This is a genomic window from Streptomyces sp. NPDC107498 (genome assembly GCF_055582805.1).
This window is the reverse complement of record NZ_JBVJPE010000006.1, coordinates 281000-381682: the sequence shown is the minus strand read 5'-3', so window position 1 is coordinate 381682 and position 100683 is coordinate 281000. Positions and strand designations below refer to the sequence as shown.

Below are 100683 nucleotides of genomic sequence, written 5' to 3'. Positions count from 1 at the left end.
GGCCCAGCTCGTACCGGCCGCCGAGGCGACGCGGCTCTTCCATAGCTAATCCAGCCCTCTCCGTCTGTCCCGACCGCACCCATGGGTGGTCCGGCGGTGTGTGCTGTTCGCGCATACGCTACCGGCCCCGGGGAAGCGTTCCGTCCGGGGCCGGTAGCTGATACCTGACCGGTACCTGGCTCGTACGGGGTCCGGGGGGTCAGCCCCGGGTCTTGATGACCGCCTTCATCACGGCCTTGGCGATCGGGGCGGCCAGGCCGCCACCGGTGATGTCCTCGCGGTCCGTGCCCTCCGAGTCCTCGACGACCACGGCGACCGCGACCGGGGAGCCCTCGGCGGTCTTCGCGTACGAGATGAACCAGGCGTACGGACGCTTGGCGTTCTTCTCGCCGTGCTGGGCCGTACCCGTCTTGCCGCCGACCTTCACGCCGTCCATGTGCAGGTCGGCGTTGCCGCCGGTGCCCTTCGTGACGACGTTCTCCATCATCTGCTGGAGCAGCTGCGCGTTCTCCGGCGAGACCGGGCGGCTCAGCTCCTCCGGCTCGTTCTGCTTGATGATGTCGAGGTTCGGGGCCCGCAGCTGGTCGATCATGTACGGCTTCATCAGCTTGCCGTCGTTGGCGATCGCCGCCGTGACCATCGCCATCTGCAGCGGGGTCGTCGCGGTGTTGAACTGGCCGATCGACGAGAGCGCGTTGCCACCGCGGTCGGCGTTCTTGTCGAACACGGAGGCCGAGGAGCGGACCGGGGTGAACTGCTCGGCGTTGAAGCCGAACTTCTCCGCCATCTCGACCATCTTGTCGCGGCCGACGTCGTCGCCGAGCTTCGCGAAGACCGAGTTGCAGGAGATCTCCAGCGCCCTGGTGAGGGTGGCGTTGGCGCAGCCGCTGGCGTGGTTGACCATCTCCCGGTTGGAGAGCGGGATCTTCCAGCCCTCGGGGGTCTCGGTCGCCGCGTTGATGTCGGTGACCTTGCCGTTCTCCAGCGCTGCGGCGGCGGTGACGACCTTGAAGACGGAACCGGGCGGGTAGATCTCGCGGATCGCGCGGTTCAGCTTCGGCTTGTTCTTGTTCTTCTCCAGCGCGACCCAGGCCTTCTCGTCCTTGCCGGAGTAGCCGGCGAAGGTGGAGGGGTCGTACGAGGGCGTGGACGCCATCGCCAGGATCTTGCCGGTCTTCGGCTCGATGGCGACGACCGCGCCGATCTTGTCGCCGAGCCCCTCGTAAGCGGCCTTCTGCGCGGCGCCGCTGAGGGTGGTGACGACGTCGCCGCCCTTCTTCTTCTCACCGGTGAACATGGCGAGGGTGCGGTCGAAGAAGAGCCGGTCGTCGTTGCCGGTGAGGATGCCGTCCTCGATCTTCTCGATCTGGTTGGCGTCGTAGGCCTGCGAGGCGTACCCGGTGACCGGGGCCCACATGGGGCCGTCCACGTAGGTCCGCTTGAACTTGTAGAACTTGTCGCCCGAGTCGACGGAGCCCGTTATGGGCTTGCCGTCGACGATGATGTTGCCGCGCTGGTTCGAGTACCGCTCGATCTGGACGCGCCGGTTCTTGGGGTGCGCGTTCAGCTCGTCGGCGCGGACGAGCTGGAGCCAGTTGTCCCGCAGGAGCAGGGCGAGGACGAGCAGGCCGCAGAAGATCGCGACCCGCCGCAGCGGCTTGTTCACGGACGGACCACCTGGGTCATCTCGGCGTCGGGGGACGGGGCGGGCGCGGGCGCGGGACGGCGCGCGGTGTCGCTGATCCGGATGAGGATGCCGATCAGGGCCCAGTTGGCGATCACGGAGGAACCGCCGTACGCGAGGAACGGCATGGTCATACCGGTGAGCGGGATGAGCCCCATCACACCGCCGGCGACGACGAACACCTGCAGCGCGAACGCGCCGGAGAGGCCCATCGCCAGCAGCTTGCCGAACGGGTCGCGGGCGGCGAGGGAGGTACGGATGCCGCGCTCGATGATCAGGCCGTAGAAGAGCAGGAAGACCATCACGCCGGTCAGGCCGAGTTCCTCGCCGACCGTGGCGAAGATGAAGTCGGAGTTCGCGGCGAACTGGACCAGGTCCGAATTGCCCTGTCCGAGACCGGTGCCGAGGATGCCGCCGGAACCGAAGGACATCAGCACCTGCGTCATCTGGTCGCACGCGTACGCCATGTTGCTGCCGGGAGGCGCCGTCTTCAGGCAGTCGAACGGGTCGAGCCAGGCCTGGACACGCGACTGCACGTGGCTCGCCGTCGAGCCGACGACCACGGCACCCGCCACGGCCATCAGCAGACCCATGACGATCCAGCTGGTCCGCTCGGTCGCCACGTACAGCATGATCACGAACATGCCGAAGAACAGCAGCGAGGTACCGAGGTCGTTCTCGAAGACCAGGATGAGGAGGCTGACCGCCCAGATCGTGATGATCGGACCGAGGTCACGGCCGCGCGGCAGGTAGAGCCCCATGAAACGGCGGCTGGCCAGCGCCAGCGCGTCCCGCTTCACCATCAGGTAGCCGGAGAAGAACACGGCGAGGACCAGCTTGGCGAACTCGCCGGGCTGGATCGAGAAGCCGCCGATGCGGATCCAGATCTTGGCGCCGAAGACGTCCGCGCCGAGGCCCGGGACGAGCGGCAGCAGCAGCAGGACGAGGGCCGCGACCATGGAGATGTACGTGTAGCGCTGGAGGACGCGGTGGTCCTTGAGCAGCAGCAGCACGCCCACGAACATGGCGATGCCGATCGCCGAGTACATCATCTGGTTCGGCGCGGACGGACTGAAGGCGCCGTACGTACGCTTCGCCAGCGAGATCAGCCGCGGCGACTGGTCCAGGCGCCAGATCAGCACCAGACCCAGGCCGTTCAGCAGGGTGGCCAGCGGCAGCAGCAGCGGGTCCGAGTACGGGGCCCACTTCCGCACCACCAGGTGCGCGACGCCCGCGAGGAGGGTCAGGCCGAGCCCGTACCCGAGCATTCCGGCCGGGACCTTGCCGTCGATGGCCAGGCCCACGTTGAGGTACGCGAACACCGGGATGACGACGGCGAACGCGAGCAGCGCCAGCTCGGTGTTGCGGCGGCTCGGCGCCTCGATCGCGCCGATGGTGGTCGTGTTGGTGACAACGCTCATGGTGGTGAAAGGCCCCCTACGGGTGCTTACTGCTTGCCGCAGTTCGAGGCCAGCTTCTGCTCCTCCGCGGTGAGGGTGGGACCCGGGGACGGAGCGGCTGTGGTGGGCTTGGGGTCAGGGGTGGCGGTGCCGGGCTTCTGGGTGGCCGGCGGCTTGCTCGCCTGGTCGGCGGCCTTCTCGGCGGCGGCGTGCCGCTGCTCGGCCTTCTTGCAGGCCGAGGCCTGCAGGGCCAGCTCCGAGATCTTCGTCTCGGCCTTGCCGAGGCTGCCGCCCGCGATCGTGTCCTCGACCTGCTTCCGCTGGTAGGCGGGGAGGTACTTGAGTTCGATCTCGGGGTGGTCCTTCTCGACCTTCGAGAGCGACACCCACGCCAGGTCCTGGCTGATGCCCTGGTACAGCGCCACGTGCTGGTCCTTGGAACCCACGAAGTACTGCGTCTGCGTCCAGCGCCAGCCGCCGTACAGGCCGCCGCCGAGGAGGGCGAGGACGAGGACGAGGAAGAAGGAGCGCTTGAGCCACTTGCGGCCGGTGCGCGGCTTGACGAAGTCCTCTTCCGCGTACGAGTCGAAGGAGCCCTGCGGGGGCATGCCGCCGTAGCCGTGGTCGTCGCCGCTGCCGGGCGGGCCGAAGCCGCCGGCGGGCGGCTGGTGGTGCGGCGCGGAGCGGCCGAGGCCCGAGGCGCGGCCGGCCGGGGTCTGCATCGCCCCGCCGTCGTTCAACTGCGCCTGGTTCTCGGCGACGGCGCCCACGATGACCGGGGTGTCGCTGAGGTGGCCGGCGAGGGTGTCGCCGCCGTCGACGTCGAGGACGTCGGCGACGATCACCGTGATGTTGTCGGGGCCGCCGCCGCGCAGCGCGAGCTGGATCAGCTCCTGCACGGTCTCCTGCGGGCCCTGGTAGCTGGCGAGGGTGTCCTCGAGGGTCTGGTGCGAGACCACGCCCGACAGGCCGTCGGAGCAGATCAGATAGCGGTCGCCGGCCCGGACCTCGCGGATGGAGAGGTCGGGCTCGACGTGGTCGCCGCTGCCGAGCGCGCGCATGAGGAGCGAGCGCTGCGGGTGGGTGGTGGCCTCTTCCTCGGTGATCCGGCCCTCGTCGACGAGGCGCTGGACCCAGGTGTGGTCCTGGGTGATCTGGGTGAGGACGCCGTCGCGGAGCAGATAGGCGCGGGAGTCACCGACGTGCACGAGACCGAGCCGCTGGCCGGTCCACAGGAGGGCGGTGAGCGTGGTGCCCATGCCCTCCAGCTGCGGGTCCTCCTCGACCATCATCCGCAGCTGGTCGTTGGCGCGCTGCACCGCCGTACCGAGCGAGGTGAGGATGTCGGAGCCGGGGACGTCGTCGTCGAGCGTGACGAGCGTGGAGATCACCTCGGAGGAGGCGACCTCGCCGGCGGCCTGTCCGCCCATGCCGTCGGCGATGGCGAGCAGGCGGGGCCCGGCGTAGCCCGAGTCCTCGTTGCCCTCACGGATCATGCCCTTGTGCGAGCCCGCGGCGAATCGCAGGGACAGAGTCATGCGCACCTGCCCTGACGACGCTGCATCGGGGTACAGCCGGTCTCGACCCACACTGCCCACCCTCCGGTCGCTCCGGTCACGCCGGTCGATTCAGTCGCTCCGGTCGGAAGCGCGGCACGTCCCGCGGCGGGGACCGTCCCGGCTCGCTCGCTCCGCTCGCGCTCATTCATGTCGTGGCACTACTTCCGAAGCTCGATGACGGTCTTGCCGATGCGGATCGGCGCGCCCAGCGGAATCGGCGTGGCGGTGGTGAGGCGGGTCCGGTCGAGATAGGTGCCGTTGGTGGACCCGAGGTCCTCGACGATCCACTGGCCGTCCCGGTCCGGGTAGATCCTGGCGTGACGGCTGGACGCGTAGTCGTCGTCGAGCACGATCGTCGAGTCGTGCGCCCGGCCCAGCGTGATCGTCTGGCCCTGGAGGGCGACGGTCGTGCCGGTGAGGGTGCCCTCGGAGACGACCAGCTTGGTCGGGGCGCCACGGCGCTGGCGGCCACCCGCGTTCTGCTGGCCGCGCTGCGGCGGCGGCGTGGCCGCCTGGCGCGCGTTCTGCTGGGGCCGCGCTTCCTGGCGCCGCGAACCGCGCTGGGTGACCCGTGTGCCGAACAGGTCGCTGCGGATGACCTGAACGGCCACGATGACGAACAGCCACAGAACGGCCAGGAAACCCAACCGCATGACCGTCAGGGTCAGCTCTGACATTGCCCCCGCTTCACCCTTCGGCTTGCCGGTAAACGATGGTGGTGCTGCCCACGACGATCCGCGAGCCGTCGCGGAGCGTAGCGCGGGTGGTGTGCTGCCCGTCCACCACGATGCCGTTGGTGGATCCCAGATCCTGGATCGTCGAGGGCGTTCCGGTCCGGATCTCGCAGTGCCGGCGGGAGACGCCGGGATCGTCGATCCTCACGTCCGCGTCGGTGCTGCGGCCGAGGACCAGGGTCGGGCGGGAGATCTGATGGCGGGTGCCGTTGATCTCGATCCAGCGGCGCACCGGAGCGCCCGCTCCGCCGTGGGTGGCGGGGCCGGGCATGGATCCGGGGCCGCCCGCCGGGCGTCCGGGGGGCGCCGTCGGCCGGTGGCCGGGCGCGCCGGGAGGCGGAGAGGCGGGCATGGGCGGGGCGCCGGCCGGGGGGTACCCGTAGCCGCCGTGTCCCTGCTGCTGTTGCGGCTGCGGCTGTGACGTACTCGACGCCAGCGTGCGGCTGCGGACGCGGTACAGGCCGGTGTCGAGGTCCTCGGCCTTCTCCAGGTGGACCTTGATCGGGCCCATGAAGGTGTACCGCTGCTGCTTCGCGTAGTCCCTGACCAGGCCGGCGAGCTCGTCGCCGAGCTGGCCCGAGTAGGGGCTGAGACGCTCGTAGTCCGGCGTGCTCAGCTCCACGATGAAGTCGTTGGGGACGACCGTCCGCTCGCGGTTCCAGATCGTCGCGTTGTTGTCGCACTCGCGCTGGAGCGCGCCGGCGATCTCGACGGGCTGGACCTCGGACTTGAAGACCTTGGCGAAGGTGCCGTTGACCAGGCCTTCGAGACGCTGCTCGAAACGCTTCAGGACTCCCATGGGGCACCTCCTCCGTCGTTGTCGCCCTGGTACTGCTTACTGATCGTATCCACGCGTCGGGAAATCGGCTGGTTCCCCTTCTCTGCCCTGTGGACGAGTGTCACCTCTCACAGGCTTTCTCCACGGATCGTAGAGGTGGCCTGTGGACAGTGTCCCGCACCCGGCTGTGGGATCGGAGGCTCGGGCAGGGGTTCCGGGCCGGTCCGTCCCCTTCCTCCCTCTTCTTCCGCCCTTCGGCCTTCCTCCCACCCTCCTCCTCCCTTCCTCCGCCTCCTGTTCCTCCCTCCTCTCCCTCCTGAAGGCGCCCACTCCTCCGGCTCGTGCTCCGCACCGTCGGGCCGTGGCTCCCTCTCCTCCTTCCCTCCTCCCTCTCCTTGTTCTCCGGGAGCGGGGACGAAACAACGGATGTGAATCCACGGTCTGCGACGTGCTAATCTTCAGATGTCGCCAGGCGCTCCCACTGAAAGTGAGAGGGCAGGGAGACCACCCAATGCGCGGGTGGCGGAATAGGCAGACGCGCTGGATTCAGGTTCCAGTGCCCGAAAGGGCGTGGGGGTTCAACTCCCCCCTCGCGCACCAGACGGAAGCCCCGTAGGTCATCGACCTACGGGGCTTCCGCGTTTCCCGGGCGGATGTGAGCCTTCCCACGTCGGGTCGTTCGGCGGGGTTGCCGGTCGGAGTTGCTCGCCGGGGTTGCTCGCCGGGGTCGCCGGTCCGGGTTGCTCGCCGGGGTCGCCGGTCGGGGTCGCGACTTTTGTCTTCCGAGGGCGAGACGAAAGAGAGACGTCCGGGGCGTCGGGCGCTGCCTAGGGTTCGAGCGTGGACGCTATGTCGAAGTCGGGGAGCCGGACCGCGAGGTCGGAGTCGGGGAACCGGACCGCGCGGGAGATCGCGGCCGGAGCCGCCGCCTGGTGGGACTGGTTCGTGATGCCCGGGCACTGGTCACGGCGCAGGATCACCGGCGAGGTGGCCCTCGCCGTGGTCGTCGCGGTGCTGGCGGCGGGCTCCGAGGAACTCCTGGGCGGCGAGGGACGGCGGCTGGCCGCCGTCGCCGCGAGTGCGGCCGGGCTGTCGCTGCTGCGGCGCAGACTCCCCGCGAGCGTGCTCGTCCTGACCGCCGGGCTCGCCCCCTTCCTGCCCGGCCTCGGTCCCCTGCTCATCGTGCTCGGATGGTCGTCCGGCCGTTACGTCGCCAGCCCCGGGCGGGCGTTGGCCGCGTTCATCGCCGCCTTCGTCCTGAACGTCGGCGGGACGCTCCTGGAGACCTGGGACCGGCAGCGGCTCCTCACCGTCGCCTTCATGGCCACCCTCTACTACCTGGGCACCACGCTGGCCCCCGGACTGGCCCACCGCTACTGGGCCCAGCGGCGGACCCTGCTGCACGCCCTCCAGGAGCGCAACGCGCAGCTGCTGCGCGAGCGGAACATGGTGGTCTGGCACGCCAGGCTGCGCGAGCGGCAGCGGATCGCCCAGGACATGCACGACAGCCTCGGGCACCAACTGGCGCTGATCGCCGTGCACACGGGCGCCCTCGAAGTGGACCGGGAGCTGAGCGAACGTCAGCGCGAGGTGGTCGGCGTCCTGCGGAACGCCTCGGTGACCGCCATGCACGAACTCCGGGAGGTCGTCGGGATACTCCGCGACGGCGTCGCGGCGGAGGACGGCACCCCGTCGGCTCCCGCGCCGACCGGGGACGAGACGGGGCGGGCCGCGCGCGGCACCGCGGGCATCGAGGGGCTCGTGGCGGCGGCCCGGGCGGCCGGCACCTCGGTCGGGCTGCGACGGCTGGGGAAGGAGAGGCCACTGGCACCGGCCGCCGACCACGCCGCGTACAGGATCGTGCAGGAGGCCCTGACCAACGCCTACAAGTACGCGCCGGGTACGCCGATCGGCGTCGAGCTGCGGTACGAGCCGGACACCTTCGTCGTGGAGATCGTCAACGGAGAGCCGGTGGACGGGCCGGTGAAGGACGTGGTGAGCGGCGGACAGGGGCTGGCCGGTCTCGCCGAGCGGGCCCGACTGGTGGGCGGCATGTGCCATGCGGGCCCGGCCGACGGCGGCGGGTTCCGGGTCGCCGGGATGCTGCCGTACGGGGCGGCGCCGGTCGCCGAGGCAGCGCCTTTGGTCGATGCGGCCGACGACTTCCGACAGCAGACCACGAAGCCGCTGGTGGGCGACGGTCGTCCGGTCGGGGTCGGACGGGCCGACTGGACGTTCACGGAGCGGGAGCTGGCGATGGCGGTGCGTGGGGGCAGGGGCAGGAGCACGGGCGGGGCGGTCGCACTGGGCTGCGGAATCGCGTTCGCGGCGCTCGTCCTGCTGGTGGTGGCGGGGGGCTTCGGCCTCTACTTCCTCATGGGTTCCCTGAAGGACGGCATGATCGACCCGGCCCAGTACGAGGCGGTGAAGGTCGGGATGACCGAGAAGGAGGTCCGTGACCAGCTGCCCCCGGGCGACACCATAGCCACGGCGGGGCTGGACGGTACGGGGCCCGCGCGGCCGGCGGGCGCCGGCTGCCTGGTGCTGATGTCCTCGGACATGGGCGAGAGCGCTGACGAGGAGCCCGTTTTCCGGTTCTGCTTCAAGGACGGCAAGCTGATCGAGAAGAAGTCGTACTCGGTCGAGCAGCGCTAGCGCTGAGCGGCCCGTACCGGAGGCGTGGGGGAGAAGCAGTGGCAGGGCAGCCCATCAGGGTCGTGATCGCCGACGACGAGCCGCTGATCAGAGCCGGGATCCGGATGATCCTCATCTCGGACCCGGAGATCGAGGTCGTCGGGGAGGCCGCCGACGGGCGGGAGGCGGTCGAGGCCGCACGGGCCCACGCCGCCGACGTGGTGCTGCTCGACATCCAGATGCCGGTGCTCGACGGTCTCTCCGCGCTCCCGGAGCTGCGCCGGGCCGCGCCCGCGGCCCGGGTGATCGTCCTGACGACCTTCGGGGAGCGGGAGAACGTGCTGCGGGCCCTGGAGCACGGCGGCGCCGGGTTCCTGCTCAAGGACACGGCGCCCGCCGAACTGATCCGGGCGGTGCGGGCGGCCGCGGCGGGAGACGCGTACCTGTCACCGGCGGCGACCCGGCACGTGGTGGAGCGGCTGGCCATGGGCCGGGAGGTGGTCCGCGCAGAGCAGGCGCGGACCCGGGTGGCGGCGCTCAGCGAGAAGGAGCGGGACGTCCTGGCGCTGCTCGGCGAAGGGCTCTCCAACGCGGACGCCGGGAAACGGCTGCACATGAGCGAGGCCACCGTGAAGACGTACGTGAGCCGGATCCTGGCCAAGCTGGACTGCGAGAACCGCGTGCAGGCGGCACTGCTCGCGCGGGACGCGGGGCTGTAGCCGTAGGAAGGCCCGGAGCCGGGCCGCCGCGCGGTGCGAGGGCCGGGGTCAGTCGGCGAGGGCGCCGGGGAGGGGGCCCGCGGCCGAGGCGTTGTAGCGCAGCAGGTACGCGGCGAAGCGGGCGAGGTCCTCGGCCGACCAGTCCTCCAGGCGTTCCTGGAAGGCCGCCGTGCGGCTCGTCTGGGCCGAGGCGAGGACCCTGGTGCCGGCCTCGGTGGGGTGCAGGACCTGCACCCGGTGGTCGTCGGGGGCGGGGCGGCGCTCCACGAATCCGAGCTTCTCCAGGCCCGCGACCTGGCGGCTCACCGTCGACTTGTCCAGGAGGTAGTGGGCCGCGAGGTCGGTGGCGCGGCAGCCGCGCTGCTCCTCGATGTGGGCGAGCAGCGTGTACGAGACGAGCGGGAGTTCGGGGTGGACCCGGGCCGCCGCGGCACGGGCCCGGCGCGCGAAGGCGGTCAGCTCGCGCTGGATGACGTCCACCGACGCCTCGCGGGGTGGCTCTGCGGCGCCGGTCATCGTGCGCTCCCTGTTGTCGGTGCGTCCCCGTGGGTCCGGGACATTCGGGTGTGGGTCGTTCGGTGCGGGTCGCCCGGGCGCGGGTCGCCCTTCGCGAACTTTCGGTTGTATAGTACAACGGTTCTTTAGTTGTAAAAGCCAACCATGGAGGTCTCGGTGTCCGCAGGACCGAACACCAGCGGAGCGTTGAGGCATGTCCTCGGACATCTGCTCACCCCCCTGTTGATGTGCGTCGGCATGGGCCTCGCCTACCTCGGCGCCTTCCACGCGCCCGAACCCCACGACCTGCGCGTCGACATCGTCGGCTCCGGCCCCACCACGCAGGTCCTCGCCCAGACGCTCCAGGACAAGGGCGCCGGCGCCCTCGACGTCCGTACCGTCGCCGACCGGGACACCGCCGTCTCCGCACTGCGCGAACAGCGCAGCTTCGGTGCCTACGTCCCCGGCCCGAAGCCCGAACTGGTCGTCGCCTCGGGCTCCTCCGACACCAGCGCCATGGCCGTCGAGAAGGTGTTCACCAAGGTCGCCGCCGGGCAGGGCGCGCCGCTCAAGGTCACCGACGTCGCGCCCACCGCCTCCGGCGACCCCACCGGCCAGGGCGTCTTCTTCCTGCTCGTCGCCCTCAGCATCGGCGCGTACGCCTCCGTCGCCGTCATCGGCGGAGCCGGAGCCGTCCTGCCCATGCGGATCAGGGCGCTGCTCGCCGCCGGCACGTCGCTCGCCGTCAGCCTGATCGGCACCCTCTTCGCCGGGCCGGTCTTCCACCTGGTCGACCAGGGCCTCGGCGGCGTGTGGGCGATGTCCTGGCTGTACGCGGCGGGCATCCTCGCCGTCGGCGTCGGCCTGCACACCTTCCTGCGCCGCTGGACCACGCTCGGCGTGATGGTCCTCTTCGTCATGCTCAACTTCACGAGCTCCGGCGGCATCTACCGGCCCGAGCTCCAGCCCGGCTTCTTCGGCGCCCTGCACGCCTTCTGGAACGGCGCGGGCTTCGTCGAGGGCGTGCGCGGCCACGTCTACTTCGACGGCCACGGCCTCGGCGGGAACGTCCTCGTCCTCGGCCTCTGGCTCCTCGCCGGCGCCACGCTCGTCGTCCTCGCCGGACTCACGGAGTCCCGGCGGAAGAAGGCGGGCACGGGCGGCGTCCAGGGGCAGGCGCCCGGGACGGGCGCCGGCTCCGACGGCCGGGCCAGGCCCGAGGCCGAGGTCGAGGCCGAGGCCGAGGAGGAGATGGAAGAGGCCGTCGCGGTCTGAGGGCCGGCGGCTGGACCCGGAGGCCCGGTCAGAGGGTTGCTCCGGGGTTGTCCACAGGCTCGCGGGGGCCCTGTCCACAGGGGGAGACGGCCGATCGGGAAGGGCGGTACGGTCAGGGCCGGATGACGTCGGACATCACATCGGGGGAGGCGTCCCATGGACGGAATCAGGGTCGTCATGCCGGAACAGCGCGGTACGGACGGAGGGAAGGACGGGTCGCGCGTCCCGCACGTGCCGGGTTTCGCGCGCCGCGTCGTCCCCGCCATCGGGGTCTCCCCCAAGGACCGGGGCAAGCAGTTGCGCGAGCGGGTGCCCCGCGCGTCCCACGACCGGCCGGCCCTCGCAGCCGACCGCCCCGACGCCGTGCGCGCCGTCGAGGAATCGAACCGGGGCCGGGTTCCCGAGCTCGCGCCCATACGGGTCGGCAGGATGGCCGCGAGCCCCTTCGCCTTCCTGCGCGGCTCCGCCGGACTCATGGCCCAGGACCTCGTCGGAACGCCCGTCACCGGGATCGCCGCCCAGATATGCGGCGACGCGCACGCCGCCAACTTCGGCCTCTACGGTGACGCGCGCGGACGGCTCGTCATGGACCTCAACGACTTCGACGAGACCGTCGTCGGTCCCTGGGAATGGGACCTCAAGCGGCTCGCCACGTCCCTCGTCCTCGCCGGACGGGAGGTGGGGGCGAGCGAGGACGTGTGCCGGGCCGCCGCGTTCGACACGGTCGGCGCGTACCGGCGCACCATGCGCCTGCTCGCCCGGCTGCCCGTGCTCGACGCCTGGAACGCGATCGCCGACGAGGAACTCGTCTCGCACACCGACGCCCGTGACCTCCTCGGCACCCTGGAGAGGGTCTCCGCCAAGGCCCGCAACAACACGAGCGCCCGGTTCGCCGCCCGGTCGACCGAGGCCGTGACGGACGCCGAGGGCGGGGGCCGCAGGTTCGTGGACGCTCCCCCGGTGCTGCGCAGGGTCCCGGACGCCGAGGCGGCCCAGGTCGCCGAGTCCCTCGGCTCGTACCTGAAGACCGTGTCCGAGGACAGACTGCCGCTGCTCGCCCGGTACGCCGTCCACGACGTGGCCTTCCGGGTGGTCGGCACCGGGAGCGTCGGCACCCGTTCCTATGTGGTGCTGCTGCTCGACCACCGCGGCGAGCCGTTGGTGCTCCAGGTGAAGGAGGCCCGGCCGTCGGCCCTGCTGCCGCATCTGCCGGCCGCCGGTTTCACCGTGTCGGACGCCGGCCACGAGGGGCGGCGCGTGGTGCTCGGGCAGAAGCGGATGCAGGTCGTCAGCGACATCCTGCTGGGCTGGACCACGGTCGAGGGGCGCCCGTTCCAGGTGCGGCAGTTCCGCAACCGCAAGGGCAGCGTCGACCCCGCCGCCCTCACCGCGGACCAGCTCGACGACTACGGTCGGATGACCGGGGCCCTGCTCGCCCGTGCGCACGCCCACAGCGCCGACCCGCGCCTGATATCCGGCTACTGCGGCAAGAACGAGGAGCTCGACGAGGCCGTCGCGTCCTTCGCCGTCACGTACGCGGACCGCACCACCGCGGACCACGCCGACCTGCTCTCGGCCGTCCGCACGGGCCGAGTGGCGGCGGAACTGGGCGTCTGACGTCCGGCGGGGCGGGGCGGGGGCGGGGAAGCAAAAAGGGGGGAGGGGAGGGAGGGGGAGGGAGGGGGGAGGCCCCCCGGAGGATCGTAGGCTGGGTGGGACGAGGCGGAACGAGGACTTGGCGGGCGTGGACGTGAGCGTGGACCAGGGTGTGAACGAGGGGCCCGGGGACGAGCGGCCCGAGGCCGAGCAGCCCGAGGGCCGGCCGTCTGCGGAACCGCAGGTCGGCGCGGAGCAGGGCGTGGGTCCGGAGGGTGCGGGGCCGAAGGCGGGGGAGCAGCGGCCCGAGGCCCGGTTGGAGCAGGCCGTGCGGGTGGCCGAGCAGGCGTTGATCGAGTTCGAGATCGCCGTTGAGACCTTCCGGGTCGAGGTGGAGAACTTCTCGCGGCTGCACCACCAGAAGCTCGGGCCGATGTACGCGCGGCTCGACGAGCTCGACGCGCGGATCGCCGAGGCGCGGGCGGCGCGTACCGGGGACCCCGAGGATCTGCGGCGGGCGCAGGAGGCGCGGGCCGCGGTGCTGCCGATGCCCGGTGTGGACGAGCTGTTCAACGACTGGATCGACACCGACGGCCTCTCCCCCGAGGCCGCCGCGATGCTCACCGACCGACCGGTGCAGTCGCCGAAGCGGGTCCGTCCCGGTGAGGAGGCCCGCAGGCTCTACCGCGAGCTGGCCCGCAAGGCCCACCCCGATCTGGCGCGCGAGGAGGACGAGCGGAAGCGGCGCGAGGAGTTCATCACGCGGGTGAACGCCGCCTACGCCCGGGGCGACGAGGCGCTGCTGCGGGAGCTCTCCGCGGAGTGGGAGGCCGGGCCGGTGCCGGCCGAGGAGCGGCTCAGCGAGAGCGAGGAGCTGTACGCGCGTCTGGAGTGGCTGGCCGAGCGCAAGGACATGCTGTCGGCGGTGGCGCGCGAGCTGGAGGAGAGCGCGATCGGCGCGATGCTGCGGATGGCGCCGGACGACCCGGACCGGCTCCTGGAGGAGATCGCCGAGCAGCTGCTCGCGCAGGTCTCCGAGCGGGAGAACGAGCTGGCCGGGCTGGTGCAGTAGGTTTTCCGTGCGCCCGGGCCTTTCGGGTGCTTCCGACGAGAGAAGGCCTGTCCCATGAATTTCTCCCCGCTGCCCTCGGTGGACGCGGCTTCCGTGCCGGCCGATGCCCTGGTGCTGGACGTCAGGGAGGACGACGAGTGGGCGGCCGGGCATGTCGAGGGCGCGCTGCACGTGCCGATGAGCGACTTCGTGGCCCGCTTCGGTGAGGTGACGGAGGCCGTGGCCGAGCGTGGTCGCGCCTATGTGATGTGCCGGGTCGGGGGCCGTTCGGCGCAGGTCACGCAGTACCTGGTGCAGCAGGGCTTCGACGCGGTGAACGTGGACGGCGGGATGCTCGCCTGGGACGGCGCCGGGCGTCCGATGGTGGCGGAGAGCGGAAGCCCGGCCTTCGTCCTCTGAGTCCTTTACGGCTGGTCCTTCACGACCGGTCCCCCACGGCTGGCTCCTCGTGGCTTTCCGGGGCGTCAGTCGAGGGGGTGGGCGGCCAGCAGGTCGCCGAGGGCCTCCTCGTGGGCGGCTGCCGGCCCGAGGGACAGTTCGAGGTGCTTGGCCCAGGCGTGGTAGCGGTGCAGCGGGTAGTCGGTGTCGGCGCCGAAGCCGCCGTGCAGGTGCTGGGCGGTCTGCACCACGCGGCGTACTCCCTCGGAGGCCCAGATCTTCGCGACGGCGATGTCCCCGGCCGCGGGGAGGGGTCCGTCGGCCTCGCTGGAGAGGCGCCAGGCGGCCTGCCAGAGGGTGGCCTCCATGGCGCGGAGGTCGATGTAGCGGTCGGCGGCCTGGACGGCGACGGCCTGGAAGGTGGCCACGGGGTGGCCGAACTGTTCGCGTTTTCCGGTGTACTGGCTCGTCATGGCGAGGACGGCCTCTCCCAGGCCGAGGGCGAGCGCGCAGGTGCCGGTGGTGAGGACGTCGCGCAGTCGTTCCCAGGCGCCGTCGGCGTCGATGACGTCCGTGTGGTCGAGGTGCACGGCGTCGAGGCGGAGTTTGGCGAGGAGTTCGCCGTTGGTGGAGTACTGGTCGGTGAGGCCGAGGCCGTCGTGGGTGCGGGGCATGAGGGCGAGGACGGTGTTGCCCTCGGTGGTGCGCGCGGGCACGGCGATGATGTCGGCGCGGTGGGCCCAGGGGACGGCGGTCTGGAGGCCGTCGAGGGTCCAGCCGGTCGCGTCGCGGCGTGCGGTGACGGCGTGGTCGGCGGGTTCGTGGCCGGTGCGTCCCTGGGCGGCGGCGGTGAGGACGAGTTCGCCGCGGACGACACGGGGGAGCAGCGCGGCGGTCGTGCGGGGGTGGGCGTAGCGCTCGACGGTGAGGGCGACGGCGCTGGTCTCCAGGAGGGGGACGCGGGCGAGGACGCGGGCGGACTCGCGCAGGACGAGGCAGAGGGCGACGGGGTCGAGACCGGCGCCGCCGTGCTCGGGGGCCAGGGTGAGACCGAGGAGGTCGGCGGCGGCGAGGCGTGCCCAGAGTCGCCGGTCGAGGTCCTCGGCCACGGCGCCCGGGGTGAGGGCGGGGCTGGGGACCGCGTCGGGTGCGACGTCCGAGAAGACGGCCTTGGCCGCTTCGACGGCTGCCTGCTGCTCTTCGGTGAAGGTGAAGTCCACTGTGCTGCCTTCCCGTTGTCGACCCGATCCACCTGACGGTCCGTCAAGATAGAACAGGTTCCAGGGGAAGGGAATGGCGGCGCCGGCCTCACTTCGGCGGTGCCGCCACTCCGTCGGCGCTCGGGGCTCGTCAGCGGTCGAAGTCCAGCTCCACGTCCGGGGTGGCCGGACGGGACTGGCAGGCCAGGACGTATCCGGCTTCCGTCTCCTCCGGTTCCAGGGCGAAGTTGCGGTCCATCCGCACCTCTCCGCCGACGACGAAGGCACGGCAGGTGCCGCACACCCCGCCCTTGCAGGCGTACGGGGCGTCCGCGCGGGCGCGGAGCACGGTGTCGAGGAGCGTTTCGCCGCGCTCCACCGGCCAGGTGCCGGATCTGCCGTGCAGGGTCGCCGTCAGGGTGGCGTGCGCCGGGGCGTCGGCCGCGGGGGCCGGCGCGGACGCGGAGCCGTCGTCGACGTGGAAGATCTCCTGGTGGATCCGGCCGCGGTCGACTCCCAGGCCGCGCAGGGCCTGCTCGGCGCTCTGGACGAGGCCGAAGGGGCCGCAGAGGAACCAACCGTCGATCGTGTCGACCGGCAGCATCGCGGGCAGCAGTTCGGCGAGCCGCTCGCGGTCGAGGCGGCCGGAGGGAAGGCCTGCCTGCTGCTCCTCCCGGGAGAGCACCGTGACGAGCTGGAAGCGGTCGGGGTAGCGGTCCTTGAGGTCGGCGACCTCGTCGAGGAACATCGTGGACGCGGCGGTGCGGTCGCTGCGGATCAGGCAGAACCGGGCCTCGGGCTCGTGGGCGAGCAGGGTGGCCGCCATCGACAGGACCGGGGTGATGCCGCTGCCGCCGACGACGGCGGCGAAGTGGCCGGGGCGCGGGGTGAGCGAGAAGCGGCCCATCGGCTCCATGACCTCGACGAGGTCGCCGACGGCCAGTTCCTTGAGCGCGTACGTCGAGAACGAGCCGCCGTCGACGAGCCGGATGCCGACGCGCAGGACGGGAGGCTCGCCGACCGGGGAGGCGGGGGCGCAGATCGAGTACGTGCGCCGGATCTCCTGGCCCTGCTCGCCGGTGCGGCGCAGGGCGAGGTGCTGTCCGGGGAGGTGCCGGTACGCCTCGTGGAGTTCGGGCGGGACCGCGAAGGTGACGGCCACGGAGTCGTCCGTGAGGCGGTCGACCTCGCTCACCCGGAGCGGATGGAACCCGGCCCGTCCGGTGGCTGAGGACACCATCTACAACTCCTTGAAGTGGTCGAACGGTTCGCGGCAGGCGGTGCAGCGGCGCAGTGCCTTGCACGCGGTGGAGGAGAAGCGGCTCAGGAGCTCGGTGTCGGTGGAACCGCAGTGCGGGCAGCGGATCGCCAGGGTGAGGGGCACGGGGCCGCCGGCGGGGCCCTGGGGGCGGGGTGGGGCGATGCCGAACTCGGTGAGTTTGCGCCGTCCTTCCTCGCTGATGTCGTCGGTGGACCAGGCCGGTGCGAGGACCGTGACGACGGTGACGTCCGGCACGCCGTGCCGGTGGAGGGCCTGCTCGATGTCGGAGGCCATGGCCTCGATGGCGGGGCAGCCCGTGTAGGTGGGGGTGAGGGAGACTTCGACCCGGCCGGGGCCGAGGACCTGCACGCCCCGCATGACGCCGAGTTCCTCCAGGGTGAGGACGGGCAGCTCCGGATCGGGGACGGAGCCGGCGATGCGGCTCAGTTCCTCTTCCAGGGCCGTCGTGGTCACCACGTCGCCCCCGGGTGGCTGCGGTGCAGGTGCTGCATCTCGGCGAGCATCCGCCCGAAGGACTCGGTGTGGAGGCCCTGCCGGCCGGCGCCCGCGCTCCAGGCGCCGGTGCGCGGGCCGGAGGGCACGGTGAGCGTGGCCCGGCCGAGGACGTCGGTGACCGAGTCCAGCCAGGCGGCCTCCAGGGCCGGGAGGTCCAGGTCGAGGCCGTCGACGGGCTGGAACAGTTCGCCGGTGTACCGCCAGAGGGCGTCGCAGGCACGCTGCGTCCGCCGGTGGCTCTCGGCGGTGCCGTCGCCGAGGCGCAGGGTCCAGTGCTCGGCGTGGTCCCGGTGGTAGGCGACCTCCTTGACGGCCTTGGCCGCGAGGCCGGCGAAGGGGCCGTCGCCGGAGGCGAGCTGTCCGTACAGGAGGTGCTGGTAGGTGGAGAAGTAGAGCTGTCGGGCGATGGTGTGGGCGAAGTCGCCGTTCGGCTGCTCGACGAGTTGGCTGTTGCGGAAGGAGCGCTCCTCGCGGAGGTAGGCGAGTTCGTCCTCGTCGCCGACGAGGGAGAGCAGGATCCGGGCCTGGCCGAGGAGGTCGAGGGCGATGTTGGCCAGGGCGACCTCCTCCTCCAGGACGGGGGCGGAGCCGGCCCACTCCCCCAGGCGGTGGGAGAGGACGAGGGCGTCGTCTCCGAGGGCGAGCGCCGCGGCGGCGGTGAGGGTGTCGGTGGTGCCGGTCACAGGTGCTTCACCCCTTCCGGGATCTCGTAGAAGGTCGGGTGGCGGTAGGGCTTGTCCGCGGCCGGCTCGAAGAAGGGGTCCTTCTCGTCGGGCGAGGAGGCGGTGATGGCCATCGAGGGGACGACCCAGATCGACACGCCTTCGGACCGTCGGGTGTACAGGTCGCGGGCGTTGCGCAGGGCCATCTCCGCGTCGGGTGCGTGGAGACTGCCCGCGTGGGTGTGGGACAGTCCGCGGCGGGAGCGCACGAACACCTCCCACAGCGGCCAACCGTCGCTCGTCATCCCTGTGCCTCCCCGTGCTTTCCGGTGTGCTTGTCCGCGTAGGCCGCCGCCGCTTCTCTGACCCAGGCGCCGTCCTCGTGGGCCTGGCGTCGCTTGCTCAGTCGCTGGTCGTTGCAGGGGCCGTTGCCCTTGAGGACGTCCCAGAACTCGGTCCAGTCGATCGGGCCGAAGTCGTAGTGTCCGCGCTCCTCGTTCCACCGGATGTCGGGGTCGGGGAGGGTGAGGCCGAGGGCCTCGGCCTGCGGCACGGCGATGTCGACGAAGCGCTGGCGCAGTTCGTCGTTGGTGTGCCGCTTGATCTTCCAGGCCATGGCCTGGGCGGTGTGGGTCGACTCGTCGTCCGGGGGGCCGAACATCATCAGTGAGGGCCACCACCAGCGGTCCACGGCGTCCTGCGCCATCGCGTGCTGGGCCTCGGTGCCGCGGGAGAGGGCGAGCAGCGCCTCGTACCCCTGGCGCTGGTGGAAGGACTCCTCCTTGCAGACCCGGACCATCGCGCGGGCGTACGGACCGTAGGAGCAGCGGCAGAGGGGGACCTGGTTGGTGATCGCGGCGCCGTCCACGAGCCAGCCGATCGCGCCGACGTCGGCCCAGGTCAGCGTGGGGTAGTTGAAGATCGAGGAGTACTTCTGGCGGCCGGAGTGGAGCTTGTCGAGGAGCTCGTCGCGACTGGTGCCGAGGGTCTCCGCCGCGCTGTACAGGTACAGGCCGTGGCCGGCCTCGTCCTGCACCTTGGCCATGAGGATCGCCTTGCGCCGCAGCGAGGGGGCGCGGGTGATCCAGTTCGCCTCGGGCTGCATGCCGATGATCTCGGAGTGGGCGTGCTGCGCGATCTGCCGGACGAGGGAGGCGCGGTAGGCCTCGGGCATCCAGTCGCGCGGCTCGATCCGCTCGTCGGCGGCGACGGCGGCGTCGAACACGGCCTCGTAGGCGGCCTGCTCGGCCGCCGCGGCCGTGTCCGACGCGCCGGGCACGCCCGTGGTCCCTGCCGTCCCTGCCGTCACTGCGGTCATCAGACCCCCTACCGACCGATCGTTCGGTTGAATGACTTCAATGGTGGGTCGGCGGCCCGTATGGTGTCAACCCTGTGGATAACCGAGGTGGGCCGATCGGGATCGGGGCGGGATGGACGCGTACGTCGAAAAGGACGCGGTCGGGACGAGCGACGACGGGCGGAGACCCCCCGAGGGCGAGGGCCCGGACGCCTCTTCCGGAACCACAGGAGTCGGAACCGGGGGCGTCGGGATCATGGCCCTCTCGCTGCCCTACCAGGTCGTCGCCGCCGTGGCGCTCGCCGTCGTCGGCGTGTTCGCCTGCGTCCATCTGGCGATGGTGTTCCTGCACGTGGCGCCGTCCAACACGCTGACCAAGCGGCACGGCGAGGCCGTCAGCGACTGGATCTACCCCGAGTTCGAACAGAACTGGAAGCTCTTCGCGCCCAACCCGCTCCAGACGAACATCTCCCTCGAGGTCCGCGCCGAGGTCGCCACCGCCGACGGCGGCCGGGGCACCACCGCCTGGATCGACCTCACCGCCCAGGACATCGAGGCGATCCGCCACAACCCGATGCCCAGCCACGCGCAGCAGAACCAGCTCCGCAGGGCCGTGGACTTCTACCTCAACACGCACGACGACGGCCACCGCGCCAACGGACCGCGCGGCACCCTCTCGGAGCAGTACATCCGCCGGATCGCGATGCTCAGGCTCGACGCCCTCGAGCGCCCCGACGGACGGGCCCTCGGCCCCGACGTGCGGCGCATCCAGCTGCGCACCGTCTCCCGGACCGTCCCCGCCGCCCCGTGGAGCACCGAGAAGACGCGGACCACCCCCTCCTACCGCGACTTCCCGTGGTGGAGGATCACCGAGGCCGACCGGTCCGCCGGTGCCGCCACGAGCCGCACGGAGGCGGGCCGATGAGCACGTCCAGCGCCGCGCCCGCGCGTGCCCGCGAACCCTTCGACCGCCGGCTCGCCCGCGGGGTGCAGGCCGTCACCGGCCGCGCCCTCGCCCCGTACCAGAGCGCGATCATCCGGATCGGCTTCTCGCTGACCTGGCTGCTCTTCCTGCTGCGCGAGCTGCCCCACCGGCACCAGCTGTACGGGCCCGACGGCCCCTGGTCCTGGGAGCTGGCGCAGCGGCTGATCGCCGACAACCGGGCCTTCACCGTGCTCCTGTGGTCGGACGGCCGGCTCTGGTTCGAGGTCGTCTACGGGCTCGCGGTGCTCTCGGCCGCGCTGCTCCTCGTCGGGTGGCGGACCCGGGCCGTGTCCGTGGTCTTCATGGTCGGCGTGCTCTCGCTGCTGAACCGCTCCGTCTTCGTGGGCGACGGCGGCGACAACGTCCTGCACATCGTCTCGATCTACCTCGTCTTCACCCGCTGCGGCCGGGTGTGGTCCCTGGACGCCCGGCGGGCGGCCCGTGAGGACCGCGCGGCCCGGGCCGGGGAGCCCGCGCGCCGCGATGTGGTCGGACCGGTGCTGTGGGTGGTGCTCGGCGGCTTCCTCCTCGCCGCCACCTGGTTCGGCGACGTCTCCGGCGAGTGGTGGGTGCCGGTGCTGCTGTGGGTGCTGTGGCTCGGCAACGGGCTGTGGTGGCTGGTCCGCCGGATCGCCCCCGGGGAGCCGCGCACCCTGCTCGACGTCCTCGCGAACCTCGCGCACAACGCCGTCCTCGCCGTGATCATGGTCGAGGTCTGTCTGATCTACGCCACGGCCGGCTGGTACAAGATCCAGGGTTCGCGCTGGCAGGAGGGGTCCGCGCTGTTCTACCCGCTCCACCTGGACTACTTCTCGCCCTGGCCGGCCCTCTCCGAGCTGCTCGGCGCCAGCGGGATCATGGTGATGCTGCTGTCCTACGGCACGGTGATCGTCCAGGTCGCCTTCCCCTTCACGCTCTTCAACCGCAGGGTCAAGAACGTCCTCCTGGTCGTGATGATGATGGAGCACGCCGGGATCGCGGTGCTCCTCGGACTTCCGGTCTTCTCGCTCGCGATGATCTCCGCCGACGCCGTGTTCCTGCCGACGGCGTTCCTGGTGTGGCTGGGAGCCCGGGCGGCCGGGGGCAGGGACCGGCTGCTGAGGCGGACCCCCGCCGGGGCGCTGCCCGAGCAGCGCCGTACGGGTGAGGAGCACGGCCCCCGTACCCTCGTCGGGTGAGCACCACGGAAGAACAGCCCGAGCCGGTCCAGTACGACGAGGGGTTCGGCCCCGAGATCGGCGTCGGGCCGCACCCGGAGCCGTGGCCGCGGGACGAGCGGTACGACCCCGAGCTGCTCGCCGACGGCGACCGGCGCAACGTGGTGGACCGCTACCGGTACTGGACGCGCGAGGCGGTCGTCGCCGACCTGGACACCCGGCGCCACGACTTCCACGTGGCGGTGGAGAACTGGGGCCACGACTTCAACATCGGCTCGGTCGTGCGGACCGCGAACGCCTTCCTGGCGAAGGAGGTCCACATCGTGGGCCGCCGCCGCTGGAACCGGCGGGGCGCCATGGTCACCGACCGCTACCAGCACGTCCGGCACCACCCGGACACCGAGTCGCTGACCGCGTGGGCGGCGGCCGAGGGCATCCCCGTCATCGGGATCGACAACCTGCCCGGTGCCGTCCCGCTGGAGCGGACCGTGCTGCCCCGCCGCTGCGTGCTGCTCTTCGGCCAGGAGGGCCCGGGGCTGACCGAGGAGGCCCGCGCCCACGTGGAGATGGTCTGCTCGATCGCCCAGTTCGGCTCGACCCGGTCGATCAACGCGGGCGCGGCCGCCGCGATCGCCATGCACGCGTGGGTGCAGCGGTACGCGGAGATCGAGGCGCCGTGACCCTCGCGGGCTCTCGTGGAGGCCCGGAAGGCCTCCACGAGAGCCTCGGTCAGGCCTGGCGGCGTACCTCCACCACCCGGAAGCGGTTGGAGACGAAGGCGCCGTCGCACAGCGCGGCGTTCGCCGCCGGGTTGCCGCCGGAGCCGTGGAAGTCGGAGAACGCGGCCGTCTGGTTCACGTACACCCCGCCCGTGAGGTTCAGCGAGAGCTGGGCCGACTCCTCCAGGCAGACCTCCTCCACCGCGCGCTCGGTGTCCGCCGAGGTCGTGTAGGCGCCGACCGTCATCGCGCCCTTCTCACGGACCGTGCGGCGCAGCAGCTCCAGGGCGTCGGCGGTGGAGTCCACCGAGACGGCGAAGGAGACCGGGCCGAAGCACTCCGAGAAGTACGCGGCCTGGGCGTCCGGCTTGGAGCCGTCCAGCTTCACGATGACCGGCGTCCGGACCACGGCGTCCGGGTACTCCGGGTTGGCCACCTCGCGGGAGGCGAGCGCGACCTCGCCGAGCGCGGCGGCGGCCTCCAGGCGCGCCTTCACGTCCGGGTTGACCAGGGCGCCGAGCAGGCCGTTCGCCCGGGCGTCGTCGCCGAGCAGGCCGCCGACGGCCGCCGCGAGGTCGGCGACGACCTCGTCGTACGACTTCGGGCCCTGGTCGGTGGTGATGCCGTCGCGGGGGATCAGCAGGTTCTGCGGGGTGGTGCACATCTGGCCGCTGTACAGGGACAGCGAGAAGGCCAGGTTGGCCAGCATCCCCTTGTAGTCGTCGGTGGAGTCGACCACGACCGTGTTGACGCCGGCCTTCTCGGTGTAGACCTGGGCCTGCCGGGCGTTGGCCTCCAGCCAGTCGCCGAAGGCGGTGGAGCCGGTGTAGTCGATGATCCGGACCTCGGGGCGGACGGCCAGGGTCTTGGCGATGCCCTCGCCGGGGCGCTCGACGGCGAGCGCGACCAGGTTCGGGTCGAAGCCGGTCTCCGCGAGGACCTCACGCGCGACCTTCACGGTCAGCGCGAGCGGCAGGACGGCGCGCGGGTGCGGCTTGACCAGGACCGGGTTGCCGGTGGCGAGGGAGGCGAACAGGCCCGGGTAGCCGTTCCACGTGGGGAAGGTGTTGCAGCCGATGACCAGCGCGATGCCGCGGCCGACCGGGGTGAACTCCTTGCTCAGCTCCAGGGGGTCGCGCTTGCCCTGCGGCTTGGACCAGCCGGCCCGCCCGGCGGGCGTGCGGGTCTGCTCCTCGTACGCGTACGCCACGGCCTCCAGGCCGCGGTCCTGGGCGTGCGGGCCGCCGGCCTGGAACGCCATCATGAACGCCTGGCCGCTGGTGTGCATGACGGCGTGGGCGAACTCGTGGGTCCGGGCGGAGATCCGGGCGAGGATCTCCAGGCAGACCAGGGCGCGGGTCTCGGCGCCGGCGTCCCGCCAGGCGCCCATGCCCGCGCGCATGGCGGGGAGCAGCACGTCGAGGTCGGCGTGCGGGTACTCGATGCCGAGCGACGGGCCGTACGGCGAGGTCTCGACGCCGGTCCAGCCGTCCGTGCCGGGCTGGTCGAGGTCGAAGCGGGTGTTCAACGCGGACTGGTGGGCGGCGAGGCCCGCCGCCGCGTCGAGGGAGCCGTCCGCGCCGTACGCCTTGGGGTGCTCGGGGTACGGCGACCAGTAGGCGCGGGTGCGGATGGTGGCGAGCGCCTGGTCGAGTGTGGACCGGTGCTTCTCGGCCAGACGGTCGGTGGTCAGCTGAGCGGTGGCCATCGATGGACCAACTCCTCGTCGAGCTGGGCAGGGAGACGCGTACGGAGTTAGAGTAACCGAACGATCGGTCGGGACAAGGGGGTCCGTCGGTCCTGTGGAAAACCCATCGGGGAGGATCACTCCCATGAGCGCCAACGTGACCGTCAGGGGGAGCGACGACGTGACCGCCAGTGAGACCGCCGCCGTGGAGCAGGACCGCACCGCCGCCATCGGGCGGGACCGCGTCGTCGCCGTCGTCGGCACCGGCACCATGGGCCAGGGCATCGCCCAGGTCGCGCTGGTCGCCGGCCACCCCGTGCACCTCTACGACAGCGCTCCCGGCCGGGCAGCCGAGGCGGTCGCCGCCCTCGCCGCCCGCCTGGACCGGCTCGTGGAGAAGGGGCGCCTCGACGCCGCCGCGCGGGAGGCCGCCACCGGCCGGCTGCACCCGGCCGAGGACCCCGCCGAGCTCGCGGACGCCGCCCTCGTGATCGAGGCGATCGTCGAGGACCTCCCGGTCAAGCAGCGGCTCTTCGCCGACCTGGAGAAGATCGTCGGCGACGACACCGTCCTCGCCACGAACACCTCCTCGCTCTCCGTCACCGCCATCGCGGGAGGACTGCGGCTGCCCGGCCGGTTCGTCGGCCTGCACTTCTTCAACCCGGCGCCGCTGCTCCCCCTCGTCGAGGTCGTCAGCGGCTTCGCGACCGACGCGGACGTCGCCACGCGCGCGTACGAGACGGTGAAGGGCTGGGGCAAGACGCCGGTGCGCTGCGCGGACACCCCCGGCTTCATCGTGAACCGGGTCGCCCGGCCCTTCTACGCGGAGGCGCTGCGCGTGTTCGAGGAGGGGGGCGCCGACCCCGCCACCATCGACGCGGCCCTGCGGGAGTGCGGCGGGTTCCGGATGGGGCCCTTCGAGCTGACCGACCTCATCGGGCAGGACGTGAACGAGGCCGTCACCCGGTCGGTGTGGGAGTCCTTCCACCAGGACCCGAAGTTCACCCCCTCGCTGGCGCAGCGCCGACTCGTGGAGTCGGGGCGGCTCGGCCGCAAGTCGGGGCACGGCTGGTTCTCGTACGCCGAGGGCGCCGAGCGGCCCGAGCCGCACAACGCGCCGCCGGCCGAGGCGCCCGGGCGGATCGCCGTACGCGGCGGCCTGGGGCCCGCCGAGCCGCTGATCGAGCTCTTCGAGGAGGCCGGGATCGAGGTGCGGCGCAAGGGCGGCCAGGGATACGTCCTGCTGCCCGGCGGCGCCCGGCTCTGCCTCGCCGACGGCGAGAGCGCCTTCGAGTACTGCACCGACGAGATCATCTACTTCGACCTCGCGCTGGACTACGCGCGCGCGAGCCGGATCGTCCTGTCGACCGGCGAGCACACCTCGGAGGAGTCCCTCGCCGAGGCCGTGGGCCTCTTCCAGGCGCTCGGCAAGCAGGTGTCCGTCATCGGCGACGTGCCCGGCATGATCGTCGCCCGTACGGTCGCGATGCTCGCCGACCTCGCGGCCGACGCGGTCGACCGGGGCGTCGCCACCGCAGAGGACGTCGACACGGCCATGCGCCTCGGGGTCAACTACCCCGTCGGCCCGCTGGAGTGGGCCGGGAGGGTGGGGCACGCGCGCGTGCGCGACCTGCTCGCGGAGCTGCACGAGCGCTACCCGACGGGGCGGTACGCGCCCAGCCTGGCCACCGCCCGCCGGGGATACGCCGAGGAAGGGCAGGACTCCTGATGACCACGGTGAAGCGCGACACGTACACCCCCGAGACGCTGCTGTCGGTCGCGGTGCGGGTCTTCAACGAGCGCGGCTACGACGGCACGTCGATGGAGCACCTGTCCAAGGCGGCCGGGATCTCGAAGTCCTCGATCTACCACCACGTGGCGGGCAAGGAGGAGCTGTTGCGGCGCGCGGTCAGCCGGGCGCTCGACGGGCTCTTCGCGATCCTCGACGAGCCGGGGGCCGGGCGCGGCCGGGCCGTCGAGCGGGTCGAGTACGTCACGCGCCGCACCGTCGAGGTGCTGATCGCGGAGCTGCCGTACGTGACGCTGCTGCTGCGGGTGCGGGGCAACACCGGCACCGAGCGGTGGGCGCTGGAACGGCGCCGCGAGTTCGACCAGCGGGTGGCCGAGCTGCTGAAGGCCGCCGTCGCCGAGGGGGACCTGCGGGCCGACGTGGACATCCGGCTCGCGACCCGGCTCCTCTTCGGCATGATCAACTCGCTGGTGGAGTGGTACCGGCCCCATCCGGACACGACGGCGGAGCGGGAACAGCTCGCCGAGACCGTCGTCCACCTGGCCTTCGACGGGCTGCGGACGGCCCGCTGAGGCGTCGCGCCGAGCCCCTGCCGGCCCCCCCGTACGGCCGGCGGGGCACGGGCTTGCGCGCTTCCGTCCCCTCGTACGGGCCCGCTGATCCCCCGTACGGCCCACCGCGGGTCCGGAAGGCGGGGTCAGCGGCCCGGGGCGCGGTGGTCCGGGTCGAGGTCCGTCTCCTCGAAGACCAGCAGGGTCCGGGTCGAGAGCACCTCGGGGATCGACTGGAGCTTGGTGAGCACCAGCTCGCGCAGGGTGCGGTTGTCGGGGGTGTGGACGAGCAGCAGGACGTCGAAATCACCGCTGACCAGGGCGATGTGCGCGGCTCCCGGCAGGGCCTGGAGCTGTTCGCGCACGGTCCGCCAGGAGTTCTGGACGATCTTGAGCGTGATGTAGGCGGAGGCTCCGTGCCCCGCCCGCTCGTGGTTGACGCGGGCGCTGAAGCCTCGGATCACCCCGTCGTCGACGAGCCGGTTGATCCGCGCGTACGCGTTGGCCCGGGAGACGTGCACCCGCTCGGCCACGGAGCGGATCGAGGCGCGGCCGTCCGTCTGCAGGATGCGGAGGATGTCGCGGTCGACGGCGTCCAGCGGGCGCGCCGGAGGACCGGTGGACCCCGCTGCCGGCGCCGGGGCGACGACCTGCTCCCAGTCGTCGGCCATTTGTTCATCCGCCATGTGCCCCCGCCTCTCTCCGATGGACGACCTGCCCTTATCCCAGGCTGTGGAGAACCGTTTGTCCACAGGCTGGAGGTGCCTGTAGCCAAAATGCCTCCACGACCGAACAATCGGTAGGTGAGGCGCGCCACACTCGCGCCACCCGCCTTCGGGTCTTATGCCCGCTCCCATGAGGAGGTGGACTCGTTGCAACAGCGCAGTTCGACAGTCCAAGAGCCGCCCGGTGCCGTCCCCGCCGACCGGCACACCCCGCCGCCGATGTGGCAGCCGCGCGTCGACCCCGCCCCGCTGCTGCCGGAGGCCGAGCCGCTGCGCGTGCTCGGCACGGACGCCGTGGCCGACGCCGATCCCGCGCTGCTGCTCCGGCTCTACGCGGAGCTGATCCGCGGCCGCCGGTACAACACACAGGCCACCGCCCTCACCAAGCAGGGCCGGCTCGCCGTGTACCCGTCCACCACCGGCCAGGAGGCGTGCGAGATCGCCGCCGCCCTCGCCCTGGAGGAGCGGGACTGGCTCTTCCCCTCGTACCGCGACACCCTGGCGGCCGTCGCCCGGGGCCTCGACCCCGTCCAGGCCCTCACCCTGCTGCGCGGCGACTGGCACACCGGGTACGACCCGCACGAGCACCGCATCGCGCCGCTCTGCACGCCCCTCGCCACCCAGCTCCCGCACGCCGTGGGCCTCGCCCACGCCGCCCGCCTCAAGGGCGACGACGTCGTCGCCCTGGCCATGGTCGGCGACGGCGGCACCAGCGAGGGCGACTTCCACGAGGCGCTGAACTTCGCCGCCGTCTGGCAGGCCCCCGTGGTCTTCCTCGTGCAGAACAACGGCTTCGCGATCTCCGTGCCCCTCGCCAAGCAGACCGCTGCCCCCTCCCTCGCCCACAAGGCCGTCGGATACGGCATGCCGGGCCGGCTCGTCGACGGGAACGACGCGGTCGCCGTCCACCAGGTGCTCACCGAGGCCGTGGCCCGCGCGCGGCGCGGCGGCGGCCCCACCCTCGTCGAGGCGGTCACCTACCGGATCGACGCCCACACCAACGCCGACGACGCGACCCGCTACCGCACGTCCGACGAGGTCGAGGCCTGGCGGGCGCACGACCCGATCCTCCTGCTCGAACGGGAGCTGACGGAGCGTGGCCTGCTCGACGAGGACGGCAGGCGCGCGGCGGCCGAGGCCGCCGAGGCGATGGCGGCGGAGCTGCGCGAACGGATGAACGCCGACCCGGTGCTCGACCCGATGGAGCTCTTCTCCCACGTCTACGCGGAGCAGACGACACAGCTGCGCGAACAGGCGGCGCAGCTGCGCGCCGAGCTCGAAGCCGAGGGTGAGGCGTGATGACGACCGCGACGACCGGCCCCGCTGCGGCCAGGACCGGCGGGAACGCCGCGAAGCCGAAGCCCGCCACGATGGCGCAGGCGCTCCAGCGCGCCATGCGCGACGCGATGGCCGAGGACCCGACCGTCCATGTGATGGGCGAGGACGTCGGCACCCTCGGCGGCGTCTTCCGGGTCACCGACGGACTCGCCAAGGAGTTCGGCGAGGACCGGTGCACGGACACCCCGCTGGCCGAGGCGGGCATCCTCGGCGCGGCCGTCGGCATGGCCATGTACGGCCTGCGGCCGGTCGTGGAGATGCAGTTCGACGCGTTCGCCTACCCGGCGTTCGAGCAGCTGCTCTCCCACGTGGCGAAGATGCGGAACCGCACCCGGGGCGCGGTGTCGATGCCGATCGTCATCCGCGTCCCGTACGGCGGCGGGATCGGTGGCGTCGAGCACCACAGCGACTCCTCCGAGGCCTACTACACGGCCACGCCGGGGCTGCACGTCGTCACCCCGGCCACCGTCGAGGACGCCTACGGGCTGCTGCGCGCGGCCATCGCCTCCGACGACCCGGTGGTCTTCCTGGAGCCCAAGCGGCTCTACTGGTCCAAGTCCGACTGGTCCCCCGAGGCCCCCGCGCCCGTCGAGCCGATCGGCAAGGCCGTCGTGCGGCGCCGGGGCACCGGGGCCACCCTGATCACCTACGGCCCCTCGTTGCCGGTCTGCCTGGAGGCGGCGGAGGCCGCCCAGGCCGAGGGCTGGGACCTGGAGGTCGTCGACCTGCGCTCGCTCGTGCCGTTCGACGACGAGACCGTCTGCGCCTCGGTGCGGCGCACCGGCCGCGCGGTCGTCGTCCACGAGTCGACCGGCTTCGGCGGCCCCGGCGCGGAGATCGCCGCGCGCGTGACCGAGCGGTGCTTCCACCACCTGGAGGCGCCGGTGCTGCGGGTCACGGGCTTCGACATCCCGTATCCGCCGCCGATGCTGGAGCGGCACCACCTGCCGGGCGTGGACCGGGTCCTGGACGCGGTGGCGCGACTGCAGTGGGAGGCGGGCAGCTGATGGCACAGGTCCTTGAGTTCAAGCTGCCCGACCTCGGAGAGGGGCTCACCGAGGCCGAGATCGTGCGTTGGCTGGTGGCCGTCGGCGACGTCGTCGCCATCGACCAGCCGGTCGTCGAGGTCGAGACGGCCAAGGCGATGGTCGAGGTGCCCTGTCCGTACGGCGGTGTCGTCACCGCCCGGTACGGCGAGGAGGGCACCGAACTGCCGGTCGGCGCACCGCTCCTGACGGTCGCCGTCGGCGGCACGGGCGCGCCGGAGGAGCTCGCGGAGGCCGCTCCGGGAGCGACCCCCCCGGCGGGCCGGGCCGACGCCGATTCGGCCGTCTCCTCGGAGTACTCGGGCAACGTGCTCGTCGGCTACGGCACGGCCGGGCCCGCCGCCCGCCGTCGCCGGGTGCGGCACACGAACCCGGCGACCGCCCAGGCGCCGGCGACCGCTCCGGAGGCTCCGGTCGCGGCCCCGGCGGCTCCGGTGGCCCCGGCAGCCGGGGCGCATGCGGGGCCGGTGCCCGTCATCTCGCCACTCGTGCGGAAGCTGGCCCGTGACCGGGGCCTCGACCTGCGGGAGGTGCGCGGATCCGGACCCGAGGGGCTGATCCTGCGGGCCGACGTGGAGCTGGCCCTCGCGGCCGAGGAGCAGCCGGTCACCGCTCCGGCGCCCGCCCCGAGCGCCGCCGTGGCCCCCGTTGCGACGGCCGGCGAGCGGGTTCCGCTGCGCGGGGTCCGTGGCGCGGTGGCGGACAAGCTGTCCCGCAGCCGTACGGAGATCCCCGACGCGACCTGCTGGGTCGACGCCGACGCGACCGAGCTGATGGCGGCCCGGGCGGCGATGAACGCGGCCGGCGGACCGAAGATCTCGCTGCTCGCGCTCCTCGCGCGCATCTGCGTCCACGCCCTGGCCCGTTTCCCCGAGCTCAACTCCACGGTGGACACGGCCGCCCGGGAGATCGTCCGGCTGCCGTCCGTGCACCTCGGTTTCGCCGCCCAGACCCCGCGCGGGCTCGTCGTCCCCGTGGTCAAGGACGCGGGGACGAGGACGGCCGAGTCGCTGACGGAGGAGTTCGCCCGGCTCACGGAGGCGGCCCGGCAGGGAGCGATCACCCCGGCCGATCTGACCGGTGGCACGTTCACCCTGAACAACTACGGGGTGTTCGGGGTCGACGGCTCCACGCCGATCATCAACCACCCCGAGGCCGCGATGCTCGGTGTCGGCCGGATCATCCCCAAGCCCTGGGTCCACCAGGGCGAACTGGCCGTCCGTCAGGTGGTGCAGCTCTCGCTCACCTTCGACCACCGCGTCTGCGACGGCGGCACGGCGGGCGGCTTCCTGCGGTACGTGGCGGACTGCGTCGAGCAGCCTGCCGTCCTGCTCCGCACGGTCTGACGAGGAACGGCCGCACCGGACCCCCACCCGGTACGGCCGTTCGGTGCGGACCGGTCGTCCGGTGCGCGTCGGTTTCCCGTGCGGACCGGTCGTCCGGTGCGCGTCGGTTGCCGGTGCGCCCGGTCGGCCGTGCGATCCCGTCGACCGTGCGGTCCGGTCGGCCCCGTTGGTCGTGCGGCCCCGTCTGTCGTCGGTCCCGTTGCCGGTGCGGCCCCGGCGGCCGTGCGGTGTTGGCACGGGCCTGTCTCAGCAGGGGAGACGGTGCCGTCGGCGATGGGGCCGGGCGGCCCATACTGCTGGGGTGACCACCGCATACGACGCCGTCGTGCTCGCCGGGGGTGCCGCCCGGCGCCTCGGCGGCACCGACAAGCCAGGGCTACGGGTCGGGGGCCGGACCCTCCTCGACCGGGTGCTCGCGGCCTGTCCCGACGCCGGCCGGACCGTGGTCGTCGCGGCCCCCCGCCCGACCGCCCGCCCCGTCCTCTGGACCAGGGAGGACCCGCCCGGTGGCGGCCCGCTGGCCGCGCTCGGCGCCGGCGTCCGGGAGACCGGGGCCGACGTCCTCCTCGTCCTCTCCGCCGATCTGCCCTTCCTGGACGGGACCGTCGTCCGCCGCCTCCGTGACGCGCTCGACGCGACCCCCGGGGCGGAGGCCGCGCTGCTCACCGACGCCGACGGGCGGGACCAGCCTCTCGTCGCCGCGTACCGCCGCGCCCCGCTCCTGCGTGAACTGGCTCTCATCAGCGCCCGGAGAGGCACCCTCGACGGCGGCCCGCTGCGTCTCCTCACCGGGGGACTGGGCCTCACCCGGGTCGCCGCTGACCCCCTCGCCTCCTTCGACTGCGACACCTGGGAGGACATTGCCACGGCCCGGGCCCGCATCAGGGAGCATGGGACCGTGCTGGACGAATGGATCACCGCAGTCAAGGACGAACTGGGTATCGAACTGGACGTCAACACCGGCGTGCTGCTCGACCTGGCCCGTGACGCCGCCCACGGCGTGGCCCGCCCCGCCGCGCCCCTGACCACCTTCCTGGTCGGCTACGCGGCCGCCCGCGCGGGCGCCGAGGGTGGGCCGGAGGCCGTCGCCGAGGCCGCCCGCAAGGCCGCGGCGCTCGCGCAGCGCTGGGCCGCCGAGCAGGACGAGGCGGGATGATTCCGAAGGAGCCCCTCCCCGTGGCCCCCGGCACCGCCACCGGTGCGAAGGCCGGGCCGCCGCACCGGGCCACCGCCTGGCCCGAGGCCAGGGCCGCCGCCGCCCGCGCCGGGAGCACTGCCCGGGCCGGGAGCGGTGCACGGGCAGGAAGTGCCGACCGTGCCGTACGTTCCGACCGGGCCGGCGGGGAGCCGCGGCGCCTTCCGCTCGGGCAGGCGCTCGGCCAGGTCCTGGCCGAGCCGCTCCTCGCCCTCACCGACCTTCCCTCCTTCGACACCTCCGCCATGGACGGCTGGGCCGTCGCGGGTCCGGGCCCCTGGACCGTCCGTCCGGAGGCCTCCGTCCTCGCGGGGCACGCGCCCGCCGCCGCGCTGACCGACGGCGAGGCCGTGAGGATCGCCACCGGAGCCCCCGTTCCGTCCGGGACCACCGCCGTCATCCGTAGCGAGCACTCCCGTACGGAACGGGCCGGATCCCTCGCCGGGCCGGGTCTTCTGCTGCACGCGCTGCGTGACGTGGTCGTCGGGCAGGACATCAGGTCCCGGGGCCAGGAGTGCCGGTCCGGCGACGAGTTGCTGCCCGCGGGCACCGCCGTGACCCCCGTCGTGCTGGGACTCGCCGCGGCCGCCGGTTACGACGAGCTCCCCGTGCCGTCACGCCCCCGGGTCGAGGTCCTCGTCCTCGGCGACGAACTGCTCACGGCCGGGCTTCCCCACGAGGGGCTCATCCGTGACGCCCTCGGCCCGATGCTCGGCCCCTGGCTCGCGTCGCTCGGCGCCGAGGTGCTCGCCACCCGGCGGATCGGCGACGACGCCGAGGAGCTGTACGCGGCCGTCACGGGCTCCCCCGCCGACCTGGTCGTCACCACCGGAGGCACCGCCGCCGGGCCCGTCGACCATCTTCACCGCGTCCTCGACAAGGCGGGCGCCACGCTCCTGGTCGACGGGGTGAAGGTCCGCCCCGGCCATCCGATGCTCCTCGCCGACCTGGGCGACGGCCGTCGCCTCGTCGGCCTGCCCGGCAACCCGCTCGCCGCCGTCTCCGGGCTCCTCACGCTCGCCGAGCCGCTCCTCGCCGCCCTGGGCGCCCCGGGCGGCGCCGCGCCCGCCGGGAGCCGCGCCCCCGTCCAGGGCGAAGTGCACGGGCATCCCCACGACACCCGGCTCGTCCCGGTCGTCCGCAGGGGCGAACAACTCGTTCCGTTGCGCTACAACGGGCCGGCCATGCTCCGGGGCATCGCCGTCGCGGACGGCATGGCCGTCGTCCCGCCCGGTGGCGCCCGGTCCGGTCAGGAGCTGGACGTCCTCGACCTTCCCTGGCCGCCGACGTCGAGCGCCGTACCGGCGCAAGGAGCGTGTTTCACGTGAAACTTCCCAGTCGTGACGTGATGGCCCGCCGCGCGGAGGAGCGGATCTCCGGTCCACGGGTCCAGTTGCCCCGCAGGGTCGTCGAGAAGCCGCTGCGCCAGGTCGGCAAGCGGCTGCTCATGGCGCTCGGCGTGCTGATCGTGACGGTGCTCATCGTCTACGTCGACCGCGACGGGTACCACGACAACGCCGACGAGACGCTCGACTTCCTCGACAGCGTCTACTACGCGACCGTGACCCTCTCCACCACCGGATACGGCGACATCGTCCCGTACAGCGACTCGGCGCGGCTCGCCAACATCCTGCTGGTCACGCCCCTGCGCGTGCTCTTCCTGATCATCCTGGTCGGCACCACTCTCGAGGTCCTCACCGAACGGACCCGGGAGGAGTTCCGGCTGAACCGCTGGAGGTCCACCTTGCGCGACCACACCGTCATCGTCGGTTTCGGCACGAAGGGGCGGTCCGCGATCCAGACGCTCTGCGCGACCGGACTCCGCAAGGACCAGATCGTCATCGTCGATCCCTCCACGAAGGTGATCGAGACCGCGAACGCGGACGGCTTCGTCGGTGTCATCGGCGACGCGACCCGCAGCGACGTGCTGCTCCGCGCCGAGGTGCAACGGGCCCGGCAGATCGTCATCGCCACCCAGCGCGACGACACGGCGGTCCTGGTCACCCTCACGGCACGCCAGCTCAACCGGGGCGCGAAGATCGTCGCGGCGGTCCGTGAGGAGGAGAACGCGCCGCTGCTCCGCCAGTCCGGCGCGGACGCGGTCATCACCAGCGCCAGTGCCGCCGGACGCCTGCTCGGCCTGTCCGTGCTGAGCCCCAGCGCCGGCACAGTGATGGAGGATCTCATCCAGCAGGGCTCGGGCCTCGACCTCGTGGAACGGCCGGTGACCAAGAGCGAGGCCGGCAAGAGCGTGCGGGAGACCGGCGACCTGGTGGTGAGCGTGCTCCGCGGCCACCGGCTCCTCGGTTACGACGACCCGGCGGCCAGCCCGCTCCAGCTCACCGACCGGGTGATCACCATCGTGCGCGCCACCTCGGTGACCCCGCTCTCCACCCCGCCGGAGGACTGACCCGCCGGAGCACCGGCTCACCGGAGCACCGGCTCACCGGAGCACCGGCCCGCCGGACGAGTAGCCTCGCCGCCATGTATGCGATCACGATTCCGGAACCCGGCGGTCCCGAGGCGCTCGTCTGGGCCGAGGTACCCGATCCCGTGCCCGGCGAGGGCGAGGTGCTCGTCGAGGTGGTGGCCAGCGCGGTCAACCGCGCCGATCTGCTCCAGCGGCAGGGCTTCTACGACCCGCCGCCGGGCAGCTCTCCCTACCCCGGCCTGGAGTGCGCGGGCCGGATCGCCGAGCTCGGGCCCGGGGTGTCCGACTGGGCCGTCGGCGACGAGGTGTGCGCACTGCTCATCGGCGGCGGTTACGCGGAGAAGGTCGTGGTCCCGGCCGGTCAGCTGCTGCCGGTGCCGGAGGGCGTCGACCTGACCGAGGCCGCCGCGCTCCCCGAGGTCGCGTGCACGGTCTGGTCCAACGTCTTCATGCTCGCGCACCTGCGGCCCGGCGAGACGCTGCTCGTGCACGGCGGCGCGAGCGGGATCGGCACGATGGCGATCCAGCTGGCGAAGGCGGTCGGCGCGCGGGTCGCGGTCACCGCCGGAGGCCCCGAGAAGCTGGCGCGCTGTGCCGAGCTGGGAGCGGACGTCCTCATCGACTACCGCGAGCAGGACTTCGTCGAGGAACTGGCGAAGGCGACGGACGGCGCGGGCGCGGACGTCATCCTGGACATCGTGGGCGCCAAGTACCTGGAGCGGAACGTGAAGGCGCTGGCCGTGAACGGCCGCCTGGTCGTCATCGGGCTCCAGGGCGGGGCGAAGGGCGAGCTGAACCTCGGGGCGCTGCTCGCGAAGCGCGCCGCCGTCCTGGCGACGACGCTGCGGTCCCGTCCGGCGCAGGAGAAGGCGGCGATCGTCGCGGCCGTACGGGAGCACGTCTGGCCGCTGATCGGCGCGGGCACGGTCCGGCCGGTCGTCGACCGGACGCTGCCGATGCCGGAGGCCGCCGAGGGGCACCGGGCGCTGGAGGAGAGCGGACACGTCGGCAAGGTGCTGCTGCTCGCGCCGGGCGCCTGACCCGCACACGGAAGGAGGGGCCCGGCACACGAGGTGTGCCGGGCCCCTCCCGCGTATGGACGCGACCTACAGGTACGGTCCCGAGCGCACCGCGTGCCCGTGGCCCTGATCGTCGTCATCGTCGTGGGACGACCCCGGAGGCAGCGCGCGGCGCATCTGCTCCAGCTGGGCGCGGGCCGCCATCTGCTGGGCGAACAGCGCCGTCTGGATGCCGTGGAACAGGCCCTCGAGCCAGCCCACCAGCTGTGCCTGCGCGATGCGCAGCTCCGCCTCGGAGGGGATCGCCTCGTCCGTGAACGGCAGGGAGAGCCGCTCCAGTTCCTCGACCAGTTCGGGCGCGAGCCCGTCCTCCAGCTCCTTCACGGAGCTGGCGTGGATGTCCTTGAGCCTGACCCGGCTCGCCTCGTCCAGAGGGGCCGCCCGTACTTCCTCCAGAAGCTGCTTGATCATGCTGCCGATCCGCATGACCTTCGCAGGCTGCTCGACCATTTCCGTCACCGGGACCTCGCGGGGTTCGTCGTCGCCCTGAGTGCCGCCGAGCGCCATCCCGTCCTGTCCCACGATGAGGACCGGGGGGCTCTCCTGCGACCTGTCATTCCTCGGCATCTCCATGCCGCCATTCTCTCGTACGCATGCCTCACCACACGGTGTGCCCCTGTACGGGGGTGATCCACCCTCGTACAGGGGCACAGGTCGGGAACGAAGACCGTCAGGTCGCCGCGCGCCGGGCCAGCGCACCGCGCGAGCGGGTCACCAGGGCGGCGAGGAGCGCGGCGCCGAGCGGGACGGCGACGATCAGGCCGGCCAGCGTCTCCCAGGGGATGACGATCGGCACCTCGGGCGGGGTCAGGTCGCCGCTCCAGCCCTCGGCGAGGTTCTGCTCGTAGAAGCGGATCTGTTCGCGCTCCTCGGTGAGCCGGAGCCCGATGGCGGGCAGCAGTCCGGCGGCCGAGCCGAGGATCACGCCCATCGCGGCGACGACTCCGCACTGGAATCCGCTGAGCGTGCGGCGGACCCGGGGCGGGGCGCCCACGGCGGCGAGCGTCTTCAGATCGGCCTCGGCGTCGGCCTGGGCGAGTCCGGTGGCGATGCCGGCGGCGCCGATGGTGACCAGGCCCGCGAAGACGGCCAGCGAGAGCAGGATGATGCCGTATTCGTTGACGAACCCTTCTTCCAGGTGGACTTCGACGTCGCTGCCGAGCTTGGCGAGGTCGCTGTCGAGCTTCTGGCGCTGCTCGGAGTCCGGGAGCCGGTCGGTGCTGACGTACACGCCCAGCGGCGCCGTGGAGAGACCGGCGGCCTTCGCGGTGGCCGGGGTCATGAGGGCCTGGAGGCCGTAGGACTTCTTGTCGCCGGGCACCAGGTAGGCGGGGAGGGCGCTGACCTTGCCGGGGGCGGGACGGCCCTGCTCGGAGGCCTTCTCGGCGGCGGCGATGTCGGTGATCTGCTTGATTCCGACGGTGCCGTCCTTGCCGACCAGGGCACGGTTGAAGCTGACGATCCTGCCGTCGGCGAGGGCCTTCACGGTCGCGGGGTCGTCGACGCCGAGGACCTGGAGCAGCTTGGCGTCACCGACGAGCAGACCGCCGTCGGAGACGTACATCCCGCTGCCGGCGGAGCTCTTGCAGCGCCAGTCCTCCGTGAGCAGCTTCCGCCGCTGTTCGGGCGTGTACTTCTCCGAGGCGTCGCCGCCGCCCGGGACCGTCGCGTAGAGCGGGCACTCGTTCGCCGGAGGGACGAGGACCTCGTAGCGGCCGCAGCCCTCGCCCTCGCCCCAGGGCGGGCAGCCCGGCTTGCCGACCGAGACGCGCTCGACGTCGGCGCGGACGTCGACGGGGAAGTTGCGCTGGACGGCCTCGCGGACGGCGGGGACGTCCCGGCCGCCTTCTTCCTGGACGAAGGCGGAGGCGACGCCGTACGGCAGCGTGGCCTCGTATTCGGCCCTGTTCTGGGCTTCGCGGCCGGCCATGTACGTGGTGACGGCGACCGTGCCGGCGACGGCGGCGAGGACGGCGGCGACGGCGGGTGCCGTACGGCCCCGGTTGCGGACGGCGTCCCGCAGCGCGAGGCGCGGGGAGAGCGGAAGCCAGCGGCCGGTCCGCCCGAACAGGCCCACCAGGGCGGGGGTCATGGCGACGACACCGAGCTCGGCGAGGGCGGAGCCGGCCGCCACGAGGGTGACCTGCTCGGAGACCGTCGAGCCGAGGAGGGCGATCGCGCCGCCGACGACGAGGGCCGCCAGGCCGATCAGGGGCAGGACGCGGCTGCTGCGGCGGACCCCGCGCCGGCCGGTGAGCGAGGCGAGGACGGTCTGCCGGGAGGCGGTGACGGCCGGGACGATCGCGGCGAGCAGACCGGTCAGGACCGCGAGCAGCGCGATGCCGAGCAGTTCGAGGGGCCGGATGTCGAAGGCCCCGAACCGCTGGCCCATGGTGTCTTCGAGGACCGGCTGCAGCACCAGGGTCAGCACCAGGGCGAGGACGGTGCCGGTGACGGCGGCCGCGACGCCGATGACCAGACCGCCGCTCAGCACGATGGCCCGGATGTGGCTGCGGGCACCGCCGTTGGCACCGACCAGGCCGAGCTGGCGGCGCGAGCGGCGGGCGCCGACCGCGAAGGCGGGTCCGGCGAGGAGGCAGATCTCCAGCATCGCCAGACCGACGACGGTGGCGAGGGAGGCGAGTTCGGCGGTGTCGGCCCCCGGGCTGGCCTCGTAGCCGCCCCAGCCGTCCTTCTGGTTGAGCGGGACCTCGGACGCGGCGGGCGGGTCGAGCACCACGGCGCGCGAGACGACGGCGATGCCCTTGGTGTTGATCTCCTTGACGGTGTTCCACGTGAAACCACCGGACTTGCGCACCAGGTACGAGACGGAGGTGTCGGGCGCGGGCAGACCGGCCTTCTCGACCGCCTTCGCGTACGGGGCGAGGAAGGCGCCGGGCAGCGCGTTCACCTGGTCCGTGGTGAGGGAGTCGGGAAGTTCGTAGGAGCCGACGATCCGATACGGGCGATCGAAATTGCGGGCGGAAAGGGTCGAGCCGATCGCCAGGCCGCTCGTCTCCAGGAAGTGCGAGGTCGCCATGACCTCGTCGTCCTTCTCCGGGAAACGCCCCTTCAGGAGCGTCATGATGCCGTGGGCGATCGGGTCGGCCGCCTTGAGCTCGCGCACCTCGGTCCCGAGCAGACCGTGGGCCGTCGTCAGCTTGGCCGCGCCGAGGCCGTCCGTGAGGACGGTGGAGCCCGCCGGGACGCGCTTGAGGACATCGGTGCGGCCGCTCGGCCACGGTTCGTCCTCGTAGTCCTTGGCCGTCGTGTGCATCTCGCCGGTGGGGTCCTGGAAGATCGGGACGCCGCCGACCTCGGCGTCCCTGAAGCGTGCGTCGGCCGCGCCGATCGTCCGCTCCAGCCGCTCGGCGGGCGACAGTTCGGAGCTGCGGTAGGTCAGATCGAGGGCGCTGACACCCAGGATGGGCAGCGCGATCATCGCGAGGACGAGGGCGCTGCGGCCCTTGGAACGCCAGGCGTCGCGGCGGGCTATGCGGATCGCGGCCCGCCAGGAGTGGAGCCAGGTCTTCACGCGTCGGCCACCTGACCGGAGAGGAGCGAATCGGCCTCGCTGCGCACGGTCTGGTCGACGATGGCGCCGTCCCGCAGGAACACGACCCGGTCGGCCCAGGCGGCGAACCGCGGCTCGTGGGTGACGAGGACTCCGGCGGCGCCCGCGTCGCAGCGGGAGCGGAGCAGGGCGAGCACGGACTCGCCGGTCTCGGAGTCCAGGGCGCCGGTCGGCTCGTCGGCGAGGACGAGGCGACGGTCGCCGACGAGGGCGCGGGCGATGGCGACGCGCTGCTGCTGGCCGCCGGACATCTCGTCGGGGAAGCGGTCGGCGAGGTGGCCGAGTCCCATCTCCTCCAGTGCGGCGACGGCCTCGACGCGCGCCTTGCGGGCGGAGGTCCCGTCCAGCTCGCGGGGCAGGGCGACGTTCTCGGCGGCGGTCAGGGCCGGGATGAGGTTGTAGTCCTGGAAGACGTAACCGATGCTGCGGCGGCGCAGGGCCGCGAGTTCCTTGACGCTCGCGGTGGTGATGTCGGTGTCCTCGACGATCACCCGGCCCGAGCTGGGGGTGTCCAGACCACCGGCGATGGTGAGCAGCGTGGACTTGCCGGAGCCCGACGGGCCCATGACGGCGACGAGTTCGCCGGGGTACACGGCGAGGTCGATGCCGCGCAGGGCGTGCACCTCGGTGGCGCCCGCGCCGTGGACGCGGGTCAGGTTCTGCAGTTGCAGCACGGGCTGCTGTGTCGACATGGAGGGGTCCCCCCGTTGGCCGTACGCGGCGGTCGGGCCGGGTACGGGAGCGTGCGGTGGAAGGTGGTGCGTCAGAGGTGTGGACGGGGCGCGAGGGTGCGGTCGACGCGCCCCGGGATCACCGGTGGTCGAAGGGCGCTAGGAGGCCGGAGGCACCGGGGCGGCAGGGACGGCCGGGGCGGCAGGGACGTCCGCGGTCGCCGGGTTCACGGGCCCGGACGACGGGCTGCCCGCGGCGGTCGCCGGGTTCGCGGGTCCGGTCGCCGGGCTCCCCGTGGCGGCCGTCGCCGACAGGCGGATCAGGCGGGACTCGCAGTGGTCCAGCCAGCGGGCCTCCGCCTCGGTCTGGAAGATCAGCTGCTCCAGGACGAGCAGCCAGGCCACGTCGTCCCGCTCCCGGGCCCCGCCGCCCTCGACGGCGAGCAGGGCCCGCGCCTTGAGCCGGGTGTAGTCCTGCATCGCCTTCACGGTGTGCCGGCGCTGGGACTGGATGACGTCGCGGATGTCGACGCCGGGCGCGCCCACGGCCATGGCGAGCTTGATGGCCAGCTCGTCGCGGGCGGGGCTGGTGCGGTCCACCGGCTTCTCGAACCAGGTCCTGAGCTCGGCGCGGCCGTCGTCGGTGATCGCGTAGAGCGTGTGCCCGGCCGGGTCCTCGCCGCCCTGGGCGACCATGCCGTCGCGCTCGAGCCGGCTGAGGGTCGTGTAGACCTGGCCGACGTTGAGCGGCCAGGTGGAGCCGGTGCGGGACTCGAACTCCGTACGGAGCTGGGAGCCGTAGCGAGGGCCGCGTTCGAGGAGGGCGAGGAGCCCGTGGCGGATCGACATACTCAGTATGTATACCGGGTATGTCGCGGCGGACAACCGTCCTGAGGGGGAAGGGGAAGGTCCGACTCAAGGGGGACCCGGAGGCCCCGGCCGGGTCAGCGGCGGCGCATCCGGAGCCCGAGGAATCCGATCCCGAACCCCATCAGGGCCAGCCCCACGCCCAGGGTCAGGACGGGAATCCGCTGGTCGACGAGGGCGGACGAGGCCTCGCCCGCCAGTCCGGGAGCATCGGCGGGCAGGCTGGCGGGCGCCACTCCGGGCGGCAGCGGGTCCCCCTCGCGTACCGGTTCGCGGGCCTCCTCGGCGGCCTCGCGATCGCGCGGGGTCGTAGCGGTTTCGGTACGAGGGGGGCGGGGCGGCGGCTTCCTGGCACCCGCCGGGTCGACGGGCGCGGCGGACCCGGTGCGGCCGGGGCGGGGCTTCCCCTCCCCCGCGGGCCGCCCCGCGAAGGGGGCGGAACGGCTGGGGGCGGGGGCGTCGGAGGGCTCGGCGCTCGGCTCCGGCGGGGAGGACGGCGCCTCCGTCCCGGTGGGTGCGGGCGCCGGGGAGACGGGCGCCCGGGTGCCCCCGTGGCCGCTCGGGGAGACGGCCGGAGGGGTGGTCGGCGCGCCGGGCGGAGAGGCGGACGGCGAGGGGGGGCCCGGCGGCGCGGTCGAGGAGGGCGCGGTGGAGGACGGGGCCGCCGATGTCGGGGCCACGCCGCTCACCGAGGTGCCGGGCACCTCCGCCGCGTACGCGAAGGAGGTGGCGTACAGGGCGTAGAGGCAGACGAACGAGCAGGTGAGCGCGGGGCGGAGAGCCCGCGCGCGTGTCCTGCGGAGTGCTGGAGTCACCGGGTGACCCCCTCCCGTGCCGAGCCGCGGAGACGTTCGACTCAGCGTCACATGCCCGATCCGTCCCGGCATCCGGGACGGGGCCAGGGGGCGTACGGCGTCCTCCGGGACTACTGCGGCGGGTTGCCCGTCGAGATCTTGAGGGTGAACTCGGCGTCCTCGTCCGTGACGTCCTCACCGGCCGGCGGGTACTGCTCCAGGACCGTGCCCTCGCCGTACGTGGCCTCGTCCACCGGGGTCTGGGTCATGATCTTCCAGCCCGCGGCCTGCACGCACGCCTTCACCGACTGGATGTTCTTGTAGGTGAAGTCGGGGACCTCGAACTTGGCCGGGTCGTCGGTCGACTCCGAGGGCTGCGTGCACTTCTTCGTGTCGATGGTCTTGGTCAGGTCGGGGCCCTTGTGGCCGGGCGCCGCCGTCTGGTTCTGCCGCGTCTCCGTGCCGCCGGTGCCGCCGGTGCCGCCGGCCTGCGGGTCCTCGTCCTTGTTCAGGTTGAGCGCCACGAGCAGGCCGCCGATCGCGAGCAGCGTGACGGCGACCGCGCCGACGAGGACCGGGGTGTTCCGGCGGGAGCCGGAGCCCGGGCCGCCGGTCGGGGCGGGGGCGGACAGGGGCGCCGGCGTCGGGGCGTACGGAGCGGGAGCCGGCGTCGGGGCGTACGGCGCGGGCGTCGGCGCCTGCTGCGGGTAGCCGTACGACGGGGCGGGCGCGGGGGTCGCGGGGCCGTACGGGCCGGGCTGCGGCGTCGGCGGCAGGTAGGGCTGCTGCACGCCGGGGTGCGGGGTCGGCGGCGGGGTCTGGCCGACGGGCGGGAAGACCGCCGAGCCGACGCCCGCGCCGCTGTTGACGGGACCGCCCTGGACGATCATCGGCGCACCGGTCTGGCCCGCCGCCAGGACCCGCAGGCACTCGTCGCGCATCGCGGCCGCGCTCGGGAACCGCTCGTTCGGGTTCTTCCGCAGCGCGCGGGCGACGAGCGCGTCCATCGCCGGCGTCACCGAGCGGTTGACGGAGGACGGGGCGACCGGCTCCTCCTGCACGTGCGCGTAGGCGATGGCGAGCGGAGAGTCGGCGTCGAAGGGGAGACGGCCGGTCAGCAGCTGGAAGAGCATGATGCCGACCGAATAAAGGTCGGAGCGGGCGTCCACCGGGCGGCCGAGGGCCTGCTCGGGGGAGAGGTACTGGGGGGTGCCGACGACCATGCCGGTCTGCGTCATCGAGGTGACCCCGGACTGCATGGCCCGCGCGATGCCGAAGTCCATGACCTTGACCACACCGCGCTTGGTGGTCATCACGTTGCCCGGCTTGATGTCCCGGTGGACCAGGCCCATCTCGTGGCTGACCTCGAGAGCGGCCAGCACGTCGGCCGTGACCTTCAGCGCCTTGTCGGCCGGCATCGCGCCGTACTGCTGGACGTCCGAGGCGAGGACCGAGCCGAGCGGCTGCCCCTCCACGTACTCCATGACGATGTACGGCATGACGGCGCCGTCGAGGGTGTCCTCGCCGGTGTCGAAGACCGAGACGATGTTCGTGTGCGACAGCTTCGCGACGGCCTGCGCCTCGCGGCGGAAGCGCTCGCGGAAGGACTGTTCCCGGCCGAGCTCCGTGTGCAGCGTCTTGATGGCGACCTGCCGGTCGAGCGCGCTGTCGTAGGCCAGGTAGACCGACGCCATGCCGCCCTCGCCGAGAAGGTCGCGCAGCTGGTACCGGCCGCCCGCGACCGAACCGCCCGCATAGCGGCCCTGTGCGCCGTCCTGGCTCATCTGTGCTTCCCCCTACGCGCGCGTGGCGGCGTCGATCCGGAATTTCCTGGCCAAGTCTGCCCCAGGGCAGTGACACGTCAAGCCGGGTGCCCGTTCCGTGACCCTCCGCACAGGAAGCGTTTCCGCACGGCCGGAGTAAACCCGTCGAATTTGCACAGGTGTACGTCGAAGGGGTTTGATGGCCGGTCCATCTCGGACCGTGGTGTCGTACGGAGCCTGTAGCGTGACGACTGGACACGGCACGACAGACGACGGCGAGGACTGATGGCACCCGAATCCGGAGCAGGTGGCGGTGTGCCGGACGCGTCGGCGGAATCATGGGGCGAGGGCGGCGTCGTCGGCGACGGCCGCTACCGCCTGACGCACCGTCTGGGCCGGGGCGGCATGGCGGAGGTCTTCGCCGCCGAGGACGTACGGCTCGGCCGCACCGTGGCCGTCAAGCTGCTGCGCGCCGATCTCGCCGAGGACCCGGTCTCCAAGGCCCGCTTCACCCGCGAGGCGCAGTCCGTCGCCGGGCTCAACCATCACGCGATCGTCGCCGTGTACGACTCCGGCGAGGACCTCGTGGGCGGCCGGCCCGTGCCGTACATCGTGATGGAGCTGGTCGAGGGCCGCACCATCCGCGACCTGCTGCTCAGCGCCGAGGCACCCGGCCCCGAGCAGGCGCTCATCATCGTCTCCGGCGTCCTGGAGGCGCTGGCCTACTCGCACCAGCACGGCATCGTGCACCGCGACATCAAGCCGGCGAACGTGATCATCACGCACACCGGCGCGGTGAAGGTCATGGACTTCGGCATCGCGCGCGCCCTGCACGGCGCGCAGTCGACGATGACCCAGACCGGCATGGTCATGGGCACCCCGCAGTACCTCTCCCCCGAGCAGGCCCTCGGCAAGACGGTCGACCACCGCTCCGACCTGTACGCCACGGGCTGCCTGCTCTACGAACTCCTCGCGCTGCGGCCCCCCTTCACCGGTGAGACCCCGCTGTCCGTCGTGTACCAGCACGTCCAGGACGCCCCGATCCCGCCGTCCGAGGTGGCGCCGTCCGTGCCGCCGGAGCTCGACGGCCTGGTCATGCGCTCGCTCGCGAAGGACCCGGACGACCGGTTCCAGAGCGCCGAGGAGATGCGCGGCCTCATCCAGTACGGCCTGCAGATGCTCCAGCAGCAGGGCGGCCACATCGGCACGTGGAACACCGGGCCGGTCGAGATGCACGAAGGCGGGCACACCCCGGTCGGCGGCATGGCCGCGACGGCCGCGATGGGCCACCCCGTGCACGGCGAGACCGCGCAGGGACCGATCCTTCCGCCGATGAACCCGAACGACGGCGGTTACGACGGCGGCACGGGCGGCACCGGCGGCTACGGCCAGGACGGGTACGCCGCGCAGAACGGCGGCAGCGGCGGCCGGGGCAAGGTGTGGCTGCTCGCCGCGCTCGCGCTGATCGCGATCGTCGCGGGCGTCGCGTACGCGGTCAACAAGACGGGCGACCCGGGCAGCGACGTGAAGCCGCCGACGACCACCGTCAGCACCTCGCCGTCGACCGCCTCCGAGGCGCCCACCCCCTCGGAGGAGCCCTCCGAGGAGCCCACCCAGGATTCGGGCACGTCGACCGGCGGCGAGACGCAGCAGCCGTGGAACCCGCCGACGACGCGGCAGCCGACGCAGCCCACGGGCACGCCGACGACCGAGACGCCGACGGAGCCGACGACCACGCCGCCGACCGATCCGACGAACACGCCGACGGAGCCGACGGGCGAGCCGACGACCGGTGCGCCCACGGAGCCGACCGGCCAGCCGACCGACGACTCCTCCGGCGGCAACGGCAACCCGGACACCCCGCCGCCGGGAACGGGCACCGAGACCGGCTGACGGCTCGGGGGCACCGGGACCGGCTGACGGCTGGGAGCCGGGGCGCAGAGGCCGGCTGACGGCTTCCTGGCGGCGGCGACTGCGACGGAGCCATGCCCGTCGTGTTCGCCGTCCTCGCCGTCCTCGTCGTCTTCGTCGTCTTCGTCGTGTTCGTCGTGTCCGTCGTGTTCGTCGGGCTCAGCCGGCGAAGGCGTCGCGGACCGCCGCGTACTCACGCGTCCACCAGACCGCCAGGGCCGACACCGCGGGGAACTGCGGGTCGGCCCGCCGGTCGTGCAGCTGGTAGCGCCAGCGCAGGGTCCAGAAGTCGTTGAGCCGCTCCCACCACACCCGGTGCGCCGCCGCGGCCAGCTCGGCGCCGTCCGCCCCCGTCGCCCGCCGGTACGCGCGCGCGTACGCCCGCACCTTCTCCAGGGCCAGCTCCCCCTCCGGCCGTACGAAGAAGATCGCGGCGGCCCTGACCGCCTCCTCGGCCCTGGGGCGGACCCCGAGCCGGTCCCAGTCGACGATCGCGGCGGGCTCCGCGCCCCGGTACAGCAGGTTCAGCGGGTGGAAGTCGCCGTGCACCCACCCGGCGGCGGAGGCGGCCGGCGGCCGGTGGTGGGCGTGCTGGGCGAGCAGCCTGCGCCGCTCCCTGAGCCGGTGCTCGGCGAGCGCGTCGAAGCTGTCGCGGGGGCGGTGCGCGCGGGCGAGGCGGAGCAGCTCCTCGATGGCCCGGAAGGTGTCCTCGGGGCGGGCGCTCTCGTGCTCGCCGCCCGGCGGTGGGGATTCCATGACCTGCTCCAGGCAGGTGTGGACGCGGCCGAGGAGGGTGCCGAGGCGGCGGGAGCAGCCGGTGGAGAGCTGGGCGCCGTCGCGGTGGCGGCCGTCGACCCAGGGGTGCAGGGCGTAGCAGTGGCCGCCGACGAGGGCGACCGTGCGGCCCCGGCTGTCGGGGAGCGGCGGCGCCACGGGCAGGCCGAGGGCGTGTAAGCGCTGGGTGGCGCGGTGCTGGCGGGTGATGGTGGCCCGGTCCGAGGTGGGGGCGTCCAGGTGCTGCTTGAGGAAGTACGCCCCACGGGTGGTGGAGAGCCGGTAGCCGCGGTTGAGCAGGCCCTCGGTCACGGGGACGCAGGAGAGGGGCTCGCCCACGTCCGTGTAGCGGCGCAGGAGGGGGCGGACGGGCGGAGCGTGGGGTGCAGATGAGCGCGGCACTCCGCAGATGTTAGATCACGCTGCGTGGCGGAGGCGTCGCCCGGAGGAGCGGGGTGCGGAACCGGCCGGGTTCCCGGTCTCCGCGTGCCCGCCGCAGTCGAGTTCGTGGACCGTCACGAACTGCGGCTCGATCCGCATGAACACCGGGGCGAAGGGCTCGCCGTCCACCCGCACCGGCTCGGGGCCGAAGGCCGCCAGCTCCTCCGCCGTCGGCTCGACGGTCTCGGCCGTGCCCGTGAACTGCACGGACCAGATGTGCTCGGCGCCGGAGTCGCAGTTGTCCGCGCCGTACGCGACCACGCTGCCGTTGCAGGCGCGGTGGTAGCCGAGACCCCGGTGCATCCGGAGCAGGACGCGGCCGTCGGCCACGACGTGGCGGGCGGGAGCGACGAACGGCATCGCCCGCATGCTCGTCGCCACCCGGCCGTACGACACGCGGCTGAGCAGCTCGATGGCGCGGATCTCGTCGGAGGACATGGCCTCCACTCTCCGTCACCGGCGCCGTGTCGGAAAAGGGACCCCTGCCCCGGTTCGATCGGGACGTAGGTCCCGAGGACGGGCCGCCGGCCCCGCTCCGTCGCCCCCCGCCCCGCCCCGTCCGTACGGGGCGGGCACGGGTCGGTGCCGGAGACCGAGGACGTCAGTGGCGCTCGGCTTGGAGCCGGGCCACGTACGCCGCCGCCTGGGAGCGCCGCTCCATGCCCAGCTTCGACAGCAGGCTGGAGACGTAGTTCTTGATGGTCTTCTCCGCGAGGTGGAGCCGCTCGCCGATGACCCGGTTGGTCAGGCCCTCGCCGATCAGGTCGAGGATCCTGCGCTCCTGATCCGTCAGGGAGGCGAGCTTGTCGTCGCCCTTCGGGTTGTTGCCGTCGCGCAGCCGCTCCAGGACCCGGGCGGTCGCCACCGGGTCGAGCAGCGACCTGCCGGCCGCGACGTCCCGCACGGCGTTCAGCAGCTCGTTGCCCCGGATCGCCTTGAGGACGTAGCCCGAGGCTCCGGCCATGATCGCGTCGAAGAGCGCCTCGTCGTCCGCGTACGAGGTCAGCATCAGGCACTTGATCGACTCGTCCTGCGAACGGATCTCCCGGCACACCTCCACCCCGCTGCCGTCGGGCAGCCGGACGTCGAGCACGGCGACGTCCGGACGGGTCGCGGGGATCCTGACCAGCGCGTCCGCCGCCGTCCCGGCCTCGCCGACGACCTCGATGTCGCCCTCCACGGAGAGCAGCTCGTGGACGCCGCGCCGGACGACTTCATGGTCGTCCAGCAGAAATACCCGGATTTTTCCTTCTTCGCGCACGCGGTCAGTCTCACATATTGGGTCTTCCGGCGCCCGGGGTGCGCGGGATAACGTGCCGGTTGTTCCGACGACGGCGTCGGGCCGTTGTCCATGCTCTGACCAGGGATGAGTCCCCCTTTTCTCGATTTACTTGGAAATCCAAGCAAAATCGCAGGTCAAGTGGGGTTTCGCGGGAATGCCGCGTCATGGGTAACGTGCCTATGACGGCGCTCGCCGGGGCACCTTTCACGCCCGACTCCGGCCGCGTCGCACCCACCCCGTGCGAAGGTACGGACAAGGCGGAGCCGCACTGGCCTCACCGGCGAACCCGGGGGCCGGACCGACGGAGGAGCACGCACGTGACCGTGGAGAGCACTGCCGCGCGCAAGACGACGCGACGCAGCAGCGGCACCAAGCGCACCGCAAGCGCGAGCACGAGCACCACCAAGAAGGCGACGGCCGCCACGGCCACGGAGCCCGAGCTCGTTCAGCTGCTGACGCCCGAAGGGGAGCGCGTTCAGCACCCCGACTACGACATCGACCTGAGCGCCGAGGAACTGCGCGGTCTGTACCGCGACATGGTCCTCACCCGCCGCTTCGACGCCGAGGCGACCGCCCTGCAGCGTCAGGGAGAGCTGGGCCTGTGGGCCTCGCTGCTCGGCCAGGAGGCCGCCCAGATCGGTTCGGGCCGGGCCCTGCGCGACGACGACTACGTCTTCCCGACCTATCGGGAGCACGGCGTCGCCTGGTGTCGCGGGGTCGACCCGACGAACCTGCTGGGAATGTTCCGCGGCGTGAACAACGGCGGCTGGGATCCCAACAGCAACAATTTCCACCTGTACACGATCGTCCTCGGCTCGCAGACCCTGCACGCCACCGGCTACGCCATGGGCATCGCCAAGGACGGCGCGGACTCCGCCGTGCTCGCCTACTTCGGCGACGGCGCCTCCAGCCAGGGCGACGTCAACGAGTCGTTCGTCTTCTCCGCGGTCTACAACGCCCCCGTCGTGTTCTTCTGCCAGAACAACCAGTGGGCCATTTCCGAGCCCATCGAGAAGCAGAGCCGCGTCCCGCTCTACCAGCGCGCCCGCGGCTTCGGCTTCCCCGGCGTCCGCGTCGACGGCAACGACGTCCTCGCGTGCCTGGCCGTGACCCGGTCCGCCCTGGAGCGCGCCCGCCGCGGCGAGGGTCCGACGCTCGTCGAGGCCTTCACCTACCGCATGGCCGCCCACACCACCTCCGACGACCCGACGCGCTACCGCCGCGACGCGGAGCGCGAGGCGTGGGAGGCCAAGGACCCGATCCTCCGGCTGAAGGCGTACCTGGAGAACGAGGGCCACGCCGACGCGGCCTTCTTCGAGGAGCTGGAAGCGGAGAGCGAGGCCCTCGGCAAGAACGTCCGCGAGGTCGTCCGCGCCATGCCCGTCCCGGACCACATGGCGATGTTCGACCACACGTACGCGGACGGGCACGCGCTCGTCGACGAGGAGCGCGCGCAGTTCGCCGCCTACCAGGAGTCCTTCACGGGCGGAGAGGCCGAGTAACCATGGCTGTTCAGAAGCTTCCCCTGGCGAAGGCGCTCAACGAGTCGCTGCGCAAGGCCCTGGAGACCGACCCCAAGGTCGTCATCATGGGCCTGGACGTCGGCAAGCTCGGCGGTGTCTTCCGGATCACCGACGGCCTGCAGAAGGACTTCGGCGAGGACCGGGTCGTCGACACCCCGCTCGCCGAGTCCGGCATCGTCGGCACCGCGATCGGCCTCGCGCTGCGCGGCTACCGGCCGGTCGTGGAGATCCAGTTCGACGGCTTCGTCTTCCCGGCGTACGACCAGATCGTCACGCAGCTGGCGAAGATGCGGGCCCGTTCGCTCGGCACCGTGAAGATGCCGGTCGTCATCCGCATCCCGTACGGCGGTGGCATCGGCGCCGTCGAGCACCACTCCGAGTCCCCCGAGTCGCTCTTCGCGCACGTCGCGGGCCTTAAGGTCGTCACCCCGGCGAACTCCTCCGACGCCTACTGGATGCTCCAGCAGGCGATCCAGAGCGACGACCCGGTGATCTTCTTCGAGCCCAAGCGCCGCTACTGGGACAAGGGCGAGGTCGACACCGAGGCCATCCCCGGCGAGCTGCACAAGGCCCGGGTCGCCCGCGAGGGCACGGACCTCACCCTCGTGGCCTACGGCCCGATGGTGAAGACCTGCCTGGAGGCGGCCGCGGCCGCCGCCGAGGAGGGCAAGTCGATCGAGGTCGTGGACCTGCGCTCGATCTCCCCGCTCGACTTCGACACCATCCAGGCCTCGGTCGAGAAGACCCGCCGCCTGGTCGTCGTCCACGAGGCGCCGGTGTTCTTCGGCTCCGGGGCGGAGATCGCCGCCCGGATCACCGAGCGCTGCTTCTACCACCTGGAGGCCCCCGTCCTGCGGGTCGGCGGCTACCACGCGCCGTACCCGCCGGCGCGCCTGGAGGAGGAGTACCTGCCGGGCCTGGACCGCGTGCTCGACGCCGTCGACCGCTCGCTGGCGTACTGAGGAGAGCACCGTGACGATCCGCGAATTCAAGATGCCCGACGTGGGCGAGGGCCTGACCGAGGCCGAGATCCTCAAGTGGTACGTCCAGCCCGGTGACACCGTCACCGACGGGCAGGTCGTGATCGAGGTCGAGACGGCCAAGGCCGCCGTCGAGCTGCCCATCCCCTTCGACGGGACGGTCCACGAGATCCTCTTCCCCGAGGGCACCACGGTCGACGTCGGCCAGGTCATCATCTCGGTGAACGTGGGCGGCGGCGCCGAGCCCGAGGCCCCGGCGGCCCCGGCCGTGGCGGCCGCCCCCGTCCAGGAGCCGGTGGCCGAGCCGGAGGCTGCCCAGCCGGAGGGCCGCCAGCCGGTCCTCGTCGGCTACGGCGTGGCCGCGAGCTCCACCAAGCGGCGCGCGCGCAGGACGCCGGGCGCCCCGGCGCAGGCGGCCGAGGTCGTCGCGCCCGCCCCGGTGGTCCCCGAGCAGCTGAACGGCCACGGTCCCGCGGCCGGCCGCCCGCTGGCCAAGCCGCCGGTGCGGAAGCTCGCCAAGGACCTCGGTGTCGACCTGGCGACGGTCACCCCGACCGGCCCGGACGGGATCATCACCCGCGAGGACGTCCACGCGGCGGCCGCTCCGGCGCCGGCCCCGGCCGTCGAGGCCCCGGCGCCCGTGGCGGCACCGGCCCCTGCCGCGGCGCCCGCCGCCGCGACGGCCGTGGCGTCCGACGCCCGGGAGACCCGTGTACCCATCAAGGGCGTGCGGAAGGCCACGGCGGCGGCGATGGTCGGTTCGGCCTTCACCGCCCCGCACGTCACCGAGTTCGTGACCTTCGACATCACGCGCACGATGAAGCTGGTCGAGGAGCTCAAGTCCGACAAGGACATGGCGGGCCTGCGGGTCAACCCGCTCCTCCTCGTCGCCAAGGCCGTCCTGGTCGCGGTCAAGCGCAACCCGGAGATCAACGCGTCCTGGGACGAGGCGGCGCAGGAGATCGTCCTCAAGCACTACGTGAACCTGGGCATCGCCGCGGCCACCCCGCGCGGTCTGATCGTGCCGAACATCAAGGACGCGCACGCCCAGACCCTGCCCGAGCTCTCGCGGTCCCTGAGCGAGCTCGTCGCGACCGCCCGCGAGGGCAAGACGACCCCGGCGGCGATGCAGGGCGGCACCTTCACCATCACCAACGTCGGCGTCTTCGGCGTCGACACCGGCACGCCGATCCTGAACCCCGGCGAGTCCGCGATCCTCGCGGTCGGTGCGATCAAGCTCCAGCCGTGGGTCCACAAGGGCAAGGTGAAGCCGCGTCAGGTCACCACGCTGGCCCTCTCCTTCGACCACCGCCTGGTCGACGGCGAGCTCGGCTCCAAGTTCCTGGCGGACGTCGCCGCGGTCCTGGAGAACCCGAAGAGGCTCATCACCTGGGCGTAGTGACGCCGTTCGTCCGTTTCACGTGAAACATCCGGCGGTGGCTGATGCCACCGCCGGATGTGTTTCCGCGTCCTCGTACGTGGTAGGACTGTTCCGCTTCGCGAACGGGACGCACACACGGACGCACAGGGGGAAGCATGGCGGTCACGGTGCCCGGCTGGGCGGACACACTTCTCGACCTCATAGGCGTGGCCTGGCCCAATGTGGACGAGGACGCCTACCGGGACATGGCCGACGCCCTGCGGGAGTTCGCCTCCGACCTGGAGGACGACGGACAGCTCGCGAACAACCACGTGCAGCGGCTGCTCTCCTCCGGACACGGCGAGGCCCTCGACGCCCTCAACGGGCACTGGGGCAAGGTCAAGGACAAGCACATCAAGGACATCGCCTCGGCGGCGCGCACCATCGCCGGCGGCGTCGACGCCGCCGCGACGGCCGTCGAGGTCATGAAGGGCGCGGCCCTCGTCCAACTCGGCTACCTGGCCTCGGAAGCAGGCATCGCCCTCTCCCTCATCCCGGTCACCGGCGGGCTCTCCGCGCTGATCGGCGCGGGCGCGATGCGGGCCACCCAGGAGGTGGTCAAGCGCCTCATCAAGGAGTGCATGGAGGAGGCGGTCTCCTTCATCGTCTCGGCGATGACCGAGCCGGCCGTCGCCGCCCTGGAGAACCTCGCCGCCGACCTCGTCGTCCAGCTCGGTGCCACCGCCCTCGGCCTCCAGGACGGGGTCGACCTCGACCAGGCCAAGCAGGCGGGCGCGAACGGATTCAAGGACGGCGTGCAGTCCTCCAAGGACGCACTGAACCTCGCCTCCGCGGGCGGCTCGGGCGCCGGCCCCGGCGGTGGCAAGGGGTTCTCCATCGACCACGCCGAGCACGATCACGCCGGGACCCAGCTCAACGGCGTCAGCGTCGCCATCCACGGCAAGACCAGCGGGAAGCTCACCAAGGCCAGGTCGCACCACGGCCGCACCCGTGGCCGTGACTCCATCGCCCAGGCCCTCGACCCGGTCCTCGACAAGGCGATGGACGCCCTCGCCAAGTCCGCCACGACCATGGGGGACCACGTCGGCAAGACGCTGCCCAAGGCGGTCAAGCAGATCTCCGTCGACCACAAGAACCACGACGACGACGTGCGCGCCCGTCTCGCCAACGAACGCCGCAAGGACGAGGACGGCGGCGGCAGGGGCCCCGGGGGCGGTGCGAACGACAAGCGCGGCCCGTCCACCGTGAAGCCCGACTCGATGAGGGACGCGAAGGACGATCCGCGGGGCAAGGGAACCCCCGTCAACACCCGCCGCTGCGCGACCGACCCGGTCGACATCGCCTCCGGCGAGATGGTCCTCACCCAGACCGATCTGGCCCTGCCCGGCGTCCTGCCCCTGATCCTGCGCCGCACCCACCTCTCCGGCTACCGCTACGGCCAGTTCTTCGGCCGCAGCTGGGCCTCCACCCTCGACGAGCGGATCGAACTCGACCCCAGGGGCGGCGCGCTGCTGGCCCGTGAGGACGGCTCCGTCCTGGTCTATCCGAGGCTCCCGCAGGGCGAGGACGACGAGGTGTGGCCCGTCGAGGGGGCCCGGCTGCCGCTCTCGCTCGCCGACGCGGGCGCGCTCGGCGAGGTCACCTACGCGATGCGCGACCCGCACGCCGGACTCACCCGCCACTACACCGGCAACCCCTTCCGCGGCACGCTCCACTACTGGCTCCGCTCGATCGAGGACCGGCACGGCAACGTCGTCCACATCCAGCGCGGCGACGACGGCCTGCCCGCCTCGGTCGTCCACGAGGGCGGCTACCGCGCCCTCGTCGTCACCGACCCGGACGCGGGGCGGGTCACCGGCCTCTCCCTGTACGCCCCGGAGGGGGCCAGGACCCTCACCTCGTTCGGGTACGACCCCTTCGGCAACCTCGACACCGTCACCAACTGCTCCGGCCGCCCGCTCCGGTTCACCTACGACGACCAGGCCCGCGTCACCTCCTGGACCAACCGCAAGGGAGCCGTCTACCGGTACGTGTACGACGGCGCCGGCCGGGTCGTCGAGACCATCGGCCCCGACGGCTTCCTCTCCTCCCGTTTCGCCTACGAGACCGACGCCGCCACCGGACACCGCCTCACCCGCTTCACCGACTCCACCGGGGCCGTCTCGGTCGTCCGGCTCAACGAGCTCGGGCAGGTCGTCGCCGAGACCGACCCGCTCGGCAACACGGTGCTGCGGAGCTGGGACCGCCACGACAACCTGCTCTCCCGCACCGACCCGCTCGGCAACGAGGCCCACTTCACCTGGGACGACCACGCCGACCTCATCCGCATCCGCTTCCCCGACGGCACCGAGGCCACCACCGCCTACGACGCCCTGCACCTGCCGGTGGCGGTCACCGGGCCCGACGGCACGACCTGGCGCCAGACCTTCGACGCGCGCGGCAACCGCACCGAACTCCTCGCCCCCGACGGCGCGGCGACCCGCTTCACCCACGACGCCTTCGGCGCGCTCACCGCACGCACCGGCCCGGACGGGGCCACCGAGCGCTTCACGACCGACGACGCCGGTGTCACCCTCACCGCCACCGACGCCCTCGGCCACACCTACGCCGTCGCCCGCGACGCCTACGGCCGCCCGCTGCGCGGCACCGACCCCACCGGCGCCGTGACCACCATGGAGTGGACGCCGGAGGGCTGGCTCTCCCGCCTGACCGGACCGGACGGCGCCACCGAGAGCTGGACCTGGGACGAGGAGGGCAACTGCGCGTCCCACACCGACGCGACCGGCGCCACCACCCGCTTCGAGTACGGCCACTTCGACCTGCTCACGGCCCGGACGGGCGCGGACGGGGCCCGCTACGAGTTCCGCTACGACACCGAGCTCCGGCTCACCGAGGTGCGGGGTCCGCAGGGGCTGACCTGGACGTACGCCTACGACGCGGCCGGCCGGCTGGTCGCCGAGACCGACTTCGACGGCCGCACCGTCCGCTACGCCCACGACGCCTGCGGCCGGCTCGTCGGACGCACCGGCCCGCTCGGCGACACCACCGCCCTCGCGTACGACGTCTGCGGCCGCCTCCTCACCAAGGAGGTCGCCGGCCGGACCACCCGGTACCGCTACGACGCGGCCGGCCGGATCATCGAGGTCACGGCCCCCGATTCCACCCTGACCCTGGAACGGGACGCCCTGGGCCGGGTCCTCGCCGAGACCGTCGACGGCCGCACCCTCCGGTACGAGCGGGACGCGGCGGGCCGGGTGGTGTCCCGCACCACGCCGACGGGCGCGGTGTCGACCTTCGCCTACGACCCCGCCGGGCGGCGCACCGAACTGGTCAGCGGCGGGCACGCCGTGCGCTTCGGCCGGGACGCCCGGGGCCGTGAGCTCAGCCGGGTCTTCGGCGAGGCCGACCGGCCCGTGACGCTGGCCTCCGAGTGGAACGCGGCCGGCCGACTGGCCGGGCAGACCCTCACGGGCCCCCGCGGCGAGCTGCGGTCGCGCGGCTACGCCTACCGGGCCGACGGCTTTCCGGAGGAGGTGACCGACCGGCTGAGCGGCCGCGTCACCCTCTTCGGCCTCGACGCGGTGGGCCGGCCGACCGAGGTGACCGGGCACGACTGGTCGGAGCGGTACTCCTACGACGCCCTGGGCAACCAGACCCACGCCGAGTGGCCGGACCGGGCGCTGCGGGACGAGGGCCGGGGCGCGCGCAGCTACGGGGGCACCCGGGTCCTGGCCGCCGGCGCGGTCCGCTACGCGTACGACGCCGCGGGCCGGGTGGTGCTGCGACAGCGGACCAGGCTCTCCCGCAAGCCGGAGACCTGGCGGTACACCTGGGACGCCGAGGACCGGTTGACCGCCTGCCGGACGCCGGACGGGACGCTGTGGACGTACGCCTACGACCCGCTGGGCCGGCGTACGGCCAAGCACCGGATGGCGGAGGACGGGCTGACGGTCGTGCAGTCGGTCCGGTTCACCTGGGACGGCAGCCGGCTCGTCGAGCAGACGGACTCGGCCCAGGGCACCACGCTCACCTGGGACTACGACGGTCACCGACCGCTCGCCCAGCTGGAGCGCCGGGCCCGTGACGCGGAGTCGGGGCGGGCGGAGACGGACGCGCGGTTCTTCGCGATCGTCACGGACCTCATCGGCACCCCGAGCGAACTCGTCGACGAGGACGGGGAGGTCGCCTGGCACAGCCGGACCACCGTGTGGGGCCAGGCCACCTGGAACCGGGACGCCGTCGCGTACACCCCGCTGCGTCTCCCCGGCCAGTACGACGACCCGGAGACGGGCCTCCACTACAACCTGCACCGCCACTACGACCCGGCGACCGCCCGCTACACCAGCCCCGACCCGCTCGGCCTCGGTCCGGCACCCAACCCGGTCGCCTACGTGATCAACCCGCACGTCCGGATGGACCCCGAGGGCCTGATCGCCAAGGGGTGCACGGAGGACGGCGGCTGGTACAGCGGACTCCAGCCGGCGAACCTCAAGAAGGACGACGGGACCCGGCGCACCGACGTCGACATGGAGATCAACCACATCCCCGCGAAGGACTCCTACGCCCACCTCGACCAGGCCGGTTTCCGGAAGACGAAGAGCGGCGGCGCGGGCATGGGCCCGGCGATCCGCATGGAGTACGACGACCACCGCGGCGTGACGAGCACCGGCTCCAGCAAGGAGGCGGACCAGTGGCGCGCGGACCAGCGGGCGCTCATCGACGCGGGGCGCTGGGACGAGGCGATGATGATGGACATCAACGAGATCCGGGCGCTCTACGGGGACAAGTACGACACCCACATCGCCGATATGATCGACAGCCTCAAACACAACCGCAAATTCCAGAAGATGCTGACGGACCGCGGCTGGACGATCGATTACGACATCCTGAAATAGAAAGGCACGGTGGGCAGATGGACCTGTTGCTCGAACCCCCGCACGGCGTCGGGCCGGTGCGGCTCGGGATGACGCTCGACGAGGCGGTCGCGGCCGTGTCGCCCTGGGGCGAGCCCCGGGTCCGCACCCGCCCCAACCGGGTCCTGGTGACCCTCTCGACGAAGTGCGACACGGTGGGCGTGGAGGTGCTCCTGGAGGAGGAGGACACCGTCACGGCGGTCGAGTTGTGGTGGCCGGGCGAGGGCCGGGAGACCTCCACCCGGGTCCTGCTCGACGGCGAGGACGTGTTCCGGACCCCGGCCGACGAACTCCTGGCGCGGGCGGCGGGGCGCGGCTGGACGGTCGACGCGGAGAATCCGGAGAATCCGGTGGTCCCGGGGGTCTCGCTCGGTTTCACGCGGCAGACCTCGCAGGAGGTCCCGCGGAAAGCGGACGGAATTCCGGTCCATTTCACCTCCGTTCTCGTCGCGGGTGAGAAGTACTACGACTACCGCTACGAGAACGCGGGCTGAGTCCGCGCTCCGCACGGCCGGCCCCGTCCATGATGCGGACGGGGCTCCCCCTTGCACCCTTGTTGTATCTATCCTGTGCGCATGCCATCAGCGCCCGCCGGTCCCGCCGCCCCGCCCACCAGGCAGCCCCCCGCGGCCGACCGCGTCTACATGCACGTCAAGCAGGCCGTACTCGACCGGCGCTACGAGGGAGGGACCCTCCTCACCGAGGGCGAACTCGCCCAGGCCGTCGGGGTGTCCAGGACCCCCGTCCGCGAGGCGCTGCTCAAGCTGGAGATGGAAGGGCTGCTGAAGCTCTACCCGAAGAAGGGCGCCCTCGTCCTCGCCGTCTCCGCGCAGGAGATCGCCGACGTCGTCGAGACCCGGCTGCTCGTCGAGGAGTTCGCCGTCCGCCGGGCCGTGCCCGCGCCCGCCGCCCTGATCGCCCGCCTCGAAGAGCTCCTGGAGGAGCAGAAGCGGCGCGCCGGGGCCGGCGACCTCGCCGAGGTCGCCGTCACCGACCGCTGCTTCCACGCCGAGATCGTCAAGCACGCCGGCAACCAGATCCTCGTCCGCCTCTACGACCAGCTCCGCGACCGCCAGCTGCGCATGGGCGTCGCCGTGATGCAGTCCCAGCCCGACCGCGTCGCCAAGAACATCACCGAGCACGCCGAGATCCTCGACCGCATCAGGGCCGGCGACGTCGAGGGCGCCGCGCACTGCGTCCGCCAGCACCTCAGCTGGGTCAAGGTCCTGGTCCGGGGTGAGGACCGATGAGCCCGGTCAGCCTGCCCGACGACCCGCCCGGCGGCCGCCGCGCCGCCCTCGTCTGGGGCGTCGGCGTCGCCGTCTACTTCGTCGCCGTCATCTTCCGCACGTCCCTGGGCGTCGCCGGCCTCGACGCCGCCGACCGCTTCGACGTCAACGCCTCGGCGCTCTCCACCTTCTCCATCCTCCAGCTGCTCGTCTACGCCGGCATGCAGATACCCGTCGGCCTCATGGTCGACCGGCTCGGCACCAAGAAGGTCCTGACCCTCGGCGTCGTGCTCTTCACCGTCGGCCAGCTCGGCTTCGCGCTCTCCCCCTCGTACGGCACGGCGCTCGCCTCCCGCGCCCTGCTCGGCTGCGGCGACGCCATGACCTTCATCAGCGTCCTGCGGCTCGGCAGCCGCTGGTTCCCCGCCCGCCGGGGCCCGCTCATCGGCCAGGTCGCCGCCCTCTTCGGCATGGCCGGCAACCTCGTCTCCACCGTCTTCATCGCCCGCGCCCTGCACGGCCTCGGCTGGACGACCACCTTCGTCGGCAGCTCCCTCGCCGGCGCCGTCGTCCTCGTCCTGCTGCTGCTCTTCCTCAAGGACCACCCCGAGGGGTACGAGCCGGAGCCGACCAGGCACGCGGGCGCCGCCTACGTCCGCCGCCAGATCGCCGCGTCCTGGCGGGAGCCCGGCACCCGGCTCGGCATGTGGGTGCACTTCACCACCCAGTTCCCCGCCATGGTGTTCCTGCTGCTCTGGGGCCTGCCGTTCCTCGTCGAGGCGCAGGGCCTCTCCCGGTCCACCGCCGGGACGCTGCTCACCCTGGTCGTGCTGTCGAACATGGCCGTCGGCCTCGCGTACGGGCAGATCATCGCCCGCCACCACGCGGCCCGCGCCCCGCTCGCCCTCGGCACGGTCGCGGCCACCGCCCTGCTGTGGGGCACGACCCTCGCGTACCCCGGCGACCACGCGCCGATGTGGCTGCTCGTCACCCTCTGCCTGGTCCTCGGCGCCTGCGGACCGGCCTCGATGATCGGCTTCGACTTCGCCCGCCCGGCCAACCCGCCGGAGCGCCAGGGCACCGCCTCGGGCATCGTCAACATGGGCGGTTTCATCGCCTCGATGACGACGCTGCTCGCCGTCGGCGTGCTGCTCGACGCGACCGGCGACGACTACCGGATCGCGTTCTCCTCGGTCTTCGTCCTGGAGGCGTTCGGCGTCGTGCAGATCCTCCGCCTCAAGGCCCGCACCCACCGCAGGGAAAGGGAACGGCTCGTCGCCAGCCGCGTCGAGGCCGTGCACGTCCCCGTATAGAGAGCGCCGCGACCTGCCGGGGCGCGGAGCGTGCCGCGATCCACCGGGGCGCGGAGCGTGCCGCGATCCACCGGGGCACGGCGAGCGCCGCTACCTATCGGGGCGTCACCGCGAAGTTGTCGAGGATGGCCCGCGCCAGCTCCTCGTCGCCCTCGGTCTTGATCCGGTCGGCCACCTCGGCCGGCCGGACCCGGCCGCAGGCGAGGCGCACGAACGTCTCCCAGTCCGTCGCCAGCGTCACCGCGGGGCCCAGCGACGGCGCGCCGTCGATCGAACCGCGGCCCTCCGCGTCGACCCGCACCGTCCGCAGGAACTCCACCGGACCGGTCACGTCGAGCACCACCGCCGAGGACGGGGGCGCCCCGGCGTCCTTGGCGACCACGTCCGGAAGCGCCTCCAGGAGCACGTCCCGGGCCACGAGCGCCCCGGCCGAGTCCAGGTTCCCCGGCACCCCCAGCGCCGTCCGCAGGTCCTGCTCGTGCACCCACACGTCGAAGGCACGCGTGCGGTAGCCCTGTTCGAGGGTCTGCTCGGCGCTGAGGGGAGCGCGGATCAGATGGTCGGGGGAGCGGTTCTCGTTGCGGAGCTGCCGGGCCCGCCGGATGAGGATGTACTCCAGCTCCGAGGTCATCTCCGGGGCGGTGTGGTGCCGCCGCACATCGACCTGGACCTCCATGTAGCGCGCGAAGTCACTGCGCACGTGGTACAGGTCGCGGGGCAGGGAGTGGATCGGCCGCGGGTCGCCGAGCATCTCCGTCTCCATGCCGATCACATGGGAGACGATGTCCCGCACCGACCAGCCGATGCACGGGGTCGGCCGGTTCCACTCGCCCTCCACGAGCGGCTGCACCAGCTCGGCTATCGCCTCGATGGAATGGGTCCAGGCGTCGGCGTAGTTCTGGAGGCTGGGATGGACGGTCACGGGACCCCTCGGCGGTTCTTCGGTGCGCGGGCTGAAAACACGACTGGGTGGGAGGCTCGGACGCTAAGTTACGCTGCCCGAAGGCACCCCGGCAGTGCTTTCGTGTGACGATCGTAGGCCGGTGTTGACGGCTCGAATGCCAGGACGGTGGTAGTGTGCGCGCCTCGCTGATCCAGATCGCGGTAGACCCGGACGAACCGGTCGACGCCCGCCGCGCCCGCGCGGCGCGCCTCGTGAGGGAGGAATCCGGCCACGCCGACCTCGTGGTCCTGCCGGAACTGTGGACCGTCGGCGCCTTCGCGTCCGACCTCTTCGCCGCGGAGTCGGAGCCGTTGAACGGCCCCACCCACCGGGCGATGGCGGAGGCCGCCCGCGACGCCGGGGTCTGGCTGCACGCCGGCTCCTTCGTCGAGGCGGAGGGCGGCGCCCTCTACAACACCTCGCTCGTGCTCTCCCCCGACGGCGAACTCGCGGCCTCCTACCGGAAGATCCACCGCTTCGGCTTCGACAAGGGCGAGGCCGTGCTGATGGCCGCCGGGGAGGACCTCGTCACCGTCGACCTGCCGCACCTCACCGTCGGCGTCGGCACCTGCTACGACCTGCGCTTCCCCGAGCTCTTCCGCGGACTCGTCGACGCCGGCGCCCAGGCCTTCGTCGTCCCGGCGGGCTGGCCCGCCCGCCGCCGCGCCCACTGGTCGCTCCTGGCCCGGGCCCGGGCCGTCGAGAACCAGGCGTACGTCCTCGCCTGCGGCACCGCCGGCACCCACGCGGGCGTGGAGCAGGCCGGGCACTCGATCGTCGTCGACCCCTGGGGCGAGACCCTCGCGGAGGCCGGCCCGGACGAGGAGGTCCTGCGGGTCGTCCTCGACCCGGCGAAGGTCCGGACGACCCGGGAGGAGTTCCCGGCGCTCAAGGACCGCGTGCTCGGCGTCGCGACGCCGAGACGGACCCGGTGACCCACTCGGGCGGGGCCCGCCCGGACGGGGCCGACCCGGATCAGGCCCGCCCGGACGGGGCCCGTCCGGGCGAGGCCCTCGCCGCCTTCGCCGTCCACTCCGCCACCAGGCACCCGGCCGGGCACGCCGACGTCCTCGGCGGCAGCGCCGTCTTCAAGGACCCCGAGCTGTACGACGGGGTCCGCCACCACTCCGTCGAACAGGGCGCGTCCACCGGTCCCTTCGCCGCCGGAACGGTCCGGCCCTCCGTCGGCACCGAACACGTCGAGGAGCTGCGGGCGGACCCGGAGCAGGCGCTGACGAAGGCGGGTTGACGAAGGCGGGCTGACGAAGGCGGGCTGGGCGAAGGCCTCCGGAGGGAGGTCAGTCCTCCCGTTCCCGCTCCGCCATCCGGATGACGCACACGGCGACCGCGATCTGCAGCGCCGCGTCCGCGTCCTCCCGGACCACGTTCACCGCGTACGTCTCGCGGACGTGGAACCACTGCCGGGAGATGTGGGCCAGGAGTTCGCCCTCGTACTCGACGGTGAACTCCCGGTCCAGGATCCGGCCGCTGACGTCCAGTTCGGTCCCGTCGACCAGCGTCACCCGGTAGTGGTTGCGGAGCAGGGAGAGCCGTTTGCGGCGGACGGTCGCGAGCGGCCCCTCGTCCCGCTCGATCGTCATCGCGTCCCGCAGGCTGAACATCTTCTGCCGCAGCGTGACGAGGACCCGCCCGTCGGGGTCCTTCAGCTCCAGGGTGTCGCGCAGCCGCAGGGCCTTGCCGTCGACGAGGAAGGCGGGGCGGCCCTGCTCGTCCTCGATCCAGTAGTCGTCGCCGATCGCGAAGATCTTGTCCCGTACGAGATATTTCACGTGCCCATGTGTGCCCGTCCGGGGACGCTTCTCACCCGAAGTAGCGGGTGAACGGGTCCGGGGTCGCGCCGAGCACCTCCCCGAACGGCGCGTCGAGCTGATGGATCAGCAGCACGGTGAAGGCGATGAACCCGGACAGCCCCATCACCATCACCACGTGGGTCGTACTCCTCTTGATCCCGAAGAGGAACATGAACGCCAGCGTCAGCGCGCCGCCGATCAGCAGCCCCGTCCACAGCACGGGGGAGAGCCGCTCCTGCGCCGCAGCCTCCCGGCCCCGCCGCGCGTCGTCGACGTAACCGAGCTGGGCCAGGACCTCCTGGGCGGCGATCTGCTCCGGCACCCTGGCCCCGTCCCCGACCTCGCCGGCCTTCCGGAGCCGATCGAGCAGCTGCCAGCCGGACGGACCGAGCGGCTCGCGCTCCGTCATCGCCGGCCACTCGACGTCGACGACGTGGTCGGCGTACGTGCGGGCCGCGTCCCGCAGCGGTTGCCGCTGGGCGGCGGGGAAGGCGTCCGCCAGCAGGTACGTCTGGTGCAGGGCGCTCGCCTCGGCCTGGACGTTGTCGGCGGCGTCGGTCCGGGTGTCCCAGACGGACACCAGACAGAGCCCGAGCACGATGGCGTACAGCACCGACACCATCATGGCGATGTACTCGGCGACGTCCTCGCGCGGCTCCTCGTCCTCCCCGACCGGCAGGAGCCTGGTCTTGACGACGACGGCGAGGGCGGAGACCAGCGCGACGCCGAGCACGACGACGAGCGTCTCGAACAGGGCCACGGTCACCTCCCCCGGCTGCCGAGCAGGGCGGCCGCGACGGCCGCCGGGATCAGGAGCAGCAGCAACATGCCCACGACCCCGAACTCGTGCGCCTCCCGCGCCCGCCGCTGCAACCGCCCCAGGAACCCCTCGTCGCCGACGGCGTCGGTGGCCCTCTGCCGGTCGGCGGTGACGGGCGGCGTGTCCGGCAGGGACTGCGGCACGTCCTTCGGCACGGCTTTCGGCACGGCCTTCGGCGGGGTCACGGGGGCGGGAGCGGCACCCTCGACGAGAGCGGCGGCCGGGGGCGCGGCCCCGGGAGCGACGCGGGTTCCGGGGGCTCCGGGCGCGGCCCCGCCGACCGCTGCGGCACCAGCGGCTCCTCCAGCACCAGCGGCTCCTGCCGCGCCCCCGACTCCCTGGGCACCAGCGGCGGCCCCTGCCGGATTCGCGGCGCCTCCAGGGGCCCCGGGGGCACCTGCTGCCGCCCCGGCCGCTCCCAAGGCACCAGGAGCGCCAAGGGCGCCAGGGGCACCAGGGACACCAGCAGCACCGGCAGCACCGACAGCACCAGCAGCACCAGCAGCACCGGCGGCACCGGAGACCCCTCCGGAACCGATCACCCCACCCGTCCCGACCGCTCCACCCGCTCCACCCGCCCCACCATCCCCTCCGACAGCCCCACCGTTCCCCCCACCTCCGCCACCTCCGCCACCTCCGCCACCCCCGGGGTTCGTGACGATGAAGGCGGTGGAGGAGCGGGCCGTGAGCAGGGGGGCGGGGACGAGCCGGCCGTCGGGTTCGTAGGTCGGGACCCGGTCGCTGCCGGTGGCGAGTCCGGTGCTGCGGTGGGTGCCCGGCGGGCGCCGGACGGTGGCCGTGCAGCGGGCCGAGGCGCCCGGGGGGAGCAGGTCGACGGTCCCGGCGCGTCCGCCGCAGTCGACGGCGTCGGGGCCGAGCCGCAGGGCGGGGTCGACGACGCGTACGGCGTGGAGGACCTGGTTGCCCCGGTTGGCGACGGTGTACGTGACGGCGGCCCGCTCGCCCCCGACCGAGACCCGCTCGGTGAGCGTGAGGCCCCCGGCGACGCCGACGTACCCGGAGCGGGCGGTCGCGCTGCTCAGCGCGTCGAGGGAGGGGACGTCCCCCTGGGCCCGCGCGGTGGCGAGGCGCACCCCGGGCAGGGCGGGGAAACGGGCGACGCACTCCATCTCCCCGAGCGCGGCGAGCCGCTGCCGGGGGCACCGCACGGTCCCGTCGGGCACGCCGGGGTCGACGACCCGCACCCCGTACAACTGCGCCTCGCCCAGGTTCTCCAGCCGGTACCGCTTCATGACCTGCGCCCCGACCCGTACCGCCGGCGGCCGTTCCGCGCTGTCGGAACGCCCGTCCACGGTGACGGTCATCCGCAGGGCCCCGTCCCCGGACCCACCGGCCCACGCGGCCCCGGGCAGCGCGAGCAGCACCGCCACCAGCAGCCCACCGCTCACCCGACGGCCGTAATAGTCCGATGATCTGCCCGCACGCCTCATGGGGCCCATGCCACCGCCCACCGCCGCCCCGCCCCCGCCCGGGACACGCCCCGTCCCCCCACCCGGCCCCCACTTTCCACTCGTACGGCACCCTTGAACCATGAACGACTCCGCGCCCACCCCCGCGCCCCGACGTGCCCGTGTCCGTGCCCCCGAGCTGATCGGCAAGGGCGGCTGGCTGAACACGGGCGGAGAAGAACTGACCCTCGCCGACCTGCGAGGAAAGGTCGTCCTGCTCGATTTCTGGACCTTCTGCTGTGTGAACTGCCTGCACGTCCTCGACGAGCTGCGGGACCTGGAGGAGAAGCACCGCGACACGCTCGTGATCGTCGGGGTGCATTCGCCGAAGTTCGTGCACGAGGCCGAGCACCAGGCCGTCGTGGACGCCGTCGAGCGGTACGAGGTGCACCACCCGGTGCTCGACGACCCGGAGCTCGCGACCTGGAAGCAGTACGCCGTACGGGCGTGGCCGACGCTCGTCGTGATCGACCCCGAGGGGTACGTCGTCGCCCAGCACGCCGGCGAGGGGCACGCCAACGCGATCCGGACGCTCGTCGAGGAGCTGGAGGCCGAGCACGAGGCCAAGGGGACGCTGCGGCGCGGCGACGGGCCGTACGTGGCGCCCGAGCCCGTCGCGACGGACCTGCGCTTCCCCGGGAAGGCCGTCGTCCTGGGGAACGGGCACTTCCTGGTCTCCGACACCACCCGGCACCAGCTCGTCGAGCTGGCCGAGGACGGCGAGACCGTGGTCCGGCGGATCGGCGAGGGCGTCTTCCGGGAGCCGCAGGGGCTGGCCCTGCTGCCGGACGGCAAGGTCGTCGTGGCGGACACCGTGCACCACGCCCTGCGCGCGTACGACCCGGAGAGCGGGGCGATCGAACTCGTCGCCGGCACCGGGAGGCAGTGGTGGCAGGGGTCCCCGACCTCCGGCCCCGCCCTCGAGGTGGACCTCTCCTCGCCGTGGGACGTCGCCTGGTGGCAGGGCAAGGTGTGGATCGCCATGGCCGGCGTCCACCAGCTGTGGACGTACGACCCGGAGAGCGGGACCGTCGAGGTCGCGGCCGGGACGACGAACGAGGGCCTCGTCGACGGGCCCGCCGCCGAGGCCTGGTTCGCGCAGCCCTCCGGGCTCGCGGCCACCGAGGACCGGCTGTGGATCGCCGACTCCGAGACCAGCGCCCTGCGCTGGATCGACACCGAGGGGGTCGTGCACACGGCGGTCGGCACCGGCCTGTTCGACTTCGGGCACCGCGACGGCGCCGCCGACCAGGCCCTCCTCCAGCACCCGCTGGGCGTGACCGCGCTGCCCGACGGCTCGGTCGCCGTCTCCGACACGTACAACCACGCCCTGCGCCGCTTCGACCCCGCCACCGGCGAGGTCACCACCCTCGCCACCGATCTGCGCGAGCCCAGCGACGCGGTCCTCGTCGGCGGGGACGTCGTGGTCGTCGAGTCCGCCCGGCACCGGCTGACCCGGCTGCGGCTGCCCGAGGAGGCCGTCCGGGTCGAGTCCGCCGCCTACCGGACGCAGCGCGAGGCCACCGGGATCGCCCCGGGCCGGCTCCGGCTCGACGTCGTCTTCCAGGCGCCGACCGGGCAGAAGCTGGACGAGCGGTACGGCCCCTCGACCCGCCTCCTGGTCTCCTCGACCCCGCCGGAGCTGCTGCTCGGCGGCGAGGGCACCGGAACGGACCTCTTCCGGGAGCTGGACCTGAACCCGGAGGTCACCGAGGGCGTCCTGCACGTGTCCGCGATGGCCGCGTCCTGCGACGACGACCCGGCCAACGAGTACCCGGCCTGCCACGTCCACCAGCAGGACTGGGGCGTCCCGGTGAAGATCACGGCGGACGGCGCCGCCCGCCTCCCGCTGATCCTGGCCGGCATGGACGGCTAGTCAGCGGAGGAGCCCCTGGTTCCTGGACGGGCGCCCCGCGGCCCCGTCCAGGCACCCCTCCACCCAGGCCGCCGGGTCGTGCACGGCCCTCTCGCCACCCATCCCCTGCCGCTCCATGAGCGCGCACTCCCCGGCGAGCAGCGCCTTCGTGCGCGAGCCGTCGACGTCGTAGCCGCGGATGCGGCTCGCCTGCACGTATCCGCCCTCGTAGGCGACGTCCGTGCCCCACGGGGGCCGTTCGTTGTAGGTGCCGATCAGAACGCCGGCCGTCGCCGTGCCCAGGAGCACGGCGACGGCGACGGCGGTGACGAACTTCCGCGCCGGCGGACCCTCATGACGATGCATGGGGACGACGCTGCCAGGCGGGACCTTTCGCGGATGTTTCCGCGGGGCAGCGGGGCGCGGGGCGCGTTCTCAGCCCTCCAGGAAGGCGACGAGCGCGTTCGCGAGGAGGTACGGGTCGTCCGCGCCGCAGAGCTCGCGGGCGCTGTGCATGGAGAGGATCGCGATGCCGATGTCGACGGTCGAGATGCCGTGCCGGGCGGCGGTGATCGGGCCGATCGTGGTGCCGCAGGGCATGTCGTTGCTGGAGACGAAGGACTGCCAGGGCACCCCCGCCTTCTCGCAGGCGGCGGCGAAGACCGCGCGGCCGCTGCCGTCGGTGGCGTACCGCTGGTTGACGTTCACCTTGAGGATCGGGCCGCCGTTGACGCGCGGGTGGTGCGTCGGGTCGTGGCGCTCCGTGTAGTTGGGGTGGACGGCGTGGCCGGTGTCGGAGGAGAGGCAGACCGTGCCGGCGAAGGCGCGGGCCCGGTCCTCGTAGGAGCCGCCGCGGGCGTAGACCGAGCGCTCCAGGACGTTGCCGAGGAGGGGGCCCTGGGCGCCGGTGTCGGCCTCGGAGCCGTTCTCCTCGTGGTCGAAGGCGGCGAGGACCGGGACGTACGGGAGGTCGTCGCGGCCCGCGAGGGAGGCGAGCGCGGCGACTCCGGCGTGGACGGAGACGAGGTTGTCCATGCGCGGGCCGGCGAGGAGCTCGCGGTCGCGGCCGAGGTAGGCGGGGGCGTCGACGGCGTGGACCATGAGGTCCCAGCCGCTGACGTCCTCGGCGTCGACGCCGGCCTCGGCGGCGACGAAGGAGATCAGGTCGCCCTCGTGGACCTGCCCGATGCCCCAGACGGGCTGCATGTGGCGCTGGCGGTCGAGCTTGAGGCCGTCGTTGACCTGGCGGTCGAGGTGGATGGCGAGCTGCGGGACGCGCAGCAGCGGCCGGTCGACGTTGACGAGGCGGTGGCCGCCGTCCCGGAGGGTGAGGCGGCCGGCGAGGCCGAGGTCGCGGTCGAGCCAGGTGTTGAGCAGGGTCCCGCCGTAGATCTCGACGGCGACCTGGCGCCAGCCCTGCGCGCCCATGTCGGGCTGCGGCTTGACGCGCAGGTTGGGGGAGTCGGTGTGGGCGCCGACGATCCGGTACGGGGTGTGGGCGGCGGCGCCCTCCGGCACGTACCAGGCGATGATCGCGCCGCCGCGGACCACGTACTTCCCGCCGCTCGTCCCGTCCCAGGCCGCGGTCTCCTCGACCTTGCGGAAGCCCGCCTTCTCCAGCCGCTCGGCGGCGGTCGCCACCGCGTGGTACGGCGAGGGCGAGGCCGTCAGGAAGGCCATCAGGTCGTCGGTGTGGCCGCGGTCGAAGGGGCCGGCGGTGGGGCGGGAGGCTGCGCTGCTCATGGGGTTCACCTTACGCACGAACCGGAATGCGAATACGGGACCCCGGAAACGGCGAACCGGGCGGCGGGGCGGACGGGTCGGACCGCCCCCGGCAGCAAGAACGGCCCGCCCCCCTCCCCGGGGACGGGCCGTTCCGTCAGGACGTGGCGCGTCTCTAGAACGCGGCCTCGTCCAGGTCCATCAGCGAGCCGTCGACGGCCTCGGCCAGCGCGCGCTCGGCGGAGACGCCGGGCAGGACGTTGGCGGCGAAGAACTTCGCGGCCGCGATCTTGCCCTGGTAGAAGGCGACGTCCTTGCCGGAGGCCCCGGCGGCCAGCTTCTCGGCGGCGACGGCCGCGCCGCGCAGCAGCAGGTAGCCGACGACGACGTCGCCGGAGGCGAGCAGCAGGCGGGTGGTGTTGAGGCCGACCTTGTAGATGTTCTTGACGTCCTCGCCGGTGGCGGTGAGGTCGGTGATCATCGTGCCGACGATGGCCTCCAGGTCGACGGCCGCCTTGGCGAGCGCGTCGCGGGCGCCGGCCAGCTCCTCGCCGCCGGTGCCGACCGCGAGGAACTTCTTGATCTCCTCGGACAGCGCGTTCAGGGAGGCGCCCTGGTCGCGGACGATCTTGCGGAAGAAGAAGTCCTGGCCCTGGATGGCCGTGGTGCCCTCGTAGAGGGTGTCGATCTTGGCGTCCCGGATGTACTGCTCGATCGGGTACTCCTGGAGGAAGCCGGAGCCGCCGAAGGTCTGGAGCGACTGCGCGAGCTGCTCGTAGCCCTTCTCGGAGCCGTAGCCCTTCACGATCGGCAGGAGCAGGTCGTTCAGGCCGTGGAGCGCCTTGGCGTCCTCGCCGGCCGCCTCCTTGATCGCGATCGAGTCCTGCACGGAGGCCGTGTAGAGGACGAGGGAGCGCATGCCCTCGGCGTACGCCTTCTGCGTCATCAGCGAGCGGCGGACGTCGGGGTGGTGCGTGATGGTGACCTTGGGCGCGGCCTTGTCCATGAAGTTGGCCAGGTCGGTGCCCTGGACGCGCTCCTTGGCGTACTCCAGGGCGTTGAGGTAGCCCGTGGAGAGGGTGGAGATCGCCTTCGTGCCGACCATCATGCGGGCGAACTCGATGATGAGGAACATCTGGCGGATGCCGTCGTGCTTGTCGCCGATCAGCCAGCCCTTGGCGGGGTGCTGGTCGCCGAAGGTCATCTCGCACGTGTTGGAGGCCTTGAGGCCCATCTTGTGCTCGACGTTGGTGGCGTAGACGCCGTTGCGCGCGCCCAGCTCGCCGGTCTCCCAGTCGAACTCGTACTTCGGGACGAGGAAGAGGCTCAGGCCCTTGGTGCCGGGGCCGGCGCCCTCGGGGCGGGCGAGGACGTAGTGGAGGATGTTCTCCTCCATGTCGTGCTCACCGGAGGTGATGAACCGCTTGACGCCCTCGATGTGCCAGGAGCCGTCCTCCTGCTGGACGGCCTTGGTGCGGCCGGCGCCGACGTCCGAGCCCGCGTCGGGCTCGGTGAGGACCATGGTGGAGCCCCAGCGCTTCTCCACGGCGATCTGCGCGACCTTCTTCTGCGCCTCGTTGCCCTCGGTGTAGAGGATGCCGGCGAAGGCAGGGCCGGAGGAGTACATCCAGACGGCCGGGTTCGCGCCGAGGAGCAGCTCCGCGTAGGCCCAGATGAGGGAGCGGGGGGAGACGGTGCCGCCGATCTCCTCCGGGATGCCCAGGCGCCAGTACTCGGACTCCATGAAGGCGTTGTACGACTTCTTGAAGGTGGCCGGGACGGGCGCGGTGTTGGTCTCCGGGTCGAAGACCGGCGGGTTGCGGTCGGCGTCGGCGAAGGACTCCGCGAGCTCGTTCTCGGCGAGGCGGCGGATCTCGTCGAGGATGCTCTTGGCGGTCTCGACGTCCATCTCCTCGAACGGCCCGGTGCCGTAGACCTTGTCGCGGCCGAGGACCTCGAAGAGGTTGAACTCGATGTCGCGGAGATTCGACTTGTAGTGCCCCATGGCGACGGCTCCGTAAGGCTCGGGGAGGGAGGTTCCTCGTACACGTACCAGCGAGTAGCAACACGCTCTCTCCGATGATGCTACCCGTCGGTAATAAGAAGCAACCCCTATCCGGCCATCTGTGACGTCCGCGACGTCGGCCGGCCGTCGCCGGAGGGGCGCCGTCGGGGTCCTGCGGGGGCGGCGCGCTCGATAGTCTTGGCCCCATGTACGGCTACGAGCAGAACCCGGGTGCCCAGCAGCAGTACGCGCCGCCCCAGCAGGGGCAGTACGCGCCGCAGGGCGGCATGCAGGGCGGTGTCCCCGGTGGGTACGCCCAGCAGCAGCCCCCGCTGTACCCGGAGCCCTCGCCGCCCTCCCTCGCGGACGCCGTGCGCGCCTTCACGACCGGCACCCTGGCCGCCGAGGACTTCCAGCAGATCTTCGCGACCTCCAAGGTCTACTGCCCGCGCGGCGACAACCCCGGCTTCCTGGCCCTGCACAACACCCAGCAGCCGGTGATCCCGATGTTCACCTCGCTCAAGGAGCTGCGGCGGTACGCGGGCAAGGAGTCGAAGTACTTCGTGATCACCGGCGCCGAGGTGATCGACCTGCTGCCGACCGGCTACGGCTTCGTCCTCGACATGGAGGGCGACCACCGCATGGTCTTCGACGCGAAGGCCGTGGAGCAGATGGTCGACTTCGCGATGCGGCGGATGTACGGCTGACGGACGCTGGACGCACGTGGGAACGCCCGGGAGGAATTCCTCCCGGGCGTTCCGCGTTCCGGGTGGCAGGAAGTTCATCGTTCAACTAAAGTGGACGTACAAGGTCGCACCTAGGAGGTCCGGTCATGCCCGCTGTGACTGTCGAGAACCCGCTCACCCTGCCGCGCGTCGCCGCCCCCGCCGACGCCGTCTCCCGCCCCGTGCTCGCCGTCACCACGGCCCCCTCGGGCTTCGAGGGGGAGGGCTTCCCGGTGCGCCGCGCGTTCGCCGGGATCAACTACCAGTACCTCGACCCGTTCATCATGATGGACCAGATGGGTGAGGTGGAGTACGCGCCCGGAGAGCCCAAGGGCACGCCCTGGCACCCCCACCGGGGCTTCGAGACCGTCACCTACATCATCGACGGGACCTTCGACCACCAGGACTCCAACGGCGGCGGCGGCACCATCACCAACGGCGACACCCAGTGGATGACCGCCGGCTCCGGCCTCCTCCACATCGAGGCCCCGCCGGAGTCCCTCGTCGTCAGCGGCGGCCTCTTCCACGGCCTCCAGCTGTGGGTGAACCTGCCCGCCTCCGACAAGATGATGGCCCCCCGCTACCAGGACATCCGCGGCGGCCAGGTCCAGCTGCTCACCACCCCCGACGGCGGCGCGCTGCTCCGCGTCATCGCCGGCGAGCTCGACGGCCACGAGGGGCCCGGCATCACCCACACCCCGATCACGATGATCCACGCCACCCTGCGCCCCGGCGCCGAGATCAGCCTGCCCTGGCGCGAGGACTTCAACGGCCTCGCGTACGTGCTCGCCGGCCGCGGCACCGTCGGCACCGACCGGCGCCCGGTCCACACCGGCCAGACCGCCGTCTTCGGCAAGGGCGGGGCGCTCACCGTCCGCGCCGACGAGAAGCAGGACGGCAACGCCCCGGACCTGGAGGTCGTCCTCCTCGGCGGGCAGCCGATCCGCGAGCCCATGGCCCACTACGGCCCGTTCGTCATGAACACCCAGGCCGAACTGCGCCAGGCCTTCGAGGACTTCCAGGCCGGCCGCCTCGGCACGGTCCCGGCGGTCCACGGAATGGGCGAGTGACGGCGGACACCCGTCGCTGACGGGCCGTCACCCGGACGGCCCGTCAGCGCGCGACGCCGCGCCGACGGGCGTGGTCCGGTGGTCGGGTGCAGCCGAGCCGAGCGCCCCTCCCACCCGAGCCCCTGCTCCCCGAACCCGCCCGCCGGTTCGCCGCCTGGTGCGTCGTCCTGCTGCTCGCCGCCGGGGTCGCCGCCGTCCTCGTCTGGCTCTGCGCCGTCCTCAAGACGGCCGTCACCCCCGTCCTCCTCGCGATCCTCGGCACCGCCCTCCTCGGCCCGCTCCACCGGCGCCTGCTGCGGATGAAGGTGCGCAGGGGGCTCGCCGCCGCGCTCACGGTCGTCGCCGTCCTCGTGGTCGTCGGCGGCGCCACGTACATCGTCGTCGCCGCCCTCATCGAGACCGGCGACCAGATCATCGCCTCGGTCCGGCGGGCCGCCTCCGACATCGCCGACCACCTCGGCGCCGCCGGCACCTCGCTCGACGACCTGGCCGGGAACGCCGAGAAGCTCCTCAAGGAGTTCGGCGGCACCGCCGCCTCCGGCGTCATCAGCGGCCTCAGCGTCGTCGGCCAGATGCTCGCCACCGCCGTCCTCGCCCTGTTCCTCATCTTCTTCTTCCTCAAGGACTCCGACCGGGCCGCCGGCGCCCTGCGCTCCCTGGCCCCCCGCGGCACCGGCGACCTCGTCGAGGCCATGGCGCGCCGCGCCTTCGAGGCCGTCGAGGGCTTCATGCGCGGCACCACCTTCATCGCCCTCGTCGACGCCGTCCTCATCGGGATCGGCCTGGTCGTCCTCGACGTGCCCGGCGCCGTGGGGCTCGCCGCGCTCGTCTTCGTCACCGCCTACATCCCGTACCTCGGGGCCTTCCTCTCCGGCGCCGTCGCCGTCCTCGTCGCCCTCGCCGACCGGGGCTTCGTCATCGCGCTGTGGGTGCTCGGCGTCGTCCTGGCCGTCCAGGTCGTCGAGGGCCACGTCCTCCAGCCCCTCGTCCAGAGCAGGACCGTCCAGATGCACCCGGCCGTGGTCATGCTGGCGATCACGGCCGGCGCGTCCGTCGCGGGCGTCCTGGGCATGTTGCTCGCCGTCCCGCTGACGGCCGCCGCGACGGGGATCCTGGGAGAGCTGCGCAGACGGTACGGAACCCCTGCGGAGGAGGACTAGGGGGTCTCTCGCCGATCGGGCCGGGCTGCTGGGCGCCGGATCGGTGTCGGGTCGCAGGGCTTGAACGAGCTCGGACCGCCGGGCGTCAGGCCGATGTCGGGCCGTGGGCGTCAGGCCGACGTCGGGTTGCCGGGCCCGCACGAGGCCGGGAGCCGTTCCGGGGCCCCCTGGCCGGGTCCCACGAACGGATCCGAGTCCGGTTCGTTCAGCTCGAACCAGATCGCCTTGCCCTCGCCCCGCGGGTCGACGCCCCACGCGTCCGCCAGCATCTCCATCAGGAGCAGGCCCCGCCCGCTCGACGCCATCTCGCCCGGGTGCCGCTTGTGCGGCAGCTCGTCGCTGCCGTCGGAGACCTCCACGCGCAGCCGCCGCGTCTTCTCGCCGCAGGCGACCTCCGCCACCAGGAGCGCGTCGCCGTCGGTGTGGACGAGGACGTTCGTGACCATCTCGGAGACCATCAGGACCGCCGCGTCGAGCTGGTCCTCGTCCGACCAGTCGTGCAGCAGCTGCCGGACCTGCTCGCGCGCCTCGGCGATCCGCTCCGGCTCCGCCTGGGCGATCGTCATCAGGGTGCGGCGCGGGGCCTCCTGGACGGCGCCGACGGGCCGGCGGGAGAGCAGCAGGACGGCGATGTCGTCCTCGCGGCGGTCGGCGAGCGGCCCCGTCGTGTGGTGCGAGCCGGGCCCGTGGACGGCCTCCACGAGGGCGTCGGCGAGCCGCTCCAGGTCGTCGCCGTCATGGGACTCCAGAAGCTCCCTGACCCGGTCCCAGCCGCTGTCCAGGTCGTGTCCGCCGGTCTCCAGGAGCCCGTCGGTGCAGATCATGAGGGTCTCCCCGGGGTCCAGGGTGAGCCGGGTGGTGGGGTAGTCGGTGTCCGGGTCGATGCCGAGCGGCAGCCCGCCGGCCGTGGGCCTGAGGAGAACCGTTCCGTCGTTCATCCGTACCGCCGGGTCCGGATGGCCCGCGCGCGCGATGTCGACGGTCCCCGTCTCCAGGTCGACCTCCAGGTAGAGGCAGGTCGCGAAGCGCGGACCGCCGTCCTGCCCGTCGTCACCGTCCGTGATCCCGTAGAGGAAGCGGGAGGCGCGCGCGAGGGCCGCGTCCGGCCGGTGGCCCTCGGATGCGTACGCGCGCAGGGCGATCCGCAGCTGCCCCATCAGACCGGCGGCCCGCACGTCGTGCCCCTGCACGTCGCCGATGACGAGGGCGATCCGGCCCGGGCCGTGCCCGCCGGTGCGGGAGGAGCCGCCGGGCAGCCGGATCATGTCGTACCAGTCGCCGCCGACCTGGAGACCGCCGCCGGTCGGCACGTACCGCGCGGCGACCCGGATGCCGGGGATGCCCGGCCCGAGGACCGGCATCATCGTCCGCTGGAGTCCGAGCGACAGCTCGCGCTCGGACTCGGCCACGCCCGCGCGTGCGAGGGCCTGCGCGAGCATCCGCGCGACGGTCGTCAGCACGGAACGTTCGTCGGGCGTGAACGCCACCGGGTGCTTGAAGGCCGCCATCCAGGCGCCCATCGTGCGCCCGGCGACGACGAGCGGCACGAAGGCCCAGGAACGGCGCCCGAAGCGCTGCACGAGCGGCCAGGTCGTGGGGAAGCGGCGCAGGTACTCCTCCGGGGTCGGCAGGTAGATCGCCCGCCCGGTCCGCACGACCTCGGCCGCCGGATAGTCCGTGGCCAGCGACATCGACGAGAACGGCCCCTCGTCGCCCTCGCTGTGCCCGTGGTGGCCGATGATCGTCAGCCGGTCGCCCGCCACCCCGAAGACGGCGAGCCCGTCCGGCGAGAAGCCGGGCATCGACAGCGAGGCCGCCACCCGCAGCACCTCGGCCGTCGACCGCGCCTCGGCGAGCGCCCGCCCCGCGTCGAGCAGGAAGGCCTCGCGGGAGCGGCGCCAGTCACCGGTGACGGGGGTGCGGGCGGCGGTGCCCGGCAGCTGCTCGGCGACCTCCTGGAGGGTGCCGACCAGTTGGTAGTCGTTCCCCTCGACGAGCGGCTTCGACCTGCTCCGTACGGTACGGATCACCCGTCCGTGCTCGTCCATGATCCGCAGTCGGGCCTCGGCGAGGGTGCCCTCGGCGACGGCGAGGTTGACCACCCCGTCGATCTCGTTCCAGTCGACCGGATGAAAACGGGACCGCACGGCCGCCTCGGTGAGCCGCACGGGCTCGGCGGGCAGCCCGAGCAGCCGGGCGGCCTCGGCGTCGAGCGAGACGATCCCGGACGCGTTGTCCCAGCGCCACAGGCCGGTCGCGATCGCGGCCAGGACGTCCTCGGTGCGCATTGCCCCACTTTATGAATATCGGACAGCAGGCCGCCACCGAGGGTATTCGAGATGCGATCTTGGCCCGGCCGGTACTCTGGGTGGGTCTGCCCTCGTGTCCCGTGACATCTGTGACAGCGGTCACGGCCGGCGGCGCCCCACCCCGAGATCCCGAAGACTGGATGAACGACGATGCATCGGTACAGGTCCCACACCTGCGGCGAGCTCCGCGCCTCTGACGTCGGCACCGACGTCCGGCTGAGCGGCTGGCTGCACAATCGGCGCGACCTGGGCGGCATCCTCTTCATCGATCTGCGCGACCACTACGGCATCACGCAGCTCGTCGCCCGGCCCGGCACCCCCGCCGCCGAGGTCCTGGACAAGCTGACGAAGGAGACCGTCGTCCGCGTGGACGGCAAGGTCGTCTCCCGCGGCGCGGAGAACGTCAACCCCGAGCTGCCCACCGGCGAGATCGAGATCGAGGCCGCCGAGGTCGAGGTCCTGGGCGCCGCCAAGCAGATCCCCTTCACCATCAACACCGACGACGGCGTGAACGAGGAGCGGCGCCTGGAGTACCGCTTCCTCGACCTGCGCCGCGAGCGCATGCACCGCAACATCATGCTGCGTTCCGCCGTCATCGCCTCCATCCGCTCCAAGATGGTGGCCCTCGGCTTCAACGAGATGGCGACCCCGATCCTCGCCGCGACCTCCCCCGAGGGCGCCCGCGACTTCGTCGTCCCGTCCCGTCTGAACCCGGGCAAGTTCTACGCGCTGCCGCAGGCGCCGCAGCAGTTCAAGCAGCTGCTGATGATCTCCGGCTTCGACCGGTACTTCCAGATCGCGCCCTGCTTCCGCGACGAGGACGCCCGCGCCGACCGCTCGCCCGGCGAGTTCTACCAGCTCGACGTCGAGATGAGCTTCGTCGAGCAGGAGGACGTCTTCCAGCCGATCGAGAAGCTCATGACGGAGCTCTTCGAGGAGTTCGGCGGCGGCCGCCACGTCACCTCGCCGTTCCCGCGGATCCCGTTCCGCGAGTCGATGCTCAAGTACGGCAACGACAAGCCCGACCTGCGCACCGACCTCGAACTCGTCGACCTCACCGACGTCTTCGAGAACTCCGAGTTCAAGGCCTTCGCCGGCAAGCACGTCCGCGCCCTGGCCGTCCCGGACACCGGCGACCAGCCGCGCAAGTTCTTCGACTCGCTCGGCGACTTCGCGGTCTCGCTGGGCGCGAAGGGCCTGGCCTGGGTCCGCGTCGGCGAGGGCAACGCCCTGACCGGCCCGATCGCCAAGTTCCTCACCGAGGAGAACGTCAAGGTCCTCACCGAGCGCCTGGGCCTCCAGCCCGGCCACGCCGTCTTCTTCGGTGCGGGCGAGTTCGACGAGGTCTCCAAGATCATGGGTCCGGTCCGCGTCGAGGCCGCCAAGCGCGCCGGCCGGTTCGAGGAGAACGTCTTCCGCTTCGCGTGGATCGTGGACTTCCCGATGTACGAGCGGGACGAGGAGACCGGCAAGATCGACTTCTCGCACAACCCGTTCTCCATGCCGCAGGGCGGCCTGGAGGCCCTGGAGACCCAGGACCCGCTGGACGTCCTCGGCTGGCAGTACGACATCGTCTGCAACGGCATCGAGCTCTCCTCCGGCGCCATCCGGAACCACGAGCCCGAGATCATGTTCAAGGCCTTCGAGATCGCGGGCTACAGCCGCGAGACCGTCGAGAACGAGTTCGCGGGCATGCTCCGCGCCTTCGAGTACGGCGCCCCGCCGCACGGCGGCATCGCCCCGGGCGTCGACCGCATCGTCATGCTCCTCGCCGACGAGCCCAACATCCGCGAGACCATCGCCTTCCCGCTCAACGGCAACGCCCAGGACCTCCTGATGGGCGCCCCGACCGAGCTGGACGAGTCCCGCCTGCGCGAGCTGAACATCCAGCTCCGCAAGCCGGTCGAGAAGAAGACGGAGGACCGCCCGGTCACGGAGTCGGTCCACCCGGAGGCGGGACGCTAAGCCTCCCGCTCGCGCGGCGAAGGGCCCGGAATCCTGAGGGATTCCGGGCCCTTCGCGTATCCGATCCGTCGTCGCTCGTCCTACTGGAGGTGCTGGGCGATGGTCTCCCCGAACCAGCTGTGATGTCTCACGGTTCTGATCACTCGTCGAGAGACACCAGCACGGATCCTTCCCTCAGGCCAGCGAGGGGGCGGCCGGAAAGATGCACTCTCGCATTGTGCGGAGGATCGAAGAATTCTACCTGTCGATTGTATCGGTCAATTTGATCCAGGGTGAACGGTCGGACCGGGTGAGCTGATTCTTCGCCCTCGATGAGAAACTCCTGACCGACCCGCGCGACGCCACCGATACAGCGGACGATACAGGTTCCCCCGCCGTCGACCATCTCCTCGACGGAATAAATTTGAAGCCTACTGCTGTCCGCCATGTCTGTATGCCTCCTGGATAAACCTGGCCACCTGCTCGGGATTCAGTTTGGGTACGTCGAACCTGAGGGCGTCAGTGATGTCCCCGTAATCGTTGATCTTCGGGACATGGATGTCCATTCCGGCAAGAATGTCTCTTGCGGCACTCGAGGGTATTGTCGCTCCGGCGCGTCCGGCAAGCTCGCCTGCAGGAAGCCCCACTGCTACTTCTGCCTCTGGTGGAATGAATCCGCGTTCCATGGGCACCCCTTCCAGAGAACTTCTTGGTATGAGGTGCACGACGGCATCGCCGTATTGCTCTGAATGTCGTGCGAACACAGTAGCAACACCGGGATCGGTCGATGTCGGGGTGAAACCAGATGCTGCCGTGCCGTTTCCGGGTCGTAGTAGCGGAAGTAGTTGTAGTGCAGCCCCGACTCCGGGTCGAAGTACTGGCCCGGGAAGCGGAGTGGGGTGTACGTCGTGGTGTCGCGGTTCCAGGTCGTCGTGCCCCAGAGGGTCGTGCGCGTGCGCCACGCCAAGGCCCCCGATTCGTCGACCAGTTCCGTCGGGGCGCCGATCAGGTCCGTGACGACGGCGAAGAAGCGCTCGTCCGTGGAGTCCGCGGCCGTGCGGCGTTCCGTCTGGGCCAGGGGGCGCAGGCCCGCATGGTCCCAGGTGACGGTGACGTCGGCCGTCGTCTGTTCGCAGAGGGTCGTGCCGTCCCAGGTGAAGTGGACCGTTTCCAGAGGGGACTGCTTGGAGATGCGGCGGCCCAGCGGGGCGTACGCGTACCGCCATAACGTGCCGAAGCTCTACTCGACGATCGCGCTGAACTCCTGCAAGGACCTGAGGTAGTCGTTCACCGCCCCGTCCCCGGCTGGGAGGCGTGACAGGTCCTCTTCCGCGAGCTTGCGGACAGGACGGAGAACCGCCCGCGCGAGCCCGTCCAGAGCGGCCGTCCCCAGGACCTTCCTCCGGGTCGACACCACCACCAGGCCGCCGCGCGTGCGACGGAAGTCACGTATCACCTGCCGCAGTTCGGTGTCGGTGAGATCGCCGGGTTCCCGCAGGGTGGGGTCCGGTGTGTAGTCCTCCAGCGTCAGGAACACGCGGTCGAAGAGCTCGGCCAGAGCTCCGCCCCTCCGCTCGCCTGCGCCACCCTCCGGGTCTCCCACCATCCTTCGGCGAAGTCGGCCGCCGTGCACCGTCCTCGGGTGAAGTCGTCCAACAGCGACAGCAGTTGTGCCGATGCCGTCCCGGGTGCGACATCCGCCGAGCGGAACCACACCCTGTGCACGGGTGGGTAAGCGCGGGCGATCTCCACGGTGCGGGGCCACCGTCCCTTCACCGTCCGGGCGTGGCGCCCGAACCGTGCCCGTGCCGCGTCGGTTCCCTCCGCCACGGCGGCGGCCAGAAAGTCCCGGGTCCCGGTGATGAGCGCGTACCCCGGTTCGGGGAACAGCAGGGCCTCAGCCCCGCCCGGGGCGAGCAGGAGGGCCGGTGGAGCGATGTCGACGAGGTCGGTTTCCGTAAGGCGCAGGTCGACGGCCGGGCCCTCGTGGGAGGCGAGGCGCAGGATTCGGTCCGCGCCCACCGCACGGCAGCCCGCCGCGAACCTGCGTGCCACCGTGGTGTCCAGACGCTTGCCCACCGGCACCGGCACCGGCACCGGCACCGGCACCGGGACGACGGGCCGTCGGTCAGGCTCCACGGCGCTCTTCGTCGAACCGGTGCACGATGATGCACTTGTCGTACTCCTCGTCGGACACGGCGCACATGATCCGCCCGTCCACGGAAACGGCCAGGAACTCCGTGAGGCCGGTGCCTGCCAGGGTGCGGGAGGGCGGGCCGGTGCCCACGAGGTCCTTCACGCGCGCCCAGTCCGCCCCGTGACCGCCCCGGCCCGGTGTCGGCAGGTAGAACTCGCCTTCCGTCGTGGCGAGTCGGGCGGTCGCCGTCAGGGAATCCCACCGGCGGTCCAGTTCCGCCGCGACGTCGGGTCGGGCAGGGCCGACCGTGGCGGTCGGTTCGCCTCGTACCCCGCGAAGGCCTGGAAGGCCCGGTGGACATCGGGCAAGCGGGGCGACCTGTCGAGGTCCAGGACCTGGAGGCCGCACGCTTCGAGCTTCCGGTGCCGGTCGGGTACCGGGGCGTGCACGGGGACGTCCCCTCCTGGGTCGACATGCCTCGGCCGTGGTCGTCACCGGGCCGGCACCGGGCCGCGAGGGCCCGCAAAGCCTTTCCCCGCGGTGCGTCACGTCCCGGTTCCGCGGGCCGGCGAGAAAGTGATTCTCCGGCGGCTGTCACATTCCTCGTCCCGGCTCCGTCAGTGGGGTGTCCGGCTCGGTCGAGGCGGACACGGAACGGGCCCGAGGAGCCGAGATGTTCGCCGAGATGTCCACCACCGCCATCGTCGTCACCGCCGTCGCCGCGTTCATGGCCGGCTTCTCCGGGGTGTCGATCTTCGCCAAGGCGAAGTTCGTCGTCGAGCCGCTGGCCGAGTACGGCGTGCCGCGGGCCTGGTGGAACCTGCTCGGGGCCGCCAAGGTCGCCGGGGCCGTCGGGCTCGTCGTCGGGTTCTACGTCCCCGTCATCGGGACCCTCGCCGCGATCGGGCTCATCCTGTACTTCACCGGAGCGGTGATCACCGTGCTGCGGGCCCGCGCGTACGGCCACGCCCCCTTCCCGCTCGTCTACATGGCGCCCGCCGTCGCCGCCCTGGTCCTGACCTGGTGACCCGCCGTACGGCATCGAAAAGGCCGCCGCCCCGGATCCATGCCGGGACGGCGGCCTTCTTCGTACGTCAGTGCGTCAGTCCTTCTTCGGGTCCTCCAGGCGCGGGAACAGCACCGCGCCCTTCGTCACCGTCGCACCGGCCGGGAGCTGCCCCCACGTCGCCGACGACTGGACCGGCTGCTCCGCCAGGGCGCCCAGGGACGACTCGGCGCCCAGGGACTCCCAGAGGGCCTGCGAGGTCTCCGGCATGATCGGGTTGAGGAGGACGGCGACGGCGCGGAGGGACTCGGCGGCCGTGTAGAGGATGGTGGCGAGGCGGGCGCGGCCCTCCTCGCTCTCGTCCTTCGCGACCTTCCACGGCTCCTGCTCCGTGATGTAGCCGTTGACCTGCTTCACGAAGTCGAAGATCGCCAGGATGCCGGCCTGGAAGTCCAGCTCCTCGCCGATCTTCGCGTCGGCCGTCGCGACGGCCTTGGCCAGGCCCTCGTGGATCGCCTTCTCGGCGTCGCCGTCGGCCGTCGACGCCGGCAGCTCGCCGCCGAAGTACTTGCCGACCATCGCCGCCACGCGCGAGGCGAGGTTGCCGTAGTCGTTCGCCAGCTCGCTCGTGTAGCGGGCGGAGAAGTCCTCCCACGAGAACGAGCCGTCGCTGCCGAAGGCGATCGCCCGCAGGAAGTACCAGCGGTACGCGTCCACGCCGAAGTGCGAGGTCAGGTCCTGCGGCTTGATGCCCGTCAGGTTCGACTTCGACATCTTCTCGCCGCCGACCATCAGCCAGCCGTTGGCCGCGACCCTGCCCGGCACCGGCAGGCCCTGCGCCATCAGCATCGCCGGCCAGATCACCGCGTGGAACCGCAGGATGTCCTTGCCGACCAGGTGCACGTCGGCCGGGAAGGTCTCCTCGAACTTCGCCGGGTTCTCGTTGTAGCCGACGGCCGTCGCGTAGTTCAGGAGCGCGTCGACCCACACGTAGATGACGTGCTTCTCGTCCCACGGGATCGGGATGCCCCAGTCGAACGTCGAGCGCGAGATCGACAGGTCCTGGAGGCCCTGCTTGACGAAGTTCACGACCTCGTTGCGGGCCGACTCCGGCTGGATGAAGCCCGGGTTCGCCTCGTAGAACTCCAGGAGCTTCGGGCCGTACTCGCTCAGCTTGAAGAAGTAGTTCTCCTCCTTGAGGATCTCCACCGGCTTCTTGTGGATCGGGCACAGCTTCGTGCCGTCCTCCGCCTCGATGAGGTCGCCGGGGAGCTTGTACTCCTCACAGCCCACGCAGTACGGACCCTCGTAGCCGCCCTTGTAGATCTCGTCCTTGTCGTACAGGTCCTGCACGAACTCCTGGACGCGGTCCGTGTGGCGCTTCTGCGTCGTACGGATGAAGTCGTCGTTCGCGATGTTCAGGTGCTCCCAGAGGGGCTTCCACGCCTCCTCGACGAGCTTGTCGCACCAGGCCTGGGGCGTGACGTCGTTCGCCTCGGCCGTGCGCATGATCTTCTGACCGTGCTCGTCCGTGCCGGTGAGGTACCACACCTTCTCGCCGCGCTGACGGTGCCAGCGCGTGAGCACGTCGCCTGCGACGGTCGTGTAGGCGTGGCCCAGGTGAGGAGCGTCGTTGACGTAGTAGATGGGGGTCGTGACGTAGTACGCCTTCGCCCCCTGCTTCTCGGATCCAGTGGCCGCCATGGTCGAAATCCTAACGGTCGTACGAAGATCCACTCACATCCCCGAACCGGGGGTGTGGATGATGAACGGCATGCGTGTACTCGTAGCCGAGGACGAGCTCGACCTCGCCGCCCTCCTCGCCACCGGCCTGCGGCGGGCCGGCTTCGCCGTCGACGTCGCCCACGGCGGGGACGACGCCCTGGAGGCCCTCGGGCTGCCTCCGTACGGTGCCGACGGGACGTACGCCATCGGCGGGACGTACACCGTCGGCGGTCCTCGCGCCGTCCCCGGCCCCTACGACGTGCTCGTCCTCGACCGCGATCTGCCCCGCGTCCACGGCGACGACGTGGCCCGGCGGCTCGTCGCCGCCGGATCGCCCACCCGGATCCTCATGCTCACCGCCTCCTCCGCCGTCGAGGACCGCGTCGACGGCCTCGACCTCGGCGCCGACGACTACCTCGGCAAGCCCTTCGACTTCCCCGAGCTCGTCTCCCGCGTCCGCGCCCTCCGGCGCCGCTCCGCCCGCCCCGCCCTCCCGCCCCTCCTCGCCCGCGACGGCCTCCTCCTGGACACCGTCCGGCGCACCGCCGTCCGCGACGGGCGGGACCTCGACCTCTCCCCCAAGGAGTTCTCCGTCCTCCAGCTCCTCCTGGAGGCGGACGGCGCCGTCGTCTCCGCCGAGGAACTCCTCGAACGCGCCTGGGACGTCCACACCGACCCCTTCACCGGGGCCGTGCGGGTCTGCATGAGCAAGCTGCGGGCCAAGCTGGGCGAGCCGGGCCTCATCCGGACCGTGCAGGGCGTGGGGTACGCGCTGTGAGCCGCCCCGGGCTCCTCGGGGCCGGGTCCACCATCCGCACCCGCATCGCGCTCGTCTACGGAGGCGTCTTCCTCGTCCTCGGAGCGGTGCTGCTGCTCCTCGTGAACCTGCTGGTCAGGGCTGGTACGGACGCCGACGCCGACGCGATCGTCGCGCGGGCGGACGAGGGCGACGTCGTCGTTGCCGAGGCGTACCGGATCGGCGACGACGTCAGCCGGGCCGCCGGCGAGCAGATGCTCATGTGGTCCTCCCTGGCCCTGCTCGTCGTGGCCTGCGGCGCCGTCGTCGTCGGCTGGTGGACCGCCGGGCGGGTCCTGCGGCCCGTCCACGAGATGACCGCCCGCGCCCGGCGGCTCTCCGAGCGGAACCTCGGCGACCGGCTGGCCGTGCGCGGGCCCGACGACGAGCTCAAGGAGCTCGGCGACACGATCGACGCGCTGCTCGGACGCCTGGAGAACGCCTTCGACAGCCAGCGCCGCTTCATCGCGAACGCCTCCCACGAGCTGCGGACCCCGCTCGCCACCCAGCGCGCCGCGATCCAGATCGGACTCGACGACGACTGCGACGTCCGGCAGGTCCTCCTCGACGCCAACCGGCGCAGCGAGCGCCTCATCGACGGGCTGCTGCTCCTCGCGCGGAGCGAGCGGGGGCTCGCCGAACAGGACCACGTGCGGTTCGGGGAGGTCGTGGCCGAGGAGTACCCGCACGCGCGCGTGGTCGCCGACGGCGGTGTCGTACGGGGGAGCCGGGTGCTGCTCGCGCAGCTCGTGCGGAACCTCGTCGCGAACGCCGTCGGCCACAACGTGCCGGGGGGCGAGGTCGCCGTACGGGCCGAGGGCGGTGTCCTGACCGTCGTCAACACCGGGCCGGTCGTCCCCGCAGGGGAGGTCGACGGGCTCTTCGAACCCTTCCGGCGGGGGGAGGGGCGGGACCGGACGGGGCCCGGCGCGGGGCTCGGGCTCTCCATCGTGCGGTCGATCGCCGTCGCGCACGGCGGGGCCGTACGGGCCGTGGCGCGGTCCGCAGGGGAGGGCGGCGGGCTGGTGGTGACGGTGACCCTGCCGGTCACCGCCACCGTCACCGCCGTCCGCGGCTAGAGCTCCAGGCCGGTGAGCAGGCCCCGGTAGAACGCCGCGTGCGTCGTCTCCCCGGGGGTCGCGCCCGCGAAGTACGTCGACGTGCGGGGGGTGCCGTCGAGCTTCCGGAGGTAGTCGAAGGCCTTGTTGTCCTCCTCGCCCCAGACCACGAACCGCCAGGTCAACGGCTTCTCCGCCGCCTCGGCGAGGGCCTGCGTCGCGGCCGTCCTCGACTCCGGGGCGCCGTCCGTCTGGAACACGACGAGCGCCGGGCGGGCCGGGTCGTTCTTCTCGTGGTGGGCCAGGACCTCTTCGACGGCCCGGTGGTAGTTGGTGCGGCCCAGACGGCCGAGGGTGCCGTTGATCTCCTCGAGCCGGGTGGGGGTGAGGTCGGCGGGGGTCAGGGCGACCGTGCCGTCGATGTCCGTCGAGAAGAACACGGTCGTGACCTCGGCGTCCTCGTCGAGGTGCGCCGCGAGCGCGGTGACCTGCTCGGCGAGCCGCTGCACGGAGCCGTCCTTGAAGTACCCGCGCATCGAACCCGACCGGTCCACCACGAGGTACACGGCCGCCCGCGTCCCCGTGAGCCCCTGCTTCTTGAGCTGCGCCCCGGCGGCCTTGTACGCGTCCGCGAGGTGCGGGGCGGCGGCCTTGACCGCGGCGAGGGGGAGGGCGGGGGCGACGGGCGCGGGGGCCCCGTCGGTCGTGACCTCGACGTCCTGGGCCTCCGGCTCGGTGGCCGCGACGGCGACCGGCTCGTCCGTGACGACGACCGCCTCCGCCTCCGCCGGGGTGTCGGTCTCGGCCTGCGGCTCGTCGGCGGCGTCGGCCTCCGCCGGGGTGTCGGTCTCGGCCTGCGGCTCGTCCGCGACGGTCGTCTCCGGCTCCGCCGGAGCGGTGGCCTCGGCCCGCGGCTCGTCCACCTCGGGCTCCGCCGGGTTCGTGTCGTCCGCGACGACGGTCGCTTCCGCCTCGGCCCGGGCCCCGTCGGTCGTGACCTCGACGTCCTGGGCCTCCGGCTCGTCCGTGGCGTCGGCGCCCGGCTCGGCCGGGGCGGCGGGCTCGTCCGTGGCGTCGGACGCCTCCGGCTCCGCCGCCTCGGCCGCCGCATCCGCTGTGACAGCGGTCGACTCCTCGACGTCCGGCTCCGCCGCGTCCACCACGGCCTCGACCTCGGCCGCTTCCGCGGCGACCGGCTCCGCCTCCGCAGGAGCGTCTGCCGTCTCCGCGGCGACCGGCTCCGCCTCCGCGGGAGCGTCTGCCGTCTCCGCGGCGACCGGCTCCGCCTCCACGGCCTCCGCGGACTCCGCCTCCACGGCAGCGGCCGTCGCGGGCGCCTTCCCGGTCTCCCCGGCGTCGGCCGTCCGCGCCCTCGGGATCTGCGGGTTGTCGAAGGCGGCCGCCACCAGGTCGTCCGCCGCTCGGCGGGCCGCGGTCTCCGGGGCCTCCGCGGACTTCGCCTCCTCCACGGCCTCCGCGGACTCCGCCTCCTCCACGGGCTTCGCCGTCTCCGCCGTCTCCGGGGCCGCCGCGGGCGCCTCGGCCTCCTTCGGCTTCGCGGGCGCCACCGCCTCCACCGCCTCCGGGGTCTCACGCGTCTGGGACGGGACGGAGGGTGCCGGGGACTCCTCGCGGTCCCGGCCGAACACCTTGCGCAGCATGCTCCGAATACCCATGGGCGAACCCTTTCGCATGAGTGGGGGTGCAGTGTGAATGTCCGTACTGGGCGTTTCGGGACTTTCATCCCTGGCCAGGGCGGATACGTAAGGTTAGCGGCCGCCCCTTGCGCCTCCGATGACCCGGTCGCCGCCGGTCGGCGTGCGTTCACGCGTCGTTCACTCCGGCGCCGTCCCCGTGCGGATCTCCGCACATAGCGTCACCGCCGAAGCAATCCCGACGTCATGTCGGCGCGGTCTGCGCCGGAGGAGGACGAAGTGCGCAAACTGCTGCCGCTGCTGAGCACGAACCCGCACGGAGGCGGTCGTTCCGCCCTCACCTGCCGGTTCCGTTGCGGTGACGCCTGCTTCCACGAGGTGCCCAACACCAGCGACAACGAGTACATCGGCGACGTCATAGCCGGTGCGCTCTCCCGCCGTTCCGCGCTGCGCGCCGCCGCCGCCGTGACCGTCGTCTCCGCCGTCGGCGGGGCCGTGACCGTCGGGAGCTCCCCCGAGGCCGTCGCCGCCCGGCCGCAGAAGCCCGTCGACGGCGCCCGCGGCCTGCGCTTCGCGCCCGTCGCGCCCAACACCGCCGACCGGGTCACCGTCCCCGCCGGGTACGAGCAGAACGTGGTCATCCGCTGGGGCGAGCCCATCCTCCGCGGCGCGCCCGCCTTCGACTCCGAGAACCAGACCGCGAAGGCGCAGGCCGGCCAGTTCGGTTACAACAACGACTTCCTCTCCCTCCTGCCGCTGCGCCACGAGCCGCACCGCCAGGTCCTCGTCGCCAACCACGAGTACACCGACGAGGTGCTGATGTTCCGGGGGTACGACCCCCAGAACCCGACCCGCGAGCAGGTCGAGATCGCCTGGGCCGCGCACGGCCTCGGTGTCGTCGTGGTCCAGGAGGAGCACCGCACCGGCAGGCTCACCGCCGTCACCCGGCACCGGCTCAACCGGCGCCTGACCGCGACCAGCGAGTTCGAGCTCACCGGCCCGGCGGCCGGCGGCGACCTCGTCAGGACCTCCGCCGACCCGGACGGCCGCACCGTCCTCGGCACGCTCAACAACTGCTCCGGCGGCACCACCCCGTGGGGCACCACGCTCCACGGCGAGGAGAACATCAACCAGTACTTCGCCAACGGGTCGAGCGCCACCGACAAGCGGTACGGCGTCGGCACCGGCGCCTCCGAGCGGAAGTGGGAGCGCTTCGACAAGCGCTTCGACCTCGAGCAGGAGCCCAACGAGGTGCACCGCTTCGGCTGGGTCGTCGAGCTCGACCCGTACGACCCGGAGTCCACGCCCCGCAAGCGCACCGCGCTCGGCCGCTTCAAGCACGAGGCCGCGCAGCCCCGGCTCACCGAGGACGGCCGCCCGGTCGTCTACATGGGTGACGACGAGCGGTTCGACTACCTCTACAAGTTCGTCTCGTCCAAGCGGATGAGGAGGGGGTCGTCCCGCGCCGCCCACGAGCACAACCTCACCCTCCTCGACGAGGGCACCCTGTACGTCGCCGCGTTCACCGGCGACTCGCCCGCCGGCGAGGTCGACGGCACCGGCAAGCCGCCCTCCGACGGCGAGTTCGACGGTTCCGGGGTGTGGATCCCGCTCGCCACGGCCGGTCCCGACGGTGCCGTCTCGCACGTCCCCGGCATGACCGCCGAGGAGGTGTACGTCTTCACCCGTCTCGCCGGTGACAAGGTCGGGGCGACGAAGATGGACCGCCCCGAGGACGTCGAGCCGTCCCCGCGCACCGGCCGCGTGTACGTGGCGCTGACCAACAACTCCAACCGCGGCAAGGCGGGGTACGCGCCCGCCGACGAGGCGAACCCGCGCAACGCCAACAAGCACGGCCACATCCTGGAGCTCTCCGAGCACGGGGACGACCCGTCGGGCGACGGCTTCGCCTGGCGGCTGTTCCTCGTCGCCGGCGATCCCGCCGACCCGGCCACCTACTTCGCCGGCTTCCCCAAGGAGAAGGTCTCCCCGATCTCCTGCCCGGACAACGTCGCCTTCGATCCGCACGGCAACCTGTGGATCTCCACCGACGGAAACCAGCTCGGCTCGCACGACGGCCTGTTCGGCGTCGCCACGCGCGGCGAGCGGCGCGGTGAGCTCAAGCAGTTCCTGACCGTGCCGACCGGCGCCGAGACCTGCGGGCCGCTCGTCCAGGACCGCCGCGTCCTCGTGGCCGTGCAGCACCCGGGCGAGGTCGACGGCGCCTCCGTCGAGAAGCCCGCCTCCGTCTGGCCCGACGGACCGGGGAGGATCGTCCGCCCGGCGGTCGTCTCCGTCTGGCGCGAGGACGGCCGCGACATCGGCGTCTAGCGGGATCCCGGGGCCCGGGAGCGGGTCACTCCGCTCCCAGGCCCTCCCTGAACCTCGTGAACTGCTCCTCCGGGTCGCCCGTGTACGACCACGGCACCCACGCCGCCCGCGTGCCCAGGAGACCCATCAGCTCCCGGGCGATCTCGACCTGCCCGGCGTAACAGGCGGCGTGGGCGAGGAAGTTCAGGTCGCCGACCTCCTCCGGCGCGACCGGGCGCCCGGGGTCCCGTCCGCCGATCCAGCGCGCGTGGGTGCGGCGCAGCTCGGTCACCGCCAGTTCGTGCTTCCAGTGCTGGTCGAAGCCGCGCACCGGGCCCCGGCCGAGTGCCCCGTCCGCGATGTACCGGTACTCCTCGACCCGGGCCACCTGCACCAGGACCGGCAGCGGCGAACCGGGCGGTGCCACGCCCGCCGCGTCGCGGGCGAAGTCGTACATGCTGCCGTGCGTGCCGTGCCACCGCGCCGACCAGTAGCGGAGGACCTGGATGTGGCCCTCGGTGTTGTACGGGTCACGGCGCCGCAACTCGTCGAACCAGTGGCGCAGTTCGCGGCGCGGCACCCCGCCCTCGTACAGCCGGGCCACCGAGAGCAGCGACACCCAGGGCATCGGGTCGGCCGGCGCGGCCTCGGCCGCGCTCCGGCAGGCGTCGACGGCGGCGTCGATCCGGCCCCGGTCGACGACGGCGCCCCGGCCGGCCGCGATGGCCGTGTCGAAGACCCGGACCACCTCGGTCGCGGCCCGCAGCACGGCGACGTCGGGGTTGCCGGGCTCGGCGGCCCGCCAGGTCTCGACGGTGGAACTGCCGGCGGCGGCGTGCGAGAGGAGCCGCAGCCGGTGGGTGCGGCGCGCCCAGTCCGTACCGGTGGCGGCGAGCAGGTCCCGTACGCCCTGCCAGCGGCCGATGACGATGTCGTGGCGCGCCTCGGTCAGCGCCCGGTCCCCGAAGTCCGGGTCGAAGTCGGGCGCGAAGCGCGTCGGACGCGCCGGGCGCACGGAGCGGCGGCGTACGGCCATCGGGGGCCTCCTTCGGGTTCGGCTGCCGTCAGAAGTCGCTGTTCGCAGAAGTTCGTACGGGTCGGGAGTCGCTCTTCGCAGAAGGCCGTACGGGTCAGAAGTCCGTCGCGTAGCCCTTGTCGCGGGTTCCCGTGCGCGGGCGGGCGGCCGGGGTCGAGCCCTCCGCCGCCGCGAGCGCGCGGACCGCGTCCAGGCGGGCCGGGCGGTAGTAGTCGCTGCCCTTGCGCCAGTACACGAGGAGCGGGACCACGCCGAGGAGCAGACCGCCGAGGCCGATGGTGAGGGCGGTCGTGGAGAGTTCGCCGAGGGACTCGACGAAGGCCCAGAGCATGAACGCGGAGCCGAGCAGCGGCCACAGGCCGCCGAGGACCAGGTTCCGCACGGAGCGGAACAGCACCGCCTTGTACGCGACGACGGCGGCGATGCCCGCGAGGCCGTAGTAGAAGGCGATCTGGAGGCCGATCGCGGCGACGGCGTCGCTGAGGATCCGCTGCACCGAACCGGCGGCCGCGGCCGCGCAGAACATCAGGAGGGCGGCGCCGCCGACGGCGGCGATCGCGACCCACGGGGTGTTCCAGCGGTGGTGCACGCGCCCGAGCACGGCCGGCAGGGTCCGGTCGCGGCCCATCGCGAAGAGCGAGCGGGTGACCTGGAGGAGCGTGGTCTCCAGGGTGGCGACGGTGGACAGCAGGACGGCCACGACGAGCAGTCTGCCGCCGACGCCGGGCCAGATCGCCTGGCCGAGGACGGCGAGGACGTTGGGTCCGGCGGCGCGGATCTGCTCGGCGCTCAGCAGGACGTTCACGGCGACGGTGAAGGCCTCGAAGAGGAGGAAGACGAAGCCGACGCCGACGAGCGCGGCGAACCCGGCGGTGCGGCGGCTGTTCCGGGTCTCCTCGCTGAGGTTGCTGGTGACGTCCCAGCCCCAGTAGTAGAACGCGGCGATCAGCGCCCCGGCGGCGAAGGTGTCCGCACCGTGGAAGCGGTCGAGGGCGAACCAGGACCAGTCGAAGGCGGTGGCCCGGCCCCGGTGCGCGACGGCGGCCAGGACGAAGGCGAGCAGGATCAGCATCTCGACGCCGGACATCACCAACTGCGCCCGTACGGTGAGCCGGGCGCCGCCCAGGACGACGAGCAGCATCATCAGGAACCAGCCGGCGCCGACGGCCGCGGCGAGCGGGGTGTTCGCGGCGAGGTCCGGGTCGACGAGGGAGAGCGTGAGGGAGCCGGCGGGCAGCGAACCGGCCACCATGAACACGGTGGCGGCGAAGACGAGCGCCCAGCCGGCGAGGAAGCCGAGGAAGGGGTGGAGCGTGCGGCCCACCCAGGAGTACCCGGCACCGGCGTTGACGTCGATGCGGCCGAGGCGGGCGTAGGCGAGGACGATGCCGAGCATCGGTATCGCGCAGTAGAGCAGCGCGGCGGGCCCCGCGAGGCCGACCGCGCCGAAGAGGACGGCGGTGGTCGCGGCCAGCGAATAGGCGGGGGCGCTCCCGGCGACGGCCATCACGATCGTGTCGAAGGTACCGAGGACGTTGGGCTGGAGCCCTCTGTTCGTGGTGGTGCGCATGGCGGGTCCTCGGGGGCGCGGGGGCTGAGGCAGGGCTGGGTGGCCCGTCCGTCGGGCCGGTTGCCGACGGCGGCGGGCGCGGATCACGGTGAATCGAGCGCATCGTAGTCGCCCGGGTGGATTCCGGTAACGGTGGTGGGGAGGGTTCCGTTCCGTGACCGCCGGTAAGTTCTCCCGTACGCCCTCCGGGAGGGTTTTACCGCAGGTCGGGACCGGCGATGGCGCGGGCCGCGCCGACCTCCTGACGGAGCGGCGCCAGCACTCCGTTCTCGTCGCCGGCGAGTTCCGCGCGGACCTCCACGAGGGTGTCGGTGTCGCGCAGTCCGTCCGCGAGCTCCCGCAACTCCCGCCGCACGGCGGCGACCTCCGCCGGGTCGGGCGCGGGGGCGCCGTGGTCGACCCGGATCCGGGCGGCGGTCGTCGCGTCCACGATCCGCTCCACGGCGACGACGAGCGGCCACCAGGCGGCGGCGCGGGTGCCCGTCGGCGGCGGCTCGGTCAGGGCCCGCTGGAACTCCGAGCGGACGGTCGACAGGTCCCGGTAGAGCTTCCGGCGGGCCCGCAACCGCCCGCCCCGGTCCGGGCCGGCACCGTCGAACGCGCAGGTCACGTACGCGGCGGTGTCCACGACCGCGTCCGCGAGCCGGTCGCCGATCCGGGCGTGCCAGGACTCCGGCCAGAGCAGGTAGCCGGCGACCAGCGCGATCCCGCAGCCGATGAGCGAGTCGTAGAGCCGGGGCAGGACGAGGTCGAAGCCCTGGTGGTTGAGCGTGTCGGAGAGCAGCAGGATGACCGGGGTGATGGCCGCGGTCTGGAAGGCGTACCCCTTCGCGGAGAAGGCGGGGATGAGCGCCGCGAGCACGACCATGACCGGCACGTCCCACCAGCCGCGCGGCACCTGGGAGAGGACCAGGGCGGCCAGGACGAGCCCGGCGGCCGTGCCGGCGGCGCGGAGCACGGCCCGCGAGAAGACCGAGCCGAAGTCGGGCTTCATGACGAACGTGACGGTGAGGGCGACCCAGTACGAGCGGGGCACGGGGATCAGCGAGACGAGGGCCTGCGCGAGGCCGACGCAGAGCGCGAGCCGCAGCCCGTACCGCCAGGACGCCTCGGAGAACAGGACCGCGCGGGCGGTCCGGCGGGCCCGGACGCGGAGCGAGGCGGGGCGGCCGAGGCGGTCGTCCGCGTCGTACGGATCGGGGTCGGCCTCGTGGACGACGGCCGACGCGTGCCGCAGGGCGTGGTCGACGGCCCGCTCGGAGGGGCGCTCGGGGACGGGCAGGTCCAGGGCGGGGGCGCCGGTGCGGCCCTCCTCGACGGCGTCCGCGAGCCCCCGCACGGCGGCGGGGACGGCGGGCGGGAGCGGACCGAGGAGTCGGGCGCGCAGATGGGCGGCGGGGGCGGCCTCGACGAGCGGGACGACGACGTTGAGCTGGGCCAGGATCCGCACCAGCGGGGCGGCGCGGCCGTGCTGGCGGGCCCGGTGGGCGAGGACCAGGTCGTACGCCCGGTTGAGGGAGGCGGTGACGGCCTGCCGCTTCCCGTCGTACGCGTCGGTCCCGGCGGCCTCGTACAGCTCGGCGACGGCCCGGTACGTCTCCGCCACGGCCCCCCGCTCGGGGGCGGCGCGACGCATCGGCCAGCCGAGGAGGGTGAGGGCGAGGACGAGGAGACCGCCGAGACCGAGGAGGACGGGCGCCCTCCACCACGGGTCGGGCATGGGCAGGCCCGCGCCGACGACCGCGTTGAGCAGCAGGAGCAGGCCGGAGACGGAGGCGACCGCGCCGATCGAGGAGATCATCCCGGAGACGAGGGCGACGAGCGTCAGGACGGCGACGGCGAGCCATCCCTGCCCGAAGACGAGGGTCCCGAGGGTGACGCCCAGCGCGCCGAACGCCTGCGGCACCGCGATGTTGAAGACCCGCATCCGGTAGGCGTCGGCGGTGTCGCCGATCACGCCGGAGAGCGCGCCCATCGAGACCAGCGCCCCGTACGCGGGCCGCCCCGTCGCCAGGCCGACGGCGAGCGGCACGGACAGGGCGACCGAGGCGCGGGCCACGGCGGCCCAGGGGATCGGCGCGGGGGCCGGCTTCAGGCCGGCGGTGAGCCAGGCGGGCGGAGTGATCCGTACGGGCCGAGCCATGCGACCAAGGTACGCCGCACCGCCCGCCCCCGTTGCGAGCTGCACCCCCCGGACCCCCGTTGCCCTGACCCGCACCGGATGCGCGCCGCGCGAAGTGGTGCGGGTTAAGGCGCAGAACGCGGAGGCGCCGCTGGAGCGCGCCGTCCCGTGTGCCCACCCGTCCCGCCCAGCGGGACGATTGCCCACACGGCGGGCGGCGGGAGGGGCACCGCCCCGCCGGGTGCGGGCAGCATGGGCAGGGGGCGGGGGCACCGCCCCGCCGGGTGCGGGCCCATACGGAGGGCGGGTCCGGGGGTCAGTTGCGGTAGGACTCGACCTCGGCGGCCGGGCGGAGGGCCGCCGTGTCCGGATCCTCCCCGAACTCGGCCTTCGCGCGCCGCTGCCGCAGCAGGTCCCAGCACTGGTCGAGGCGTACCTCGAGTTCCGCGAGGCGGGCGCGTTCCTCGGGCAGGAGCCCGCCGGTGCGCTGACGCAGGGCGCGCTCCTCCTCGACGAGGGCGCCGATGTCGTCCAGGATCTCGTCGTTGTCCATGCCTCCCAGCGTGGCGGATCGGCGCCGGGTGCGCAGGTCGGGACGAGGGGCGACCGCGCGTCTCAGTGGCGCAGCGCCTGTGCGATCTCGGCCTTGGTCCCGCCCGAGAGGGTCCGGTTGCTGCGTGCCGTGCCGGTCTCGGACTTTCCGGGTTCGACGCCGTCGATGTTCAGGACGACGGAGTCGAGGTAGTTCCCGTCCGCGTCACGGAAGTTGACCAGGATCGTGTAGTCGGCCTTCCGGTCCTCGGGGTTGGTCGCGGTGACCTCGGCGACCGTGCGGTCCCCGTCGGTGCGCGTCGCCCCGGCGCGTACGTCACCGGTGGCGTTCACACCGTCCTTGACCTGGTTCATCTTCTCCTGGGCGGCCGAGGCGACGGCCGCCGTGGCGGAGGAGACGATCTGGCCGGCCTTGTCCTGGGCGGTGTCGCAGCCGGTGAGGGCCAGGAGGGCGGCGGCGAGGACGGTTCCGGTTCCTCGTTTCATGGGCCGGCGTCTCAGAACCGCTCGTCCCGGCCGTACGCCTCGTCCGTCGCCAGTGCCCAGATCACGAAGATCGAGATGGCCATGGAGAAGAGCGCCCACCACGGCTGGTAGGGCAGGAAGAGGAACTGGAGGAGGAGGTTGAGGGAGGCCAGGGAGATGCCGGCGATCCGGCCCCACTCGGCGCCCTTGAGGATGCCGAAGCCGGTGACGGCGACGATGACGCCGAGGATCAGGTGGATCCATCCCCAGGTGGTGAGGTTGAACTTGAAGACGTAGTCGCCGACCCGGGTGTAGACGTCGTCCTCGGCGATGCCCGCGATGCCCTGGAAGACGTCCATGAATCCGGTGACCAGCATGAGGACGCCGGCGAAGAGGGTTCCGCCGACGGCCCAGGCGCCGGCGGTGCTCTGCTGGGTGCCCGCTTTGCGGGGGGTGGTGTTCTGGCTCATGGCCCCATCGTCGGGGCGTCCGTGCGGTTCCGAACCTTCAGCTAGGCCGAACGAGTGAGCGAAGGAAGGCGTCGAGGGCCGCGTCGAACTCCTCGGGCCGCTCCAGGTTGGGCAGGTGCGCGGCCCGCTCGATCACCGTGAGCGTCGAGTGGGGGAGCAGGGCGTGCATCTCCTCCGCGTCCGCCACCGGGGTGTACGCGTCGTCGCGGCCGACGACGACGAGCGCGGGGACCGCGAGGGCGGCGAGCGTCCCCCGGTGGTCGCGGCGCTCGGCCCGGCCGCGCAGGGCGGCCGCCGCGGCGACCGGGTCGGTGGCGCACATCATGCGGTGGACGTGCGGCGCGGCGTGCGTGTTGTACGGGGCGACCATCCGGTCCAGCACCTCGTCGGCGTAGCCGCGCATGCCCTCCCGCAGGAGCCGGTCGGCCATGGCGTTCCGGGCCTTCCCGCCCTCCTCGGTCTCGGCGGCCGGGAAGGTGTCGGAGAGGACGAGGCCCCTGACCCGCTCGGGACGGCGGTGGACGAGCTCCATGGCGATCTGGCCGCCCATCGAGAGGCCGGCGACGACGCAGTCCTCGATCCCCAGCGCGTCGAGGAGGCCGACGAGGTCCTCGGCGAAGTCGCCGAGGCGGGTGGAACCGGTCGTCGGGCCCAGGGGCGTGGCGCCGTAGCCCCGCAGGTCGGGGGCGACGACGCGGTGGGTGCGGGAGAAGCGGTCGATCTGCGGCTGCCACATGGTGTGGTCGAAGGGATGGCCGTGGACGAGGAGGAGGGCGGGGCCGGTGCCCCGGTCCTCGTGGAAGGTGCCGGTGGCGGGGGTTTCGGCGGTGGGCATGACGGCAGGCTAGGCAGCCCCGACTGCTCGGTGCAATAAGATCTTTGCTCTCGGTGCAATGGGGAGGCGGGCCGCTGTGGACGAGTACCGGAGGATCGCGGACCGGGTCGAGGCCGCCGTACGGGACGGGCGACTGCGCCCCGGCGACCGGCTGCCGCCGCAGCGGGTCTTCGCCCGCCGCCACGGGATCGCGAACTCGACGGCGATCCGGGTCTACGGGGAGCTGGCCCGCCGCGGCCTCGTCGTCGGCGAGGTCGGCCGCGGCACCTTCGTCCGCGCCGCACCCCCGCCGCCCGGGCCCGCGCTCGCCGAGGCGACCGGCGCGGCGCCCGTCGACCTCCAGCTCAACTACCCCGTCGCCGAAGGCCAGTCGGAGCTGATGGCCCGCGCGCTCGCGGCGCTCGCCCGGCCCGACGTGCTCGCCGAGGCCGTCTCCCGACCGGCCGCCGCCGCCGGCACCCCCGAGGCCCGGGAGGCCGCGGCGGCCGTCCTCGCCCGGCCCGGCTGGGCGCCGGACCCCGACGGCGTCCTGTTCGCCGGGAACGCCCGCCAGGCCCTCGCCGCCGCGCTCTCCGCCCTCGTCCCGCCCGGCGGCCGCCTCGGCGTCGAAGCGCTCACGTACCCGCTGGTCAAGGCGGTCGCGGAACGGCTCGGCATCCGGCTCGTCCCCCTCGCCCTCGACGCCGAAGGGGTGTGCCCCGAAGCCCTGGAGGCCGCCCACCGGGCCGCACCCCTCGCCGCCGTCTACCTCCAGCCCACCCTGCACAACCCGCTCTCCACGACGGCCGGGGAGGGACGACGGGCCGAACTCGCCGAACTGCTCCGCCGCCTGGACCTCACCGCCGTCGAGGACACCACCTGGGCCTTCCTCGTCCCCGACGCGCCCGCCCCGCTCGCCGCGCACGCCCCGGAGAGGGTCCTCCTGGTCGACAGCCTCTCCAAGCGGCTCGCCCCCGGTCTGACGGTCGGCTACCTCGTGGTCCCCGCCCGGCTCCGCGCCGCGGCCGCCGACGCCCTGCGCTCCGGTGCCTGGACGGCCGGCGGACTCGCCCTCGCCGCCGCCACCCGCTGGACCGGCGACGGCACCGTCGCCGAGGCCGTCGCCGCCAAACGGGCCGACACCGGGGTCCGGCACGCCCTGCTCCGGCGGCGGCTCGCCGGCCACGCGCTCCGGACCTCCCCGCACGCCTACTACGGCTGGTGGGAGCTGCCCGCACCCTGGCGCGCCGAGACCTTCACGGCGGCCGCCGCCGCACGGGCGGGCGTGGCGGTCACCCCCGGCAGCGCCTTCGCGGTCGGCCGCTCCGCCGCCCCCGACGCCGTCAGACTGGGCCTCGCGTCACCGCCGGTCGCGGTACTGGACGAGGCCCTGGCCCGGCTGGCGGCGGTGGCGGCGGAGGGCCCGTGATCCACTTGCGGGCCGTCGGGCGGAGGTGTGCCCTGGAGGGTGCGGGAACCAGGGGGGCCGGACGTGAAGGAGCTCCTGCCATGGCCGCACACGCAGCGGTGCCCACCCGGCGCCGAGTCAGCACGAACGGCTGGGGACTCCCGGTCGCGATCGGCGTCCTGTACGGGTTCTACGCGGAGGTCAACGCCCGCGACGGCGGCGCGCTCAGCTGGGGGCAGTTCTGGCTGGGCCTCGTCTCCGCCGTCGTCCTGGCCGGTGCCCTGTACGCCCTCCGGCGGTACGGTCACGCCCTGCCCCGCGAGGCCCGCGCCGTCGCCTGGGGCGCGCTCGCCGGCATCGCGGTCGGCTTCCTCTACAGCGTCACCGACGCGAGCATCTACTCGTCGGCGCTGCTGGGGCTGATCGTGGGGGTGGTCACCGGCGGCGCGGCGTTCTACCTCTTCTACACGCACGAGGACGCGGCGGGCCGTCCCGCCCCGTGGTGACCCCTCACGGGCCGCTCCCCCGTCGTGGGCGGTCGTTCCGCCGAGGCGGGAGGACCGCCCGCGCGGGCGGGTGGGAACCGGTCGGCGGGCGCCGCCCGCGCGGGGGCGGCCCTCCGGTCACGACCGGACCGCGCCCCGGACGACGACCGTCGGGCACGGCGCGTGCTGGGTGACGTGGGAGGAGACCGAGCCGAGGACCGCCGCCTTGAAGCCGCTGTAGCCGCGGTCGCCGACGACCAGCAGGCTCGCGCCCTCGGCCGCCTCGAGGAGGGCCTGGGCGGCGTTGCCGCCGACCACGGTGCGGGTGACGGCGGCGGCCTCCTGCGAGGTGAGGGCGCCGTCCAGGGCCTGGTCGAGGATCCGCTCGGAGAGCTGCTGGGGGTCGAACTGCAGCGGGACGCCCGGCATCATGGTGTCCCAGACCGCGGGGTACTCCCAGCTGGTCACCGCCTGGAGCGAGTCCCCGGTGAGGGCGGCCTGCGCGGCCGCCCACTTCAGCGCCTTCAGGGACGGTTCCGATCCGTCCACGCCCACCACGATCCTGCCGCCGGCCATCGCCGACCTCCGTTTCGCCGTCGGGTCCCCGGGCGGGCACGGCCTCCCGGGGTTCCCTCACAACGTAACAAAACGGGTCAGTCCAGGCGCAGGTCCGCCAACTGCTTCTCGAACGGGACGATCTCCTCGTCGTCCGTCCTCCGGGCCGGTCGGGCCGCCACCGTGTCCGCGAACTCCTCGCCCGCGCGGGTGATCCGGGCCGGCAGGCCCTCCGTGTACTCGTCGCCGCCCGAGCCCCAGTCCTCCGAGGCCGCGTAGACCGCGGTGGGGACGACGAGGGCCCGCAGGTGGGCGAAGAGCGGCCGCAGGGCGTGGTCGAGGACGAGGGAGTGGCGGGCCGTGCCGCCCGTCGCGGCGACGAGGACCGGGGTCCCCGTGAGCGCCGCCGGGTCGATCAGGTCGAAGAAGGACTTGAAGAGCCCGCTGTAGGAGGCGGTGAAGACGGGGGTCACCGCGATGACCCCGTCCGCGCCCGTGACCGTGTCGATCGCCTCCCGGAGCGCGGCCGGGGGGAAGCCCGTCACGAAGTTCTTCGCGATGTCGAGGGCCAGGTCGCGCAGTTCGACGACCTCGACGTCGACGGCGTACTCCTGCTCGGCCAGCCGGTACCGGGCCGCCTGGAGCAGCCGGTCGGCGAGGAGCCGGGTGGAGGAGGGCGAGCCGAGTCAGGCGGACACGGCGACCAGCTTCAACGTCTGCACGGTTCAGACCTCCTCGGTCGTACGGGTGACGGCGGGGTGGAGCGGGGCGGTCTCCGGCACTCCGGCGGGCCGCAGGTTCGCGAACTCCTTGCGCAGCACCGGGACGACCTCCTCGCCGAGCAGGTCGAGCTGTTCCAGGACCGTCTTGAGGGGCAGTCCGGCGTGGTCGACGAGGAACAGCTGGCGCTGGTAGTCGCCGACGTACTCGCGGAAGGACAGGGTGCGCTCGATGACCTCCTGCGGGGAGCCGACGGTCAGCGGGGTCTCCCGGGTGAACTCCTCCAGGCTCGGACCGTGGCCGTAGACCGGCGCGTTGTCGAAGTACGGGCGGAACTCCCGTACCGCGTCCTGCGAGTTCTTCCGCAGGAAGACCTGGCCGCCGAGGCCGACGATCGCCTGCTCGGGGGTGCCGTGGCCGTAGTGCGCGTACCGCTGCCGGTAGAGCCGGACCATCTTCTCGGTGTGCTGCTTGGGCCAGAAGATGTGGTTCGCGAAGAAGCCGTCGCCGTAGTAGGCGGCCTGTTCGGCGATCTCGGGGGAGCGGATGGAGCCGTGCCAGACGAACGGCGGGACGCCGTCGAGCGGGCGCGGGGTGGACGTGAAGCCCTGGAGGGCGCTGCGGAACCTGCCCTCCCAGTCGACCACGTCCTCCCTCCACAGCTTGTGGAGGAGCGCGTAGTTCTCGATGGCGAGCGGGATGCCCTGGCGGATGTCCTGGCCGAACCACGGGTAGACCGGGCCGGTGTTGCCGCGGCCCATCATCAGGTCCACGCGGCCGTCGGCGAGGTGCTGGAGGGTCGCGTAGTCCTCGGCGATCTTCACCGGGTCGTTGGTGGTGATCAGGGTGGTGGAGGTGGACAGGATCAGGTTCTCCGTGCGGGCGGCCATGTGCCCGAGGAGCGTCGTCGGGGAGGACGGGACGAACGGCGGGTTGTGGTGCTCGCCGGTCGCGAAGACGTCGAGCCCGACCTCCTCCGCCTTGAGCGCGATCGCGACGGTGTTCTTGATGCGCTCGTGCTCGGTGGGGGTGCGGCCGGTGGTGGGGTCGGTCGTCACGTCGCCGACGGTGAAGATCCCGAACTGCATCGTGCTCACCTCTCGCGGTTCCTTGCTAGTGGTTGAAGCTTAAACTATTACCTCGAACGACGCGACCCCCTCCCCTATTCCGGCCCGCACCCCGGGAGGCGTGACCGGGGGACCCACGTCGGGCGGGCGCCCGACGTGAGGGCCGCCACGTGCCGTCCACCTGCGGCCCTCACGTAGAGTCCCCAGCGTGAACGCTGCGATATCGGTGGTGTCGGTCGTGGGGATCGGCGCGGACGGCTGGGACGGGCTCCCCGAGACCGCCCGCCGCGTCCTGCGCGCCGCCGAGGTCCTGCTCGGCGCCCCCCGCCAGCTCGGCCTCCTCCCGGAGGACGACTGTCCCGGCGAGCGGATCGCCTGGCCCTCCCCCCTCCGCCCCGCCGTCCCCGGACTGCTCGCCGCCCACGAGGGCCGCGCGATCGCCGTCCTCGCCAGCGGCGACCCCTCCTTCCACGGCATCGCCCGCACCCTCGCGGAGACCGTCGGCGCCGACCGCACCGTCACCTTCGACGTCCACCCGCACCCGTCCTCCGTCTCGTACGCCTGCGCCCGGCTCGGCTGGCCCCTCGAAGCCGTCGAGACCCTCTCCGTCGTCGCCAGGCCGCTCGCCGCGCTCTCCGCCGCCCTGCACGAGGGCCGCCGCCTCCTCGTGCTCAGCGAGGGCGCCGACACCGCCGCGCGGGTCGCGGAACTGCTGCGCACCACCGGCTGGGGCGGCACCCGCGTCCGCGTCCTCGAACAACTCGGCGGCCCCGCCGAGCGGATCCTCGACGGGACCGCGGCCGACTGGCCGCACGAGCGCACCGACCCCCTCAACGTCCTCGCCCTCGACTGCGCCCGCGACCCCGGCACCCTCCGGCTCGGCGCCGTGCCCGGACTCCCCGACGAGGCGTACGAGCACGACGGTCAGCTCACCAAGCGGTACGTGCGCGCCGCCACCCTCGCCGCCCTCGCCCCCGCCCCCGGCGAACTCCTCTGGGACGTCGGCGGCGGCTCCGGCTCCATCGGCGTCGAATGGATGCGGGCCCACCGCTCCTGCCGGGCCGTCGCCGTCGAGAAGTCCCCCGAGCGGGCCGCCCGCATCGCCCGCAACGCCGACGCCCTCGGCGTACCGGGCCTGCGCGTCGTCACCGGTCCCGCCCCCGCCGCGCTCACCGGCCTCCCGACCCCCGACGCGGTCTTCGTCGGCGGCGGCCTCACCGCCCCCGGCCTGCTCGACGCCTGCTGGGAGGCCCTGCCGTCCGGCGGCCGGCTCGTCGCCAACACCGTGACGCTGGAGTCCGAGGCGCTGCTCGCCCGGTGGTACGGCCGCCACGGCGGCGAACTGGTCCGGCTCGCCGTCTCCACCGCCGTGCCCGTGGGCGGCTTCACCGGCTGGCGCCAGGCCATGCCCGTCACCCAGTGGTCCGTAACGAAGGGTTGAACAGAGCAATGACCGTCTACTTCATCGGCGCGGGCCCCGGAGCGGCCGACCTGATCACCGTGCGCGGCGCACGGACCCTCGCCGGGTGCGGGGTCTGCCTCTACGCCGGCTCCCTCGTCCCCACCGAGCTGCTCGCCGAGTGCCCGCCGGACGCGAAGCTCGTCGACACGGCGAAGATGGACCTCGACCGGATCGTCGCCGAGATCGCCGCCGCCCACGAGGCCGGCCGGGACGTGGCCCGGCTGCACTCCGGCGACCCGTCGGTCTTCAGCGCGATGGCCGAGCAGATGAGGCGGCTCGACGCGCTGGGCATCCCGTACGAGGTCGTGCCCGGCGTCCCGGCCTTCGCGGCGGCGGCGGCCGCGCTGAAGCGGGAGCTCACCGTCCCGACGGTGGGCCAGACGGTGGTCCTCACCCGCGTCGCCCAGCAGGCCACCCCCATGCCGGAGGGCGAGGACCTCGCCACCCTCGGCCGCAGCGGCGCCCTGCTCGTCCTCCACCTCGCCGCGCGCTACGTCGACCGGATCGTCGGCGAGCTCGTCCCCCACTACGGCGCGGACTGCCCGGCCGCCGTCGTCGCGATGGCCAGCCGCCCGGACGAGGTGGTGCTGCGGGGCACCCTGGAGGACATCGCGGAGCGGACGAAGGCGGCGGGCATCACGAAGACGGCCGTCATCATCGTGGGCCGCACGCTGGCGGCCTCGGAGTTCCGCGACAGCCACCTGTACGACCCGGCGCGGGACCGCCACGCCTGCTGACGGCCCGGTGCGGGCC

89 protein-coding genes, 1 tRNA gene and 1 pseudogene are annotated in these 100683 nt (G+C 72.7%); 42 read left to right on the top strand and 49 right to left on the bottom strand.

Annotated elements, in window-relative coordinates; genetic code table 11:
• Window positions 1-199: 199 nt before the first annotated feature.
• The 5 genes from ACZ66Z_RS14355 to ACZ66Z_RS14335 all read right to left on the bottom strand — a co-directional run bounded on the left by ACZ66Z_RS14355 (window position 200) and on the right by ACZ66Z_RS14335 (window position 6176).
• Window positions 200-1666 (bottom strand): peptidoglycan D,D-transpeptidase FtsI family protein, encoded by a 1467-nt coding sequence (locus tag ACZ66Z_RS14355; protein ID WP_469934258.1) that lies wholly within the window; start codon window positions 1664-1666, stop codon window positions 200-202.
• Window positions 1663-3105, bottom strand: coding sequence for an FtsW/RodA/SpoVE family cell cycle protein (locus tag ACZ66Z_RS14350; protein WP_469934257.1), 1443 nt, complete (start codon window positions 3103-3105; stop codon window positions 1663-1665). The genes ACZ66Z_RS14355 and ACZ66Z_RS14350 overlap by 4 nt, the downstream gene beginning before the upstream one ends.
• A 26-nt stretch (window positions 3106-3131) precedes the next feature.
• Complete coding sequence (locus tag ACZ66Z_RS14345) at window positions 3132-4622, bottom strand: Stp1/IreP family PP2C-type Ser/Thr phosphatase (protein ID WP_469934256.1); 1491 nt, start codon at window positions 4620-4622, stop codon at window positions 3132-3134.
• 179 nt (window positions 4623-4801) lie between these two features.
• Window positions 4802-5320, bottom strand: a complete 519-nt coding sequence (locus ACZ66Z_RS14340; protein WP_469934255.1) for an FHA domain-containing protein FhaB/FipA — start codon at window positions 5318-5320, stop codon at window positions 4802-4804.
• A 10-nt stretch (window positions 5321-5330) separates the two neighbouring features.
• Window positions 5331-6176, bottom strand: a complete 846-nt coding sequence (locus ACZ66Z_RS14335) for an FhaA domain-containing protein (RefSeq protein ID WP_469934254.1) — start codon at window positions 6174-6176, stop codon at window positions 5331-5333.
• A 492-nt stretch (window positions 6177-6668) separates the two neighbouring features.
• Between ACZ66Z_RS14335 and ACZ66Z_RS14330 the strand changes: the two genes are divergently transcribed.
• The 3 genes from ACZ66Z_RS14330 to ACZ66Z_RS14320 all read left to right on the top strand — a co-directional run bounded on the left by ACZ66Z_RS14330 (window position 6669) and on the right by ACZ66Z_RS14320 (window position 9508).
• Window positions 6669-6755, top strand: a tRNA-Leu gene (locus ACZ66Z_RS14330).
• A 348-nt stretch (window positions 6756-7103) separates the two neighbouring features.
• A complete protein-coding gene (locus ACZ66Z_RS14325; protein WP_469934278.1) occupies window positions 7104-8810 on the top strand; it encodes a sensor histidine kinase in 1707 nt (568 codons plus the stop codon).
• A 38-nt stretch (window positions 8811-8848) separates the two neighbouring features.
• Window positions 8849-9508, top strand: a complete 660-nt coding sequence (locus tag ACZ66Z_RS14320) for a response regulator transcription factor (RefSeq protein ID WP_469934253.1) — start codon at window positions 8849-8851, stop codon at window positions 9506-9508.
• Between the two features lie 48 nt (window positions 9509-9556).
• Here ACZ66Z_RS14320 and ACZ66Z_RS14315 read toward each other — a convergent pair whose 3' ends face one another.
• Window positions 9557-10024 carry a MarR family winged helix-turn-helix transcriptional regulator gene (locus ACZ66Z_RS14315; protein WP_469934252.1) on the bottom strand — a complete coding sequence of 156 codons (468 nt, stop codon included), beginning with the start codon at window positions 10022-10024 and terminating at the stop codon, window positions 9557-9559.
• 156 nt (window positions 10025-10180) lie between these two features.
• Between ACZ66Z_RS14315 and ACZ66Z_RS14310 the strand changes: the two genes are divergently transcribed.
• The 4 genes from ACZ66Z_RS14310 (at window position 10181) to ACZ66Z_RS14295 (ending at window position 14345) form a co-directional block, all read left to right on the top strand.
• Entirely contained in the window at window positions 10181-11278 is a 1098-nt protein-coding gene (locus tag ACZ66Z_RS14310; protein ID WP_469934251.1) for an ABC-2 transporter permease, read from the top strand.
• Window positions 11279-11434: 156 nt separating this feature from the next.
• Window positions 11435-12895 carry a DUF2252 domain-containing protein gene (locus ACZ66Z_RS14305; RefSeq protein ID WP_469934250.1) on the top strand — a complete coding sequence of 487 codons (1461 nt, stop codon included), beginning with the start codon at window positions 11435-11437 and terminating at the stop codon, window positions 12893-12895.
• 241 nt (window positions 12896-13136) lie between these two features.
• The gene (locus ACZ66Z_RS14300; RefSeq protein WP_469934277.1) at window positions 13137-13946 is read left to right on the top strand and encodes a hypothetical protein; all 810 of its coding nucleotides are present in this window, start codon (window positions 13137-13139) and stop codon (window positions 13944-13946) included.
• A 54-nt stretch (window positions 13947-14000) separates the two neighbouring features.
• On the top strand, window positions 14001-14345 hold the full coding sequence (locus ACZ66Z_RS14295) for a rhodanese-like domain-containing protein (RefSeq protein WP_469934249.1): 345 nt from the start codon (window positions 14001-14003) through the stop codon (window positions 14343-14345).
• 65 nt (window positions 14346-14410) lie between these two features.
• Here ACZ66Z_RS14295 and ACZ66Z_RS14290 read toward each other — a convergent pair whose 3' ends face one another.
• From ACZ66Z_RS14290 to paaA, 6 genes are all read right to left on the bottom strand, one after another.
• Window positions 14411-15544 carry an acyl-CoA dehydrogenase family protein gene (locus ACZ66Z_RS14290; RefSeq protein WP_469934248.1) on the bottom strand — a complete coding sequence of 378 codons (1134 nt, stop codon included), beginning with the start codon at window positions 15542-15544 and terminating at the stop codon, window positions 14411-14413.
• A gap of 130 nt (window positions 15545-15674) precedes the next feature.
• Window positions 15675-16763, bottom strand: coding sequence for a 2Fe-2S iron-sulfur cluster-binding protein (locus ACZ66Z_RS14285; protein ID WP_469934247.1), 1089 nt, complete (start codon window positions 16761-16763; stop codon window positions 15675-15677).
• Window positions 16764-17261, bottom strand: a complete 498-nt coding sequence (gene paaD / locus ACZ66Z_RS14280; RefSeq protein ID WP_469934246.1) for a 1,2-phenylacetyl-CoA epoxidase subunit PaaD — start codon at window positions 17259-17261, stop codon at window positions 16764-16766.
• On the bottom strand, window positions 17255-17983 hold the full coding sequence (paaC, locus tag ACZ66Z_RS14275; RefSeq protein ID WP_469934245.1) for a 1,2-phenylacetyl-CoA epoxidase subunit PaaC: 729 nt from the start codon (window positions 17981-17983) through the stop codon (window positions 17255-17257). Before paaC ends, paaD begins: the two co-directional genes overlap by 7 nt.
• A complete protein-coding gene (paaB, locus tag ACZ66Z_RS14270; RefSeq protein ID WP_469934244.1) occupies window positions 17980-18267 on the bottom strand; it encodes a 1,2-phenylacetyl-CoA epoxidase subunit PaaB in 288 nt (95 codons plus the stop codon). The genes paaC and paaB overlap by 4 nt, the downstream gene beginning before the upstream one ends.
• The gene (gene paaA / locus ACZ66Z_RS14265) at window positions 18264-19280 is read right to left on the bottom strand and encodes a 1,2-phenylacetyl-CoA epoxidase subunit PaaA (protein WP_469934243.1); all 1017 of its coding nucleotides are present in this window, start codon (window positions 19278-19280) and stop codon (window positions 18264-18266) included. Before paaA ends, paaB begins: the two co-directional genes overlap by 4 nt.
• Before the next feature lie 112 nt (window positions 19281-19392).
• Between paaA and ACZ66Z_RS14260 the strand changes: the two genes are divergently transcribed.
• The 3 genes from ACZ66Z_RS14260 to ACZ66Z_RS14250 are packed head-to-tail and all read left to right on the top strand — an operon-like array spanning window position 19393 to window position 22081.
• Entirely contained in the window at window positions 19393-20184 is a 792-nt protein-coding gene (locus tag ACZ66Z_RS14260) for a DUF5819 family protein (protein ID WP_469934242.1), read from the top strand.
• Window positions 20181-21422: an HTTM domain-containing protein gene (locus ACZ66Z_RS14255; protein ID WP_469934241.1), complete on the top strand. Its 1242-nt coding sequence runs from the start codon at window positions 20181-20183 to the stop codon at window positions 21420-21422. The genes ACZ66Z_RS14260 and ACZ66Z_RS14255 overlap by 4 nt, the downstream gene beginning before the upstream one ends.
• Window positions 21419-22081, top strand: a complete 663-nt coding sequence (locus tag ACZ66Z_RS14250) for a TrmH family RNA methyltransferase (RefSeq protein ID WP_469934240.1) — start codon at window positions 21419-21421, stop codon at window positions 22079-22081. The genes ACZ66Z_RS14255 and ACZ66Z_RS14250 overlap by 4 nt, the downstream gene beginning before the upstream one ends.
• Window positions 22082-22130: 49 nt before the next feature.
• Here the strand turns inward: ACZ66Z_RS14250 and paaN are convergent, their stop codons facing one another.
• On the bottom strand, window positions 22131-23828 hold the full coding sequence (gene paaN / locus ACZ66Z_RS14245; protein ID WP_469934239.1) for a phenylacetic acid degradation protein PaaN: 1698 nt from the start codon (window positions 23826-23828) through the stop codon (window positions 22131-22133).
• Window positions 23829-23952: 124 nt separating this feature from the next.
• Between paaN and ACZ66Z_RS14240 the strand changes: the two genes are divergently transcribed.
• The gene (locus ACZ66Z_RS14240; RefSeq protein ID WP_469934238.1) at window positions 23953-25536 is read left to right on the top strand and encodes a 3-hydroxyacyl-CoA dehydrogenase; all 1584 of its coding nucleotides are present in this window, start codon (window positions 23953-23955) and stop codon (window positions 25534-25536) included.
• Window positions 25536-26129 (top strand): TetR/AcrR family transcriptional regulator, encoded by a 594-nt coding sequence (locus ACZ66Z_RS14235; RefSeq protein ID WP_469934237.1) that lies wholly within the window; start codon window positions 25536-25538, stop codon window positions 26127-26129. Before ACZ66Z_RS14240 ends, ACZ66Z_RS14235 begins: the two co-directional genes overlap by 1 nt.
• Before the next feature lie 125 nt (window positions 26130-26254).
• Here the strand turns inward: ACZ66Z_RS14235 and ACZ66Z_RS14230 are convergent, their stop codons facing one another.
• Window positions 26255-26779 (bottom strand): Lrp/AsnC family transcriptional regulator, encoded by a 525-nt coding sequence (locus tag ACZ66Z_RS14230; protein WP_469934276.1) that lies wholly within the window; start codon window positions 26777-26779, stop codon window positions 26255-26257.
• 192 nt (window positions 26780-26971) lie between these two features.
• Between ACZ66Z_RS14230 and pdhA (ACZ66Z_RS14225) the strand changes: the two genes are divergently transcribed.
• The 7 genes from pdhA (ACZ66Z_RS14225) (at window position 26972) to ACZ66Z_RS14195 (ending at window position 35229) form a co-directional block, all read left to right on the top strand.
• Complete coding sequence (gene pdhA, locus ACZ66Z_RS14225; RefSeq protein ID WP_469934275.1) at window positions 26972-28132, top strand: pyruvate dehydrogenase (acetyl-transferring) E1 component subunit alpha; 1161 nt, start codon at window positions 26972-26974, stop codon at window positions 28130-28132.
• Window positions 28132-29178, top strand: a complete 1047-nt coding sequence (locus ACZ66Z_RS14220; RefSeq protein ID WP_469934236.1) for an alpha-ketoacid dehydrogenase subunit beta — start codon at window positions 28132-28134, stop codon at window positions 29176-29178. The genes pdhA (ACZ66Z_RS14225) and ACZ66Z_RS14220 overlap by 1 nt, the downstream gene beginning before the upstream one ends.
• Window positions 29178-30563: a dihydrolipoamide acetyltransferase family protein gene (locus ACZ66Z_RS14215; RefSeq protein ID WP_469934235.1), complete on the top strand. Its 1386-nt coding sequence runs from the start codon at window positions 29178-29180 to the stop codon at window positions 30561-30563. The genes ACZ66Z_RS14220 and ACZ66Z_RS14215 overlap by 1 nt, the downstream gene beginning before the upstream one ends.
• A 301-nt stretch (window positions 30564-30864) precedes the next feature.
• Complete coding sequence (locus ACZ66Z_RS14210) at window positions 30865-31719, top strand: NTP transferase domain-containing protein (RefSeq protein WP_469934234.1); 855 nt, start codon at window positions 30865-30867, stop codon at window positions 31717-31719.
• Window positions 31716-33086, top strand: a complete 1371-nt coding sequence (locus ACZ66Z_RS14205; RefSeq protein ID WP_469934233.1) for a molybdopterin molybdotransferase MoeA — start codon at window positions 31716-31718, stop codon at window positions 33084-33086. The genes ACZ66Z_RS14210 and ACZ66Z_RS14205 overlap by 4 nt, the downstream gene beginning before the upstream one ends.
• A gap of 20 nt (window positions 33087-33106) precedes the next feature.
• Window positions 33107-34168, top strand: coding sequence for a potassium channel family protein (locus tag ACZ66Z_RS14200; RefSeq protein ID WP_469934274.1), 1062 nt, complete (start codon window positions 33107-33109; stop codon window positions 34166-34168).
• Between the two features lie 74 nt (window positions 34169-34242).
• Entirely contained in the window at window positions 34243-35229 is a 987-nt protein-coding gene (locus ACZ66Z_RS14195) for an NAD(P)H-quinone oxidoreductase (RefSeq protein WP_469934232.1), read from the top strand.
• 66 nt (window positions 35230-35295) lie between these two features.
• On the opposite strand, the gene ACZ66Z_RS14190 is transcribed toward ACZ66Z_RS14195, so the two are convergent.
• From ACZ66Z_RS14190 to ACZ66Z_RS14165, 6 genes are all read right to left on the bottom strand, one after another.
• Entirely contained in the window at window positions 35296-35841 is a 546-nt protein-coding gene (locus ACZ66Z_RS14190) for a bacterial proteasome activator family protein (protein WP_469934231.1), read from the bottom strand.
• Between the two features lie 97 nt (window positions 35842-35938).
• A complete protein-coding gene (locus ACZ66Z_RS14185) occupies window positions 35939-38803 on the bottom strand; it encodes an FtsX-like permease family protein (protein WP_469934230.1) in 2865 nt (954 codons plus the stop codon).
• Entirely contained in the window at window positions 38800-39534 is a 735-nt protein-coding gene (locus ACZ66Z_RS14180; protein WP_030692404.1) for an ABC transporter ATP-binding protein, read from the bottom strand. Before ACZ66Z_RS14180 ends, ACZ66Z_RS14185 begins: the two co-directional genes overlap by 4 nt.
• Window positions 39535-39672: 138 nt before the next feature.
• The gene (locus ACZ66Z_RS14175; RefSeq protein WP_469934229.1) at window positions 39673-40362 is read right to left on the bottom strand and encodes a PadR family transcriptional regulator; all 690 of its coding nucleotides are present in this window, start codon (window positions 40360-40362) and stop codon (window positions 39673-39675) included.
• A 95-nt stretch (window positions 40363-40457) separates the two neighbouring features.
• Complete coding sequence (locus ACZ66Z_RS14170; protein WP_469934228.1) at window positions 40458-41195, bottom strand: hypothetical protein; 738 nt, start codon at window positions 41193-41195, stop codon at window positions 40458-40460.
• A gap of 110 nt (window positions 41196-41305) precedes the next feature.
• Window positions 41306-42958: a protein kinase domain-containing protein gene (locus ACZ66Z_RS14165; RefSeq protein ID WP_469934227.1), complete on the bottom strand. Its 1653-nt coding sequence runs from the start codon at window positions 42956-42958 to the stop codon at window positions 41306-41308.
• A gap of 264 nt (window positions 42959-43222) precedes the next feature.
• Here ACZ66Z_RS14165 and ACZ66Z_RS14160 point away from each other — a divergent pair, with 264 nt between their 5' ends.
• The gene (locus ACZ66Z_RS14160) at window positions 43223-44830 is read left to right on the top strand and encodes a protein kinase domain-containing protein (protein WP_469934226.1); all 1608 of its coding nucleotides are present in this window, start codon (window positions 43223-43225) and stop codon (window positions 44828-44830) included.
• A 177-nt stretch (window positions 44831-45007) separates the two neighbouring features.
• On the opposite strand, the gene ACZ66Z_RS14155 is transcribed toward ACZ66Z_RS14160, so the two are convergent.
• From ACZ66Z_RS14155 to ACZ66Z_RS14145, 3 genes are all read right to left on the bottom strand, one after another.
• Complete coding sequence (locus tag ACZ66Z_RS14155) at window positions 45008-46024, bottom strand: phosphotransferase (protein WP_469934225.1); 1017 nt, start codon at window positions 46022-46024, stop codon at window positions 45008-45010.
• Window positions 46025-46039: 15 nt separating this feature from the next.
• Window positions 46040-46501 (bottom strand): pyridoxamine 5'-phosphate oxidase family protein, encoded by a 462-nt coding sequence (locus ACZ66Z_RS14150; RefSeq protein WP_469934224.1) that lies wholly within the window; start codon window positions 46499-46501, stop codon window positions 46040-46042.
• 163 nt (window positions 46502-46664) lie between these two features.
• Window positions 46665-47324, bottom strand: coding sequence for a response regulator (locus ACZ66Z_RS14145; protein WP_469934223.1), 660 nt, complete (start codon window positions 47322-47324; stop codon window positions 46665-46667).
• A gap of 338 nt (window positions 47325-47662) precedes the next feature.
• Between ACZ66Z_RS14145 and pdhA (ACZ66Z_RS14140) the strand changes: the two genes are divergently transcribed.
• From pdhA (ACZ66Z_RS14140) to ACZ66Z_RS14110, 7 genes are all read left to right on the top strand, one after another.
• Window positions 47663-48847 (top strand): pyruvate dehydrogenase (acetyl-transferring) E1 component subunit alpha, encoded by a 1185-nt coding sequence (gene pdhA, locus ACZ66Z_RS14140; RefSeq protein ID WP_469934222.1) that lies wholly within the window; start codon window positions 47663-47665, stop codon window positions 48845-48847.
• A 2-nt stretch (window positions 48848-48849) separates the two neighbouring features.
• Window positions 48850-49830 carry an alpha-ketoacid dehydrogenase subunit beta gene (locus tag ACZ66Z_RS14135; RefSeq protein ID WP_093875189.1) on the top strand — a complete coding sequence of 327 codons (981 nt, stop codon included), beginning with the start codon at window positions 48850-48852 and terminating at the stop codon, window positions 49828-49830.
• A gap of 31 nt (window positions 49831-49861) precedes the next feature.
• On the top strand, window positions 49862-51247 hold the full coding sequence (locus tag ACZ66Z_RS14130) for a dihydrolipoamide acetyltransferase family protein (protein WP_469934273.1): 1386 nt from the start codon (window positions 49862-49864) through the stop codon (window positions 51245-51247).
• Between the two features lie 137 nt (window positions 51248-51384).
• Complete coding sequence (locus ACZ66Z_RS14125; RefSeq protein ID WP_469934221.1) at window positions 51385-56124, top strand: DUF6531 domain-containing protein; 4740 nt, start codon at window positions 51385-51387, stop codon at window positions 56122-56124.
• 17 nt (window positions 56125-56141) lie between these two features.
• Window positions 56142-56636 (top strand): hypothetical protein, encoded by a 495-nt coding sequence (locus ACZ66Z_RS14120; protein ID WP_469934220.1) that lies wholly within the window; start codon window positions 56142-56144, stop codon window positions 56634-56636.
• Between the two features lie 81 nt (window positions 56637-56717).
• Window positions 56718-57392: a GntR family transcriptional regulator gene (locus ACZ66Z_RS14115; protein ID WP_469934219.1), complete on the top strand. Its 675-nt coding sequence runs from the start codon at window positions 56718-56720 to the stop codon at window positions 57390-57392.
• Entirely contained in the window at window positions 57389-58684 is a 1296-nt protein-coding gene (locus ACZ66Z_RS14110) for an MFS transporter (RefSeq protein WP_469934218.1), read from the top strand. The genes ACZ66Z_RS14115 and ACZ66Z_RS14110 overlap by 4 nt, the downstream gene beginning before the upstream one ends.
• Window positions 58685-58778: 94 nt before the next feature.
• On the opposite strand, the gene ACZ66Z_RS14105 is transcribed toward ACZ66Z_RS14110, so the two are convergent.
• Window positions 58779-59606, bottom strand: a complete 828-nt coding sequence (locus tag ACZ66Z_RS14105; protein WP_469934217.1) for a maleylpyruvate isomerase family mycothiol-dependent enzyme — start codon at window positions 59604-59606, stop codon at window positions 58779-58781.
• Between the two features lie 155 nt (window positions 59607-59761).
• Between ACZ66Z_RS14105 and ACZ66Z_RS14100 the strand changes: the two genes are divergently transcribed.
• Both ACZ66Z_RS14100 and ACZ66Z_RS14095 read left to right on the top strand, forming a co-directional pair.
• A complete protein-coding gene (locus tag ACZ66Z_RS14100; RefSeq protein WP_469934216.1) occupies window positions 59762-60562 on the top strand; it encodes a carbon-nitrogen family hydrolase in 801 nt (266 codons plus the stop codon).
• On the top strand, window positions 60559-60876 hold the full coding sequence (locus ACZ66Z_RS14095; RefSeq protein WP_469934215.1) for a hypothetical protein: 318 nt from the start codon (window positions 60559-60561) through the stop codon (window positions 60874-60876). Before ACZ66Z_RS14100 ends, ACZ66Z_RS14095 begins: the two co-directional genes overlap by 4 nt.
• Before the next feature lie 49 nt (window positions 60877-60925).
• Here the strand turns inward: ACZ66Z_RS14095 and ACZ66Z_RS14090 are convergent, their stop codons facing one another.
• From ACZ66Z_RS14090 to ACZ66Z_RS14080, 3 genes are read right to left on the bottom strand one after another with little or no spacing between them, the layout of a single operon-like run.
• Window positions 60926-61417: an LURP-one-related/scramblase family protein gene (locus ACZ66Z_RS14090; RefSeq protein WP_469934214.1), complete on the bottom strand. Its 492-nt coding sequence runs from the start codon at window positions 61415-61417 to the stop codon at window positions 60926-60928.
• Window positions 61418-61448: 31 nt separating this feature from the next.
• The gene (locus ACZ66Z_RS14085; protein WP_469934213.1) at window positions 61449-62198 is read right to left on the bottom strand and encodes a bestrophin-like domain; all 750 of its coding nucleotides are present in this window, start codon (window positions 62196-62198) and stop codon (window positions 61449-61451) included.
• Window positions 62199-62200: 2 nt separating this feature from the next.
• Window positions 62201-63667: a hypothetical protein gene (locus ACZ66Z_RS14080; protein WP_469934212.1), complete on the bottom strand. Its 1467-nt coding sequence runs from the start codon at window positions 63665-63667 to the stop codon at window positions 62201-62203.
• A gap of 142 nt (window positions 63668-63809) precedes the next feature.
• Between ACZ66Z_RS14080 and ACZ66Z_RS14075 the strand changes: the two genes are divergently transcribed.
• Window positions 63810-65603, top strand: coding sequence for an NHL domain-containing thioredoxin family protein (locus ACZ66Z_RS14075; RefSeq protein WP_469934211.1), 1794 nt, complete (start codon window positions 63810-63812; stop codon window positions 65601-65603).
• Here the strand turns inward: ACZ66Z_RS14075 and ACZ66Z_RS14070 are convergent, their stop codons facing one another.
• The 3 genes from ACZ66Z_RS14070 to ACZ66Z_RS14060 form a co-directional block, all read right to left on the bottom strand.
• Window positions 65604-65948, bottom strand: coding sequence for a hypothetical protein (locus ACZ66Z_RS14070; RefSeq protein ID WP_469934210.1), 345 nt, complete (start codon window positions 65946-65948; stop codon window positions 65604-65606).
• A gap of 69 nt (window positions 65949-66017) precedes the next feature.
• Window positions 66018-67325, bottom strand: coding sequence for a M18 family aminopeptidase (locus ACZ66Z_RS14065; RefSeq protein WP_469934209.1), 1308 nt, complete (start codon window positions 67323-67325; stop codon window positions 66018-66020).
• Window positions 67326-67479: 154 nt separating this feature from the next.
• Window positions 67480-69309, bottom strand: a complete 1830-nt coding sequence (locus ACZ66Z_RS14060) for an acyl-CoA dehydrogenase (RefSeq protein WP_469934208.1) — start codon at window positions 69307-69309, stop codon at window positions 67480-67482.
• 206 nt (window positions 69310-69515) lie between these two features.
• Here ACZ66Z_RS14060 and ACZ66Z_RS14055 point away from each other — a divergent pair, with 206 nt between their 5' ends.
• The 3 genes from ACZ66Z_RS14055 (at window position 69516) to ACZ66Z_RS14045 (ending at window position 72264) form a co-directional block, all read left to right on the top strand.
• A complete protein-coding gene (locus tag ACZ66Z_RS14055; RefSeq protein ID WP_190155526.1) occupies window positions 69516-70016 on the top strand; it encodes an SseB family protein in 501 nt (166 codons plus the stop codon).
• 125 nt (window positions 70017-70141) lie between these two features.
• Entirely contained in the window at window positions 70142-71104 is a 963-nt protein-coding gene (locus ACZ66Z_RS14050; RefSeq protein WP_469934207.1) for a pirin family protein, read from the top strand.
• 86 nt (window positions 71105-71190) lie between these two features.
• Window positions 71191-72264, top strand: coding sequence for an AI-2E family transporter (locus ACZ66Z_RS14045; protein WP_469934206.1), 1074 nt, complete (start codon window positions 71191-71193; stop codon window positions 72262-72264).
• Between the two features lie 110 nt (window positions 72265-72374).
• Here ACZ66Z_RS14045 and ACZ66Z_RS14040 read toward each other — a convergent pair whose 3' ends face one another.
• Entirely contained in the window at window positions 72375-74552 is a 2178-nt protein-coding gene (locus ACZ66Z_RS14040; protein ID WP_469934205.1) for a SpoIIE family protein phosphatase, read from the bottom strand.
• A 171-nt stretch (window positions 74553-74723) separates the two neighbouring features.
• Here ACZ66Z_RS14040 and aspS point away from each other — a divergent pair, with 171 nt between their 5' ends.
• Window positions 74724-76538: an aspartate--tRNA ligase gene (gene aspS, locus ACZ66Z_RS14035; protein WP_469934204.1), complete on the top strand. Its 1815-nt coding sequence runs from the start codon at window positions 74724-74726 to the stop codon at window positions 76536-76538.
• Window positions 76539-76677: 139 nt separating this feature from the next.
• Here the strand turns inward: aspS and ACZ66Z_RS14030 are convergent, their stop codons facing one another.
• The 6 genes from ACZ66Z_RS14030 to ACZ66Z_RS14005 all read right to left on the bottom strand — a co-directional run bounded on the left by ACZ66Z_RS14030 (window position 76678) and on the right by ACZ66Z_RS14005 (window position 78816).
• Entirely contained in the window at window positions 76678-76965 is a 288-nt protein-coding gene (locus tag ACZ66Z_RS14030; protein WP_469934203.1) for a hypothetical protein, read from the bottom strand.
• Window positions 76949-77203 (bottom strand): hypothetical protein, encoded by a 255-nt coding sequence (locus ACZ66Z_RS14025; protein WP_469934279.1) that lies wholly within the window; start codon window positions 77201-77203, stop codon window positions 76949-76951. The genes ACZ66Z_RS14030 and ACZ66Z_RS14025 overlap by 17 nt, the downstream gene beginning before the upstream one ends.
• Window positions 77167-77484, bottom strand: a complete 318-nt coding sequence (locus tag ACZ66Z_RS14020) for an RHS repeat-associated core domain-containing protein (protein ID WP_469934202.1) — start codon at window positions 77482-77484, stop codon at window positions 77167-77169. The genes ACZ66Z_RS14025 and ACZ66Z_RS14020 overlap by 37 nt, the downstream gene beginning before the upstream one ends.
• Window positions 77485-77757: 273 nt before the next feature.
• The gene (locus ACZ66Z_RS14015) at window positions 77758-78054 is read right to left on the bottom strand and encodes a hypothetical protein (protein WP_469934201.1); all 297 of its coding nucleotides are present in this window, start codon (window positions 78052-78054) and stop codon (window positions 77758-77760) included.
• A complete protein-coding gene (locus ACZ66Z_RS14010) occupies window positions 78045-78656 on the bottom strand; it encodes a hypothetical protein (protein ID WP_469934200.1) in 612 nt (203 codons plus the stop codon). Before ACZ66Z_RS14010 ends, ACZ66Z_RS14015 begins: the two co-directional genes overlap by 10 nt.
• Complete coding sequence (locus ACZ66Z_RS14005; protein WP_469934199.1) at window positions 78646-78816, bottom strand: hypothetical protein; 171 nt, start codon at window positions 78814-78816, stop codon at window positions 78646-78648. The genes ACZ66Z_RS14010 and ACZ66Z_RS14005 overlap by 11 nt, the downstream gene beginning before the upstream one ends.
• Before the next feature lie 511 nt (window positions 78817-79327).
• Here ACZ66Z_RS14005 and ACZ66Z_RS14000 point away from each other — a divergent pair.
• On the top strand, window positions 79328-79681 hold the full coding sequence (locus ACZ66Z_RS14000) for a DoxX family protein (protein ID WP_469934198.1): 354 nt from the start codon (window positions 79328-79330) through the stop codon (window positions 79679-79681).
• A gap of 75 nt (window positions 79682-79756) precedes the next feature.
• Here ACZ66Z_RS14000 and metG read toward each other — a convergent pair whose 3' ends face one another.
• The gene (metG, locus tag ACZ66Z_RS13995; protein ID WP_469934197.1) at window positions 79757-81364 is read right to left on the bottom strand and encodes a methionine--tRNA ligase; all 1608 of its coding nucleotides are present in this window, start codon (window positions 81362-81364) and stop codon (window positions 79757-79759) included.
• A 70-nt stretch (window positions 81365-81434) separates the two neighbouring features.
• Between metG and ACZ66Z_RS13990 the strand changes: the two genes are divergently transcribed.
• Entirely contained in the window at window positions 81435-82163 is a 729-nt protein-coding gene (locus ACZ66Z_RS13990; RefSeq protein ID WP_469934196.1) for a response regulator transcription factor, read from the top strand.
• Entirely contained in the window at window positions 82160-83260 is a 1101-nt protein-coding gene (locus ACZ66Z_RS13985) for a sensor histidine kinase (RefSeq protein ID WP_469934195.1), read from the top strand. The genes ACZ66Z_RS13990 and ACZ66Z_RS13985 overlap by 4 nt, the downstream gene beginning before the upstream one ends.
• Here the strand turns inward: ACZ66Z_RS13985 and ACZ66Z_RS13980 are convergent.
• Window positions 83257-84915 carry a VWA domain-containing protein gene (locus tag ACZ66Z_RS13980; protein WP_469934194.1) on the bottom strand — a complete coding sequence of 553 codons (1659 nt, stop codon included), beginning with the start codon at window positions 84913-84915 and terminating at the stop codon, window positions 83257-83259. The genes ACZ66Z_RS13985 and ACZ66Z_RS13980 overlap by 4 nt on opposite strands.
• A gap of 258 nt (window positions 84916-85173) precedes the next feature.
• On the opposite strand from ACZ66Z_RS13980, the gene ACZ66Z_RS13975 reads away from it, so the two are divergent.
• Window positions 85174-87225, top strand: a complete 2052-nt coding sequence (locus tag ACZ66Z_RS13975) for a PhoX family protein (RefSeq protein ID WP_469934193.1) — start codon at window positions 85174-85176, stop codon at window positions 87223-87225.
• A 25-nt stretch (window positions 87226-87250) separates the two neighbouring features.
• Here ACZ66Z_RS13975 and ACZ66Z_RS13970 read toward each other — a convergent pair whose 3' ends face one another.
• From ACZ66Z_RS13970 to ACZ66Z_RS13940, 7 genes are all read right to left on the bottom strand, one after another.
• Window positions 87251-88240 carry a hypothetical protein gene (locus tag ACZ66Z_RS13970; RefSeq protein WP_469934192.1) on the bottom strand — a complete coding sequence of 330 codons (990 nt, stop codon included), beginning with the start codon at window positions 88238-88240 and terminating at the stop codon, window positions 87251-87253.
• A 94-nt stretch (window positions 88241-88334) separates the two neighbouring features.
• Window positions 88335-89810 (bottom strand): APC family permease, encoded by a 1476-nt coding sequence (locus tag ACZ66Z_RS13965; protein WP_469934191.1) that lies wholly within the window; start codon window positions 89808-89810, stop codon window positions 88335-88337.
• Between the two features lie 196 nt (window positions 89811-90006).
• Window positions 90007-91953: an FUSC family protein gene (locus tag ACZ66Z_RS13960; protein ID WP_469934190.1), complete on the bottom strand. Its 1947-nt coding sequence runs from the start codon at window positions 91951-91953 to the stop codon at window positions 90007-90009.
• 295 nt (window positions 91954-92248) lie between these two features.
• Window positions 92249-92485, bottom strand: coding sequence for a DUF2630 family protein (locus tag ACZ66Z_RS13955; protein ID WP_469934189.1), 237 nt, complete (start codon window positions 92483-92485; stop codon window positions 92249-92251).
• 62 nt (window positions 92486-92547) lie between these two features.
• Window positions 92548-92970 carry a hypothetical protein gene (locus ACZ66Z_RS13950; RefSeq protein WP_469934188.1) on the bottom strand — a complete coding sequence of 141 codons (423 nt, stop codon included), beginning with the start codon at window positions 92968-92970 and terminating at the stop codon, window positions 92548-92550.
• Between the two features lie 11 nt (window positions 92971-92981).
• Window positions 92982-93419 carry a DUF7144 family membrane protein gene (locus ACZ66Z_RS13945; protein ID WP_469934187.1) on the bottom strand — a complete coding sequence of 146 codons (438 nt, stop codon included), beginning with the start codon at window positions 93417-93419 and terminating at the stop codon, window positions 92982-92984.
• Between the two features lie 37 nt (window positions 93420-93456).
• On the bottom strand, window positions 93457-94254 hold the full coding sequence (locus ACZ66Z_RS13940; RefSeq protein WP_469934186.1) for an alpha/beta fold hydrolase: 798 nt from the start codon (window positions 94252-94254) through the stop codon (window positions 93457-93459).
• 76 nt (window positions 94255-94330) lie between these two features.
• Here ACZ66Z_RS13940 and ACZ66Z_RS13935 point away from each other — a divergent pair, with 76 nt between their 5' ends.
• Together ACZ66Z_RS13935 and ACZ66Z_RS13930 are read left to right on the top strand one after the other, a co-directional pair.
• Window positions 94331-95662 carry an aminotransferase class I/II-fold pyridoxal phosphate-dependent enzyme gene (locus ACZ66Z_RS13935; protein WP_469934185.1) on the top strand — a complete coding sequence of 444 codons (1332 nt, stop codon included), beginning with the start codon at window positions 94331-94333 and terminating at the stop codon, window positions 95660-95662.
• Between the two features lie 80 nt (window positions 95663-95742).
• A complete protein-coding gene (locus ACZ66Z_RS13930) occupies window positions 95743-96147 on the top strand; it encodes a hypothetical protein (RefSeq protein ID WP_469934184.1) in 405 nt (134 codons plus the stop codon).
• A gap of 117 nt (window positions 96148-96264) precedes the next feature.
• Here the strand turns inward: ACZ66Z_RS13930 and ACZ66Z_RS13925 are convergent, their stop codons facing one another.
• From ACZ66Z_RS13925 to ACZ66Z_RS13915, 3 genes and pseudogenes are all read right to left on the bottom strand, one after another.
• Complete coding sequence (locus ACZ66Z_RS13925) at window positions 96265-96702, bottom strand: universal stress protein (RefSeq protein WP_469934183.1); 438 nt, start codon at window positions 96700-96702, stop codon at window positions 96265-96267.
• Between the two features lie 77 nt (window positions 96703-96779).
• Window positions 96780-97403 (bottom strand): annotated as a pseudogene (locus ACZ66Z_RS13920) (FMN reductase).
• A gap of 3 nt (window positions 97404-97406) precedes the next feature.
• Window positions 97407-98489: an LLM class flavin-dependent oxidoreductase gene (locus ACZ66Z_RS13915; RefSeq protein ID WP_469934272.1), complete on the bottom strand. Its 1083-nt coding sequence runs from the start codon at window positions 98487-98489 to the stop codon at window positions 97407-97409.
• A 187-nt stretch (window positions 98490-98676) separates the two neighbouring features.
• On the opposite strand from ACZ66Z_RS13915, the gene cbiE reads away from it, so the two are divergent.
• Window positions 98677-99909 carry a precorrin-6y C5,15-methyltransferase (decarboxylating) subunit CbiE gene (gene cbiE, locus ACZ66Z_RS13910; protein WP_469934182.1) on the top strand — a complete coding sequence of 411 codons (1233 nt, stop codon included), beginning with the start codon at window positions 98677-98679 and terminating at the stop codon, window positions 99907-99909.
• Window positions 99910-99917: 8 nt separating this feature from the next.
• Complete coding sequence (gene cobM, locus ACZ66Z_RS13905; protein WP_469934181.1) at window positions 99918-100667, top strand: precorrin-4 C(11)-methyltransferase; 750 nt, start codon at window positions 99918-99920, stop codon at window positions 100665-100667.
• Window positions 100668-100683: the final 16 nt, after the last annotated feature.

Bases quoted from the DNA above. Each gene is read 5' to 3' on its own strand.
- ACZ66Z_RS14350 (WP_469934257.1), bottom strand. From the start codon at position 3,105: ATGAGCGTTGTCACCAACACGACCACCATCGGCGCGATCGAGGCGCCG.
- ACZ66Z_RS14345 (WP_469934256.1), bottom strand. From the start codon at position 4,622: ATGACTCTGTCCCTGCGATTCGCCGCGGGCTCGCACAAGGGCATGATC.
- ACZ66Z_RS14340 (WP_469934255.1), bottom strand. From the start codon at position 5,320: ATGTCAGAGCTGACCCTGACGGTCATGCGGTTGGGTTTCCTGGCCGTT.
- ACZ66Z_RS14335 (WP_469934254.1), bottom strand. From the start codon at position 6,176: ATGGGAGTCCTGAAGCGTTTCGAGCAGCGTCTCGAAGGCCTGGTCAAC.
- ACZ66Z_RS14325 (WP_469934278.1), top strand. From the start codon at position 7,104: ATGCCCGGGCACTGGTCACGGCGCAGGATCACCGGCGAGGTGGCCCTC.
- ACZ66Z_RS14315 (WP_469934252.1), bottom strand. From the start codon at position 10,024: ATGACCGGCGCCGCAGAGCCACCCCGCGAGGCGTCGGTGGACGTCATC.
- ACZ66Z_RS14305 (WP_469934250.1), top strand. From the start codon at position 11,435: ATGGACGGAATCAGGGTCGTCATGCCGGAACAGCGCGGTACGGACGGA.
- ACZ66Z_RS14295 (WP_469934249.1), top strand. From the start codon at position 14,001: ATGAATTTCTCCCCGCTGCCCTCGGTGGACGCGGCTTCCGTGCCGGCC.
- ACZ66Z_RS14285 (WP_469934247.1), bottom strand. From the start codon at position 16,763: ATGGTGTCCTCAGCCACCGGACGGGCCGGGTTCCATCCGCTCCGGGTG.
- paaB (WP_469934244.1), bottom strand. From the start codon at position 18,267: ATGACGAGCGACGGTTGGCCGCTGTGGGAGGTGTTCGTGCGCTCCCGC.
- paaA (WP_469934243.1), bottom strand. From the start codon at position 19,280: ATGACCGCAGTGACGGCAGGGACGGCAGGGACCACGGGCGTGCCCGGC.
- ACZ66Z_RS14260 (WP_469934242.1), top strand. From the start codon at position 19,393: ATGGACGCGTACGTCGAAAAGGACGCGGTCGGGACGAGCGACGACGGG.
- ACZ66Z_RS14255 (WP_469934241.1), top strand. From the start codon at position 20,181: ATGAGCACGTCCAGCGCCGCGCCCGCGCGTGCCCGCGAACCCTTCGAC.
- paaN (WP_469934239.1), bottom strand. From the start codon at position 23,828: ATGGCCACCGCTCAGCTGACCACCGACCGTCTGGCCGAGAAGCACCGG.
- ACZ66Z_RS14240 (WP_469934238.1), top strand. From the start codon at position 23,953: ATGAGCGCCAACGTGACCGTCAGGGGGAGCGACGACGTGACCGCCAGT.
- ACZ66Z_RS14235 (WP_469934237.1), top strand. From the start codon at position 25,536: ATGACCACGGTGAAGCGCGACACGTACACCCCCGAGACGCTGCTGTCG.
- ACZ66Z_RS14230 (WP_469934276.1), bottom strand. From the start codon at position 26,779: ATGGCCGACGACTGGGAGCAGGTCGTCGCCCCGGCGCCGGCAGCGGGG.
- ACZ66Z_RS14220 (WP_469934236.1), top strand. From the start codon at position 28,132: ATGACGACCGCGACGACCGGCCCCGCTGCGGCCAGGACCGGCGGGAAC.
- ACZ66Z_RS14215 (WP_469934235.1), top strand. From the start codon at position 29,178: ATGGCACAGGTCCTTGAGTTCAAGCTGCCCGACCTCGGAGAGGGGCTC.
- ACZ66Z_RS14205 (WP_469934233.1), top strand. From the start codon at position 31,716: ATGATTCCGAAGGAGCCCCTCCCCGTGGCCCCCGGCACCGCCACCGGT.
- ACZ66Z_RS14200 (WP_469934274.1), top strand. From the start codon at position 33,107: ATGGCCCGCCGCGCGGAGGAGCGGATCTCCGGTCCACGGGTCCAGTTG.
- ACZ66Z_RS14195 (WP_469934232.1), top strand. From the start codon at position 34,243: ATGTATGCGATCACGATTCCGGAACCCGGCGGTCCCGAGGCGCTCGTC.
- ACZ66Z_RS14190 (WP_469934231.1), bottom strand. From the start codon at position 35,841: ATGGAGATGCCGAGGAATGACAGGTCGCAGGAGAGCCCCCCGGTCCTC.
- ACZ66Z_RS14180 (WP_030692404.1), bottom strand. From the start codon at position 39,534: ATGTCGACACAGCAGCCCGTGCTGCAACTGCAGAACCTGACCCGCGTC.
- ACZ66Z_RS14175 (WP_469934229.1), bottom strand. From the start codon at position 40,362: ATGTCGATCCGCCACGGGCTCCTCGCCCTCCTCGAACGCGGCCCTCGC.
- ACZ66Z_RS14165 (WP_469934227.1), bottom strand. From the start codon at position 42,958: ATGAGCCAGGACGGCGCACAGGGCCGCTATGCGGGCGGTTCGGTCGCG.
- ACZ66Z_RS14160 (WP_469934226.1), top strand. From the start codon at position 43,223: ATGGCACCCGAATCCGGAGCAGGTGGCGGTGTGCCGGACGCGTCGGCG.
- ACZ66Z_RS14150 (WP_469934224.1), bottom strand. From the start codon at position 46,501: ATGTCCTCCGACGAGATCCGCGCCATCGAGCTGCTCAGCCGCGTGTCG.
- ACZ66Z_RS14135 (WP_093875189.1), top strand. From the start codon at position 48,850: ATGGCTGTTCAGAAGCTTCCCCTGGCGAAGGCGCTCAACGAGTCGCTG.
- ACZ66Z_RS14130 (WP_469934273.1), top strand. From the start codon at position 49,862: ATGCCCGACGTGGGCGAGGGCCTGACCGAGGCCGAGATCCTCAAGTGG.
- ACZ66Z_RS14125 (WP_469934221.1), top strand. From the start codon at position 51,385: ATGGCGGTCACGGTGCCCGGCTGGGCGGACACACTTCTCGACCTCATA.
- ACZ66Z_RS14120 (WP_469934220.1), top strand. From the start codon at position 56,142: ATGGACCTGTTGCTCGAACCCCCGCACGGCGTCGGGCCGGTGCGGCTC.
- ACZ66Z_RS14115 (WP_469934219.1), top strand. From the start codon at position 56,718: ATGCCATCAGCGCCCGCCGGTCCCGCCGCCCCGCCCACCAGGCAGCCC.
- ACZ66Z_RS14110 (WP_469934218.1), top strand. From the start codon at position 57,389: ATGAGCCCGGTCAGCCTGCCCGACGACCCGCCCGGCGGCCGCCGCGCC.
- ACZ66Z_RS14075 (WP_469934211.1), top strand. From the start codon at position 63,810: ATGAACGACTCCGCGCCCACCCCCGCGCCCCGACGTGCCCGTGTCCGT.
- ACZ66Z_RS14070 (WP_469934210.1), bottom strand. From the start codon at position 65,948: ATGCATCGTCATGAGGGTCCGCCGGCGCGGAAGTTCGTCACCGCCGTC.
- ACZ66Z_RS14065 (WP_469934209.1), bottom strand. From the start codon at position 67,325: ATGAGCAGCGCAGCCTCCCGCCCCACCGCCGGCCCCTTCGACCGCGGC.
- ACZ66Z_RS14060 (WP_469934208.1), bottom strand. From the start codon at position 69,309: ATGGGGCACTACAAGTCGAATCTCCGCGACATCGAGTTCAACCTCTTC.
- ACZ66Z_RS14055 (WP_190155526.1), top strand. From the start codon at position 69,516: ATGTACGGCTACGAGCAGAACCCGGGTGCCCAGCAGCAGTACGCGCCG.
- ACZ66Z_RS14050 (WP_469934207.1), top strand. From the start codon at position 70,142: ATGCCCGCTGTGACTGTCGAGAACCCGCTCACCCTGCCGCGCGTCGCC.
- ACZ66Z_RS14040 (WP_469934205.1), bottom strand. From the start codon at position 74,552: ATGCGCACCGAGGACGTCCTGGCCGCGATCGCGACCGGCCTGTGGCGC.
- aspS (WP_469934204.1), top strand. From the start codon at position 74,724: ATGCATCGGTACAGGTCCCACACCTGCGGCGAGCTCCGCGCCTCTGAC.
- ACZ66Z_RS14030 (WP_469934203.1), bottom strand. From the start codon at position 76,965: ATGGCGGACAGCAGTAGGCTTCAAATTTATTCCGTCGAGGAGATGGTC.
- ACZ66Z_RS14025 (WP_469934279.1), bottom strand. From the start codon at position 77,203: ATGGAACGCGGATTCATTCCACCAGAGGCAGAAGTAGCAGTGGGGCTT.
- ACZ66Z_RS14000 (WP_469934198.1), top strand. From the start codon at position 79,328: ATGTTCGCCGAGATGTCCACCACCGCCATCGTCGTCACCGCCGTCGCC.
- metG (WP_469934197.1), bottom strand. From the start codon at position 81,364: ATGGCGGCCACTGGATCCGAGAAGCAGGGGGCGAAGGCGTACTACGTC.
- ACZ66Z_RS13990 (WP_469934196.1), top strand. From the start codon at position 81,435: ATGCGTGTACTCGTAGCCGAGGACGAGCTCGACCTCGCCGCCCTCCTC.
- ACZ66Z_RS13980 (WP_469934194.1), bottom strand. From the start codon at position 84,915: ATGGGTATTCGGAGCATGCTGCGCAAGGTGTTCGGCCGGGACCGCGAG.
- ACZ66Z_RS13970 (WP_469934192.1), bottom strand. From the start codon at position 88,240: ATGGCCGTACGCCGCCGCTCCGTGCGCCCGGCGCGTCCGACGCGCTTC.
- ACZ66Z_RS13965 (WP_469934191.1), bottom strand. From the start codon at position 89,810: ATGCGCACCACCACGAACAGAGGGCTCCAGCCCAACGTCCTCGGTACC.
- ACZ66Z_RS13960 (WP_469934190.1), bottom strand. From the start codon at position 91,953: ATGGCTCGGCCCGTACGGATCACTCCGCCCGCCTGGCTCACCGCCGGC.
- ACZ66Z_RS13955 (WP_469934189.1), bottom strand. From the start codon at position 92,485: ATGGACAACGACGAGATCCTGGACGACATCGGCGCCCTCGTCGAGGAG.
- ACZ66Z_RS13950 (WP_469934188.1), bottom strand. From the start codon at position 92,970: ATGAAACGAGGAACCGGAACCGTCCTCGCCGCCGCCCTCCTGGCCCTC.
- ACZ66Z_RS13945 (WP_469934187.1), bottom strand. From the start codon at position 93,419: ATGAGCCAGAACACCACCCCCCGCAAAGCGGGCACCCAGCAGAGCACC.
- ACZ66Z_RS13940 (WP_469934186.1), bottom strand. From the start codon at position 94,254: ATGCCCACCGCCGAAACCCCCGCCACCGGCACCTTCCACGAGGACCGG.
- ACZ66Z_RS13930 (WP_469934184.1), top strand. From the start codon at position 95,743: ATGGCCGCACACGCAGCGGTGCCCACCCGGCGCCGAGTCAGCACGAAC.
- ACZ66Z_RS13925 (WP_469934183.1), bottom strand. From the start codon at position 96,702: ATGGCCGGCGGCAGGATCGTGGTGGGCGTGGACGGATCGGAACCGTCC.
- ACZ66Z_RS13915 (WP_469934272.1), bottom strand. From the start codon at position 98,489: ATGCAGTTCGGGATCTTCACCGTCGGCGACGTGACGACCGACCCCACC.
- cobM (WP_469934181.1), top strand. From the start codon at position 99,918: ATGACCGTCTACTTCATCGGCGCGGGCCCCGGAGCGGCCGACCTGATC.